Below are 113,434 nucleotides of genomic sequence, written 5' to 3' on the forward strand. Positions count from 1 at the left end.
TTACGTTTGGAATAAAGGATGGAATACCACCAAGATATTCACCATTTCCAACCATGACAAGGACAGCTTCGTCTTCATATACTTGTCCGTCATAAGTAATTTTTACTGGGAATGTTTCAGCATTTTTTACAGTTCGAATTGTACTTAAATAGTAACCGATTTTACCAAGCTTTGCTTTTTCATCTGCATCGATATTGTTTGATACTTCAGATACGAGACCAATCCCCCAGAAGTTTAAGAAATGTTGTCCATTTGCTTTTGCAACGTCAACTGGTTTTATATGTTCTTTTGTAATAAGTTTTGCCGCTTCTGCAATGTTTTGCGGAACACCAAGTGTGCGAGAGAAGTCGTTGCAAGTTCCGCCTGGAATGATTGCAAGTGTAGGTCTAGTTTCGAGAGGTGCTAAGCCATTTGTGCATTCAAATACTGTTCCATCACCACCAAAGACGATAATTAAATCTACTTTACTAGCAAACTCTTGGCAATATTTTGTTGCATCACCTTGTTTTTTCGTATGAAGGATATGTAGATCAGGAAAAGCTGCGGCAAGAGGTGGTACGATTTTCGTTAAATTTGTATGTAAGTCACCTTGACCAGCTTTCGGATTTACGATGAGGAGTACTTTTTCAAATTTTGTCTTTGTCATATTTCATCTCTCCCTGTAGTTTGTAAATGGAAAGAAAGGAGCTGTTCCCATGTATTTTAGAACAGCTTCTCCCTATTAATTGGGTGCTAAGATTGTCAGTTATTGTCGGTAAGTCGATATATTTAAAAAATCGCCGATATAATTTGAGTTACGGTCGATATATTTTGAAAATCGCCGATATACATTTTATGTACTATCGATTTTTTAAGTTATATGATTATTCCGTTACAACTGAAGCAATGAATGGTAAGTTACGATATTTTTCCGCACAGTCGATACCGTATCCAACGATGAATTCGTCTGGAATTTGGAAGCCAACATATTCAGCTGTTAAGTCTACTTTACGACGTTCTGGCTTATCAAGTAATGTACAGAACTTGAGTGCCTTTGGTTTATGCATAAAGAAGTGGTCTTTTAGGAAATGAAGTGTTAAACCAGAATCGATAATATCTTCTACAACAATTACGTTTTTCCCAGTAATGTTTACGTCGATATCTTTTAGTAGTTTCACTTTTCCTGTTGTTTCTGTTTGATTTCCGTAGCTAGATGCAGAAATAAAGTCGATTGTTACATCGTTTTTAATGTGACGAATTAAATCAGCAGCGAATACGAAAGATCCTTTTAATACAGCAATGACTACGATTTCTTCTCCTTCAAAGTCACGTTCGATTTGAAGTGCTAATTCTTTCACTTTTGCTTGTAATTGTTCTTCAGAAATTAAAGTGTCTTTTATTTCAATATTCATTGTAATCCTCCTACAGTGTAAAACTTATGAACATTTCGACTGTAAAGGATAGAATAGAAAAAGTCAAAGGAGATAGTAATTTTTTACAAAGATAACGACAAAATCATCTGATGATATGATATACTAAGTATATTAAGAAAACGCTTCCACAAAGGGTGAATATGATGAAGAAGAAACAGTACACAAGTGTAACATTTATAAAAGCATTACTTTTAACAATTGTTCTTGGCCTGTTGGCTTACGTAATTGATGTACCTGCGATTCGTATTTCATTAATTGGAATGACTTTAGTGTTAGGCGCAATTTCGCACGGTATGATGTCGCAGCTAAAAGAAGCTGGACTTGATGATATGAGAGATCATATAGATAAAAAGTAAGAAACCTTCATTATATAGAGTGAAGGTTTTTTGTTTCTTACAAAAATGTAAGGTAGTTGTAAGGCAAATCGATAGTTGCATAATAGCATTTTGGATAAACTATGGGTGTAAGGTAAAAGGCAAGCATATTTTAGGTAAATTAAGTTTTAGGCACTCTATATGTGAAAAAGGAGTAGGAGGGCATGGAGAAACGTTGGACGACCTTTTCTTTTTTAGCGACTAGTAACACCGTAATGCTAGATGGAAAAATGGATTTTTTGCACTTGTTTGATCGTGAAGATGATCATTCTTCTTCTAAATTTACAATGAAATGGAATAAATGGAGCGAGAGTTGTAGGTTTGAAGAAGAGGCCCCTAACGAAGAGCAAAAGATTATTTTAACAAACCCTATTAAAGCGTGGGTTGTTCAACGTCGTAAGTGTAACGTCAAAAATCACTTCAAGAAAACTGAGCCGAGACAATTAGTTATCGCTCCAGCCCGTTCTACTTCCAAATCACGCGAAAGTAACATGTAAATAATTGAGACACACACCCGAAAAAAACATCGTACATATTGCGATGTTTTTTTCTTTTTCTACAATGAAATCTTTAAATGAAATATATTTCATCTGCATCTTATATTTATATCTCTTGCTTATTCTAGTAATACATCCGGTGCGAGTTGATGTGAATAAAATATAAGGAGAGAATTAAGATGAAAAAGAGACTATTACCAATTTGTGCAATGGCACTTTTAACAGTAGGATATTCTTCAGTAGCGAGTGCAGATACTGGAACAGTAACAAAGGAAGAAGCGCAAGTGCAACAAGATAAAGCTAAAAAAGAAGAAGCAATTAAGGAACAGCAAAAAAGTGAAGTAGAGAAAAAGCAAGCGGCACAAGTACAAGAAAAAAATGATATGGCTAAAAAAGAAGAAGCAATAAAAGCTGAGAAAAAAAGTGAAGAAGAGAAAAAGAGAATAGCGCAAGAACAGTTAAAAAACGATATGGCCAAAAAAGAAGCAACGATAAAAGCCGAGCAAAAGAATGAAGTAGCTAAAAAAGAAGTAGCAAAGCCAGTTATACAAGGTGAAAAATTACCAAATACAGCATCAAATAATGTAGCAATGATGGGATTAAGTGCATGTCTTGTAGCGGTCGGTACATTATTTGGTTTGAATCGTCGCAATAAGATTAAAGCGTAAATAAAATATTTTCCTATAAAGAATGGGATAATTTCATATATTAAAAATGGTAGGTTACTCCTACCATTTTTGGCATGGAGGAATGAAGAATGAAGTTACTCAATTATATCGGTATCATATTGATGGCTATAGGGCTATTCATGGGATCCTATTACGCTGTGGAATGGTATAAAGGAAGAAGCTCTGCCGGGCCATTAACTGCAGAAGAAATAAAGAGTCTTAAAAATATACAAGATACTCAACTTTCTCGTGAAACACCTGTAACTTCTCAAGTGCCTTCTTCTCAAACAGAACATAAAGAAGGAGAAAAGGTAGCGATGTTAAACATACCAAAAATAAAGAAGAAGTTTTCTATATATTGGGGAGCGGATGATACGACTTTGAAAAAAGGAGTGGGTATGTTCGTTAGTGATTTAACGACAACTCCATCTGGAGGGGGACATACTGTACTGAGTGGACATCGAGATACTGTATTTACAGATTTAGGAGAGTTGAAAGAAAAGGATACCCTTGTTTTAGAGTATGATAATAAAAGGTACACATATGAAATTCAAAAGACATGGATTACTCATGCGGATGATCGTACTGTTATTATAAAAAAAGAAGAACCGATATTAACACTGACAACTTGTTACCCATTTAATTATATAGGGAATGCACCAGATAGATATATTATCGAGGCGAAGTTAACTGACAGTCATTCAAAGTGAAATTATAGTTTCTGAAAGCGGGAGGGGGATATATAAATTATGTCAAAAAATATTTTAATTGTTGAAGATGAAGACATATTACGTGAAATATTAAAAGATTATTTTTTAAGTGAGCAATATGTAGTGTTTGAAGCGAGGGACGGGAAAGAGGCTTTAGTTGTATTTGAAGAAGAAGAGGTTGATTTAGTTATTTTAGATATTATGTTGCCGGAACTCGATGGATGGTCTGTCTGCCGAAGAATTCGAAAGACGTCCGAGGTGCCTATTATTATGCTGACGGCGCGCGTAGATGAAGACGATACGTTACTTGGTTTTGAACTTGGGGCAGATGACTATGTGACGAAGCCGTATAGTCCGCCCATTTTATTAGCAAGAGCGAAAAGGTTGTTAGAAAGCAGAAAAGTGACAAAGCAACTTTTAGAGAATGAAGATGATACATTATCCATCCACGGTATTCACGTTCATTTTCCGTCTCGCACTGTTACGGTAGATAGAACTGATATTAATTTAACGCATACAGAATTTGAAATATTAGCGTATTTCATGAAAAATCAAGGAATCGTTTTAACGCGAGAGCAACTCATTTCAAGAATTTGGGGATATGAATTTGCTGGCGATGATCGAACGGTGAATAGCCATATTCGTAATTTAAGAAATAAATTAGGAGAGAAAGCAAAGTATATTACAACTGTAGTACGAACTGGTTATAAATTTGAGGGGAATATATGAGAAAAGGGATTGTACTAAAATTATTTACTCTTACAGCAGCATTATGCATGTTGATTTTAGCGACGATATTTATTGGACAAACGATATTTTTTAAACAATATTATGCGAATCGAAAAGTGGAAGATATTAAAGTGAATTTAAATTCCTTTGAGAAGAATTATTTAAATTATGCAGGAAATGCAGAAGAAATTCAGAAACTAGAGCAAGACTTTTTAAGAGAAAATAATACGTGGATTACGACATTAGATAAGAACGGGAATTTAAAACATGCAGATGATTTTTATTTTGAAGTAACGATAGATCGTTGGCAACAAAAGAGGTTTGGACAACAACTATTCAAAATCCCCCTATACAATCTCGTCAATATAGAGGAGATTGATAATAAACCATCAGAGCAGTTTTTAGGGCAAGAAATTTATTTTTCTGGAGTGAGAAAAGAAGATAGTTTTATTCCAGTCTCTTTTTCTTTATCTAAGCAGAATTTAAGCGGATCTAATAAACCGTTAGAAAAAGCATTTAATGAAAAAATGAGTAAATTAGATGAGGAGAAAAAGAGAGCAGCTGGGGAACAAGCTAGTAAGGAAAAGAAGCCGGCTGTTCGGGAGCAAGCTGCTCAAGAACCAGATGTTTACATAGGAGGGCGTGTTACAAAAGTACAATTTCCAGATGTAAAAGGCTCCGTAAATCCAATTTATAAAAACACTTTATTTTTGGATAGTATAAAAGAATTTCAAACGGATGTATTATTAAAAGAGAGTAATAAAATAGAGTATTCAACAAAGACAATGGACTATGAAAAGAATGATATAAAATATAAATTATTAATTAAGCCGATAAAAGAAAAAGGCGGATCAGTAACATATATTTATGCGATGGCTTCTTTACAGCCCGTAGATGAGGCTGTACAAATGGTGCAAGATTATTATATCTATATCATTGTATTTGTAGTCGTTCTTATTTTTTTAGCTTCGTTCTATTACTCAAAACAAATTGCAAAGCCATTATTGAAAATAAATGATACAACGAAGAAAATAGCGCATTTAGACTTCACAGAAAAAATACCGATTACTTCAAAAGATGAAATTGGGGATTTATCGAAAAATATTAATGTACTATCAAATAAACTCCATTCGCATATTGGACAGTTAGAAGAAGATATTGAAAAGGAAAGAAAGTTAGAAAAGACGCGAAAAGAATTTATTTCTGGTGTTTCACATGAATTAAAAACACCGCTAAGTATTATGAAAAGCTGTATTTCTATTTTAAAAGACGGGGTAGCTGAGCATAAAAAAGAGTATTATTTTCAGGCGATGGAGAGAGAAGTAGACAAAATGGATACGTTAATTTTGGATATGCTTGAGTTAGCTAAATTTGAATCTGGTACATATAAAATGAAAAAAGATTCGTTTTATATTGATACAGTAATTGAAGGTATATGTGAACATCTATCTGTGGAAATAGAGAAAAAAGAACTTCATATTCATAAAAATATAAGTTCATTTGAAGTGATTGCAAATCAAGGCCGGATTGAACAAGTCATCGTGAACTTCATTACGAATGCTATACGATATACACCAAATAAAGAGGATATTATTATTTCTACAATAGATGAGAAGAATTGTATAAAAGTGTGCATTGAAAATAAAGGTACTCATATTGAAGAAGAGCAATTAGATAAAATTTGGGATCGTTTTTATCGCGTGGATACAGCTCGTCAGCGTTCACAAGGTGGGACGGGGCTTGGGCTTGCTATTTCAAAGAATATTTTAGAACTACATGATGCTGAATATGGGGCAGAAAATACAGAAGATGGTGTATTATTTTATTTCTATTTACCGAAAAAAGCGTAGACAATATGATCTATGCTTTTTTAATTTATTTTCATATTATCTTTACCTAATCTTTATTTTTAATCAGTATAATTTGTTTAGAATATGAGGTTATGTAAGGAGTCGATGAACCGTGCATAGCAATTGGCTAAGTATAATGGTATTTATTTTCTTTTGCGCATTTATTGTATTTTTAATTGATATTACGATATGAAAAAAGAGCGCTCATTAAGCGCCCTTTTTTTGTGTATTCATTTGATAAGCACTGATGCTTTTGAATAAGCGTGGTGAAGTGATAAATAAAAATATAAGTAAAACGGTACATAGAATATAGGAACCAATCATTGTACTACCGTTAAATATTAAAGAATATAGGAAAGCCGATTGGCCTTTTGGTGCATATTGTCCCCAGAAAATGATACCAGCGATAAAGTGACAGAAGTAACGAGCTAGACTACCGATAAAAGTAGCGACGATAATGTATCCAATTACTTTCTTTCCTTGGTTTGGTTTTGATGAAGGTTTGTCTTTACGGCTACCTAAATTTGATTGCTCTTCGCTATTATCATTGGAAGTTAAAAGTGCTTTTTGAATTGGACGATAGAATAAACCAGCAAATCCAATGAATGCAAAAGCAACAAAGTATTCAATTAGTACTTGAATTGGTGTGACGATAATGGCATCGCCTACGACAATTTGTAATAATCCCCAAATTAGGCCCCCTAAGAAAGCCATTTTGAAACCCCAGCGGTACGCGATAATAAAAATAGGAATCATAGCAAATGAAATGGAACCGCCTGTTGCTGATATTTTTATTGAAAGTGGTAAAATGTCGATGACCAAGGCGAAGGCTGCAAGAATAGCAGATTCGATCATCGCTTGTAAATTGGTGTTACGCATGTTGTCTCCCCCTAAATCCAAGTTGTACAAAAAAGAATAGATATCATAGGAGGATACGAAATACGTAAATAAAAATGAGGTATGTATTTCGGACGTTTGCACAATCCCTGCGTTAGCATTAACTAACAGGTTCGAAGGGTCGGAACGAAGTGTTCCCTCTCAGCGGCATGGCTCCCCCAGTGATAACGAGATTCTTTATTTGTTATTGTTTATTGTAAGCGAAATGGATGAGAATGGCAAACGAATCTATTATGACAATAATTGAAATAAAATTGTAGAGAAATGTTAATAAATATGAAGTCAAAGGGTATAGTACTCAAGAAATAGAGTGTGCTATAATTCTTTTGAAAATAATTATCATTCTCTTCTGAGGGGGAAGGTTATGAGCTTAGTAGATATTAAAATCGGTGAGAAAGTGTTAGTAAAAAGCGTTCAGTCGTTAGATCAATTATTAAAGAGAAGACTGGCTGCTTTTGGTCTTTCTGAAGGAAGCGTACTTCGTATGAAGCAGAAAGCGATGTTCAAAGGTCCTTGTACATTGGAGTGTCGTGGACAGTTAATTAGTATTCGTCATTGTGACGCGAAAATGATAAAGGTGGAATTAGCGTGAATAAGGTAGCTTTGCTAGGGAATCCGAATACAGGGAAAACATCATTGTTTAATGCACTTACTGGTTCTTATGAATATGTAGGAAACTGGAGCGGTGTAACAGTAGAAAAGAAGGTTGGTAAATTAAAAGATAGACAAGGAACATTAATTGATTTACCAGGTGTTTATGATTTAAATCCAGTTTCACGTGATGAAGGTGTTGTAACAAACTTTCTATTAACAGAAGAATTTAATCATATGTTAAATATCGTAGATTCCTCGCAGTTTGAAAGAAATATGCACTTAACGTTGCAGTTACTTGAATTTGGTAAGCCAGTCTCAATTGGTTTAAATATGGTTGATGTGGCGAAGCAAAGAGGAATTGTCATTGAGGTAAAACGTTTATCTGAATTATTAGGTGTAACAGTCGTTCCTGTCGTTGCAAGAAGTGGAAAAGGCTGTGAAGAACTGCTTATGACTCTTAAAGAAAATGACAAAAAAGAGAAAAAGCCATTCCTTATTTCATATGGTGTACAAATGGATGAAGGAATTGGAGAAGTAATTGCTCTTTTAGAGACAGTGAATTACGAGCATCCGAGATGGTTAGCACTTCAATTTTTAAGCAATAACGAAGTAGTAGAAAAAGAAATGAAAGCATTACCAATTTATAAGGAACTTGTAGCCATTCGATCTCGCTTAGAAGAAAAACTTGATTGTACGTTGGAAGAGCACATATACAAAACTCGTGAAGCGTATATTGAAAAGTTAAAAACAAATGTTATGAAGCATGAGAAAGAAGGGGAAATCCCTTTTTCAGAAAAAATTGATAGATTAATTACACATAAAATTTTAGGACTTCCAATCTTTTTAGCAGTTATGTTTTTTATTTTTCAGGTTACGTTTACGTGGATTGGGACACCGCTGTCAGATATGTTAGATGAGTTTTTTGCTGGACAGCTTACGGATTGGGTGACAGCTGGACTTACAAGTGTCGGGGCTTCTGATTTTATTCAAGCACTTGTTACAGAAGGTATTATTGCCGGTGTTGGTGCTGTATTAGTATTCGTTCCACAAATCTTTGCACTATTCTTTTTCATTTCATTATTAGAAGACTCAGGATATATGGCGCGAATTGCAGTTGTTATGGATAGAATTATGGAGTTCTTCGGTTTAAACGGAAAAGCGTTCATTCCGATGATCATCGGTTTTGGATGTAATGTTCCAGGTATTATGGCAGCGAGAACGATTGAACAAGAAAAAGAACGTTTACTTACAGTTCTTGTAACACCATTTATGTCTTGTTCGGCACGTTTACCTGTATACGCATTATTTGCGGGAGTATTCTTCCCTCATAGTCAGGCAACTGTTGTGTTTTCTTTATATGTTGCAGGTATTGTTCTTGCGTTATTAGTTACAAAGATTATGTCTCTTACCATTTTAAAAGCTGAAAAATCTATTTTCGTCATTGAATTACCGCCTTACCGCGTGCCACAAGCGAAAACGTTATGGCTAAGTACGTGGGAGAAAGGGAAAGGATTTGTTCGTAAAGCAGGTACATTCATCTTCGGTGGTTCTGTTGTCATTTGGCTATTAAATTATGCAGGTCCATCAGGATTTGGTGTTGATATGGGAGACAGTTTCTTAGCAATGATTGGTGGATTTATCGCACCACTATTTGCACCGCTCGGCTTTGGAACGTGGCAAGCTGCAGCATCCCTTTTAACAGGATTTTTAGCAAAAGAAGTTGTCGTTTCTACAATGGCAATTATTTATGCAGTTAAAGAAGATGTGCTTGGAAACGTAATGGGAGCACATTATACAGCATTATCAGCATATGCATTTATGTTCTTTATTTTATTATATGTTCCGTGTTTAGCGACAGTAGCCGTTATTAAACGTGAAACAGGATCAGCGAAATGGACGATTTTCTCAGTCGTTTATCCACTCGTAGTTGCTTATGTATTAACGCTCATTATATATCAAGTTGGATCCTTACTCGGATTCTAGAAGGAGATGTATTACGATGATGGTCAATATTATAATTGGAGCTATCATTTTTGGTTATGCAGCATACACGTTAGTTCATTTTGTAAAGAGAAGTAAAAAAGGAAAATGCGCGGCATGTTCTTTAAATAAGTCATGTCAGTCACAAACTTGTAGTCCGGATATGGAGCAAGTTGCTCATAAATAGAAGAAAGCTTTGCGAATGTCGCAAAGCTTTTTTTATTACTTCTTAATTTTTACAAGTTGTGATGATTCTACACCATTTTTTCCAGGGAATTCTTTACTTGGATCTTTATCGAATTTTAATACCCCAACAGATTTTTCATCGCCTTTTACATTTCCGTATGTTGCATCATCAACAACCGCGAACATGTCGGCATATGCACGGCCACTACCGATAATTGTGTTGCCTTCATATTTTAATTTTGCCCCATCAAGTGTAGCATTTTCTACTTTCTCTTTTGCGAATAATACACCTTGTTCTGTTGTTACAGCCGGTAATTTATCAAGTGGTTTCGTATCGTCTTTTTCATCAACTTTACTAAGTAACTCTTTCTTCACGAGTTCTTCACCAGTTTTCTTATCCATGACAAGAACTTTTTTACCTTCTAATGTTGTCATTTTCATTTTATAGAAGTCTTTTTCTTTCACTTCTTTTTTGTTTTTATCTGCAATTTGTGTTACTTGATCTTCTGTTCCGTACAGTACAAAGCCGTTCGCTTTTTCTCCTAATAAAGAACAACCTGATAATGCTCCGAATGAAATTGCTGCTGCTAATCCGATTCCTACTAATTTTTTCATGATGATTTCTCCTTTTATCTGTTTTATAGTAAATACATTTTTGTATTAGTTCTGAAATGATGAGAAGCTTGTTTGCTGCTTCTTGTATTAGTGTATAAGAAATATGGAAACGTAACTATCGAGTTAGCTTACAGTAACATTACACTTATGTAATTTAGTGAAAGTGCGCAAAAGTAAGTTAATTTCAAAGAGAAATAATGAGAATATATTAGAAATGCAATATTGTATCTAGAATGTCATATTATATTGGATGTATTTTGGAAATAACATGTAAGGACATCTTCATTTTGTTATAATAAGCACGTAGGCTGTAAAAATGACTATTCTTTACTGTTAAGGGAGATTTTTATTTTTCCCAGTAGTGAATTTAAAATATGAGGTATATCATAGGAGGAATTTGAATGTCTGTATTTAAACGATTACGAGATTTAACAATGTCAAATGTGTATTCATTAATTGAAAAAGCGGAAGATCCAGTTAAGATGACGGATCAATATTTACGTGATATGCAAGCGGATGTACAAGAAGCAGAGAAAAGTGTAGCGGCTCAAATCGCGCTTGAGAAGAAATTCAAAATATTATTTGAAGAGCAAGAAGCACTTGTGAAAAAACGTGAAGAGCAAGCTCATATGGCTGTTCAAGCTAATAACTTAGATCTTGCGCGTCGTGCTCTTGAAGAAAAACAAAATGCAGAGCAAAAGATGAATGAGTATAAAGCAAGCTATGAGCAAAACAAAGCTGCTGCTGACAATCTTCGCCTGAAGCTAGAAGAAATGCGTAAGCAATTAACAGAGCTGAAAAATAAACGTGAAACACTTGTAGCACGTGTAAATGCGGCGAAAGCACAAAAGAATATTAATCAGGCGATGTCTGGATTTGATTCAAACTCAGCGAAAGCTGGCTTAAGCCGTATGGAAGAGAAAGCTCTTCAATTAGAGGCTGAAGCGGAAGCAAGTGGTGAAGTTTATAAGAAAGAAAAATCATTAGATGATGAATTCGCAAGCTTAAACAAAAATTCTGCTGTTGACGATGAATTAGCTCGTATTATGAAGCAGTATGAGAAATAATATAGAATAAAGACAAATGAACCGACATGTCTAAACAAATTCATGTCGGTTTTCTATTACTTTTTAGAGGAGGTTTTGCAATGACATGGATGAATGTAGTTGCCATGCTTGTATGGACTGGAGCGAGTGCAGTACTTTTATTTGCAATTATGTGGGTTGATTCAATTTTTACAAAATACAATGACTTAAAAGAAATAAAAAATGGAAATACAGCTGTAACAACTCGTTTTATTATGAAATTATTTGCACAAGGGTACATTTTATCCCAATCAATAACGAAAGCAAATGATTTATGGCAAGCACTTCTTGCATCAGCAGTTTCTTTCGTTATTTTATTAGTGGTAGAAATGTTTATCGAATTCGTATTAAAGAAAATGTCTGGTCTTGATTTAGAAGAGGGTACGAAAGAAGGTAGCGTTGCACATGCGATGTTAGCCGGATCATTACATATTGTTGGTGCACTAATTTTAGGTGCGTGTTTATAAAGAGAAAAGGAGGGGTAGATTATGAGTTTATTTAAACGAATTAAAAATATAATGAAAAGCCCAGAGCCACCGAAGCCGGAAAAGAGTCTTTTAACGTTAGCTCCTGGCGATATGATTGAAGTTTCATTAGTTATGTATGAATTAATTGGGAAAACGAGTATGCATTCTCGTAAAGAAATTGTTTTAACACTACAAGACGGGAAAGATATTCGTTATTTAAAAATTGAAGACCGAGAAAATACGTATTACAAATTATATACTCCAATTGATGGTCGCTTAGATTCAATTGATGAAATTCCGACGACAATTGAAATGGATGATACCGAGTACCATATGGAAGAACAATATAATGGACGTGTTGTTGTGCTGGGAAAAACTCCATTCTCAGCTTCAGAAGAACAGTATATATGGGAATTCCAATCAGATAATCGAAAATTATTGCGTATTGAATGGCAAAATGGTCGCACAATGATGTATGAGGGAGAAGCAATCATTCCTGCTGATGTACAAATTATAAGAGCAACGTAAGGGGGCGTAATCATGTCAAACCGATTGTTTACCATGATTAAATCGTTTGTGATCCCTATACTTGCTATCGTTATATTACTTGTTGTTGCTGGTTATGCCTTATCAGGTTGTCAAGGCGGGCAGACAAAGTCGATTCAAGACCGTTATCCACTTGAATCTGTTGCCAAGGAAGGTAAACAAGAATCTTACGTGTATAGGGCCGCCAATCGGTCAGTTCCTGAAGTAGCGAAGGAACTCATTAACGAAAGAGAACCGAAGCAAGCATCTAAAGAAGACGAAAATCAAATGTTCCTCGTTTATTCTGATAAGATTTATAACCTGCAAAAGGATAAAGAGAAACCATCTGATACGTTAATTGAAATAAGTAATAAAGAATTTGTCCGTCAAAATTACCAACCGTCCTTCTTGCAAGGGTATATTATGGGAAGTATATTAAATGATATATTCGGTTCACGAAAATCATCGTACGGTGATTACCGCGGATATAATGATAGACAAAATCATAAACCAGTTATTCCAGAGAGACCGCCTACGAAAGAAGAAAAGAAAACCCCTCCTCCAATTACGAAGGAAGGAAAAGGGTCTATCATTAAGCGAGGCGATAATGTAGATTCGAAACCATCAGTAGGTGATAAGGGAAGTATTACTGAAAAAGGAAGTAATACGACGCCCCCACCTTCTACTGGAAGCAAGGGTAAAATTACAAAAACACCAGGCGGTTCAAGCGGATCAGATGTGAAGCCGAAATCATCTATTAAAACGCCGCCAAGAAATACATCTCCTCCAAAAACGAGGGTCGGTGGTTCAGGAAAGATTACGAAGAGAAGATAGTGTAGAGACCGAAAAGTGTAAATTGCTTTTTGGTCTTTTTTCTTGTTATAAGAACTAATTCCTTTCAGTTGGTGCGATTTAGGCATAAGGGGGGAGAGTAAAAATATATCAGCGATTATTAGAATATATCGACCACAACTCAAAATATATCAGCGGTTATTGAAATATATCGACTTACCGACAAAAACTGACAACGATAGCAACTTAATAATAAAAAGAGGGTGTGCCAAAATTTTGGCACACCCTCTTTTACATAACGATTAATGAATATCACGTTTCTTGAAATTACCGCCTTTTACTTCTGCTACGTCATAAACTGTAATAAAGGCGTGTGGATCGATTTCATTAATAAGTTCTTTCATTTTACTTTCTTCTAAACGGTTAATTACGCAAGAAATTTCTTTGAATTTCTCTCTTGAATAACCACCGTATACTTCGTTATATGTTGCACTTCGGCCTAAACGGTCGCGAATTGTTTCTACCATTAATTCAGGCTCTTTTGTAATGATTTTAAATGCTTTCGAACCACTTAAACCAACTTCAACGATATGAATCACTTTCGAAGCGATAAAGTAAGCAATTGCCGAAAGGATAGCTCCTTGAAGGCCGAATACTGTTGATACGAAAATAAATACGAACATGTTTAAGAATAAAATAAGGTCACTCGTTCCAAATGGTAACTTACGAGAAAGCAATACAGCTAGCATATCGATTCCATCTAATGCTCCGCCGTTACGTAATGCTAGTCCCATACCAAAACCGATGATAATACCACCAACAACTGTAACTAATAATGTATCGCCTTCAATAATAGCTGGTATTCCGTGCATGACAACGGTACCTATTGCTAATGAAGCAATCCCGATAATAGAATAAATAGCGAAGCTTTTACCAATTTGCTTATATCCTAACCAAACGAAAGGAATGTTAATGACTGCGATTAGAGCTCCTAATGGCAATCCAAATAATCTTGAACTAACGATACTTAAACCAGTTACACCACCGTCTGATACGTTATTTGGAATTAATACCGCTTCTAATCCATACGCTGTGATAAATGCCCCAATAATAATCATCAAAGCTTTTGAAGCAATTTTTAGCTTATTGGGCTTGTTTTTGATAATTTTCTCCATATAATTTCCTCGTTTCAAACTAGTTTCTTATTTGTTACCTCATTCACACCTAAATTTCATTTTAACATTTAATTTGAAAAAATTCTCCTTTAATGGATGTATGCAGGGAATATTATCACCATATTATCTTTAAAATATTTTTGAAATAAGTATAAGAAATCCCATCCTTTCAAAGGATGGGATGCTATTAAGAAAATATAAAACTAAGTACTGATATGAATAAAGCGAAACCTAAAATAGTTCCACATATTTTCATATGACGCTTACGTCCCATTACGACAATCGCAACATATTCACGAATCATTGCGTTAGGCCAGTAATAAAATGCAGTTTTTGACCCGATTCCTTGGCTATTAAGACCAGCTTGTCTAGCGTATATACCAGCGCGGAAAAGGTGGAAATTATTCGTTGTAAAAATACTTTTATATTTACCTTCAGGTTTTAAAGAATCCATAATTTCTTTAGAGAACAACATATTTTGATATGTGTTTACAGAGCGATTTTCTTGTACTGTATGTTCAAGAGGAATTCCTTTTTCAACAGCATAATTTTGCATTGCTTCTGCTTCTGGAAGGCCTTCATCTGGACCTTGACCACCAGAGAAAATAATTGTTGGTGGTGTATTTACAGCTGCTTGTTTCCAATAGAAGTCGATAGCTTTATTAATGCGGCTTGCAAGTAATGGTGGTACTTTATCATTAATTAAGCCGCTACCAAGAACGATAATGAAATCTTGATTACGTCTTGGTCTGTTAAATTGGTATAAAAAATAAGCGCTTAAGAAGTTAGATAAGTGTATAAAGAAATAGAAGCTTATAAGAGAAATAGCTGCGAAAATAGGCTCTAAATGCGATGAGACCAAACTTGCTGGATTTATGATAGGGAGTAACATAAAGAATAACATCCCTAAAGCAGCAAGGAGTGTTAAACAGTTAGTGAACCGTCTTCCTTCTCGCTTCATTAAAATTCTAGCATTAAGAAATAGCCCAAACATTAAAGCAACAATACCGAAAGGAAGCATAATAAGAAGTGCTAAAATAGGTAAAATTATAATATAGCGTAGGACATCACTACTTGAATTCACAGATATAATCACACAAAAAAGAAGGAAAAAACAGACAAAGGAATTAAATAAAAAGCCGTTTATTATTTTTCGTGGATCTTTTAAATATGAGATAAGAAAAATAATAAATAATATAAGAGGAATAATTCCGAAATACATCATAAATATAGTACACCTCAATTTGTATAAGAATTTGACATACCTTTTATATTACATGATTTTATAAGTAAAAATGAAAGAAAAAGGATTTTGAATTTTCTCAATAAAATATATAGATACGTATGTTACAATATATTCAAAGCGATATATTAAAAGTAAAATGGTTGAAAAAGCACTCAGTAGAGTGCTTTTTCTTTTTGTATGCAATTGTGCATATTATATTTTTTTTCAAATGAAGAGGATTACAATATAAGTTGTAGACAGACTTTATAAAGCAGAATTTAATACAAACATTTCCCTCTACTTTTTGTATCTAACAATCGTATAACAATAAAAAATTCTGTTTTATAGTGTCTGTTTTTGAAAGGTGTCTTTTTTGAAGGCACCTTTTTTTATTAGTATAGATAGTTTTCACTGTTAGCATAGTGTAAACTATCTATACTAAACATTAGCAATCTTCCGTATAAATATTATCAATTTACTATATATTCCAGTGATGTTAACCTACATATGAAAGGCTTTCTTTTTCAAAATATTACCCCTAATAAAATTTTGAAGAAGTCAACTGTCTCCAAACTTGTCTTTATGCTTAAAGAAAAAGCACTCAAATTGAGTGCTTTTTCTTATTGAAACATGCTATTTTTCTAGGCGATTTTCATAAAATAAAAGTAAAGAAATGAAAGTGGGTGACAAAATGCCGGCAGTTGTGGAAGGTGTTATTATTGAAAATTGCAATGGAACAATTAATGTAGGTGACAAATATAACGTACAGCCGATTGAAAAGACGAAGGCTTATAATGGATCGGGATCATCAAATACAGGAATGAAAGTACAGACATTTAGTGGGATTAGTACAGCTGATGTATGGGATAATGATGCGAATGATCAGGGAATACAGTTTACTTTATAGTGTGATATGCAAAGTTGCATAAAATGATGAACTTGTCCTGTGCTACAATCTAGCTGTGAGCTGTTAATGATTCTTCTGTAGTATAGTTGTTAGATTAGAAATATAACATCTTATCGAAAATCATACGTATAAAAAAGACACTTCATTTGAAGTGTCTTTTTTTACCTTAGTGATACCCTTTAGCAGAGTCTTTATGAATTTTATTTTTAAATATACTGTAGCTCCAAAGCTGATATCCAATAACGATTGGTACCATGACCATTGCAACGAAGAACATAATTTTTAAGTTTAATTGACTACCAGCTGCGTTGTATAACGTTGTACTGTATGCATCGTTAATACGAGATGGTAACATTCTTGGGAACATACCTGCAAAGCCAGTTGTCATAAACATTGCGATTGTTAGGCAAACGAATGTGAATGCAAGGCCGATTTTATGTTTGTACACCATAATAAGTGCGAGTACACTCATTAGCATTGCAAGTACTGGAAGAATGAATAGTACCGGATATTCCGTAAAGTTTTGGAATAAGTTTGTCCGATTAGCAGTTGCTACATAGAAGATAGCTAAAATGATAGCAGCTGCCATTGAAAACGGTCTTGCGATTTTATAAGCACGATCAGATACTTCACCAGTCGTTTTAATCATGACCCAAAGGGCACCGGATACGACAAATATAGCAGTGAAGAAAAGACCTCCTAATATACCATAATGGTTTAATAAGCTAAGTAAATTTCCTTCATAGCCATTTTTTCCGATTTGTAGTCCATAATACAAGTTAGCGAATGTAACACCGAATAAGAAGGCGATTAGGAAACTGCCAATTGCAAATGCCCATTTACAAGTTTTTTGCCAAATTGGTGAATCATCTTTATGCATGAATTCCAGTCCAGCGGCACGAGCAAACAGTGCAAGTAATACTAAGAATAAAGGTGTATATAAATAGCTAAACATATTAGCATATGTGACTGGGAAGGCAGCAAATGTTGCGCCACCAGCTGTAATTAACCATACTTCATTACCGCCCCAGAACGGGCCAATTGCTTCTTGTAATTGATTTCGTTCTTGTCGATCTTTCGTAACGAAAGGAAAAATCATTCCGTTACCAAGTGCATACCCGTCAAGGATGAAGTAAACTGTCCAAATCACGCCCCATAAACCGAACCAGATGATTGCAAGCATATCATGAGACATGGGCCACACCTCCCTCAGTAGCAGGTTCTTCTAATGCTGCAGGTCCTTTTTTGGCGAACTTCAGCATTAAGTATACGTCTGCAATTAAAAGTAAAGTGTAGAACAAAATTAAACTAATTAATGAGAACCAAATTTGCGGGACAGATATAGGCGATACAGATTCTGCTGTACGCATTAGTTTATATACTGTCCATGGTTGGCGACCTACTTCAGCGACAATCCATCCTGCGTTAATCGCGATATAAGGAAGTAAGACAGACCATATTGTAATTTTTAAATAACGTTTTGAGTTTTCTAGTTTTCCTTTTCGGTTTAAATAGAAGCCATACCAAGTTAATGCCATAAAGAACATACCGAGTGCAACCATTAAGCGGAAGCTATAATACACGAGGTTAACATTTGGACGTTCATCTTTCGGAATATCTTTTAAACCAACGATTTCGCCATCAAATGAGTTTGTATAGAAGAAGCTTCCGAGCTTTGGAATCGTAAGGAATTCAAAGTTCTTTTCATTTTTCACATCAGGAATTTGAACAATCGAGAATCCTTGTCCTTTTCCAGTTTCCCAAACTGCTTCCATCGCAGCTCCTTTTGCGGGTTGATATTTAGCTGCTGATACACCAGATTGATGTCCCATAAACGGTGTAATTGTTGCGGCGAATAAGCCTAACATTAAGCCGAACTTAAATGATTTTTTGAAGAATTCAACTTCATTTTTACGTAATAAGTGATAGGCACTAATTGCCATAACGAAGAAAGCACCAACAATATAGCAACCAACTACAGTATGGAAGAACATATTCCAAGCATATGGATTCGTAACGAGTGCCCAGAAATCATTTAATTCAGCGCGGCCGTTACGTACTACGTAGCCAACAGGGTTTTGCATAAAGCCGTTTGCTGTAATAATCCAAAGGGCGGAAATATTTGTTCCAAGTGCAACCATCCACATACAGAAGGCACGAAACTTTGGTGAAATTTTGTCTTTACCGAATAACCATATTCCCATGAAAGTAGATTCTAAGAAGAAGGCAACAAGTGCTTCGATTGCGAGAGGTGATCCGAAAATATCTCCCATATATTTGGAGTACTCAGACCAGTTTGTTCCAAATTGGAATTCCATCGTAATCCCGGTTATAATCCCCATTACGAAGTTAATTGTAAATAATTTACCCCAGAAATTTGCCATTTTGCGATATGTTGGATTCAATGTGCGGGCGTATTGAGTTTCCATACATGCTACTAAAATGACAAGTCCGATTGTCAAAGGTACAAATAAAAAGTGATAAAAAATAGTAATTGCAAATTGAAAACGACTCAGTAACAGAACGTCGGACATAATGAATATTCACTCCTTTTTTACATTATCTACAATCAGTTTATAGTGAAAATACGTTTAAAGTATGTGAAACTTGTTACAAAGCTGTGTGTATATTTTGAAAGAATTATGTCGGTTATCTGAAAATATCTTATTTTTACTATAAAGCGATATCCTTTTTGAGTTTTTCATATTTTGGTACACTATTTATGTAGTGTAAATGAGAGAAAAGAGGGTTCCTTACTATGAAGTCATTAGAAGAGATTTTGCAGTACAATGAGAAATTTGTTGAAGAGAAAAAATATGAAGAGTTTGTAACGGGGAAATTTCCAAACAAAAAGATGGTAATTATTTCTTGTATGGATACACGACTTGTTGAACTATTGCCGAAAGCGATGAATATGCGTAACGGCGATGTGAAAATTATTAAAGTAGCAGGCGCTGTTATTTCACATCCATTTGGAAGTATTATGCGTAGTATTTTAGTTGCTGTATACGAACTTGGTGCTGATGAAGTATGTGTAGTTGGTCATCATGATTGTGGTATGGCAAAAATTCAAGCAAGCAGTACAATTGAGAAAATGAAAGAACGCGGTATAACAGAAGAGAAATTAGATATGCTTCGTTATTCTGGAATCGATTTAGAACAATTCTTGCGCGGTTTCTCTAGTGTGGAAGAAAGTGTAGAACATAGCGTATCAGTACTTCGCAACCACCCATTACTTCCGGAAGAAGTACCTGTTCACGGTCTTGTTATCGATCCTGATACAGGAAAATTAGATTTAGTTGTGAATGGTTACGACAATTAAGAATTTACTTTGTCATCCTTTTTATCTGGGACAGGATCAAATCCTCCTGGGTGAAAAGGGTGACATTTTAATATACGCTTACAAGTAAGCCAAAAGCCTTTGAATGCACCATGTTTTTGAAACGCCTCTAATCCGTAATGAGAACAAGTCGGATAAAAACGGCATGTTGGTGGTGTCATCGGAGAAATGAATTTTTGATAAAAGCGTATAATCCCAATAAAAATCTGTTTCATAACGGTCTCCTTTTCAGCATATTCTTAAAGTATTATAGCACGACTGTACATAATACTTTACTAATGTGCATTTCCGTTATATCATATTGGATATAACGGAATTAAATTAAAAGCGGGAGAGATGTTGTATGCCATCAGTAGAAAGCTTTGAATTAGATCATACGATTGTAAAGGCACCTTATGTAAGACATTGCGGAGTTCACAATGTAGGTAGTGACGGTATTGTAAATAAATTTGATATTCGTTTCTGCCAACCGAATAAACAAGCAATGAAACCAGATGTTATTCATACGTTAGAACATTTATTAGCATTTAATTTACGTAAATATATTGATCGTTATCCGCACTTTGATATTATCGATATTTCACCGATGGGCTGCCAAACAGGATATTATCTTGTAGTAAGCGGAACACCGACAGTACGAGAAATTATTGATTTATTAGAACTCACATTAAAAGATGCGGTTCAAATTACAGAAATTCCAGCTGCAAATGAAACACAATGTGGTCAAGCGAAGCTTCATGACTTAGAAGGAGCACAACGCTTAATGAACTTCTGGTTAAGCCAAGATAAAGATGAACTTGAGAAAGTGTTTGGATAAGAAGAAAAACTGCCTGTGAAAGGGCAGTTTTTTTATTGTCCTAAGAGCGATCATACTCTTTTTTTTTATGAAAATATATTAGATACTCCGACATATAAAATAAAGGCAGAACAGAGAAAATAAACAAATGCTTTCGTTTTTTGCTGCTTCTTTATTTCATCGATTTCAAAAAGGATACACATAATACTTAAAAGGGTGAACACGTAAGGTAAAAGAATAGTGAAGTTTGCAAAGAAGCTAAATAGGGCGAGAGAAAGAGCGATAGTGGCGATTATAATTTGAATGTTTTTTAACATGGAATCCCCCTTAAGTAGAAAGAAATAGTTACTGAGAGAAAATAATTATAAATGCTAAATTGGTCAAAATTTCATTCTACATATAGCGAAAGTAGTTTGATATTAAAAAGAAGAATATGAGACTGGAAACGAAAAAATACGGGATACTCATTGATTTTCGTCCGGATTTCAATTCATTAATTTCTAGAAGAATAAAGAAACAACTGAGAATAAATTGTACGTATGGGAGAAGTGAAAAATTATCGGTAACATCGATATAAGTGCTTAGAATGAGTAAGAGAAGCATGAGAAATGCTAAAAAACTCCGTAATATAGTTAGAGTTAGCATTGTATAGCCTCCTTTAGACCATTTATCGGAATATTTCTGTGAAACCAATAAATAAAGCAGCGGCTCCTGCTAGTAGAGCGAGCACACTACCTCCTGTTTGCCTTTTTAATATTTCCTCTAAACTTATGGTGAGGGCCATAACTCCTAAAGAGATAAACATATACGGCATTATTTCTCTATTACTAGTAAAAAATCCATAGATTGCTATACATAAAGCAATAAGTGATAAAGTAATCCGTACTCCTTTTAGCATGCATGTATCTCCTTTTATTTGATATAGCTAATGATGAGAACAATCCAAATGAAAGCACCGGCAATAATACAAATAAATCCAGTTGCTGCCTCCTTTTTCTTTATTTGTTCAAATGCGATGAGAAACATTAAAGCCCCTAATAGAAATTGTGAAAGAGGTAAAAAATTGTTTTGACCTGTATATAATCCAATTGCCGACATAATGATCACAGTGAGTGCTACTATGATGCGAAGTATACGAAGCATATTAGGAATTCTCCTTATTCTTTTTTGTATAAGGATTGTCTTCTAGTTTATCGACCGAATGTTTATAAGCATAGCCTTTATTAATTGTCATGATGGAGAGTACGAGGATGATTAGGACGATGATAATACCGATAATTAATATTTTGAACATAAAATCCCTCCTTTTCTTTATTTTACATAATTTTGTAATTGATGAAAACAATAGAAAATAAAAGGATGAAAGAAGGGTGTTACATGGAGACGAAAAAAACATATTATATATCAATAGGAAATGGCCAAATTTCACAAGTGAAGACGGCGGATACGTATAATTTTGAGATTTCCGCAAATGATGAGGAAATTACGGAATTAAGAGAGCACTTTGATCAAGCGTATGTAGAAGATTTAGGGTCATTTGTACGCTCCCACGTTCCATTTGTTGAGTATCATCACGATTCAAATAATGACCGATATGATGAACAACTACAAAAAGCATATAAAATGATTTACGATTTAGGAAATCATGAGACGAAAGAATTAGTCGCGCAAATGGGAATAATCAATGGATTGTAATTGGATAATATTATGCAGAAAAGCGAGAATATGCTACAATTTGTGGTAGGAAAAACTTGTAACCATCAATAGGGGAGTAATGGCATGTACAAATTTAAAGATTATTACCACAACACTGTACAATTATCGTTTGAACGTTATCCATTTTCTCCTGAGCCAAAGCATGTTTGGGTTGTATGCCGGTACGGGGATCAATGGTTATTAACGCATCATTTACGTCGCGGTCTTGAATTTCCAGGTGGTAAAGTAGAACTAGGGGAAACACCGGAAGAAGCGGCAGTTCGAGAGGTTCATGAAGAAACCGGCGGCATAGTTTCTGATTTAACTTACTTAGGACAATACAAAGTATCTGGAAAAGACAAAATAATCATTAAAAACATTTATTTTGCAACAATTAGTGCGGTAGAAGAACATACGCATTACGAAGAAACGAAAGGGTCTGTTTTATTAAAAGACATTCCTGACAACATTAAAACGAATAGAAAATTTAGCTTTATAATGCGCGATGACGTATTAGCGCGTACGATGAAACATATAGAAGAAATCGGCTGTTTTACGAAGTAAAGTAGCCGGTTTCTTTTTTTTGTGGGCATTATAAAAGATTACGCCATAAAAAATAGTGAGCGGTTTGATTTAAGAAATTATTTATAACATATTTTGTTTTTTCAATAAAAAACAGAATTTTCTGTCATAAATAAGTCTTAATTGAAGGTAATATAAAATATAAAACTGGAATATCTTTTGAATTATTTGCTTTTTTTTCCTTATAAACCAAATAAAAGTTAAAATGTTTATCAACATATTGGATATTGAACCAAAAAAAGGAAAACGCTAATATGAGTATATATTATCCAAATAGGTAACAATGTTTGATAGATCTCGTTGAAAAGAAAAGGGAGCGGATAAATATGAGTTTAAGAGATTTAGAGAATAAATTGAATGCTTTAAAAGTTACAGAGGAAATGGAAATTGAGTTAGAAACTAATGGTGTTCCTGTTTTTGAAAAACAAGGGGGATCAGGGATTAATTTAGATTTAACGATGCTGGGAGGTTCTAGGCCTCGTACAGATCAGATTTAATAGAAAAAATTAAGTGTAAAAAATAAAAAATAATATTCAACGAGATCTATGAGATATTGAAGAAATATAAAGGGAGGTAACAAAGTGAAAGTAAAATCTAACGAAAGTATTTTAGAGCCGCTATATTCTCAACCATCCTCTAAGCTTTATGAAGTTGCATGCGATGTGAATACACCTGCAATTATATATGATTATGCTGGTATGAAAGATGTAGTTGATAGAATACAAGAGGATCTGAAAGAACTCCCCCATGCAAAATTAAATCTTGCTGTAAAAGCTACACATACTCCTGAATTATTATCTTTATATGCGAAATGGGGACTAGGATGCGATGTAGCAAGTCTAGGAGAATATGAGCTTGCAAAGAAGGCTGGTTTTACTGAGATAACTACGACAAATCCAGCTTATAGTTTGAAGGATATGAGAGTTTTCATGAATGAAGGGATTACTTTAGACATTGATTCTATTTCACAGTTGATTTTATATGGGGAACATTTTCCTAATACGAATGTTGGAATTAGAGTTAGAATTCCGCTACCAACTGAAATTGAGTCTGCAGCAACATTTGGAAAAGATAGTAGATTTGGCATAAATATTCTTGATGATAGATTGGAAAAAAATATAAAAAAATTCAATTTAAATATAACAAGGTTACATGTTCATACTGGACAAATGACACCTCAATCGTTGCTCTATAAAGCTGATTATTTATTTGCCGTTGCAAGTTATCTTAGTAATGTCGAAGTTCTTGACTTTGGAGGAGGAATGTTTCATTTTTATGTTGATCGTGAAAAGGCTAGGAAAGCTATTTCTAGTTTAAAAGAGAAAGTAGTTAAGTGGCAGAAGGAAAATAATAGGAAGATACATATACGTTTTGAACCAGGAGGAGCGTTATTATCAGGTTGTGGATATCTAGTTACATCTGTGATGGCAAGCGAGTTTCATACCTTTTTTAATAAGAAAGTGATTACTGTGGACTCTTCTGCTTGGAATTTAGCCCCCTGGCATAAACCTAATCTTATTAGCCTAAATAAGAAGAATAAGAAAAAAGAAAAAATTTTAATTGCAGGAAATACCTTATATGAAGGGGACTTTTTTGGGAAAGATATAAACGGGAATATGATGGATTTTGAATTAGAGAATTTAGATGTTGGAGATAAAATTTTGTTTACTGCTTCTGGGGCATATACCATGACAAACTCTAGAAGGTTTAACTGTCTACCTTTGCCAGGTGAATATTTATTGTTGGAAAATCAATTAATTCGCATTAATCACTCTGGAGGAAGTCGATATGAATAAATATTATAGAGTAAAAAAAAGTTTAATTATTAAAGAAGAATTAAATTATCTCACCTTATGGGATTCTAAAGAAGGCTGGGAAATAAATGTAGAACAAAGCTCCTTAGAGTGTATTAGGGCGTTTTATTTGCCAATAACAAGAGATGCTGCACATAAATTATTACTTAATCGGTTTGATTTAACAAGTGAGCTATTGGATTCAATGATAAACTCTTTACTTGAACAGGGGATAATTGAAGAGTTTACCCCGGAAGCAGAAACTTTTAGAGGAGGGAAAGGAGGTATGTTTAATTCAGAAGTGGTAACGCTGTCTGAATGTATGAATGGAACATGGTGCAATATAGCTTTTATAGGGATGCCATATGACCTTAATGTAACGTATAGACCAGGTTGTCGATTTGCACCAAGATATTTAAGGAAAGTAAGTGGAGCTGTATATCAGCATAACTCGCGGTCCTTATGTGGAGTTTATGATCCAATAAAAGGAAAAAGGATTTTTGAAAATGTAACAATGGCGGATATTGGCGATATTCAATCAATTGTATTTGCTAGAAATGGTAAAGAGTTCGATGCGTTGGAAGAGACTGTGTTTCGTTTGGTCAATCATAATGTTTTTCCGGTAACAATAGGGGGAGATCATTCAATTACTCTACCATGCCTAAAAGGAATAGTGAGAGCGAAGAAAATAGGTGTTATTCAATTAGACGCACATTCTGATTTTGGATTAAATAAGTTGGATAACTGGAGAGATTCGGTACACCACGGTAATTTTATAGATGCAGTTCTTGAGGAAGAGGGTATCGAAGAGGTTATTCAAGTTGGTATTAGACAGTTAGTTGAGAATCAGCTAACACATGAAAAGGTAAAACAATGGCCTGGAAAATCAATTTTGAATAATTTGAATGAATTTGGAGATGTGTTAAATAAAGAATTGCAATATTATATAACACTTGATGTAGATGTATTTGATTCAGCGGTAATTAAGTCTACAGGGACGCCGTTACCAGGTGGATTTAGTTATGATGAAATGATAGAAATATTAGAATTTATAGTTGGACAGGTAGAGGTTATTGGTCTAGATATAGTTGAATTATTACCAGAGGAATCTGAGACTGAGGGGATTACTATCTCAAGAATTATCATAAATATATTATCTAATATAATGGAGAGAAAATATGAGTATTTATCCAGAAATACCACAGTTGTTAATTAATAAAAACTTTGATATACAAACCCCTGCAATCATTTATGATGTTGAGGCAATTAAATATGTAGTGAAAAAAATAAAGGATAACATTAGTAAAATACCTAATACTCATATTTGTTTTTCTGTCAAAGCAAATAGGAATATTTCTCTATTGAAAACTTTAGTGGAACTAGGAATTGGTGCGGATGTTGCGTCTATAGCAGAGTTAGATGTTGCTAAAAGTGCCGGATTTCAACATATCTACGCTACCTCTCCATCTTTTTCAAGTAATGAAATAGAGGTTTTATACAAAAATGGAATTATCCCAGATTTTAGCACTGTATCACAACTTAAAGAAGCGCTGAAAAATGGGAGTGTTGAAAACAAGATAGGGTTGAGAGTTAAGTTTAAATTAGATTTACTAGATTCAGAATTAGAAACCACCTTTGGAGAACAAAGTCGTTTTGGTATTGATGTATTTTCTTCAGATATAAAAATGTTATTAAAAAAATATGGACTTAAAGTGAAGCAAATACATGTGCATTTGGGAGAGATAAGGAATTCAAATATAATGTCGCAAGTAGCGTTGGGAATGGAAAAAATGGTGGAAATGTTTCCGGAAGTCGAGGTTCTTAACTTTGGTGGAGGATTAACATATTTATATTCTGATGAAAATGAGGTTACAAAAACCTGGGATATCTTAGAAGGTGTAATTAAAAGGATAAATAAATTATTAAATAGACAAGTGAAAGTAATAATAGAACCTGGGATGTTGTTAATGGCCATGTGCGGATATCTTGTTTCGACAGTGCTTACTTCAGACGTAGAGGGGAATCATAGGATAGTTACTTTGGATAGTTCAGCATGGAATTTAATGTATTGGACTCCGCCTATCTTGGTATATACGTACACAAATAATCTTATAAAAGACATGCATAAGATTTGTGGTTCTACTTGCTATGAGAAAGACATATTCATTCAATCAAATTATAATGAACGTTTAGATATTGGGGATCGGGTGTTATTAGCACCAGCTGGGGCATATGTAACTAGTATGGCTAGAAATATGCACGGTTTTCCCTTACCAGATGAGTGGATTCTTAATAATAATAGATTGTATAGAGTAGGAGGAAGAGAAGTTGGTGTTAACTGAATTTTCTAATGATACAGTTTTATTACAAGAAATAGAGGATTTAATTTCAATATATTTTTCTCTAGGTATGGAAGGGCATCCTTACTCAGCAAAAACAAATGGTTGGCTAGAATCCGCAGTTCACTTAGGTAGGCAAATTAGTGAAAAGAAAATTGGGACATTTGAAGATGAAATGCATCTGGAAAATTTAAGCATGCAATTAAGAGTTTTATGGATGGAATTTGTCCAATTTACTACTAATAAACATATGAAGTCACCTCCACTGGGAGAAGTAAAATATTTACCCTCACAAAATAAGATAGATTTTAGTTATGAAAGAAACATAGAGCCGGTTCATTTAGAAAGAAAAGCTAATTTATATCGTGAAAAACATGATGAATGGGAATGTGATCATGTTTTCGCTTCAAGTGGGATGGCTTGTATATCTACTTTTTTACAAAGTTTTTTTGGAATGTCAAAGCCAACACAAAAACAACCATTAAAATTATGCACATGGGGAGATTATTTTGAAACTCGTGTATTGCTAGATTTATACAAAAGGGATTCTATTGAAATTCAAAATTTTAAAACCCAAAAAGAATTTGAAGCAAGTATTAGTCGATTTGATCTTTTCTTTATAGAGCCGGTTCGTTATAACTGGTCATTAGAGGTGTTTAATTTTGTTAGCTTTATAGATAAGTTAACTAAGGATACATCGAGAAATTTAAAGGTTTTGATTATAGATACTACTTTAAACGGGAATACATTAAGAGTGATTGAGTTATTAGAAAAACTCAAGGCTATTCCTAATTTAATATTTGTACATATTCACTCTTGTTTGAAGTTAGATCAGCAAGGTATGGAATTTTCAAATTGTGGATTATTAAGTGTTTATACAGTTAAGGAAAATAATCAAATACCATCAGCAAAGAATATTTGTTCTTATATTAGAAAAGTACGAACGTTATTAGGAACAGGACTAACTTATGAAGAAATTTCTTTATTAGATAATAAATTTTTCTTAAATAGAAAGGGATTTTCTATTTATTGTAATAGAGTATTTAAGAATAATGAAGATTTAGCAAAATCTATTTGTAATAAAGGTATTTTTAATAATATTGCATACCCATCTCTTATTTCTACAGAAAGTTGGGCAAAAGCTCCTTTTGTTGTTTTTCATTTAAAAGAAGATACATTGGAAAATTACGGTTGGTTACTTAGTATTGTAAATTATGAAGCGAAAAGGAAAAAAATCCCCTTTGTAATGGGCTCAAGTTTTGGGTTTAGAACTCATCGTTTTGAGGTGATAATTCCAAATTTAAAACAGGGAAAAGGATTATTTAAAGTGGCTATGGGGGTTAGAGAAGGTCCTACTAAAGAATATGTTATTAATCTTTTAATGAGAATATCTAAATATAAAAACTTAGAAGAATTAAAATTAGCATATCCCAAAGTTACTCCTATTAATTTAAAGGATATAAAAGCATAAAAGTGAGGAGAAAAAATGATAGAAGTTATAAAAGTAAAAAAAACGTATAAAACTAGAAATAAACAAGTAGAAGTATTAAACAATATCTCTTTTAATATTGGAAAAGGGGAGGTCGTTGGGCTCTTAGGTATCAATGGGGCTGGAAAAACAACATTAATAAAATGTCTATGCGGTCTTATAGAAACCAATGAAGGGGATATAAGGATTAATGGTATATCTGTAACACACAAAAATAAGAAAGCGCTGAAACATATTAGTTCTGTTTTAGAAGGTAATCGTAATTTATATTGGCGTCTAACAGTGAAAGAAAATATAGAATATTTTTTGGGGAATCGTGGAATATCCCGTGGTCATATTCAATCTCGAATAGATTACTTTTTAGAAAGATTCCAATTATACGAGAAGAAAAATGAACTTGTAAAAAATCTTTCTCGTGGTATGCAACAAAAAGTAGCTATTATTATTGCACTTATGGCTGATACAGAAATTCTATTATTAGATGAACCAACTCTCGGACTTGATGTGGAATCTAATAATGAAATAAGAACATTTTTAAAAGAAATCGTGAATACAGAAAATAAAACTATATTAATTAGCTCCCATGATATGAATTTAATTCAAAAGTTATGTGATCGAGTTGTAATTATTAGTAATGGAAGAATTATAACAAATGACACCGTTTTGAATCTAATGAATTTATTCCAAGTTAAGTCCTATCAATTTATTACCAGTATACATCTAAAAGAAACATACAGGCAAACTCTATACAAACTAAATGATTCAATTCACATAATTGAAAAAGATGGAAAAGATATTATTAAAGTAACAATATCTAGCAATGATGATTTTTATTCTATTATGAATTATCTAAAGCAATTTGATATTGAAATAGAGTCTATTGAGAAAGATCAAGTTAATTTTGAGGAAGTATTTTTGAAGCTAATAAAGGGTGAGGTGGCATATGGGTCTATATAATATCTTTATTTCCAATTTACGAAGGGAAGGTATAAATATGTTACGCTATCTTCCTAACACAATAAGTGAATTGGTTATATTTTACTTGGTTTTTCTTGGATTTTTTTTAGGTATAACTTTAGTTGGTGATCCTAATACAATAGAGCATAACATACAGTTGGTAATTTTAAATTATGTTTTTTGGTTTCTTATTTTAACGGTAACACAAGGAATCGGTTGGGAGATATCGAATGAGGCAGGACAAGGGACATTAGAACAGCTATATTTAACACCGTATAAACTTTCTTTTATATTACTTACAAGGATGATAAGCACAATATTAATTAATTTGGTGACTATATCTTTTTTGTTATTTGGTGCTATGTTAACAGCAAATCAATGGCTAAATATTGATTTAATTTCTATATTACCTATTTTATGTATTACATTAATAGGCGTATTTGGAATTGGTTATGCGATAGCTGGAATTACAATGATTTTAAAACAGGTGGATTACATCTTACAATTATTTCAATTTATTATTATGGGTCTGACATTTATTCCGTTAACGGTAGCTCCCTTCCTAAAATACGGTCCGTTTATGTTAGGGTTACAATTGATTAGGGATATAGCCATAAATAAAAAATCATTGTTCTCTATTGGGGGAGCAGAGTTATTATTTCTTATAGTAAATGCATGTATCTATTTAGTTATAGGATTAATTGTATTTTGGAGATGCGAAAAAATCGCTAAAAACAAAGGTCTATTTGGACATTACTAGATAAAGGAGAAGAATAGATGACTAAGTATAAGAGAGAAAACAGAGAGTTAACTAAATTAGCTTCTTATATTGCGACTTTAAATCAAATACCAGAATATCATGTTGGTTATTGTGGGATACAAAAGGATGAAATAAAAAGCACTTTAGAAAATGAATTTTCTGACTGTAGTTTTGAAAAATCGTTTACTATTCTGTATGAGGATTTAGAAATTGTTGGAGCACTTGGTTTTGATGTAGATAGTGACACTAAAACAGCTGAAATTTGGGGACCTTTTATTCATAAAGAAGAGCAGTGGGAAAGGCTAGCAGCAAAGCTGTGGAAAATAGGAGTATCCAAATTGGAAGGAAGTGTACATACATTTAATGGTTTTTTTAATAGGAAAAATAAAAATGTAAAAAAATTCATGAACGATTTAGTTGTGGATAAACAAGGAAAACATGTGATTTTAAAAATACACCCCTCAAATTTCGTGTATTATCCTAGTTTAGTAATAGAACCAATTACATCTGGATTTTATGAAAGTTTTATTAAGTTACATGATAAAGTATTTCCAGATACTTATTATAGTGGAGAAGCAATTATTAATAGAATAAATGAGGAAAATAAATTATTCGTTTTTAAGAAAGAAGGCCTTTTGTTAGGGTATATTTATATTGAAGGGAGCCTGGAATTTAAAGAGGGAAATATAGAATACATTGCGGTCCATCCTTCAGTGCGAAATAAAGGGATTGGCTTAAAACTTTTAAACTATGGATTGTATGAATTATTTAGCTTTGTAAAAGTAGAAGAAATTTCTATTTGTGTGAATGCAGATAATGAACAAGCAATCCGTCTATACAGAAGCGCAGGTTTTTCTATTACAGATGAAATGGATTTCTACAGTGTAAAATTATGACACCTAGTAATAGAATACAATTTTCTTTATGATAAAAACGAAAAGTAAAATTAAAGTTAAAGTTGGTATTACGGATATGTTTATAGACTTTGTTTCGTACAATGCAAAAAAGAATATATAAATATAGATTCTTCTATTAATCCTAATTTTATATAAAAGAGGAGAAAATCTTTGTGGATTACGCAACATTTTAAAGAACATAAAGTAGGAAGCCGTAGCATAAATGCTAGGCTTTTTTTATAAGTAGAAAGAATGGGAAGAGAATAGAAAAAAATTCATGAGATAGAAGATAAAATAAGGGAAGCACATCTTATCAACGTACAGTTTTATAAAAAATTTCTAGTTATAGATTAACCAAGTAAGCAACAGTTTACCGTTTAAGCTCCACCTCTAAAAACGAAAGCACCTCCAATAAATCATCCACCACACGTAAATGATTAAAGTCACCCCAAAATGAATCTCTTTTCCACACACCAAAAATCCCTACTCGTTCAGAACCAAGCACATCGTTTTCTGGATGATCTCCAACATAAAGACACTCTGTAGCCTTAACGTCTAGCTTTTGTAAAGCTCGTTCGAAAATATCAGGATGTGGTTTTTTTATTCCTTCCGCTTCGGAAACGAGAATTGTATTTGTATACGTATGTATGTTTAGCGCGCGGAGATTGTTCATTTGAAAGTCAGTAAGGCCATTTGTAATAATACCGATTTTAATGTTTTGTTGCGTTAGTTGTTGAAGTAGTTTATGCATGTTTTGGAAAGGGATACAATGATGTTGAAAGTTTGTAATGTAGTCTTGCAGTAGTTGCTCTGGTGTTAACGTAGTAATGTTGTATTCGGAAAGGAGAGTAGCATATACTTTATCCTTCCACGTATAGCCATTATTATCGAGTTCAAGAAATCGAGAACAATACTCTGATTTCTCTATACTCATCAAATGTGAGGAGAAGCGATTATATTGCTCACAAATAAATTGTTCTAAAGATTGGCGCCGATCTAATAGTGTTCCATCTAAGTCGAATAAGATTGCACGAATCATGAGAAGCCTCCTTGGAATTTTTATAATTAATTATCGCATATTCGCAAAAAAATGATTATGATATTTTGTAGAATGGAATAATGGGGGATTGCATGAAGAAACTGTATGGTAAGTTAGTGTGTTGTATTATAGCAAGCGGTTTAGTTGCAGGATGCGATAGTGCTATCGAGGTTACAAAAGAAAAAGAAATTTGTAAAACAGAAGAAGAGTGCACGCAAATAGGAGATAAAACATTACAAAAAGTATATAAAAAGATAGAGGGACTTTCAGAACTTGAAAAAGTAGAAGATTATGACATAGAAGAGTATGAAAGTATGAATATGAAAGAGGCGGAACAGAAAAAAGAAGAGGATGACAATTACTTCTTTTTAGCTTCTTATTATATCGATGATGATGAAATTGTAGATCCTTATTTTGAGAAATTGGATCGTAAGAGATTGAATAAAGTTTTTGCAGATGACGAAGTAGCAAAAGATGATTTGTTAAGTCAGCGACAAGATAGAGAGTATCATGAAACCTTATGGGACATGTATCGCACTCTCGTCCCAGTGAAATATCGTGAGAATATAACAGGATTTGGTCTAATAACGGATGGTTATGATGGCGTTGTTGCCCATGTCATGCCAAGTATAGATGACCCGAGAGATTGGGTGCTTAGTTTAGACGTGCTTGATTCTGGGGTGAATATAGATGAAGTGATGAAAACATTAATTCATGAAACGGCTCACGTATTAACGATTGGACATAAACAAGTACCAGTGGATAGAAAGTATTTAGAGGCGTTTGATGAAGAGAAAGACATTTCATCATATCGAAATAAATGTAAAACGGTGTTCGTGAAAAATGGATGTGTGAGAAAAAGTTCGTATATTAACCAATTTTATAATGAATTTTGGAAACCAATTGAGCAAGAGTGGACAGAAAAGAAAGTAGAAGAAAGTGAAGAGGCACAAATTGAATTTTATAAAGAAAAGCATGATGATTTTGTATCGCTATATGGAACAACAAATGTAACGGAAGATATCGCAGATACATTTACAGCGTTCATTTTACAAGATTCAAAAAAGGTGAAAGAAGGTACAGAGTTAAAATATAAGAAAATTGCTTTCTTCTATCAGTTTCCTGAGCTTGTAAAAATGAGAGCGGAAGTGCTGTCGGGATTATATGATGTTTCAAAAACGATAGAACAACAAAGTGGAGACTAATGTGAGTTATGCTTTCGATATAGTTTCATTAAAGAAAAGCGTGAAGAATTTTTAATTCTTTGCGTTTTTTCTTATGTTGATAAAATTGAAAATTCTGTATTTTTATTAAAAAGAAGAAGGAACTGGAGGCATAAAAGAGAATTAGTATAAAAATGTCACAATTTAGACACAATTATAATGCGCGTGTTGTAGGGACTATAAGTTTACTCTCGAGGAGGTAATGAAACGTATGAAAACGATTCTTGCTGTTGCTGGTCTCATTTGGGTAATGTCTCACGGTTTTCCGATTTTTGAAGGGGAGCAAATTCGTAGTGCTTTGAATGAAAAGTTTAATGATTATCATGTGATAGATCGAAAAGATAATGTCGTTACAGTACGTGTGAAAGACTGTTTCCATACAGTTACGGTTGCGGATGGAAACATTACAAATGAAACGAAAATGTGTGATAAAAGGTAAAAGAAAGAAGCTGACTATAGCGCACTGTTTTGAGTCAGCTTCTTTTTCTTTTTCCAATTAGAATTTTTTCAAATGCCTCAACAAATACATACATAAGAGTTGCAAGAACACATGTGAGTAGTACGCTAAGTAAGACGAGTGTGAAGTTAAAGACTTGGAATCCGTAGCTAATTAAGTAGCCAAGTCCTTGTTTGGAAACGAGAAGTTCTCCGAAAATAACACCAACCCAGGATAAACCAACATTTACTTTTAACGTTGAGATAATTGCTGGAAAGGATGCAGGGAGAACGACTTGCTTATAACATTGCCATTTATTTGCGCCAAATGTATCCATCACTTTTATATAGTTAGAATCGACTTCTTGAAATGCACTGTAAATAACGAGAATGGTAATGATGATGGAAATGATTACTCCCATTGCGATAGAAGATGAAATGTTTGGACCGAAAATAACGATGATGATTGGACCGAGTGCAACTTTTGGCATTGCGTTTAGGACGACGAGGTAAGGATCAAGTACGCGGGCTAGAAGTGGCATCCACCAAAGAAACGTGGCAATAATAGCACCGAGTACCGTTCCGAGAATGAAGCCTACTCCTGTTTCCAGCAATGTCGTCCATATGTGGATCCAAAGTGAACCGTCGATCCATTTCGTTAAGAAGAGATCCCAAATACTCGAAGGAGAACTAAAGAGTAAAGGATCGATCCATTCTTTTTTGCTAGCTATTTCCCATAGTGCAAAGAAAAGAATAAGTAGTAAAAGCTGTAGTGAGCGAGCAATCCAAGCACGCCTGCGTTCTTTCTTTCGAAATTGTTCATGTAGTTGTTTTATATTATCCAAGTCGTTCCAGCTCCTTCCATATATCTTGAAAGAGGGCTGGGAAATCGTAGTGATGGCGTGCTTCTAACGGTGATAAAGAACGGATACTTTCCGGGACGATAAAGGTTTTCGCGATTTTTCCAGGATTCGCTTGCAGTAAATAAATACGATCACTCATCGCAATCGCCTCTTCAATATCGTGAGTAACAAGTAGTGATGTTTTCTTATATTTATTTAGTAAGTTGAAAACGAGTTCTTCTAGTTTTAATTTCGTTTGATAATCGAGTGCGGAGAATGGTTCATCTAGTAATAAAATTTTCGGATCAGTTGCTAACGTTCGAACGAGAGCAGCACGTTGACGCATACCGCCGGATAGTTCACGAGGATATTGTCCTTCTACCCCATGTAGACCGACTTGCTTTAAAAGGTTTAAAGTATGTTCTTTCATTTGTTCATCATAAATCCTTCGAATATGAAGTCCAAGCATAATATTTTCTTCAATCGTTTTCCACGGGAATAAGTAATCTTGCTGCAACATATATCCCATAGATGATGTTTTCGTTGTAATTGGTTCACCATCTAAAAAGACAATACCATCAATTGGATCAAGTAATCCAGCAATGATTGAGAGGAGCGTTGTTTTACCGCAACCACTTGGGCCGAGTATAGAAATAAATTCGCCTTCTTCCACTTGTAAGCTCATATCTTCAAGAATAAGTTTGGCATTCTCTTTTGCAAAAAAGCAGTGAGAAACGTTACGTATTTGTAAAAAACTCATACACTTCGCCTCTATTTCTTAATAACGCTTTCGGCAATTTTTGTATTGACGAGCGCTTCATGTGGGACTTCTTTTTGTAATTCACCAGCGTCTTTCATAATCGTTTGGAGCTGTTTCCATTCTTCCGCATCTAGTAGTGGATTTGTCGCATAAGAATGTTGCTTTTTATACCGTTCAATTACTTTTACTGTAATGTCTTTTGAAGTGTCTTTAAATAGCGGGGAAACAGTATCAGCAATCTCTTCTGGACTATGTGTATCAACCCATTGCTGTGCTTTATAGAGAGCACGTGTGAACTTTTCAGCTGCAGCTTTATCTTTCTTTAAGAAACTTTCTTTTGCCATGAATGTTGTATAAGGAACAGTACCAGATTCATTTCCGAATGAAGCGACGATATAACCTTTACCTTCTTTTTCGAATATGCTTGCAGTCGGTTCAAAGAGCTGAACAAACTCTCCTGTACCAGATGCAAAGGCATTTGCAATATTAGCAAATTCGATATTTTGAATTAAGTTCGTATCTTTACGAGGATCAATGCCATTTTTCTTTAAAACGTATTCCCCAACCATTTGCGGCATGCCGCCTTTACGCTGTCCTAAAAATGTAACACCTTTTACGTCATTCCAATTAAAAGAGTCTAGTTTTTTACGTGAAACTAAAAATGTCCCATCTGTTTGTGTAAGTTGTGCAAAGTTAATGACAGGGTCTTTCGCTCCTTGTTGATGAACGTAAATAGATGTTTCAGAACCGACGAGAGCAATATCAATTCCGCCAGATAATAGGGTGGTCATCGTTTTATCGCCACCAGCTGTTGTTTGTAGGTCAATATTTAGTCCTTCATCTTTAAAAAATCCTTTTTCAATCCCGACATATAATGGGGCATAGAAGAGAGAATGGGTAACTTCGCCGACGCGAATGTTTTGGGTTTGTTCTTTCGTACTTTCTTTTTTACTACTACAAGCAGCAAAAGTAAAAACAGCTAGTAATATGATGCAAAAAATCGCGATTAATTTTTTCACTATATAACACCTCCCAGAAGTCACTCTACAAGCATGATATGTAGGTGAGTGCCCATATGTGAGTGTAGATAGCAGGAATTTTTTTGGAGGTAAAGAAGTACAAATATAAGGGGTGATAAAATGGAGTACGAATACGATGATAGCGTACATTTACATCTTGATTATTTCGGGACAGAATGTGATATGGAATCGATTGCTTATAAGAGGAAGAATGAAGACGTATGGGATGTGTATTTTAATTTTGGAGTATACGGTATTCAGAAAGACGATGTAGAGTTAGGTAGGTTTATGGATGAATATGCCGGTTATTACGTTTTTTCTGTACATGCTCGCGACCTTAGTTGGGAATTTGGAAGTGCCCAGTTTGAAGAGTGGGTTTTGAAAAATCGGATAGTAGAAAAAACGCTACAAAAATAGGAGGAATTTTGTGATTGGATTTCTCATCTTATTATTTATTTTTGTGGCCGGATTTTTTATTATGCAAATGCTTATTTACCGATTTGTAAAGAAAAACATCCATAAATATACAAAAATAAAATGGTTTCATATGTGGCTACATATGAATATGAAAAAAGGCCCGAGATTAGATTTTTTTGATTTTGTAGTTACAGTACTCGTATGTATCGTATGGAAAATATGGCTGCTTCCTTTTATATAATACACATGCTAATCATCTTCTCTTTTATCATAAAATAACGAAAAGAACCTGTCTTGTGGCGGGTTCTTTTCGTTATAGTAATAGTTGTAAAAAACTTGCATTTATACATAAAACAGTGAGTGGTGTTGTGAAAGATATTTTGACAAATACAGAAACACATACATACGGAATTAAAGTGTAATTACAGAATAGACAAATTGGCCGTGTGTAAAGTGTGGGGAATAAGAAAGAGGTCGTCCAACGGTGGACGACCTCTTTCTTATTATGCTTGGTTAGTGCGGAAGAATGGCAGTTTCTGCACAATGTGAATTAATCCGTATGCAAGAATTAAGCACATAAGAGGATTAATGAAAAATCCATAGCGATTAATTGCTAAGAATAAGTTTGAGAAGATAATGTAAATAATAGAACTTGCTACTAGCATCATAACGCGTTTATGTTTAAATGAATTTAGCATGAAGCAGAAGCTGCTCAAGAATGTACCGATGATAAACACTCTATGACATAGTTGCATAAAGTTGTGAATACGGTATTGGTCTACAGCAGGAGCTGTTTTGAATAATTCAATTGTTTTACCGACAGTGAACCAAGAGAACCAATAAGTGAAGTCCGTCTTAAATCCGTTCTTGATTAATTCTTTTGCGTATGCACCTTTGTCATCTAAGCCTTTAGCTCTCATTTCATTTACTATATTTTCATATCCAATTTTATTAAATGGATCTGCACCGGCAATTAGTGGATCTGCACCTTGGGTTGAGAATAAAATAAATTGGTTGAGTGCTAAGTAGTTACGAACAACCCATGCGCCAATAATAAAGAAAGGTCCGATAAACCATAACAATCCGATTCGAATGGAGTCTTTAAATCCATATGTAAATAACACAACAAGAACAGGAATGAGCATCATTGGAGCTGGATTTGGACGGAACATAAGTAAAATTGAAACGACAATTCCAAACCATATATGGAATTTCACTTTATTGTATTTCCATGCGAGAACAAATACATATACACATAACGCCAATAAGAATATGGATGGAACTTCTGTTAGCAATGTACGGAAGTATGTATAGTTACTTGGATAAATAGCATATAAAATACTTGCAACAATTCCATAAATGTTTTTTTCGAACAATTCTTTTCCTATTAAGAATACTAATAGCACTGTGCAAAGGTTCATGATCATGTTAATAACAGTTGCTACGTAATAGTAAGGAATTGATGTAATATCAGAAATAATCATAGCGCCAGCTAATAGTAATGGCTGACCTGGTGTAATATATGCATTTTTTCCTGGAACTTCACTAGGTTCTAAATACACATAACCAAATACACCATGTTTTAATAGTTGTTCAGCTGTTAACGAATAGTTAAAGGCATCATTTGCACCATATGTTACTTTGACTAACTCTCCATCTAATCCTGGCTGTTTTACTAAACAAAAAACGTGCAACAGGAAAGAAAGCGCCAAAATTACATATACCGCTTTAGGCAAACTCTTAAACTTAGTAAGCAAAAATGAGCAACTCCTTTTTTATTAATTCTTTCGTATTTTTATGTGAAATCTTTAATAGTATTAAGGATTTCCAAAACATAGTTATTATATCATAAAGTGGAATGCTGAAATTAAGTTTTTCAAGAATGAGTAATTTGTATGCCACAATTTAACTGTTGATTAAGGGAATATTAAGACAATACATTTATGATAGAAACAAGTATGCAGACGAAATATGTAATATATGTTATTTTAATAGAAATAGTTCTTTCGATGCGGGGGAAATTAAGACATAGAAACGAGGGAATGAATTGAAGTATGGTTCTACACTTTTTCATCTTCCAAAAAGAAATATATTAATTTCTAGCATTATAAGTAGTATGGTGACTTTATTAGTAATAACTATGCTGTTTATGATTTTAAAGGTTTTCAATTTAGACATGATGAAAGATCATTTAAATCAAAAGCTTGTTTTAAGTGTTATGATGATTTTCGTATGGGGCATAACGTTTTATATTACGCATTTCAATAAAAAAGAGATGTCTATACTTAGAGCATCCCTACGAGTGCATTTTATATTATTTTTGCTAGCTCATACAGTAGCGTTATTTTATATTGTCATGCAAGTTAATATGAGTTTCATAGAGGCAATGAATTGGATTTACTTTTATAATATGCAGTTTATATTAAGTTTTGTAGTAATTTATGCAATATATATTCTTGTATATAATTTAATAGGTAAGGTTTTTCTAAGTATGGTTTTAACGAGCTGTACGTTAGTCATTTTATGTATTGTGAATTATTTGAAGCTTATTTTCAGAGGTGATCCGTTATATCCTTCTGATTTCACACAAATTACGCATATGCAATCTGTTATACCGATGGTGATGGACTATTTTAGTTGGAGTTATATTTTTGTCATTATCGTAAGTATCGTAGCTTGTATTGTAGCAGGGATATATATGAGAAGGTATATTCAAAATGTAAAGATTCATCTAGGAATAAGAGCCTTATTAGTAGTAGGGTCTATTTTTGTTCTATATGCGTATGGTAATTTTGCGAATACATTTATGAATAAAGTATTTCAAAAATCAGGTGTAGATTTTGTTTTGTGGAATCAAAATGAGAACTATGCTTCAAATGGTTTTGTACTTGGGTTTATTAGCAATTTAGATACAACAGTTATGGAAAAACCAAAAAATTATTCTAAAGAAAATATGCTTCAAATAGCAAACGATATAAACAAACAATATAGTGGAAATATAGGAAGCCAAAATAAAAAAGAGAAACCGAATATTATTTTTGTAATGAGTGAATCGTTTTGGGATCCGACGAAAGTAACTAACCTTTCTTTTAGTGAAGATCCTGTACCAAATTTACATCATTATATAGAAAACTTTCCTGGTGGACAAACTATTTCTCCTACATTTGGGGGGAATACGGCGAACGTTGAATTTGAGGCATTAACAAGTTATTCAATGAGTTTGTTAAAGCCAGGTTCTATACCATATCAGCAGGTTATTACAAATAAGAAAGAAATTCCATCAATTCCTACAGCGTTGAAAAAAGAAGGTTATTATACAAGTGCAATTCATTCATTTGGTCGCACATTCTTTAAACGTGATGATGTATATAAGGTGTTAGGGTTTGATAAGTTTAATGCAGAGGACACGATGGAAAATGTGGATATTGATGGAGATTATATTAGTGATTTAGCGATGAGTAAAGAGATAATTGCTGAGTTAGAGAAACAAAAACAACCTACATTTATTCATGCAGTTACGATGCAAAATCATTTTCCATTTACAGAGGGCCGATTTGGTGAAAACCTAATCGAAATTAGTGGTCTAGAAAATGAAGAATCAAAGGGAGAATTAGAGACGTATACAGAAGGATTAAGACGTTCAGATGAGGCTCTTCAATATTTAATAGAGCAACTAGATAATTTTGATAGACCTACATTATTAGTATTCTTTGGAGATCATCTTCCATCATTAGGAACAAATAAATCTTTTTATAAAGAAAATGGGTATATAACGAATGAAAAAACACCGAATGAACGTTTAGCGATGGCGCAAACACCGCTATTAATGTATGCAAACTTTGATATGCCAAATGATAATTTAGGTTTAGTAAGCCCAATTCATTTTTCTAATCTTATTTTTGATTATGCAGGATTAAATAAATCCTTATTTTATCAATTTTTATCGGAACTTTACAAGGAAATACCAGTGCTTAGAGATGAATTAAAAGTTGATAAAAATGGAGAAGTAATCAATGATTTAACAAAGAAACAAAAAGAAATGTTAGAGCAATATAAAATGCTTCAATATGATTTACTCGTTGGAAATCAATATAGTAAAGATATCCTCTTTAAATAAAAGAAACAAAAAGAACTTGTATAACGATACAAGTTCTTTTTTCATAGTATTTAACGGGGTAACCAGACAAGCTGGGTTTAGGGAGTATTACTTGTACATTTAGTATATATGAAAATGTAATCGTTTTATTTGTGTATTTGTGAGAAATATGTGAATTTTATGTTTTGTGAAAAATCGATTGTATTAACTTTCGTTCTTGTATTGCAGTTGTTATGCATGTAAAAATTTTATCAGTTCTTTATTTAATTCATCCGCTTGATCGATTGGTGAACCATGACCACTATTTGTAAGAGCATGTAACTGAGAATTTTTAATTCGTTGCTGCGTAAGCTCAGCACTTTTGTAAGGAATTAGTTGGTCGTGAACGCCGTGGAAGATTTTTGTTGGGACGTTAATTTTATTTAAATCTTTCGTTACATCTTCATTTGCAGCTGCTTGTAAAATTTTTATAAGGGCATAAGAAGCGGACTGCATACCGAGATAAGAAAACCATTCAAGGGTTGCAGCCCCTAAGTTTCTATTAAAAAAGGATAAAGATACATCATTTAAAAATTTTGGTAAATTAGCATACATTTGATTAATGAGAGCATCTGCTTGTTCTTTCGGTACACCGTAAGGGGACTCTTGATTTTTAACGAAAGAGGGGGAGACAGCGTCAATTAATGCGAGCTTAGAAATGCGGCGCCCATTATAGCGAGACATATAGCGAATAGAAAGAGCACCACCAACTGAGAAACCGACTAATGTAGCGTTCTCTACTTGAAGTGCTTCCAGAACAATTGCGATATCATCGGCTAATCGATCATACGTGTAACCAGTCCATGGCTTATCAGATTGCCCATTCCCTCGTATATCCATGGCGATACAGCGAAAGCCATGCTCTGGTAAAACATTGAGTTGATATTGATACATTTGATGATTTAAAGGCCATCCGTGAACGAAGAAAACAGTCTTACTACCTGGACCAGGATTAACGTCTTGCACAAAAATATGCACATCTTTCTCGACAGTAACAAACATAAATTTCCCCCTGTTTTATGAATATGCTCTATCCCAAAAGCGTTGTTTTGTCATTGCTTTAATAAATTCATTTGCTAGCCTCGTAGGGTCTTGTTCTATTAAAACACCAGGCTTTCCTTCGATATTTAAAGATTGAATAATAGAAGAGCCGTTTTGGAAGGAGCCAATCAGCTTAAAGTGATTATATGATTCTACGACAAATGAACTTGCTTTGTTAAGAAAATGATCATCCATCTCTCCGCCGATAAGAAGTAATCCATCATAAAGGAGTGGTGAGCCTGTTAAGAAAGTATCATTTACTTCCCACTGTCCATTTGGCGTTCCCTGCACTATGCCTAATCGTTCTGAAACGATCACTGGCAGTTCAAGAGTTTTCATCGTTTGAAATTTTAATACCTGTATTTGTTGTCATCTCCTTTCCTTCATTTTCACGCATGAAAGATTGGAGTTGTTCGGTCTTTTTATTTTTTTTGCCATCCATAAAAAACACCTCCCATAATATACGTATTATTGTTTATGTTTTTTATGCTTTTTATGCTTGTATATAGCATGAAGATATTGCATAGTTGGCATGATTTTCCTCAAATGTTCGATTTATCTTTGTTTGTCTATGAAAATCATTTATTATAATAAATGGTATTCTTCGAGATATTATTTTTAAGGGGTGTTGAAGTGAAAGAAAGTTTTCTATCATATAAAGAAGAAGAAAGAAATGCAAAAATCCTTTTATGGGTGTTATATGTCATTGTTATTGTATATCAAATTTTCTATGCAATCGTATTAGAAGATAAATCAATAATGGATAAGGGATACAACATAATATGGCAAGTTATTTGCGGAGTAGCAATACTGTGCGTGAATATATATTTAATGAAAAAAGAGAAGGCAAACCTTGTTAAATATGCATGGATATTTGCATACATAGGGATAGAACTCGCTAATATATTTTCGTATGTTTTTTATAATAAGGCGGCGTTTGATGCGACAAATATAATAGAAATTATTCTCATTTTCTTTGTACCTATATTTTTAAATAAAAAATTCTATGTGTTTTTACTTTCCTCTATTGTAGGAAAATATTTAATTTATTTATTTGTATTAGAGGAAGTAAAAGCATTTATGTTCCTTATTATGTATACACTTATGTTAATAGCTGCATATATCATTTTAAACCGATTTTTACAATATCTTTCAGCTGTAAAGGAAAGTATTGCGATTGCTAGTGAATCACAGAAATTAGCAGTAATCGGAAAAATGGCAGCGACGGTTGGACATGAAATTAAGAATCCACTCGCTTCATTAAAAGGATTTACGCAATTACAACGAGAGAAGCATGAAGAGGATCCTATTTATAAACGTATGATTTTTGAAATAGAAAATATGAATAATATGATAAGTGAGTTAATGGAAGTTGCTACATGCAAACCTTCTATTTATAAGAAACATGATGTAGGAAAAATTGTATTACAAGTAATAACAAGTCTTCGCGAAAAAATGAATGAATTAAACGTGCAGTTTATTTCGAATGTGGAAGAAAAAACAATAGAAGTTGAATGTGATGAACGAAAAATAAGAGGAGTCTTTTTATATACGATAAAAAATGCTTTAGAGGCAATGGAACAAGGTGGCATATTACATTTTCAATTAGAAGATAAAGGGAAAGCATATGTAATGATTAGCGTAATCGATAATGGTCATGGTATTAAGCAAGAAAACTTAACCCGTGTTACAGAGGCCTTTTATACAACGAAACAAGATAAAATTGGTCTGGGACTTACGGTAGCGAATCGAATTGTTGCCGAGCACCTTGGTGAGTTGCATATTTCAAGTGAAAAAGATACTGGAACGAGAATAGACATCATTCTCCCAAGGAAGTGTGGAAATACTGAAATCCAAGTGGAAGAAAAGCTAGGAGTTACCATATGAATAAAGGCTATATATTTAAAAATGAAGAAATAAAGGCGCTGAAAGCATTTTTAAGTTTATTTTTTATTATATTTTTTGTATATGATCTTGCCTATGAATTTATTGTACCGTTAATCGGTGGAGAGCAAGAAGGTGTAGGAGATTTTGATGATGGCTTAGGTTTATGGCTTTACTTTTTGATGGTGGTATTGTTTTGCATTGGAATATACTTTATGAAATGGAAGAATGCTTTTGCGGTAAAGTATATTATTCTAATTGGCTATAATGTATTAGATTGTATCCATAACATTATGATTTATTATGGTAGCGATGCAGAATTTGACGGTGGAAATATAGTAGAAGGATTTTTTATTTTGTTTGCACCAATCTTTGTGAATAAAAGATATTTCTGGTTAGTTCCAGCGATACTTATCGGAAAGTATGCTCTTACAGGAATTGTTATTCAATCTTCTCTCGTTTTAATCCCAATGGCATTATATAGCGTATTTACTATCATATGTTGGATTATATTTTTAAGGGTTCAGTCTTACGTTCGTACGCTTGAGATGATGGACAAAGAAATAAAACAGACAGAAAAACTAGCAGCTGTTGGAAAGATGGCAACGGTTATTGGTTATAAGATTAGAAGACCTTTAGCAAACTTAAAAAAACTTGTGAATAAACAAGCAGACAAGCATCCAGAGGATAAAATTTATAGTGATATTATGAAACAAGAAGTAGATCGGATTCATATAATTGCTACAGAACTTAGTGGATTTGAGAAATCTAAATCACTAGAATCAGAAACTCATAACATACAAGAAATTATCTCTTATGTTATTCGAGTTATGGAAAAGCCTGCTTTAAAACAAGGAGTCCACATACAGGGTATTTACAGTAAAGACTTACCATCAATTACATGTGATGAAAAACGATTAAAACAGGTCTTTTTTAATTTAATCAAAAATGCAATTGAAGCAATGTCAGTTGGCGGAACAATTACGATTAAAGTTACTGTAAAAGATGGAATCATCGTTCAAGTGAAAGATGAGGGATGCGGCATTCCGAAAGATAAAATTCCAAAGTTAAATGAAGCCTTTTATACAACGAAAGAAACAGGAACTGGTCTAGGTTTAGTAGTTACAGAAAAAATTATTAAAGACCACAACGGTAAAATGAGTTTTGAAAGTGAAGTTGGGGTTGGAACGACAGTTGAGGTTATGTTACCACTGCATTAACTACAAAAAACATCACTTATTTGGAAGTGATGTTTTTGTGTTCTTCTTAGGTAGGCGTTCTAAAAAAGAGGACGATAACGAAAAATAATATATTGATAGTGTAAAAAGAAAATAATGGATGTTTTACTATGAAAAATATATAATGGCTTTGTCTGTTATTTGTTGTAGTTCATTTATATTTCTATTTGTTGACCCGAATTTCGGGTCTTTTTTTATGAAATGAATTGCTATATATCGGTAATTAGAAAAATAGAATATACAGCACTTGCAGTAATTCCAGGGGTAATATAAAGGGATATAGCATCTCCTCTTGCAACTGGGTTTCCAGTTGTAATACTAGTCCAAGTTACAGCAGCGGGACCTACTGCCGGAGTAGGATTAAATACTTGAATTTGTCCTGCTCCGCTATCCGTTGGTTTAATGGAAAATACCATAGTTCCAGTGTTTCCGTTAGAACTGCTGTTGCGTCTGCCGTCGCAACTAAAGCAATTAAGTGTTACATATAAGTTCTCCTTTCTATATTTTGAAAATCTAGTTTTTAAAATATAACTAATATATATATTATGAATTCTATATTTTTGTATGGCAGATCGTATTTTGTGTCTAGATTTCAAAAATAGGGTGAGAGTGTATTGTATATCGAATTTTTTTCTATAAATACAGAATAATAAGTAGTTATAAAATATCTATTACTTATTTTGAAAATCTAGTATTTAATGAGACGAGAAAATCATCTGTTTTCTTAATAAAATCATCTGGTTGCACAGTAAATGTAGCAGATTGATAGTTTGGTAACCATTGTACGCCAATCGTTCGTACATCTGCCTGTTTTCCAGCAAGTATGTCAGCATCACTATCCCCAATAAAAATTGCTTCGTTTGCATTTACATTTAATGTATTTAATACAAAAAGAATACCTTCAGGGTCAGGTTTTGGCTTCATTACATCATCTCCAGCTACTATACAGTCGAAGAAAGAAACTAATCCTAATGCTTTTAGAGAAATGTCCAGGCTTCTTCTTGCTTTTCCAGTTACGATAGCTAACTGAAACCCTTGTTTTTTTAAATGTATTAAAAGGTCTACTATTTCATGATTTCGCTTTACGTAATCATGATGCTTTTCTTCATAACATTCATAGTATCTTTCAACTGCTACTTCTTTTTCTTCAAAAAGTAAGTTCTCATGAATAATACCAACTTCACTTGGACCAAACATAGAAAGAATCTCTGCTTCAGTAATTTCTTTATTATCAAATTGCCAAAAAACGTTTTGAAACGAGTAATAACATAAAGGTAAAGTATCAGCTAGTGTGCCATCAAAATCAAAAATAATTGTACGTAGCATTTTCTCACTTCCGTTTTAAGTCATTTTAAGGTTTATTTAAGTTAATTTGTTGTGATATACTTAAAATAACTTAAAAATACTTAAAAGTAAATAAAAATGGGTGAGAGTATGAATCAAGAGGAACGTTTAATAAAAATAATGGAGTATTTGAATGAACATAGGACGATGAGTTTGAAGATGATGTGTGAGCTATTTCAAGTTTCCAGAGATACAGCAAGAAGAGATATTGTAAAGTTAACAAATGAAACAACAATAATACGAACTCATGGTGGTGTAGCTTTATCATCTTTCCACCGTAAAATATCGGATTATGTAAATCGTGAGGAAAAAGAAATTGAATATAAGATATCTATTGGAAAGCAAGCTGCTTCTTTTGTAGGAGATAATGAAATTATTTATCTTGATGTTTCAACAACTGTTAACTGTATGGCTTCATTTTTGACAGCAAGTAACATAACGGTTGTTACAAATTCAATTGATACAGTAAATCATTTAATGGAGATGGAGAATGTAAATATTCATATTTTGGGTGGAGAATTAAATAAACACTCACGTTATATGGCGGGTTTTTCTGCAATGGAGAAACTAAAAGATTATCATTTTGATAAAGTTTTTATTGGATCACCCGGTCTTACAGAAGATGGTGTTTATTATGCGTATGAGGAAGATATTCATTTTAAGCGTCAAATTGTTAAACAAACGAATGGAGTGTTTTTACTTGCCGATGAGACAAAAATGAATCAACGTCAAAACTTTAAGGCGCTGTCATTAGAATCAATAGATACAATTATTACGAATGGTGTTATTCCCGGCAATTTAGAAAGAGTAGTGAAAGAATATGGAATTGAGCTAATCACTGGAGTGAAGTAAAGGGGGGACGTAAAAATGAAGGGAATTATATTTGATATTGACGGAACAATGTTAGATACGGAAAAAGCAGTTTTATATTCATTACAGAGAACGTTGCGAGATGAAGGGATGAATTATTCATTAGAAAAGCTACATTTTGCATTAGGTATTCCTGGTATGGCTGCGTTACAAGAAATTGGTGTGGAAAATATGAAAGCAGTTCATGAGAAATGGATACGTAATATGGCAGATTTTAAGAATGAAATTACAGTATTTAAAGGAATTGCGGAAGTGATTGAAATAGTATCTTCATATAAGATTCGAACAGGTATTGTTACTTCAAAAACACGCCAAGAGTTTATCAATGATTTCAAGCCATTTGGATTACATTCATATTTTGAACACTCTATTTGTGTAGAAGATACAATAAAACATAAACCACATCCAGAGCCACTTGTGACATGTCTAAAAAGATTGAATATAGATGCACAAGAAGCGATATACATAGGTGATTCAGTATATGACTTACAATGCGCAAAACAAGCGGGAGCAAAATTTGGTTTAGCCCTGTGGGGAGCGAAAACAAGGAAAGGCTTCGAGGAGGCTGATTATATTTTTCAAACGCCTCATGAAATTTTAAGTTTAGTAAAAAGAGATAGCTAAATTAGCTATCTCTTTAAAAATTTATAACCACCATTTTTCCTGCGGAAGCAAAATAACATCCACATCAAAATTCTCTTTAAACCAATCATACATCAATGTCTCTTTCACTAAGTATTCAGAGGCAGAGTGTGACACACCAATTAGAGACATATTCGTTTCTTTTACATAATCCATAATGAGCGAGTATTTATGTCTGCCGTAATCATTGTCGATATGGCAATGGATTTCTCCTGTAATATATGCTTCAGCACCTTTTTCTTCTGCTTCCTTCATTAAAGATACAACATCGCCACATCCAGCGATAATTGCGATTTTTTTGATGGAATCATGTCGTTTACCTTCGAAGTCTGTGTAAGGAATCTGGAAGAGTTGTTTTAGATGTTTTTGGAGTGCTTCTGTTGATGTTTCATCTATTTCACAAATAAGGCCAACTGGTTCTTGCTCTGGACCTCCATATGCAAAGTCGTCCACTACAGTAGCGTTTAATGCTTTTGCAATTGAAATACTCGTTCCATTTGTTTGATGAAAATCCATTGGTACGTGACATGTATATATAGAAAGTTGTTTTTCTTTTATTCCTTGCAAATATTTTTCAGGAATTGGTAAGAAACCGCGGCCTGATTTTCCAAGCGGATCACCGCACTCCATTACAAGGGGATGGTGCATAAAGAGTAAATCACCGGGTGTGGATTGTGAAATGAATGTTTCAAGAACGTCATCTGTAGGGAATACAGCTAAAAATACTTTGTTTACATTTTCAGATCCGTGCATCATAAGGCCGTTAAATAAATCTACAAAATTTGCTTCGAAAAATTGTTGCCAAGGAAATTTGATAGGATCATATACGGCTGGGATAAATCGACTAAAGGCACTATCTTTTCCGTATTTTTCGATTTGGAATAAGTGATCGAGTGATTGCTCTATTTTTTTTAAGGCTGGCATGTTTGATAATCCTCCTTAAGATGATTCTTGCTTTATGAGTTGTTTGTATTCTTCGTAGCAAAATAAGAAGCGGATAGGAAACAAATAAAACCTAGAATCCAGCTAATAGAAGGAGAATAGGGAAGTACATGCTGTAATAGCATTCCGCTAGAAATGAAGAAACTACTAAATACACCTAATAACATGGGATATCGTTGTAGTTTGAACACAGATAGTAAACATCCTTTCTCCTGCATGAACTACTCATAAAAGCTCGATTGCTGAAACTTTATCACATACATTGTATATTAGTCCTAATTTTCTGTATATAACTTTTAAGAAAAATGGTGATACAATATATGAATGATAAGAGAAGAGAGGGTGAAGATTAACATATGTACGTTACTGTAACAGAAGCAGCATATAAAAAGATTATGGATACGATTCCAAGTGAAGCGAAATATATAAAGTTATTTTATGATAATGAAGGTTGCGGTTGTGTTATGAGCGGAATCATCGATTTAGTAGCTGTAGCAGAGAAAGATGAGCGCGATGTGGATATTGAATCAAGCACAATGAATTTTATCGCTGATCGTACAAAGCTTGTATTTATGGATGATAAGTTAACGGTTGATTGGCATGAAGGTGGAGGAACTTTTCAGTTGAAGAGCCCAAGCCAGTTTTATAATCCAAATATGAAATTACACGTTCGAGTATAGTAAAGGTGAGTCCAAAATGTATTTTGGACTCACTTTTTTTATTTTATAAGTCGCTATTATTGTCGATAAGTCGATATATTGAAAAAATCGCTGATATAAATGGAGTTGCGCTGATATATTTGGGAAATCGCCGATATAAATGGAGTTGCGCCGATATATTCAGAAAATCGCCGATATAATTTCATTTACCAAAACGTTTCATATAATAAAAAGATTTTTTCACATAATGAAATGTACATGTGATTGAATTTTCTGTATAATCTTCTTTGCGGAGGGGATACGCATGAGAAGATGGGGAATTGAGTTATTAATTTTAAGTGTTGTTATTATTTGGGGGATTAACTATACAATTGCGAAGTATGGACTTTTAGAATTTACAGCAATTGAGTTTACTGCACTTCGTATGATGGCGGCGGCACCGCTTCTGTTACTCCTTACCTTTTGTATTGAAAAGTCGGTTTATATGGAGCGAACGGATATACCTAGATTAATTATCGTTAGCGTTGTAGGTATTGTACTGTATCAAACGTTATTTATGGAAACTGTCAAATATACATCCGCTACAAATGCTTCTTTACTCATTTCTATTTCACCTATTTTTACAACTGCATTTGCGATTTTTCTGAAACAAGAAAAGTTTTCTTCTCGAAAGTTAATCGGTTCTATGACTGCCTTTGTTGGTGCAGCCTTAGTTTTAGTAGCAGGACATTCACTTACTAGTTCTTTTTATGGCAATGGAATTGGACTTATTACATCAATATGCTGGGGGCTTTATCCTGTTTTAGCAGGACCATTAATTAAAAAATATTCAGCATTACGTGTTACTGCATGGTCTGCATTAGTGGGTGCGATTCCGCTATTATTGTTAAGTGGTCCACATGTATTTGTCATGCCATTTCACATTACTCACGGAATGACACTATTTGCTTTACTATATTCTATTTTCTTTGTAACAGTATTTGGTCTAGTAATGTGGTATGTTGGTGTTCAAAAAATTGGGGCGTCACATACGATGGTATATATGTATATAACGCCGCTTGTAGCTGTTTTATTTGCAGCTGTCTGGGCAAATGAATATGTATCGTTTCAACAAATCATCGGTGGAATTATCATTTTTGTCGGTCTATGGTTTGTGAAATCAGAAAAAGTAAAAGTTCATTCTATTGCAGGGGAACCTATATCAAAATAGGAAAACAGATCACCTATGATCTGCTTTCCTATTTTTTTATTTTTGGTAAGAAGATGAGAAATAAGATAGCAGTAATAAGTGGAATTAAGTTTAAAAATGGAATACGGAAGAGTGTAATAAGAATAATACCTGGAAGAAGAACACCGAGGACAGCGTAAAAAATGCTATGATTTTTCGTGTACCAATACAATGAAAGTCCAATAAGTGCAGGGATAATGAGGTGAATGAGAGCCATTAAAAAATAAATCATTAGACGCCCCCTTTATTTGTGTGCTTATTACATCATATCCGTATGTTCATAGATTGATATCATTTTTTTCATAAATGGACGAAAAAAGTTTGAAAAACCGTCACAAAATATGAGAATATGATGTTTGAAATCTTGTATAATATTATTTTCTAAAAACATTTAAACAACATAAACATACTGTTTATGTTGTTTTTAATTTGAATGAAATGAATGTAAGGAATATGAATTTGAAAGAAATTTTTTGTTGGATAGATAAGAACGAATGAAGAGAGGTACAGCATGATTAGTATGTCACTAAGATCATTTAAAATCCAATCGTATTATATACTAGGTATTTTGTTACTAGGTTGGATGTTAACACCGTTTTCAGCACACTTTTTAGGTGCTGGAATTGGGCTTATTGTAAGTATGTATTGCGTTTGGCTTTTAGGCAGAAGAATTGAGAAGCTTGGAGATAGTATTGTAAAGAAGACGAAAGCACCGACACTCGGTATGTTTAACCGTTTTGCAGCTGCCATTTTGGGTGCTATTATTATGTACGAAATTGAGCACCACATGGTTATGTGGGCGTTTGCAGTAGGGATTATGGGTGGGTATTTCTTAATCGTTGTGAATTTAGGTTACTATAGCATGAAAGATGAGAAAGAACTAACAAAGAGCTAAAAAGATAAAAGACTTCTTTTTAGATGGAATAGATGATCCAGTCACGGATAGAAGCGGTCAGGGCCTTTTTTAGCCCCATACGATGTGAAACCCGAGAGATGTAGTGAGTAGGGATATAATGTATATATTCGAAGCTGTAATTTTATAATCTAGGTCACAGATGAAGAGATTAGCGTTTCACTTTATATAAGATATAGAAAGAAGCTTACGTTTTCACGTAAGCTTCTTTTTTATGTAAGTGTGTGTAACCGTTAAGCCGCATTGGGTTTTGTCGGTGAGTACGCGAAACTTTACGGTTACACGACACTTATTCATATGAGTAAAGGGTTATTCCAACAGAAAGTTTTAATTTAAGCGATTGGACCGCCTAAGTTAATAATGTCTTCAGATACGCTGTCGAACTTTTTGAAGTTAGCTTTGAATTCATTTGCAAGTTCGATTGCTTTTGCTTTGTAAGCAGCTTTATCAGCCCAAGTTTGTTCAGGCATTAACACTTCGTCAGGTACACCTGGTACGTGAAGTGGAACTTCAAGACCGAAGATATCATGTTTAGCTGTTTCAGTTTTCGCAAGTTCACCGTTTAATGCAGCTTGAATCATTGCACGAGTGTAACCTAAGTTCATACGTTTACCAACGCCGTATTCGCCACCAGTCCAGCCAGTGTTTACTAAGAATACTTTCGCATCGTGTTTCTCGATTTTTTCACCAAGCATTTCAGCGTAGCGAGATGCATCAAGTGGTAAGAATGGTGAACCGAAGCAAGTTGAGAATGTAGCTTGCGGAGAAGTAACGCCGCGCTCTGTTCCTGCTAGTTTACTAGTGTAACCACTTAAGAAATGATACATAGCTTGCTCTTTTGATAACTTACTGATTGGAGGCAATACGCCAGATGCATCAGCAGTTAAGAAAATAATTGTATTTGGGTGTCCAGCAACACTTGGCAGTACGATATTGTCGATCGCATGCATAGGGTATGCAGCACGGGTATTTTCTGTTAAAGTAGTATCGTTGTAGTCGGCGATACGTGTTTGGTCATTAATGATAACGTTTTCTAAAACAGATCCAAATGTGATTGCATCGAAAATTTGTGGTTCTTTCTCGTGAGAAAGGTTTACACATTTCGCGTAGCAACCGCCTTCAATATTGAATACACCGTTATCAGACCAACCGTGCTCATCATCACCGATTAATTTACGGTTTGGATCAGCAGATAATGTTGTTTTACCTGTTCCAGATAAACCGAAGAATAGTGCTACGTCGCCTTCTTCACCTACGTTTGCAGAGCAATGCATAGAAAGAATATCTTGTTCAGGTAGTAAGAAGTTCATAATAGAGAAGATTGATTTTTTCATTTCTCCAGCGTATTCTGTACCACCAATTAGTACAATACGTTTTTCGAATGAAACCATAATGAATGCTTCAGAGTTTGTACCGTCAACAGCTGGATCAGCTTTGAAGTTCGGTGCAGAAACAATTGTGAACCCTGACTCATGAGTTGTTAATTCTTCTTCAGTTGGACGAATGAATAATTGATGTACAAATAAATTGTGCCATGCATATTCGTTAATAACTTGAATTGGTAGGCGGTAATTGCGGTCAGCGCCTGCAAATCCTTTGAAGACGAATAACTCTTCTTTTTCTTTTAAGTATTCTAAAACTTTAGTATATAATTTATTAAAATGTTCTTCAGAAATCGGTTGGTTTACAGCTCCCCAAGCAATTTTGTCAGCAACCGATGCTTCTTTCACAATAAATTTATCTTTAGGAGAACGTCCTGTATATTTTCCTGTTGAAGCAGAAACGGCACCAGTAGAAGTTAATTTCCCTTCATTTCGCATTAATACTTTTTCCACTAATTGCGGAACACTTAGTTGAATCTGTGCATTGCTTCCGTTCAATAATTCGTGTAAACCAATTTGGACATTCACAGTACTCATATTTATATACCATCCTTTTCATTTAATGAAATATTTCTCGTAATCCCCAACAAGAGTATAACACAATTATATAAATAATGTATACTATTTATTTCTTTTTGTTTGTGTGAATGCATTATTTCCCTATTAATATTTCATTTCAGGCGTATTGAGAAAAACTTTCAGGAAAATGTGAATATTAATTGACAAATGAATATCATTTCTTTAGTATAGGTTGGGACGGATACTCTCTTATCCCGAGCTGGCGGAGGGACAGGCCCGATGAAGCCCAGCAACCTCACTTGTATTGATAAATGCAGGTGAATAGGTGCTAAAACCTGTGCGAGGCTACAGGTCTCGAACGATAAGAGCGAAGGGCAAAAAGCAGTATGCAAGTAGCAAATTAAACCTTTCCTCTATGTAAAGTAGGAAAGGTTTTTCTGTATGCTTGTGTGGGAGAATAAATGTATGTCGCAGTTTGTGGCAAATTAAGGATGAGTTCCGTACAATATATACAATTACTGTAGGGAGGTTTACCACATGACAAAAAAACGTCATCTGTTCACATCTGAGTCTGTAACTGAAGGACATCCAGATAAAATTTGTGACCAAATTTCTGATTCAATTTTAGATGCGATCTTATCAAAAGACGCAAATGCACGTGTAGCTTGTGAAACAACTGTAACAACTGGTTTAGTATTGGTAGCGGGGGAAATTACGACTTCTACTTACGTAGATATTCCAAAAATCGTTCGTGAAACAATTCAAGGCATTGGTTACACACGCGCAAAATACGGATTCGATGCAGAAACTTGTGCAGTTTTAACATCTATCGATGAGCAATCTGCTGACATCGCTATGGGTGTTGACCAAGCGCTAGAAGCACGCGAAGGTCAAATGACTGACGCTGAGATTGAGGCAATTGGTGCAGGAGACCAAGGTTTAATGTTTGGTTTCGCATGTAATGAAACACAAGAGTTAATGCCACTTCCAATCTCGCTTGCTCACAAATTAGCTCGCCGTTTAACTGAAGTACGTAAAGATGATACATTATCATACTTACGTCCGGATGGAAAAACGCAAGTTACAGTTGAGTATGATGAAAATGGTAAACCAGTACGTGTTGATACTATCGTAATTTCTACACAACATCACCCAGATGTTACATGGGAAGAAATCGATCGCGACTTAAAAGAGCACGTAATTAAAGCTGTAGTACCAGCAGAATTAATGGATGGAGAAACAAAATTCTTCATTAATCCAACTGGCCGCTTCGTAATTGGTGGACCACAAGGTGATGCTGGTTTAACAGGACGTAAAATCATCGTTGATACTTACGGTGGATACGCTCGCCACGGTGGCGGTGCATTCTCTGGTAAAGATGCAACGAAAGTTGACCGTTCTGCAGCATATGCAGCTCGTTATGTTGCGAAAAACATCGTAGCAGCTGGTCTTGCTGAAAAAGCAGAAGTACAACTTGCATACGCAATCGGTGTAGCACAACCAGTATCAATTTCAGTTGATACATTCGGCACTGGTAAAGTATCTGAAGACGTATTAGTAGAACTAGTTCGTAACAACTTCGATCTTCGCCCAGCTGGTATTATTAAAATGCTAGACTTACGTCGCCCAATTTACAAACAAACAGCAGCTTACGGCCACTTCGGACGTACTGATGTAGATTTATCATGGGAACGTACAGACAAAGCTGCAGCTTTAAAAGAGCAAGCTGGTCTATAATATATGAAAAAAAGCTTTGCGCAGTGAGCGCAAAGCTTTTTTTATTTATAATTACGTTGGAATAAAGCGAAGAGTTCAATGTCATGCCAATTGCCATTGCGGAATATAGCTTCTTTACAAGTTCCTTCATGTTGAAAACCGAGTGATTTATATAATTTAATTGCTCTATCGTTAAAAGAAAATACTCGTAAAGAAAGGCGATGTAAATTTAATTCTAAAAATGCATAATCCAATAATAAGGTGAAAGCTTCCTTCCCATAACCTTGCCCCCAGTAATCCTTGTTACCAATATCAATAATACATTCAGCGTTTCGGTTATACGAATCAATATGAATTAAAGAAGTAATACCAATTGAAAGATGCGTAGATTTTTCTTCAATGATATAGCTCTTAGAGTCCGAAGAATGAATAAATTGCTGGCAAAGTTTTTCTGTGTCTTGAAGGGAATATTTATCAAGAGTGAGAGTAGTTGAACTCATAACGTCTATATCATTATGCCATTTATAATATGTTAGAATATCATCTTCGGAAAACTTTCGTAACTGGATACGGTTTGATTCAAACAATGTAAGTCCCCCTTTTGTATTTCCTTTTCACATGATTTAAAAAGGATTGGTTTCTTCTGGAACATATGTAATCAACCTTTCATTTGACGTGCTTTACCCGCGCAAAATGCACTGCTTAGTAAAAATAGTGTTGCGAATATAATACTTACTAATGTAGCGTATGGAATTGCTCCTTTTAGAGAAAAGCCGACAGTAATGGAAGCGATAAATAAGAGGATGAATGTTGTTGTTAATTTTTTGTATAGTTCCATAATAGGTAGACCTCCTTATTTAGAGATAGAACGTTTAGAAATAAAATCAACTATATAGGCAAGTACGAGAGGAATTAATGTGCTCGTTAAATAGTAACGAATACCACGATCAGGCATCAGCACATACAATTTTAAAAAGTTAATATTAAATCCGTAAGCGATGCATTGAAAAAGGGATAATATAATTAGGAATGGTATAATGAGTACGTATCGCTTCATATTTTGAATCATATAAAGCTCCTTTATATGGATAAATATACTTATATTGTATCATATTGAATTCTTTAGTTTATACATAATTTCACAAAGTTAAATGAAAGGAAAGATAAAAAATGAGCGTAACTGAACATAAAAAACAAGCGCCAAAAGAAGTGCGCTGCAAAATCGTAACGATTTCCGATACACGTACGGAAGAAACGGATAAGAGCGGACAACTATTACATGAATTGTTAAAAGAAGCGGGCCATACAGTGACCTCTTATGAAATTGTAAAAGATGATAAAGAAAGTATTCAGCAAGCAGTGTTAGCTGGTTATCATAAGGAAGATGTAGATGTTGTATTAACAAATGGCGGTACTGGTATTACGAAGCGCGATGTAACAATTGAAGCAGTGTCAGCTCTATTAGATAAAGAGATTGTCGGGTTTGGTGAACTGTTCCGCATGATTAGTTATTTAGAAGATATCGGAAGCAGCGCAATGTTAAGTAGAGCGATTGGTGGTACAATTGGGCGCAAAGTAGTTTTCTCGATGCCAGGATCGAGCGGGGCGGTTCGCCTTGCGATGAATAAATTAATTTTACCGGAATTAGGCCATATTACATTTGAGCTACATCGCCAATGAGTAAGTGGGCTGGAATTGTATTAGCGGGCGGTATGTCGAGTAGATTTGGTGAGCCGAAAGCGTTAGTGAGCTGGCAAGGTAGTACTTTTATTGAGCATATTTTGAAAGTGATGACAAGTGTGCTCCAAGAAGTTGTAGTCATTAGTCATTCTGATATAAAAGAGCGAGTAGAACAATTCGTACAAGTTCCTGTTATAGAAGATATCCCGCACTATAAAGGGAATGGACCGCTGGCCGGCATTGTATCAGGAATGGAATACATAGAAGCAGATTGGTATGCTATTATGCCTTGCGATGCGCCAAATGTTTCGCATGAATGGTTTACCATTTTACTGGAGCAAACGAGCAATGAATATGATGCGGTTGTACCTATTGTTAACGGAAGAAAACAACCGCTACTTGCAGCGTATCATAACCGCGTGAAAGAAAAGATTTATGCTTTACTTCAGGAAGAGAAAAGAAGTATGGGGCAGCTTTTATCACAATGTAATGTGAAGTATGTTTCTGGAGAAGATGTACAAGTGAATGCGGATTGGTTTATAAATGTAAATACGAAAGAAGAATATGTGCAGGCTCAAAAAGACCTTTCAAATGAATGAAAGGTTTTTTTGACATACAGAATTGGGGAACAATTGCTGTATAAAGGTATGTGAGTAAGTTGATTTTAAGGGGAATTCTTAAAATCATTATACAGTTAAAATACTGTATAACCATATATTAATTTTTATGGGTTTTTATTACAAGTCTGTTTAGTTATGTTTATTTTTGATATAATTAATATAGAAATAAAACAATGTTTAACCTTATGTATCATTTATTAAACTAAAGTTTATGACCATGTAATAAACTCCCTTCAAAAAACCGAAGGGAGTTTTTCCATTTAAGCAAGCAACTTTGATGCGTTATGCTGAAGGACTTCTTCATATTGGTTAAACAAGCCACGAAAGATCTCATCCCAGCTCTTTGATTTCGCAAAAGATGAAGCTTCTATTCCCATCTGCTCAAGTTTTTCTTCATTTTGCAATAAAGAATAAATGGATGATAGAAATGCGTCCTCATTTTTAGGTGGACAAAGAATTCCTGTTTTTCCATCTGTAATAATATTTTTAACCCCGCCACTATTTGCACCAATGACAGGTGTACCGCATGCGAGTGATTCAAGTACGACATTTCCGAATGTTTCAGTAGTTGATGGAAATACCATCATGTTAGAACAAGCATATGCTTCAGCTAAATCTGTACCTTGTAAATAGCCAGTAAAAGTAATATTTGTTTTCGGAACAGCTTCACGTAAACTTGTTGCTAGAGGACCGTCTCCTGCGATGAGCCAATGAATATCGTTTCGAGTATGTGCTGTTTTAACAATAAGGTGTTGCAGCGTATCAATATCTTTTTCAGGGGCAATTCGTCCAACATAGGAAAGGATATACTTCGCTGTAATATTATATTTTTTTCGGAATAGGTCTGTATTGTAAGCTGGATGAAAGAGTCTGCAATCTACACCACGTCCCCATATAGAGAGGGCCTGAAAGCCTTTGTTTTTTAATTGATGTAATGTTTCAAAGGAAGGTACAAAATTTTTTTGCATATGACTATGAAACCATTTTAAATAGTTCCAAAGCATATTGGAGAGGAATTCGATTTTGTAATAACGTAAATAGGCATCGAAATCAGTATGATAAGAACCGACAACTGGGATGTTTAACTTTTTTGCATAATACAATCCACAAAGTCCCATGTTGAAAGGTGTGGCAATGTGAATAATGTCAGGTTTAAAGGAAAGTAGTTCTCGTTTAATGCGCGGAGTAGGAAAAGAAAAACGACATTCTGGATATAATATTGTTAACGGGATACTTCTCATCTTATTCACATTCGCTACAAAATTATCTTCAGCTGTATGCTGAGGGGCGAAAACAGAATAGGCGATCTGTTCTTTCTGAAAATATCGTGTTAATCGCTCTAACGTTTTCGCAACCCCGTTAACTTGTGGCGTAAAAGTATCGGTAAAAATGGCGACTCTCATCATATCACTCCTTTATGTGAAAAGTGGGATGAATTGATAAAAAGAGATGATGCCAGAGCAAGTGCCAAGGCACATACCGACGAATACATCTGACGGATAGTGAAGTCCTAAATAAATACGTGAAATACCGACGCATAATGCTAACGGTAATAGGAAAGCAAGTAAGCTTGGGTTATAGCAAATAAATGGAATGAAGACAGAGAAAACGGCTGTTGTATGACCAGACGGGAAAGAGTGGTCTTTTAATGGATGGACTGGATATTTTGCATCCTGAATTGTTAAATAAGGACGTTTTCGTGGATACCATCTTTTTAATATTTGTACAGGAATATGGCTAATTGCTAAAGAAATAGCAGCTGCAATTGCTGCTTGGTGTAAAGTACCTTTTGCAAAAATTAAAAAGAAAAGTGTGAGTGCGATGGAGAAAGTCGCGCCACCGATATGAGTAATATTGCTGAAAAAGATATTTAATGTTTTTTGATCAAAGTAGCGATTAATTCCTTTGAAAATGTAACATTCTATTTTATATAATCCACTGACCTTCATGAAAATTCTCCTCCCTCGTTTACATATATATGGAGATATTAGCTTTTATTTTAATAAGATTTTGTTGAGGGAGTAATAATGTTTTGTAAAGAAAAAGTTAGTTTTTATATAAAAAAAGCTGCCAATCTTATGGCAGCGGAAATTTACTTCTGTAATGATTTATAATATTGACCTTTTTCAACGTATTGCGTGCGAATACGATCCATATCTTTACGGTCTTCTTCTGTTAATTCACGAATGACTTTCGCGGGACGACCGAAAGCTAACGTGTTTGGTGGAATTTTCTTTCCTTGTGAAACGAGGCTTCCAGCGCCGATAAAAGCTCCTTCGCCAATTTCAGCACCATCTAATATAATGGATCCCATTCCAATTAAAGCATCCTTTTTAATATGACAGCTATGTAAAATAACTTGATGCCCAACTGTAACATCATCTTCTAAAATAAGAGGATACTGAGGGCTTTGGTGGAGTGTACATTGATCTTGTACATTTACTCGGTCTCCAATGATCGTTGGTGACACATCACCACGGATGACTGTATTAAACCAAATACTTGATTCCTCGCCAACGTAAACATCGCCTGTAATCGTAACATAGTCAGCGATAAAAGCACTACTCGCAATTTTCGGTTTTTTTTCTTTGTAAGGATATATCATGTAAAGTCTTCCTTTCCTAGAGACTAGTTTTAGTGTATCAAATTATGAGAAAGAGTGAAATGGAGGAGAGCCGTATGTGGAATTATGAAGCGGAGGAAGCAAAGGCTGTCATTGTTATTGTGCACGGCGCAATGGAATATCACGGACGTTACGAAGCCGTTGCGGAAATGTGGAATCATATCGGCTACCACGTCGTGATGGGGGATCTTCCGTCACATGGAACGACTTCAAGAAATAGAGGACATATTGATTCATTTGATGAATACATAGAGGAAGTTAAACTATGGGTGAAAGAAGCAAGAAAGTATAGGTTACCTATTTTTCTATTCGGTCATAGTATGGGTGGTCTTATTGTCATTCGTATGATGCAAGAAACGAAGAGAGAAGATGTAGAGGGTATTATTTTGAGTTCGCCTTGTTTAGGGGTAGTGACTGGACCCTCTGCTCCGCTTCAATTTGCTTCAAAAATATTAAATGTTGTGGCTCCAAAATTGCAATTTGCAACGAATCTTACGGTGGAAATGTCAACACGTAACCACGAAGTGAGAGATGCAATGGAGAATGATTCTTTGTTCTTGCGCAAAGTATCAGTACGTTGGTATAGTGAATTGATTAAGTCTATCGAAATTGCTCATAAAAAAATAGATGATTTTCCAGATGTTCCGCTCTTGCTAATGCAAGCTTGTGAGGATAAACTTGTAGATAAAACACGTGTCCGCACTTGGTTTGATAATGTTAAAATAAGTGATAAGGCTTTTAAAGAATGGCCGAATTGTTATCACGAGTTATTAAATGAGTATGAGCGTGATGAAATTTTGAGTTATATTCAGTCATTTACTGAAATGCATGTCAATAATATAGTAAAAACAAACAAATAAATCATTATTTGTACATTTAATAGAGGAGATGAAGGAAGAAGTGAACGTACCGAGTAATCCCATAACGCTCATGGCGAAAGTATACCGTGATGTGTTTCCGGTTGTACACCATGAGCTAGCGATGTGGAAAGAGCGTGCCTACCATATTCCGAATGATGAGCTTCATAGTCAGGCAATCGCAAGTATTGAGCATAAAACGTTTCATTGTGAGGGCGGTGGCATTTTAGCTCTGCTAGCAAATGAACACCGAGAAGAATGTATTCGTTTTATCGTAGCGTATCAAACGATCAGCGACTATTTAGATAATTTATGTGATCGCAGTACATCACTTGATCCAAATGATTTTGCCGCACTGCATGAATCGATGTTAATGGCATTATCACCTGAAGTAGAAGGTGGCGGTAATTATTATCGTTATCGTGATGATCAAGATGATGGTGGTTATTTAGATGAACTTGTTGAAACATGCCAAGATGTTTTAAAGAAAACGAAGCACTATGACAAAATTGCTCCTGTTCTTCATGAACTTGCTTGTTATTATTGTGATTTGCAAATTCATAAACATGTGAAATTAGAAGAAAGAGAGCCGCGCCTGAAAAATTGGTTTGAAGCACATAAAGAAAACTTACCTGAGATGAGTTGGTTTGAATTTTCAGCATGTGCCGGTTCTACACTTGGAATTTTCTGTCTTGTAGCATATGCATTTCATGATGAATTACATGATGAAGATATTGCGAAAATTAGACAAGGGTACTTCCCTTACGTACAAGGACTTCATATCTTACTTGATTATTTCATTGATCAAGAAGAAGACCGCGCCGGCGGGGATTTGAATTTCTGTAGTTATTATGAAAACGAGCAAGCAATATTAGATCGTATGAAACACTTTGTAGAAGAAGCAGAGAAGAGCATTGGTGATTTGCCTCATGCGAAGTTTCATCGCCTTATAAGCCGAGGATTACTTGGTATTTATTTATCAGATCAAAAAGTATCAGCACAAAAGAATATGCACAAAATGGCACGGCGCATTGTAAAGTACGGAGGCCTCACTTCACGATTCTTCTATTGGAACGGGAAGATGTACCGAAAGAAAACAGCGCAGTGATGAAGAAAACCACTCATGTAGAGTGGTTTTTTTTGTTATAATATGGTGAAAGCGGTGGTGGAAATGAAGCGATTGTTTCAAAAGCTATATGACAATATTGAAGTAACATTACTTGTGCTACTTTCCATTTCATTTGTAACTGGAATGTATATGATGATGAATAAAACCGGCGGTCCTACAACGATGGATTATGTAGCTCAAATTATCATTGCATTGATTATTATAGTAGATATTGTTTTTTTAATAAGTGGTAGAAAAAAAGAGAACAGTAAATAAAAAGCATTTGTACACGATGGTACAAATGCTTTTTCATTATGATCGTATTTTTGAAAATACATATATAAGAAGTTCAATCGCTAAAATAACTAAAACAGATAGTCCAAATAAAGGCATGACAGCGCCTAGTATTACCATCATGATAAAGAAAACGAATATACTTTTCTTATCTCTTTGTTTTGGAGGTGCTGCTAATTTTCCTTGCGGCTTTCTTGCTAACCACATTTTTATTCCGTAATAAATGAGAAGTAGTAGAGATAATGTCGTTAGTAAGCATAATATTTTATTTGGCCATCCGAATAAATGTCCTTCATGAAGCGGGATACCGTAAGTGAACCATTGTGCAAGTAATCCATAATCACGATAGTCCGTTTTTGAAATGAGCTCCCCGCTATATTGGTCAAAGTAAGCTGTTATCTCTTCATTTGGTGCAACATGCATACCTGTAATACCAGAACCGCTCGATTTCGAAACAGTGAATACACCTTTCGGATCAGCTGGTAGTGAAATAACATATGGCTTCTTTATTTCAATTCCTTTTTGTAATTCATCGACAGAAATTGCTTTCGGTTCATTTGAATTTGATTCAGGCGGAGCTTCTTTTCTTGTTGCCCACGGCAATTCTTTTACCTTTGATTCAGGCGGAGCCATGTACAATTTTGGATATCCGAGTGATTCATTTGACGATGCGATTTTATAAATTTGGTTCCCCATAAATCCTGACCATGGCAATCCAGATGCGATTAGCAGAAAGAGAGGAATTGTAAATATAATACCGATAATAGAATGACGTCTTTTTGCTTTTTCTCGCTTATTGGATGATGGTGTGTTTTTGAATTGTCGTATACTCATGTACAATCCGGTTACGATTAAAAAGATTGTCCAGCATGCCGCAAGTTCTACAGTATAGTTTACGACAGTGCCACCAACTAAAAGAGAACTATGTAATTCCCTCATTATATTGGCAAACGTTTCACTTGCATTTTGATCCCCAACAATTTGATTATTGCTGTCTAAATACACATATTTTTGTTGCCCAGTATACTCATTTGCAATGGTAAGTCTCGTATTATAATCCCCATTAAACTCACTAATTTTCGCCACGCTATAATGTGGATATTTTTTCTCTGTTAAGGAAATAGAATCAGACATCGAAATAGATTCTGTTTGAGCACTCTTCCCAAAATATAAATCTTTATAGATGAAATCTTCAACTTCCTCCCGAAATAAATACCCAATTCCGCTCAGTGACAACGTAATAAGAAGCGGCGTAATAAAAAGCCCAGCATAAAAATGCCAACGCCAAAAAATGTAATGAAGCGAACGATTTACTTTCATACTTTCAGTTCCCCTAACCTTCCCTATATGAATAACTACTTATTTAATATAGCGAGATTAAGTGTGATTACTTTGAAAGAATTGTGAAGAAAGTTAAAAGTTTTTAGGATGATTTTCATAAAACATAAAACACATTTCAAAAGGGATGTTTTCTATGTTTATGAAGATTTCTTTGTATTTGATAGATACATCCTAACAACCGCTTTCGCAAGACATTGAGAAGAATCAACAAAATTCTCACTAGCCGCTACAACATTCAAATCAGTACATGCGATAATTGCGGTATCTACTTCATCCTTCAACTGCACAACGAGCGCGCTCCATAATTTGCGAGCTTTTTCAACTTCCCCGCTTTTAATATACGTAATAATTTGATTAATCATCGTTTGCCATTTTTCATAATGAATGTATTCTATATTCCGTTTTGCAATCCCGTCTTGATAAATACCGGCTTGAACAGTTGCTTCTGTTGCGAGAAGAGCGACTCTTTTTGTATTTTCAGGAATTGATTGTAACGTTTCATCGACTATATTTAAAATCGGGATAGAAAGCGAACGCTGTAATTCTTCAAAATAAAGATGCGCCGTATTGCACGGCATAGCGATAAAGCTTACGCCAGTACTTTCAAGTTTTTGTGCTCCTTCAATAATTGCTTTTTTCATCGCTTCGTGATCAATAGGGCGATCCATGTAAAACGGTGTTGGGCACGAATAGATCATCATATGAGGAAAGTCCATATCATACTTTGCTCCGTATATTGTTTGGCACCTTGCTACAACTGTATTGACGAATGGCCCAGTTGATTTTGGTCCCATTCCTGCTAGTATTCCGATCATTGTTTCGTCTCCTTTAATATGTAATTAAAAACGTTTTTTGCGAACGATAAAAAGAAATAAGGTAAATAATAAAAATGAATATACGATAGCCCAAGCTGTGAGCCATAGTGTGTGAGTCAGTATATTATAGTTATATTGTCCAAGCATGAGAAAGCTTTCGACAGGTGGTAAAAACCATAGTAACTCTTTTTTAAATTGGATAGAAGCAATCGTTATAAGCAATATGAATGTAAGGCTAAGCCAAGCAGTGCTTGCTTTTTGAATTATATTTCTAGTAAATAATGTTGCGATTGAAATTCCTAGTATAGAGAAAGACATGTGAGCGAGAAATCCGACTAGAAATAAAGAAACTGTTATTTTTTCATTAAACATTTGCAAAATAATGGGATAGATTACGGATATAAAAGATAACACAGTACAAATGAGAAGAGCTGTAATATATTTACCAACATATAGTGCGGAAATATTATTTGTGTGAGAAATAGTAATTTGCTCTTGTATAGGGTCTTCCGTATGAAAAATTGTGATTGTAATCCAGGCAGATAATAAATAAAGCGCAAGTGCTGTTTCTAAATATGTCGGTACAATAGGAGTCGGTTTATATGTATATACAAAAAGTAAGCTCACAAAGTACATCGCAATAGGAGGGACGTACTTATACGATTTTGTATAGTCGAGAAAATGGTAACGAATAAGCGCGAACATAATAAACCTTCTTTCGATTTAAAAATTAGGTTGTAGCAGTGTGATAGATGCTTTTTTATGTAATAAAAACTGAAGCATGTCGTTTGTATATTCTTTTTCAATTTGTAATTGAATAAGGTTTTGATTTGAATTGTGTGTAACGTGTATAAAACCGGATTGCTTTTGTAGTTCTATCGCTGAAAATGTGTCGTGAACGATTGCTTCAATATAGACTTGTTCTGCCTCTTTTTGTACAAAAGTATCTGCTGTGATTGTATGATTTGTTAACGTCACAATTCTATCGGCGAAGTTTTCTAATAGTTGTTTTTCGTGACATGTGAAGAGTATAGATATGCCTTGTTGTTTTAATGAGAGTAAAATATGTTCTAATTCTTGCTGGGAGTTAGGATCGAGCCCAGAAAGCGGTTCGTCTAAAATTAATAAATGGACGTCTGTAAGTAATGCTTGCATAATACCGGTTTTTTGTTTCATACCTTTTGAAAAGTTTCGTACAACGGAATGTCTTGCATGATGTAGGTGAAAAGATTCAAGGAGCATCGGAATTTTATCTTTTACATATTTTGTTGATAAACCGTGAATGTGGCCGAGATGATATAAATAATCCTCTAATGTAAAACGAATCCCTTCAGGAAAATGTTCAGGTACATAGCCAATTTGTATATGTTTTTTTCTTTGAAGTGCCCCTGCCGTAGGTGAAATAAAGCCTGCAATTATTTTGAGTAGAGTACTTTTTCCAGTCCCGTTCCCGCCAACAATGGCGAGCGCTTCTCCTTCTGGAATGGATAAATCAATGTTGTCTAGTATAAGTGATTTGCCATACTTCTTTTGAATTCCTCTTAGTTCTACTAGCAAAGTTCTATCCTTCTTTCTTCAAATATTGTATATATCCATTATATAGGAGAATAACAAAAAGACGTGCAGTGAGTGCACGTCTTTTTTTGTTATGTTTTGTCGAACAATCGATATATCCGAGAAATCGTTGATATATTACTCCGCATTAACGGGCAGTAAAACTCCCACCTTAAAATTCGCCTGGAGCAAAGAGGTTAGGTGGGAGATAAACTGCCCATAAATGCCCGATTGGTTCAACTAATAATCAGTGGGGATGCCCCCACTGATTAAAGTTTCACTTTATCGCTTCTCAATCGCCACAATAAATGGCGGGTTATTTTGTTGATTAATGAAGCCATATCGCAGTACGTGTGCTTGTTTTTGGTCTAGTTCTTCGGCAAATGTAAGTACAGCGTCGCGTTCTACTTGTCCTTCTGGGTGTCCGTGGTAAATAACAAGGACGATGATACCTTCAGGTGCCATTACTTCTAATAATTGTTCGATCGCTGAGATTGTTGAGTTCGGTTTTGTAACGATATGCTTGTCTCCGCCTGGAAGGTAACCTAAGTTGAAGATTGCGCCTGTTACTTTTCCTTTTGCATCTTCTGGTAATACGGATAGAAGAGTATCGTGACTATCGTGAACTAAAACAGTACGTTCGAAAAGTTTTTTTTCTTTTAGACGAGTTGTTGAGCTTTCAATTGCCTCTTTTTGAATATCAAATCCAAATACTTTTCCGTTATCTCCAACGATTTCAGCTAAGAAGCAAGTGTCATGGCCGTTTCCTAAAGTTGCATCTACAGCGTAATCGCCTTCTTTTACTGCTGTTTGCAAGAGAGTGCGAGCAAACGGTAATACACGTTCTAATTTCATTTTTGTTTCTCCTCATTTGCATATTTTCCTTGCCAGCTTCCGCGGCGTACAAATTCTGCATCAATGGAATTTAATACTTCCCATTTATTTAAGCTCCACATTGGACCAATCATTAAATCAGGCGGACCGTCACCTGTGATGCGGTGCACAATTACGTCTTCTGGAATCATTTCAAGTTGGTCAACAACGAGACTTACGTAATCCTCAAGAGAAAGGAACTCGAGTTGTCCTTTTTCATATTGCTTCACCATTGGCGTTCCTTTTAATAAGTGAAGTAAGTGGATTTTAATTCCTTGTACATCAAGCTTCGCTACTTCACGAGCTGTTTCCATCATCATGTCGTAATCTTCAAGTGGAAGGCCGTTAATAATATGAGAACAAACTTTAATGCCGTGCTTACGTAATTTATTTACACCTTCAACGTAAGAAGGATAATCGTGAGCACGATTAATAAGATTTGCAGTACGTTCATGGACGGTTTGTAGTCCGAGTTCAACCCAAAGGTAAGTGCGTTTATTTAAGTCCGCTAAATATTCAACAACATCGTCCGGTAAACAATCTGGACGAGTCGCAATAGAAAGACCGACAACGTCTTTTTCTGCTAGAAGCGGTTCGAATTTTTCTTTTAACACTTCAAGTGGTGCATGTGTATTTGTGTACGCCTGGAAATAAGCGATACATTTTCCATCTTTCCACTTTGAGCGCATTTTTTCTTTCATTTCATGATATTGCGTTATAACATCATCGCGGCGATCGCCAGCGAAGTCACCAGATCCAGCAGCACTGCAAAATGTACAACCGCCATAAGCAACTGTACCGTCACGGTTCGGGCAATCAAAGCCAGCATCTAATGAAACTTTAAAGATTTTTTCACCAAATTCATTTCGTAAATGATAATTCCATGTATGATAACGTTTATTGTCGTTTGTATATGGAAAAGGGTTTTGAACCTTCATTACTTTCCCTCCTAAGCCGAGTCAAAATGAAACAAAATCCATTATAACATACTCATAAGGTTCAGATGGAAGGGACACACTAAAGGGGAATTGAAGCAAGGAGGGACAATTATGGCAGAGCGTCAATCACTTGAATCGTATATTACACAAGCGGAACAAGCGGTGGAATATGCGAAAGAACAATTAGATCTTGGTATGAGACAAGAGCATTATAATACGATGGAGTATTCGGATGCACAGTTACAATTAGAACAAGCGTATAACGATTTACAAACGATGCAACAACATGCAAATGATGAGCAACGTGAGCAATTAAATAGAGCACGTATGGCAATTCGCCAATTGCAACATCAAATGATTATTACACCGCACTAATAAGGAGTGAATGTAATGGCGAAACGTTCAGATCAAAATAACCCAGAACAAAAAACGCAAAATGGACATAACGCTGAGTTTTCGAATGAACTTGATCCGATTGTTCAAGTAAAACAGCGTAATAGTAAAAAAGGACAACCTCAAAAATCGAAACAATCAGAGTAGACCAGGTCGCAATATGACCTGGTTTTATTTTGCAATATGACAATAATGTAAGATTCCTGTAAGGTTTGTCGATAGTTGTGAGCAGCTTTCTCCAGTAGAGTAAGAAAGGATTAAGTTTTATACAAGGAGTTGCTTTATGGGGAACAATATTATAAACAAGCGAATTGATGAGTTAGATTACATTCGTGGCTTTGCATTACTAGGGATTATTTTAGTAAATATTCTCGCACTACTTAACATTAAAATTCCAGATCCTAGCACAGTGGATGCTAGCTATCAAAGATTTTTATACTTATTTGTAGAAGGTCGTTTCTTCTCAATCTTCTCATTCTTATTTGGAGTGGGATTTTATATCTTTATTTCAAGAGCGATTGCGAAAGGGAAAAATGGCTATGTTTTATTTTTACGCCGCTTAGTTGCACTATTTATTTTTGGTTTAATTCATCAAATGTTTCAGCCTGGAGAAGCACTAGCGTTATACGCAATTTGCGGGTTAATCGTTTTACCGTTTTATAAAGCGAAAAAAGAAGTGAACCTAGTACTAGGACTTATTTTGACAATTGCCTTCAGTGTAATGGGAGTTAAAGAACTATTACCACTTGGTTTAATTTTATTAGGACTTGCTGCAGGACAATATCGTGTATTTGAAAACCTTGCGCAAAATATAAAGAAAGTCGCTATTTTTACAGGTATTATGTTTGTTTTAAGTGTCATAGCTGTATGGTATCAATATGGGTACGTTCCTGCTAATCCATTTGTGAACATGATACTTATGAATGAGGATGGGACAATGGATGCCGCAAGTCAATTTTTAAAAATTGGCGTTACAGTTGGACCAATTATTTCAGCTTTCTATGTTGGAGCATTAATTTTACTACTTCAATTAAAACCAGTTCAAACATTGTTAGCACCACTGAAATATTATGGCCGCATGGCTTTAACGAATTATATTGGACAAACTGCAATGATTTTAATCGCAGGAAGTGTATTTAACTTTGCAGAAAACTTAACGTACATGCAGACTTTATATGTGTGTATTGCAATTTATGCAATTCAAATTGTATTTAGCGTAATTTGGATGAAAATCTTTAAAATGGGTCCATTAGAATGGATTTGGCGAGTTGTTACGTATTGGACGGTAACACCTTTAAAGAAATAGAGAGAGAAATGGGCTATTCCTTTTTTATGGAGCAGCCTATTTTTATTTTCAGCTTTTGTAGTTGCGCCGATATATTTGAAAAATCACTGATATAATTTCATTTACCGATTCAATATGTCACTAATATTCAAAGTAGTAAAAGCCAAACTTACATGCCCACCTTCTTTATATTACAAAAGTGTAAGGTAAATGTAATGTTAACAAATAGCAGTTCACTTCCAAAAGGCGCAAAATAGGTAATGGAAAAACAAGCGTAGGAGGATATATATGACGAAACCAGTTGTAGACGTAAAAAACGTCCAAAAAGTGTACGGTAAAAAAGGTGAGAACCAATCACATGCGTTAAAAGGTGTTTCATTCTCAATTCAAGAGGGTGAGTTTGTAGGGATTATGGGACCATCTGGTTCTGGTAAAACGACATTATTAAACGTAATTTCAACACTTGATAAAGCAACGGGCGGCGTTGTTGAAATTGCGGGTACGGATATTACGAAAATGAAGCAAGGTGAGCTTTCTGATTTCCGTTCACAAAAATTAGGATTCATCTTCCAAGATTTTAATTTGTTAGAAAACTTATCTATTTATGAAAACATTGCACTTCCACTTTCCTTGCAAGGTGTTCCATCACGTAACATTGGACCAAAAGTCGAGAAAGTAGCGGATATGTTAGGAATTACAGAAATACTTCAAAAGTACCCATCTGAAGTATCTGGTGGGCAAAAGCAGCGTTCGGCAGCAGCGCGTGCTTTAGTGCATGAGCCTGCAATTATTTTAGGGGACGAGCCAACAGGAGCGCTTGATTCTAAAAATGCAACGAGTTTACTTGATGCGATGACAAACTTAAATAAAGATCAAGGCGTATCTATTATGATGGTTACACATGATCCATACAGTGCAAGTTACTGTCAGCGTATTTTATTCATTCAAGATGGTGAGCTATATAAAGAAATTCACCGCGGTGGTACACGTGAAGAGTTTTATAAAGAAATTTTAGATGTGCTTGCGGACTTAGGCACACAAAAAGCGTAAGAAAGGAGGTTCTAGAGCATGTTATTCAAACTTTCCATGTCAGGACTAAAGAGTAAGCTAAAAGATTACATCGTCTTACTTGTTGGTCTTGTCATGTCGATTTCAATCTTTTATATGTTTCAAACGTTAGCACTAAATGAATCATTTCTTGAATCTAATTCAGTGATTAAATCAATCGGATTTGTATTCCAAGCAGGTTCATTTTTACTAGCAATCATAACGTTCTTCTATATTTTATATGCGAACTCTTTCTTACTATCTCTTCGTCAAAAAGAGTTTGGTATGTATATGATGTTAGGAGCAAAAAAGCATAAAGTTACATTACTTATGTTTATTGAAACAATCGTATTAGGCGCTGCGTCTCTTGCAATCGGTATTACAGTTGGTGTAGGACTTGCAGAAGGTATCGGTCAATTATTAATGAAACAATTAGAATTTGCTGGTGAAGGCTATAAAGCATTTTATCTGCCATCTATGACTGTTACTTGTATCTTCTTCTTTGCACTATTTGTACTATCAGCAATTATGAACAGTATTAAGTTATCACGTATTTCTGTATTGCAACTTGTACATGCAGATGCACAAACAGAACGTGTTGCGGTAAAAGGAAAAATGACAGGCTTAGTTGCATTCCTTGCGGTTATTTTATTAGGAATTGGCTATGCATCAATGATTTACATGGAAAAACTAAGAGAAATGGGAATCCTTATTGCATTAATTACAACAACAGCTGGTACTTACATGTTATTTGGATCACTTCTTCCAGTTATTATTAAAAAGTTAAAAAGTAATAAAAAGCGTAGTGAAAAAGGACTTAACGCTTTTACATTTGCACAATTAAATTTCCGTATTAATAGCTTAACGAAAGTACTTGCAACAGTAGCGATGTTAGTTGCTCTTGGAGCTGGTGCGATTTCAGGTGGTATGGCGTTTAAAAATAACGTTATAAAAATGGTTGATGGTTTAGTAATCTATGATTCAGTAGTTCATAATCCGACAGCTGAAGAAAAGAAAATTTTAGACGGTATTACATTTAAAGAGAAAAGTGAATATCGTTACAAAGTAGATGATAAATACGTTTACTATGTAAAAGAAGATTTAGAGAAAAATCGTCCTTTAGTAAAAGATATGGAAAATATGAAGTCGATGAAGGATTTAGTAAATACGAAGAAGGCTTCACAGGAATTACCAGTAGGCGCAGTTTCTAGAGAAATGAATGAAAAAGATGCGAACGCTAAAGAACTTCCAGAAGAATGGGTCGATGCTTTTAGCACAATTCATCCATATTATATATATGAAGATCATGCAATTAAAATTGTAGATCAAAAAATGTACGATGGGATAAGTGGTAAAGAAGGTATAGCATTTATCGGAAAAGCAGATGATTTCTTAACATATACAAAAGAATGGAAAAAACTTGACGAGTTGCAATTAGATAAATATAAAAATGTAACAGCTGAAAGAATGAACAGTAAATATCAATCTTACGACATGTTCTATGGTGTTGCGAGCGGAACAGTATTTATGGGCTTCTTCCTTGGAATTGCTTTCTTAGCAATGATGGCAAGTTGTTTAATGTTCAAAATTCTTTCTGGTGCCTCAAAAGATATTACGCGTTATCAAATGCTTCGTAAAATCGGGGTACGCCGTGAATTATTAACAAAATCAATTTATAAAGAGTTATTCTTAGTATTCTTATTCCCAGCAATTGTAGGTATTGCTCACGTATTAGTTGGTATGAATATTTTCGGATTTATTTTACTTGATCCGTACTTCCGTATTTGGGTACCAATCGTAATTTTCGTAGTTATTTACACGATTTATTACCTTATTACAGTTCAATTGTATAAAGGAATTGTTCTTCCGAAAGAAGATTAATAATAAAAACCGAGCAAAAACGCTCGGTTTTTATTATTTTCAGAAAAAACACTTTAATGTTACTGAAATATATAATATAATGCAAGTAAGTAACTTTATATAAAAGTAGAAGTAGCTGTATAAGGAAAGGAGGAATCCAATCTGTAGAAAGAAGCTAAGCTTTTATCCCCACATTTTTTACCGCAACGTATTTATACAATCGTAAGTTTCCACATTGAAAGTTTTCAGAACCACCTGAGTATATTGTGAAAATAATGGATAACACATGGAAATCTCATAGCATGATAAGGTAAAATGGACAACATAATGAGAAAATTACCGTTCATAAGATGAGGAGAATACATGTATGGAAGTTGTAGAGGCATTAAAAGATATAAGCCAAATTGAGGCTATGAAAAAATATTTAAAAGAGCACTCCCAGCGAGATTATCTTTTATTTGTTATTGGAATTAACACAGGATTAAAAATTACAGAATTACTTAGCATGAAATTTGAAGATGTATTAAATGAAGATGGGACTGTTAAAGAGTTTTATACTCTTCCTGTGAAAGATGAAAAATTCAAACAAGATATTTATTTAAATACAAAAGTAAAAGAAGCGCTTTTAGATTACGTACAATCTATTGGCATTAAAAGAGAAAATTACGTATTTCAATCTAATAAAACGCCAAATTCAATTACGCGCCAACAAGCGTATCGTGTAATTCATAATGCTGCAGAAGCAGTTGGAGTTGTTGGTAAGATCGGAACGAATTCAATGCGAAAAACGTTCGGATTTCATGCGTACAAAAGAGGGATAGCGATTGCGCTGTTACAAAAACATTTTCATCACGCGACTCCATCAGAGACGCTAAAGTATTTAGGTATTTCAAAGGATGAGACCTTTAAAACGGAGATTGATGTCGATTTATAAAAGCCGTAACTAAAAGAATTAGGAGGCGGAAAATATGAATATTAGAGAGAGTGAACTGCCGGGTATTGGATGTAAGTTTGAAGTGATTACAAAAGGTAATGAAAAGATGGTTATCGTTATTCATGATGATGGCCGAAGAGAAATGTACCATTTTGATGCTGATCATGAGGAGAGTATTTCAAGCGTCTCTCTTCGTGATTCCGAAGCGAGACAAATTGCAGCTATATTGGGCGGAATGGTATATAGACCACAAGCTTTAGATACGATTGAAATGGCCTTTGAAGGATTATCAATTGAGTGGTTTAAGGTGGAAAATAATGCACCAGTCGTACAAAAAACAATTGGTAGTTTACATGTCCGAAACACATATAACGTAACGATTATTGCCATTTTGAAAAAGAATATGAAGAAGTTCTTTAATCCAGGCCCAGATTCTATCATTGAAGCTGGCGATATGCTCGTACTATCAGGTGAAAGACATGAAGTAAAAAGAATTATTAATGAGTTGCTTTCAGTAGGAGGGGATTCATAATCGATGGATACTTTAATCTTTGAAGTTGGGACTGCGTTAGTATTAGTCGCTTTTGCAGCTATTCTCGCTGCAAAGTTAAAGTTCTCGATTATTCCGTTTCTCATTATCCTCGGTATGCTAGTGGGGCCACATGCGCCAGATTTAGGGCTTATCGATTTAAGATTTATTGAAAGCGGAGAAGTTATTTCCTTCCTCGGCCGTGTTGGCGTTATATTCCTCTTATTCTATTTAGGCTTAGAATTCTCAATTAAAAAATTAATTAAATCAGGAAAATCAATTGCTTTTGGGGGAACTGTTCATATATCGCTTAATTTTATATTAGGTTTACTTTACGGATATATAATGGGTTTCCCCTTATTAGAAACATTAATTATTGCTGGGATTATAACAATTTCATCGAGTGCAATTGTTGCGAAAGTAATTGTTGATTTAAGAAGATCTGGTAATAAAGAGACGGAGCTAATTTTAGGAATCATTATGTTTGATGATATCTTTTTAGCCGTATATTTATCAGTCGTTTCAGGATTAGTACTCGGAGGGGCAACGTCACTTGTAGGGGCTCTTACATCTATTTTAATCGCAGTAGGGTATATGCTACTATTCTTTGTAGTTGCTAGAAAAGCTACACGATTTTTAAATAAAATGTTAGATATTTCGTCCAATGAAATTTTTATTATCGTAATATTCGCTATTTTGTTCTTTGTAGCAGGATTTTCAGAAACGATTCATGTCGCGGAGGCGATTGGAGCATTATTATTGGGGCTCGTCTTTTCTGAAACAGAGCATAGTGATCGAATTGAACAGCTCGTTGTTCCGTTTCGTGATTTCTTTGGAGCTATATTCTTTTTCAGCTTCGGTTTAAGTATAGACCCATTTTCACTTGGAGGAGCAGTGTGGTTGGCATTAGGAGCAGTTTTTATTACTCTTATCGGTAATTTTACTGCTGGAATGGTTGCGGGGCGTAAAGCTGGGTTATCGCATAAGGCTTCTACGAATATCGGTTTAACACTTGTATCACGCGGAGAATTTTCCATTATCGTCGCGAATATTGGAATCGCGGGCGGCTTAATGGCAGCGATTAAACCGTTCTCTGCTTTATATGTTTTAATATTGGCATCGTTAGGACCTTTGTTAACGAAAGAATCTGGGAGAATATATTCCTTATTAGATAAAATATTTAAATGGAGCGCTAAAGAAAGTGCGAAGCGAGAAAAGGAAGTTGGATAGTATAAAGAGGCTGCATGAACTTCATGCAGCCTCTTTATACATTGTTACTGTTGTCATTTTTTGTCGGTAAGTCGATATATTTTAATAATCGCTGATATAATCCAAGAAGCAATCAATATAATTTCATTTACCGCAAAACCATTATCTGAATTTCATCAACTATTAATCAGTTGCCTTCCTATTTAAAAACGACTACAATTTTACTGTTATATATATGAACGAAAAAAATAGAATAGGAGGGGAAACTATGCCAAGGAAAGTATGGCTATTAGTAGCTGGGATGATTATTAATGTCACGGGTGCTTCTTTTTTATGGCCTTTTAATACAATTTATTTGCATGATCACCTAGGAAAATCTTTATCTGTGGCCGGAATGGTATTAATGATCAATTCGCTTACTGGTGTAATCGGAAACTTGCTCGGCGGTGTTTTATTTGATAAATGGGGCGGTTATAAATCAACTTTAGTAGGGATTGTGATTACACTTGTATCGATTTTAGGTCTTGTGTTCTTCCACGGTTGGCCGTTATATGTTGTATGGCTAGCGTTAATCGGCTTCGGTTCTGGAATGGTCTTCCCATCGATGTATGCGATGGTTGGTACGGTTTGGCCAGAAGGCGGAAGACGGGCATTTAATGCGATGTACGTTGGACAAAATGTTGGTATTGCGATCGGAACAGCATGTGGTGGATTAGTTGCATCGTATCGTTTTGATTATATTTTCTTAGCGAATTTTATTTTATACTTTGTTTTCTTTTTAATTGCTTTTATTGGATTCCGCGGTATGGAAGACAAGAAAGAGCCAGGAGTGCAAAAAGAAGTCGAAACGAAAAAAGGGTGGTCACTTACACCTGGATTTAAAGCACTTCTTATCGTGTGTGTAGCATATGCTTTATGCTGGGTTACATACGTACAGTGGCAAGGAGCGATTGCAACACATATGCAAGAATTGAATATTAGCCTTCGTCACTATAGTTTACTATGGACGATAAACGGAGCGATGATTGTTTGTGCGCAACCACTTGTTAGTATGCTAATTCGTTGGATGAAGCGTTCTTTAAAACAACAAATTATGATTGGAATCTTCATTTTTGCGGCGTCATTCATTGTGTTAAGTCAAGCGCAGCAATTTACGATGTTCCTCGTTGCGATGGTAACATTAACAATTGGTGAGTTATTTGTATGGCCTGCGGTTCCAACGATTGCAAATATACTTGCACCAAAAGATAAATTAGGATTTTATCAAGGTGTCGTAAATAGTGCGGCGACTGTAGGGAAAATGTTCGGACCGGTCGTTGGCGGAGCAATCGTGGATTTATACAATATGGAAGTATTGTTTATAGCAATCATGGTAATGCTTGTAGTAGCGCTTATAGCAACGAGCATTTATGATAAACGAGTAAAAGTAGAAGAAACAGTTAAAGAAAAAATTGCAGTTTAGTTTGACGGAACATGTAACATGTTTTAGAATATATTTAAATAAAACAACCTTTAGAACAAGGGAGATAGCTCGGCTGTCTTAAGATGAATTCGTTAGTTATTAAGAGTAACGATTAACCGAGAAGTCCTCGCTTTAAGTAAGCTCTTAAGAGATACTAGGTGAAGGATAGTTCACTTAACTTATATGTGTAATAACAGTGAGAAGGAGTAGTAGTAATAGAAGCTGGTTTAGAGAGTTGACGGTCGGTGCAAGTCAATCCACGTTTCGTTATGAACTCGCCTTTGAGTTGCAGTTGTGAAACTAATAGTAGCAATTGCCGTTAATCCACGTTACGGATCTAAGCGAATGTATATTTGTACATTAATTTAGGGTGGTACCGCGGGAATCTATAACCTCTCGTCCCTTTCTAGGGATGAGAGGTTTTTTGTATTTTGGGCGGTGAAAATAAATAGAATTTTAAGGAGGGTATCTCATGAGCTTTAATCATCAAGAAATTGAGAAGAAGTGGCAAGGGTACTGGGAAGAGAATAAAACATTCCGTACGCCAGATGAGACAGAAAAACCAAAATTTTATGCACTAGATATGTTCCCATATCCATCAGGTGCAGGTCTACACGTAGGACATCCAGAAGGTTATACAGCGACAGATATTTTATCTCGTATGAAGCGTATGCAAGGATATAACGTTCTTCATCCAATGGGATGGGATGCATTCGGTCTTCCAGCAGAACAATATGCACTTGATACTGGAAACAGCCCAGCTGAATTTACAGAGCATAATATTAATACATTCCGTAATCAAATTAAATCATTAGGTTTCTCTTACGATTGGGACCGTGAAGTAAATACAACAGATCCAAACTACTACAAGTGGACACAATGGATTTTCCTAAAATTATTTGAAAAAGGCTTAGCTTACGTTGATGAAGTACCTGTAAACTGGTGCCCAGCACTTGGTACAGTACTTGCAAACGAAGAGATCATCGATGGTAAGAGTGAGCGCGGTGGACATCCAGTTGAACGTCGTCCGATGAGACAGTGGATGTTAAAAATTACAGCTTACGGAGATCGTCTATTAGAAGATCTAGATGAGCTTGATTGGCCAGAAAGCTTAAAAGATATGCAACGTAACTGGATCGGTCGTTCTGAAGGTGCAGAAGTACACTTCAACATCGATGGTACAGACGAGAAGTTCACAGTTTTCACAACGCGTCCTGATACATTATTCGGTGCAAGCTACTGTGTACTTGCTCCGGAACATGCACTTGTTGCTGATATTACAACTGCTGAACAAAAAGAAGCGGTAGAAGCTTACATTAATTCTGTAAAAATGAAGAGTGACCTAGAGCGTACAGAACTTGCGAAAGAGAAAACTGGTGTATTCACTGGTGCTTACGCAGTTAACCCAGTAAATGGTGAGAAATTACCAATCTGGATCGCGGATTACGTTCTTGCAACTTACGGAACAGGTGCTGTAATGGCAGTTCCAGCTCATGATGAGCGTGACTATGAATTCGCATCAACGTTCAATCTTCCAATGAAGGAAGTTGTAAAAGGCGGAGACATTACGAAAGAAGCATACACAGGTGATGGTGCACACGTAAACTCAGCATTCCTTGATGGATTAAATAAAGAAGAAGCAATCGCAAAAATGATTGAATGGCTTGAAGCAACGAGTGCAGGAAATCAAAAAGTAACGTACCGTCTACGTGACTGGTTATTCAGCCGTCAACGTTACTGGGGTGAACCAATTCCAGTAATTCACTGGGAAGATGGTACAATGACAGCTGTGAAAGAAGAGGAATTACCATTAGTTCTTCCGAAAACAGAAAACATCCGTCCTTCAGGTACAGGTGAATCACCACTTGCTAACATTGACGAGTGGGTAAATGTTGTTGATCCTGAGACTGGTAAAAAAGGTCGTCGTGAAACGAACACAATGCCGCAATGGGCTGGTAGCTGCTGGTACTACCTACGTTACATCGATCCAAACAATAGCGAAGCACTTGTAGATCCTGAAAAAGTAAAACAATGGCTTCCAGTTGATATTTATATCGGTGGTGCAGAACATGCCGTACTTCACTTACTATATGCTCGTTTCTGGCATAAAGTATTATACGATATCGGTGTAGTTCCAACGAAAGAGCCATTCCAACAATTATTCAACCAAGGTATGATTCTAGGTGAAAACAACGAGAAAATGAGTAAATCAAAAGGTAACGTTGTAAATCCTGATGATATCGTAGCAAGCCACGGTGCAGATACACTTCGTCTATACGAAATGTTCATGGGACCATTAGATGCTTCAATTGCTTGGTCTGAAAATGGTCTTGACGGAGCTCGTCGTTTCCTAGACCGCGTATGGCGTCTATTCGTTCAAGATAACGGTGAATTAAGTGAGAAAATTACTGACGCACCAAATAAAGAGCTTGAAAAAGCTTACCATCAAACAGTGAAGAAAGTAACAGAAGACTATGCAGAGCTTCGCTTCAACACAGCGATTTCTCAAATGATGGTATTCATCAACGATGCATACAAAGCTGAAACACTTCCGAGAGAATATGTAGAAGGTTTCGTAAAAATGATTGCACCAGTTGCACCTCATATCGGGGAAGAGCTATGGAGCAAACTTGGATACAATGAAACAATCACATATGCAAGCTGGCCAACATTTGATGAGTCTAAACTTGTAGAAGATGAAGTTGAAATTGTTGTTCAAGTTATGGGTAAAGTTCGCGCAAAACTAACAATGAGTAAAGACGCATCAAAAGAAGAAATGGAACAACTTGCACTTGAAGCAATTCAAGACCAAATTGAAGGGAAAACAGTTCGTAAAGTAATTGTTGTTCCTGGAAAACTTGTTAATGTTGTTGCAAATTAATTTATTCTAAATAAAAGCTCAGAGTATGTATACTCTGAGCTTTTTTGTGTAGAAAATAATCTCTGGATCACCCTAGTCTAAGTTTTCAATTATTCCAATACGTACAAATAAAAGAGCGGAATTCCAATACAGACAAACACCTATTTTTCTATAGGAAATATGATAAAAAAGGTAGGCTAAATTGAGTAGAAGAGGTGAAAGGGATGAAAGGGATGGACAATAATGCACCACATGGCTTTTTCGGAGGTGGATCGGATAGTTATGAACAAATGATGTTAATGGGAGGCGGACAACAAGGATATGGCGGAATTCCGAGCTGGATGGGTGGAACACCTGGAGGATTTTCCACATCAGTAGCTGGAGCACAAACTGGAATTCCAACATTAACAGGAGGATTTCCATCATCAGTAGCTGGAGTGCAAACAGGAATCCCAACATTTGTAGGCGGAGCAGCGGGAGGAGTACCAGTAGGCGTACCAACTACATTCCCATCTTTCGTTGGAGGAGTAGGTGGTTATCCACAAGGTTTTTACGGTCACCATGGCCACCACGACGGTCATCATGGACACCATCATCAAGGTCACCATGGCCATCATGGACACCATGGCCATCATGGACACCATGGCCATCATGGACACCATGGCCATCATGGACACCATCACCACCACGGCCACCATGGCCATCATGGACACCATGGCCATCATGGACACCATGGCCATCATGGACACCATAACCACCAAGGACACCATGGCCATCATGGACACCATCACCACCAAGGTCACCACGGTCATCATGGACATCATCAACAACAAGTACATCACCACGGCCACCATCATATACATCCGCAGGCTGTCCTTTATCAAATTCATCAAGATCACCATGGCCACCACGGCCACCAAGGTCACCACGGTCATCATGGACACCATCACCACCAAGGTCACCACGGTCATCATGGACATCATCAACAACAAGTACATCATCACGGCCATCAAGGCCACCACGGTCACCAAGGTCAACATGGTCATCAAGGTTACCAAGGCCAACAACACCAACAATACCAACAGTATCAACAACAACAATCTTCTCCTTGGACAGGTGGAATTGGAGCAGGAGGAGCGGGGGCAGCAGCAGGAGCGGCTAGCATTAGTGGAGCTGCAGGACATGCGGGACACGTGGGTCATTAATGATTGCCAGAAAAAAAGACATAATAAAAAACTGCTAGGAAATCCTAGCAGTTTTTTTCAGCTTCTTGGCGTTGACGTTCGATTTCAGCACGAAGTTGTGGTTCTGGTGCTTGCCAGCCTTCAGGTTTTAGAATTTTACCGTCACCTTCGCGGAATCGAGGTTTCCCGTCAGGGAATAGTTTTGCCATGTTTGCGTTATTTACAATTTCGAATCCTTTATCAGGACGTACGCCCATTTCGGCAAACGTGCCGAATGCAAAGTAAATAAGGTCAATCAGTGCATCGTATTGATCTTCAACAGTCGTTGCTTCTAGAAATTCTTCTAGTTCTTCCTGCATAAAACTTGCACGGATTTTTGCGCGCTCTTCCGTTAATTTTGTTGGAGTATTTGTTACAGGATGTCCGAATACTTCATGCATTTTCGCAACAAGTTCGTATCCTTTATCTAAACCTTTTTCGTTTGTCATGTTGTTTCATCCTTTCTTACGTTATGCCGAAGTTTATTGTAACATAAGGTGATTATGAAATGAAAAGAACATCTTATCGAAATAAGATGTTCGCTCGTTATTCTTCTTTTTTTATTAAAATGGATAAAATAAGGTCGATGCCAAACATACCAACGAGCAACATTGGTATAACGACAAGTAAATAACGTGTGAAGGAAACATTTTTTAAGTATGTATGAGCAAATAAAAAGACGCCGAGAAATAAAATACCATTTAAAATAGGCTTTACTAATTTTTTAGACATAAGCTCCCCCATAAATATCTTCTCTCTCTATTTGATAATAAAAAACTCCTCTCTCCGTTGTATCATGCTGGAGAGAGGAGTTCAATCATTTCTCATTCAATGACACCAGAATTTGTAATATTTACGGTGTATTTTATATGGACAGGAACATCTTTATACATTTGTCTCCATTCTTCTAATTTGAATGGGCGATAATGTTGCTTATACTTTGCACCTAGCCCGAGAGGATCGACGCCTAAAGATTTAAGTTGCTTAATTAACTTAGCAGCTTGTTTATCTAATTGTTTTTGGACATCTTTTTCAATGTTTTTTGTGTTCTTGTTATTTTCTAAGTTAATTTGTTTTGATAGTTCTTGAATACGTGCATCAAGACGAACGTTAATGAAAAAAGAAGGCTTTCCGTTTTTAATTTTTATATCGTAAGTTGGAACAGAACGAATATTATTAATCATTACGTACGCAGAATCTGTTTTAAATTCATGTGAATCTAATTTATGTTTCTCTAACAGTCCTTTAAATATGAACATATCTTTTTCCGCAATTTTACCGATATATTTATCCTTTTTAAAAAGGCCAATTCCGGTAATTTTTATTTTATCACCATGTTTCTTTAGAATGGGAATATAGTAGTCTTTTCCTTCTTGATAATAGCGAAATGCTCCTATATGTAGATTATCCGCTGGTAAAGGTCCGGTCTCCATGTTATGTTCTAGCAATTTTTTTATATAAATTGCAACGTTGTATGAAGTCGAATATTTGCCTTTTAAAAGTTCAGTACCATTCCCATCTAATAAAGCAGCATATAAAGCGTTCCCTATATTCACATCTCGAAGTAATGTATCGAATGAAGTAGACATTCCTGTTTTAGCAAGTCTTATCGTATATAGAGCGACACGCATTTGTCCGCTAGCAAATGGTTGAGAAGACTCTAAAGATGTGTCTGCTTTTACTTGTTTTACTGCATTTGCACTGCCTTCAAAAACTTGCACTTTATTTCCTTTTTTCTGAATGGGACAAACGAATGTCACTTTTACTTTATTATCTTTTGCGACATCAAAAACGGTTCCTTGAATAAGCTGTACATCATCGATAATATTTTTTTGTAAACATCCAGTTAGACTGAATAATGTTATACAAGAAATAAGTATTAATTTGCTTGTGCTTTTGATTTTTTCCATTTTCTTTTCACCCACACAATAATAAATAGAATTGGGATGTATACATAAATGAGCCAAAAACTAACTTTTGATACATTACTAATAAAGTTATTAATATCGTGTCTGTTGGTTAAAAGTTGCGAAACAATGAGAGTGATAAAGATAAAAGCAATTAAAACACCCCTTTGTTTTACACGGAATATTTCATGAGTTCCTCTCATTGACGCCCATAAAGGGAGGATAAAACTTGAAATAATAACGAGTGCATAAGCGGAAATTGCAAGATATTCGAGTCTTTCTATGAATGGCAATTGAATGACTTGGGTCATAGAAAGTTGGGGCCATATCGTTTTTAACAATTGTTTTTCACTAAAAAATGCAAAGGCTAAAAGGGTGCTAAATAGATATAGAAGATTTGAAAATAGTGCCCCGTATTGAGCAAATTTATGAGATTGCATAGGTTTTTTCACAAATGGATACACCATGAGGTAAATCTCAAAACCGGTCATACTGTAGATTGACAGTTGAGCGGATTTTAAAATGTCTGAAAAAGAATGTGTGAATATAGGTAGTAAATTATCCCAATGTGAATATTTCAAAACGAATAAGCTTAGAAATAAATATCCTAATGTACCACCAACAGAGATGACGCAAATACCGGTAATTACACGAAATCCAGAGGAAATAATGTAATAACTAACTAAGCATAAAAAGAGTGTTAACATAAAGGTGGAAGCGGTAGGAAACATCCATACTTGAATAATTTCAACGTATGTTCGAATGACCGAAATACTGACGATTAAAAAATAAGCCATAAAGATGATGCTAATGCCATTTCCTAGCCATTTTCCAAATGTTTGCCGATGTAAATCAACTAAATTCCCATTTGTTTCTTTTAATAAGACATACATCATCCATATAAGAATATGGATGAAAATTCCTGTGATTATAACCCCCATCCAGCCGTCGTATCCAGCAGCTTTTGCGATAATTCGAGCGAATCCAAGAACTCCAGCACCAAACTGTGCACCGTGAATTAAGAAGAAAACAAAGATAGGAGATATTTGATATTTTTCTTGAACTTTACTCATCAATGCACCTCGTTTCTTAATCATCAAAATCCGATCTATGTTTTGTTGAAATTCCTTTCGCAGCTTTTTTTACATGTTGTGGTCTTGCTTGCACATCTCTTGTATCAATCATTGTTAATGGAAAACGGATCCAAGAATCTTTAACTGATTGTTGCCTTGTCGGGTAAAACAAAGCGTACGGCTTACGTAAGGAAGTAAGTCTAAATAGATGAGTAAATAAAAAGATAAATCCAAGAGAAATACCGAACAATCCACCTATTTCTGCAAATATGAGAAACGGGAAGCGTAGTAATCGAACGGCATTACCCATTTTATAAATAGGTGTAATAAAGGAAGCGAGTGCTGATAGTGCAACGATAATTAATAAAATGTTACTCGTTAACCCAGCTTGTACAGATGCTTGCCCGATTACGATACCGCCTACAATACCGAGTGTTTGCCCGACTTTCATCGGTAACCTTGCGCCGGCTTCTCTTAATAAATCAATTGCAAGTTCTAAAAAGAGCGCTTCAATTAAAGGTGGGAATGGTACTTGTGCCCTTGATAAAATTAAAGTTTCAAGTAAATCACTTGGAATAAGTTCATAATGATAATTTAAAACTGCAACGTATAACGGTGTAGCGCAAATTGAAAATAGAACGGCAATTAATCTTAAAATCCTTGAAAATGTAGCGTACATCCAGGAGACGTTATAGTCTTCTGGTGAAATGAAAAAATCGAAATAGGATACAGGTGTTAGTAAAACACTTGGAGAACCATCAACGAAAATAGCGATTTTTCCATCAATTAGTGCTTTTGTAACTCTATCAGTGCGTTCTGTATTGATATAGAGAGGGAAAATCGATTTTTCACCCATCAATTCTTGTATATAAGCACTATCATTAATTTGATCATATTCAAGAGCGCGTAATGATTCCTCGAGAAAATCTACATTATCTTTTTCAGCGAGGTTGTCTAAATACATCATGACAACTTTTGTTTTGGAAAACTCGCCGATAATCATTTCTTTTGTTTGTAAATCTAAAACAGGAAGACGTTTTCGAACTAAATTAATGTTTGTATCAATATCTTCTACGAAACCTTCTTGCGGACCAATAACAGTTGATTCGTTTAAAGGAGGGGTTGGTGCACGATAATTATCAATTGCAATGTTTGCAAGCATACATTTTTGATCTTGCTGATTCAATTGAATAATCGCATGCCCCTTTAAAACCATATCCTCAATTTTTTGTAAGTCGTTCGTAATTGTAATGCCGCTCATTGGAATATGTTCTTTCAGCTCTTCTAGTGAAGCATTAGGTCGTTCCAAAAGAGTAGGCATTAAATATTTTTGTAATTTCTCTCCATCAAGCGAAGGACGATAGTAAGAAATCCAATAAGGCATCGTTTCATCGTCGGATGTATGATAATTCACAAAATCACTAGATTTTTTCAGCTTCTCTATTAAATTTTGTAAAGAATGGATACGGTCTTTTTCTGGTTTCGTAAAATCATAAATACTATTACCTTTAGAGTGTTGTTGCTTACTTTGAGAAGGTTCATCTTGCTTAGCGTTTTGTTGTTTATCTTGAGACGAATCACCTTGTTTAGCACCTTGTTGTTTATCTTGAGAGGAATCCTCTTGTTTAGTACTTTGTTGCTTATCTTGAGAGGAATCATCCTGCTTAGAGTTTTGTTGCTTATCCTGAGAAGAGTCATCTTGTTTAGAGTTTTGTTGCTTATCCTGAGAGGAATCCTCTTGTTTAGCACTTTGTTGCTTATCTTGAGAGGAATCATCCTGTTTAGAGTTTTGTTGCTTATCCTGAGAAGGTTCATCTTGTTTAGCGCTTTGTTGCTTATCCTGAGAGGAATCCTCTTGTTTAGTACTTTGTTGCTTATCCTGAGAAGAATCTTTTTGTTTAGTACTTTGTTGCTTATCCTGAGAGGAATCCTCTTGTTTAGTACTTTGTTGCTTATCCTGAGAAGAATCTTTTTGTTCGTGATTTTTACCTTTATTATGTTTCATACTTCTAGTCTGTTCTTTGTTATCATCCTCTTCATTGTTAGAATGCTGCTCCTGATTATCTGTTTCGTTTGCTTCTGGTTTATTTGATTTTTTTTTCTTACGTAACCAATTCCAAATCATGTGTATACCCTCTTTAATCTTGTAATATAGTGCTATTTTGTGGCTAATTTTGTATATTATTCATTTATTTATGAAAAGAAGAAGGAGATTAGTTTGCATGGAAAAAAATCTTTAGTAAGCAGTTCATACTATAACGGGAAGAGGGAGAATTTGTGCAAATTGTAAAAAAGGAGAAGTTTGTTTTAAAAGGGTTTACGTTTGAAAATGGCAGGGAAATTCCTGTTCAAATGGGATACGAGACATATGGTACGTTAAATAGAGAAAGGTCAAATGTGATTTTGGTTTGTCATTATTTTAGTGCAACAAGTCATGCGGCAGGAAAATATACAGTGCATGATGAGGAGTCTGGTTGGTGGGATGGGCTCATTGGACCTGGAAAAGCAATTGATACAAATAAGTATTTTGTTATATGTACAGATAATCTTTGTAATGTGCAGGTGAGAAATCCATATGTGATTACAACAGGACCGAAATCGATTAATCCAGAAACTGGAGAAGAATATGCTATGGATTTTCCGGTTTTTACATTTCTTGATGTAGCTCGTATGCAATATGAGTTAATAAAAGGTATGGGAATTTCAAGGTTACACGCTGTAATTGGACCGTCGGCAGGGGGAATGATTGCACAACAATGGGCGGTTCACTATCCACATATGGTAGAGCGGATGATTGGCGTTATTACGAACCCACAAAATCCAATTATTACGTCAGTAAACGTAGCGCAAAATGCGATTGAAGCAATTCAACTGGATCCAAGTTGGAAAGGTGGAAAATATGGAGAAGAGCAGCCGATAAAGGGGCTTCATTTAGCAAATAGAATGATGTTTATGAACGCGTTTGATGAGCATTTTTATGAAATGGCATTTCCTCGTAATAGTATAGAGATAGAACCTTATGAAAAGTTTTCTACACTAACATCATTTGAAAAAGAGATAAATAAAGCGACATATAGAAGTATAGAGTTAGTAGATGCAAATTCATGGATGTATACTGCAAAGGCAGTTTTATTGCATGATATTGCACATGGTTTTTCTTCATTAGAAGAATCTCTTTCTAACATAGAAGCGAATGTACTTATGATTCCATGTAAACAAGATTTGCTTCAGCCGTCTCGTTACAACTATAAAATGGTAGATATTTTGCAAAAACAAGGGAAGTATGCGGAAGTGTATGAGATAGAAAGTATAAATGGGCATATGGCGGGAGCATTTGATATTCATTTATTTGAAAAGAAAGTTTATGAATTTTTAAATCGGAAAGTATCTAGTTTTGTTTAGAAGACAAATGATGGGGAAAAGGTGCAATGTTTGTAGTAGGCACCTTTTTTTACATGATTTGTAGACGGAAAATATATGTGGCAATTGCTATACCGAAGAATGCGATACTAAGCAATAGAAATAAGAATGACATTTCTTGGGGTGATTTTATTTTTTTAGTATTTTTCATACTAAGAGTAATAATTGCAGCGATTAAGAAAATGATGCCCATTATGAAAAGGGAAAGTGTCATTTTCATTGGCTCCTTTCATAAGACAAGTATATTGAGGATACAATGCAAGAGTTATGTTTGTAAAGAATAAGTTTTGCGAGAAAATTGAGAAATAGTTTTTCGATTCTTTGCGTTCTTTCTTTTGCGTGCTAAAATTGGTAGAGAATGTTTGTGAAAAAGAAACTAAAGGTTTTATTGTATATAAGGAGGAACTACATATGACAGAAGTTAAAACGATTACTACAGAAGAGGTACAAGAGCGTTTAGAAAATGGAGAAACGTTATTTTTAGTAGACGTAAGAGAAGATGAAGAAGTAGCGGCAGGAAAGATTCCAGAAGCTGTACATATTAAAATGGGCGATATCCCACATAAAGTAGATTTCTTTAATAAAGAGAATGAATATATCTTTATTTGTCGTTCAGGAATGCGCAGTGAAAATGTATGTCATTATTTAAATGAGCAAGGATTTAAAACAGTGAATATGGTTGGCGGTATGCTTCAATATGAAGGTGAAACGAAATAGTTAATAGTTAAAAACTTGAAACGAGTCTGTTTCAAGTTTTTTTCTTTTGCATACAGTATAAAAAGGAGGAGGGGTAAATGGGGATTAATTTGCGTAAAGTAAAAATTATGAATAATACAGGAGCTGTTAATGTCGGCGACTGTTATGATATCTCGCCTTTAGCTGTAGCAAAAGTATATGCAGGTGCTGGAGGGTCGAGTGCGGCTATTTTTTTAAATGGGAAAAGACAGCCAGAAGCAGTCATTAGAACATCAGTGTTTCTTCCGCCGTTAGCAACAAGTACACGTACATTAGGTTCATAGAGGAAAGGTAGAGTGTAATTATGCCTGCTCATATAAAAGAATTTGTTATTGTGAATAACACTGGGAATATATTTACCGGTGATAATTTGAGTGATACTTCATTTACTGCTTCGAAATCATATAGTGGTTCAATGGGGTGCACTTGGATTGATGTTGTTACAGTAATAGGGACGGAGACGAAGCTTTGTTTACAGCCAGGTGATTCGGTGACGACAACATATACAAGAGGCACTCCTGCTGGTACTGTAACAGGAACAAATATGGGGCAAAGTGTAAATACATCGGGTATAGCACAAGCTGTCCCTAATACAGATAATATGGATTCAATTGCAGGACTCCCTTAAGGAATTAAGGGAGTTTTTATTATTTAAAATAAAAATAGTCTTGGAAATTATTTTTGTAAATAGATTAAGAAGAGGCTTATTTATTATGAAAAAGACGGTTTGTAGGTGGTGAAAGTGTGAAGAATCGTGATAATAATCGGAAGCAAAATTCGTTAAGCTCTAATTTTAGAATTCCACCAGAACTTATTGGGCCTACTTTCCCACCCGTTCCAACTGGATTTACAGGTATAGGGATTACTGGTCCAACCGGTCCACAAGGCCCAACAGGACCTCAAGGACCAAGAGGATTACAAGGTCCGATGGGGGAGATGGGCCCGACAGGACCTCAAGGTGTGCAAGGGATACAAGGATCAGTTGGTCCAATAGGTGCAACTGGACCAGAAGGACAGCAGGGGCCACAAGGATTGAGAGGACCACAAGGAGAAACTGGAGCGACAGGACCGGGGGGTGTGCAAGGGCTACAAGGTCCGATTGGTCCAACGGGAGCGACTGGGGCACAAGGTATACAAGGGATACAGGGATTACAGGGGCCAATTGGAGCGACGGGACCTGAGGGATCTCAAGGAATTCAAGGCGTCCAAGGGTTACCGGGTGCAACTGGTCCACAAGGAATACAAGGAGCACAAGGGATACAAGGAACACCAGGACCGAGTGGAAATACAGGTGCAACCGGAGCGACTGGAGCAACTGGTCAGGGGATAACGGGCCCGACTGGAATAACAGGTCCAACTGGAATAACTGGACCATCTGGAGGACCTCCTGGTCCGACGGGGCCGACTGGTGCGACAGGTCCAGGTGGTGGACCGAGTGGAAGTACAGGTGCGACTGGAGCAACGGGGAATACTGGGGCTACAGGAAGTACAGGGGTAACAGGAGCAACGGGAAGTACAGGTCCGACTGGAAGTACGGGAGCACAGGGCTTGCAAGGAATCCAAGGGATTCAAGGACCAATTGGGCCAACAGGTCCAGAAGGTTCGCAGGGTATTCAAGGTATTCCTGGTCCGACGGGAGTAACTGGTGAACAAGGAATACAAGGAGTTCAAGGTATTCAAGGGGCAACGGGAGCAACAGGAGATCAAGGTCCACAAGGTATACAGGGGGTTATAGGGCCACAAGGGGTAACAGGGGTCACAGGAGATCAAGGTCCACAAGGTATACAAGGAGTACCAGGGCCATCAGGAGAAACAGGGCCACAGGGAGTTCAAGGGATACAAGGTCCGATGGGTGATATAGGACCAACAGGTCCAGAAGGCCCAGAGGGACTGCAGGGCCCGCAAGGAATACAAGGTGTGCCAGGGCCAGTTGGAGCGACGGGTCCAGAGGGTCCACAGGGGATACAAGGCATTCAAGGACCGGTAGGAGCAACAGGCCCACAAGGCCCACAAGGAATTCAGGGAATACAAGGTGTGCAAGGGATAACGGGAGCAACAGGAGTACAAGGAGCAACTGGAATTCAAGGGATACAAGGGGAAATAGGAGCAACGGGTCCAGAGGGGCCACAAGGAGTGCAAGGTGCTCAAGGGGCGATTGGTCCAACCGGTCCGATGGGGCCACAAGGAGTGCAAGGAGTACAAGGAATTCAAGGAGCGACGGGTGCACAAGGAGTGCAAGGTCCACAAGGAATTCAAGGAATCCAAGGTCCGACGGGGGCAACAGGGGATATGGGAGCAACTGGGGCGACAGGGGAAGGCACTACAGGCCCAACAGGAGTAACTGGTCCAACAGGGGTAACAGGCCCGTCTGGAGGACCAGCAGGACCGACCGGCCCAACGGGGCCATCAGGTCCGGCGGGAGTAACTGGTCCATCTGGTGGACCACCTGGCCCGACAGGAGCAACCGGGGCGACAGGCTCAACTGGAGTGACAGGAGCGACAGGAGAAACGGGAGCAACCGGAGTGACGGGTTTACAGGGTCCGCAAGGAATCCAAGGTGTGCAGGGAGAGATAGGTCCAACAGGGCCACAAGGTGTTCAAGGTCCCCAAGGAATTCAAGGAGTAACGGGGGCCACAGGAGATCAAGGTCCGCAAGGGATTCAAGGCCCACAAGGCGACATAGGTCCAACTGGTCCACAAGGAATTCAAGGCCCACAAGGTTCTCAAGGAATCCAAGGAGCGACAGGGGGAACAGGAGCACAAGGCCCACAGGGAATCCAAGGTCCGCAAGGTGACATAGGTCCGACTGGGTCACAAGGTCCAACTGGAATCCAAGGGATACAAGGAGAGATAGGACCAACAGGTCCAGAAGGCCCAGAGGGACTGCAGGGCCCGCAAGGAATACAAGGTGTTCAAGGGCCAGTTGGAGCAACGGGTCCAGAGGGTCCTCAGGGGATACAAGGCATTCAAGGAGTGCAAGGAGCAACCGGCCCACAAGGTCCACAAGGAATACAGGGAATACAAGGTGTGCAAGGGATAACGGGAGCAACTGGAGCACAAGGAGCAACTGGAATTCAAGGGATACAAGGGGAAATAGGAGCAACCGGTCCAGAGGGGCCCCAAGGAGTGCAAGGAATACAAGGGGCGATTGGTCCAACAGGTCCGATGGGCGCACAAGGAGTGCAGGGAATACAAGGGATTCAAGGAGCAACAGGTGCACAAGGAGTGCAAGGACCACAAGGAATTCAAGGAGTGCAAGGTCCGACGGGAGCAACAGGAGATACGGGGGCAACCGGAGCGACGGGAGAAGGAACTACCGGTCCAACAGGAGTAACCGGTCCAACAGGGGTGACTGGCCCGTCAGGAGGACCAGCAGGACCGACCGGCCCAACGGGGCCATCAGGTCCGGCAGGAGTGACAGGTCCATCAGGTGGACCACCTGGCCCGACAGGAGTAACAGGAGATACTGGGGCGACAGGCTCAACTGGAGTGACAGGAACAACAGGAGCAACCGGAGTGACGGGTTTACAGGGCCCGCAAGGAATCCAAGGTGTTCAAGGAGAGATAGGTCCAACCGGTCCACAGGGTATTCAAGGTCCCCAAGGAATCCAAGGAGTAACGGGGGCAACCGGAGCACAAGGTCCCCAAGGAATTCAAGGCCCGCAAGGAATTCAAGGTCCAACGGGAGTTACAGGAGCAACCGGAGCGACAGGTCCACAAGGAATTCAAGGCCCACAAGGAATTCAAGGCCCACAAGGAATTCAAGGCCCGCAAGGAATTCAAGGTCCAACGGGAGATACAGGTCCAACCGGCTCACAAGGAATCCAAGGTCCAACTGGTCCAACCGGAGCTGGAGCAACCGGAGCCACAGGAGTGACCGGGGTGACCGGAGTCAGTACAACTGCAACGTATGCGTTTGCGAATAATACATCAGGAAGTGTTATTTCTGTTTTGTTAGGTGGCACGAATATTCCGTTACCAAACAATCAAAATATTGGACCAGGAATAACCGTTAGTGGTGGAAATACTGTATTTACAGTTGCGAATGCAGGAAACTATTATATAGCTTATACAATTAATTTAACGGCAGGATTACTTGTAAGTTCTCGTATAACTGTAAATGGCAGTCCGCTTGCGGGAACGATAAACTCCCCCGCAGTGGCTACTGGCTCATTTAGTGCCACAATAATTGCTAACTTGCCTGCTGGAGCCGCTGTTAGCTTACAGTTATTTGGAGTAGTTGCAGTAGCTACATTATCTACAGCAACGCCAGGGGCTACTCTAACTATTATTAGATTAAGTTAATAAGCAGAAAACCTTGAAACTTTTATGTTTCAAGGTTTTTTTATCTTTGTATTTGTAAGTAAACCTCGTTAACCAGGGGAGTGGATCCCCTCTAATTATTTAAAGTTTCACATTATTCTCTTGAGCAAAAACATCGCAGTTCGAAAATATATTATAATAGAATGAAAAGAAAGAAATTTGGCAGAAAGGGAGGGTGGCGATGCAGGAGATGGTTAAAGATTTTTTTGGACGCCCACTTCAAGATTTACGTATATCTGTCATTGATCGTTGCAATTTTAGATGTACATATTGTATGCCAGCGGAAATATTTGGGTCAGATTATGCTTTTTTGAAAGATGAGTTTTTACTAACTTTTGATGAAATTGAGCGTTTGGCAAAATTATTTGTTAACATTGGTGTACGAAAAATTAGAATTACTGGCGGTGAGCCACTACTTCGTAAAGATTTAACAAAACTTATTGCACGTCTTGTGAAAATTGATGGGCTAATAGATATAGGGTTAACGACAAATGCTGTACATTTAACGAAACAAGCGAAGGCATTAAAAGAAGCTGGATTACATAGAGTGAATGTTAGTTTAGATGCAATAGATGACGACATATTTAAGAATATTAATGGTCGAAATATTAATACGAAACCGGTAATTAAGGGAATTATAGCAGCTAAAGAGGCGGGGCTGGAAGTAAAGGTAAATATGGTTGTGAAAAAAGGGATGAACGATCATCAAGTACTTCCGATGGCTGCGTATTTTAAAGAGCAAGGAATCACGCTTCGGTTTATTGAGTTTATGGATGTTGGTAGTACAAATGGGTGGAATTTTGATCAAGTCGTTACAAAACGAGAATTGATTGAGATGATTCATAAGATGGATCCACTTGAGCCAGCTGAAGCGCATTACTTTGGTGAAGTTGCGAAGCGATATCGGTACGTTGGAACAAATGTTGAAGTTGGTTTTATTACATCTGTTTCTGAGTCATTTTGTGTCTCTTGTACGAGGGCGAGAATTTCGGCAGATGGAAAGTTTTATACGTGCTTATTTGCGACAGAGGGTTTGGATGTAAGAGAACTTCTTAGAGGAAATCTTTCGGATGAGGAGTTATTAAGTGTTATACAAGATGTATGGATGAATAGAAAAGATAGGTATTCGGATGAACGAACAGAAGAAAGTGCAAAAAATCGTCCGAAAATCGAAATGTCTTATATAGGAGGATAAGAAAGGGGGCTATCGCATGCAGGAGCGATATTCAAGACAAATATTATTTTCTGGTGTTGGAGAAGAAGGACAGAGAAAAATAAGAGAGAAGCATGTGCTTATTATTGGTGCTGGTGCTCTCGGTGCGGCAAATGCAGAAGCGATTGTTAGAGCAGGTGTTGGAAAAGTAACGATTGCTGACCGTGATTATGTAGAATGGAGTAATTTACAAAGACAACAACTATATACAGAAGAAGATGCAAAGCAGTATAAACCGAAGGCGATAGCGGCTGCAGAACATTTAAAAGCGATTAATTCTGAGGTGGAAATAAATCCGGTTGTGACGGATGTAACGGTGCAAGAAATGGAAGAATTAGTGAATGATGTAGATTTAATATTAGATGCGACAGATAATTTTGAAACGCGTCTTCTTATTAATGATATTTCACAAAAGTATAATATTCCGTGGATATATGGTGGGTGTGTCGGAAGCTACGGAGTAACGTATACAATTTTACCAGGGAAAACACCGTGTTTTCGCTGTTTAATGGAGCATCCAGCGAGCGGTGCAACATGTGACACAGCTGGTATTATACAACCGGCAGTACAATTAGTAGTTGCGCATCAAATTACGGAAGCGCTGAAAATATTAGTAGAAGACTTTGGTGCGCTTCGTGAAACGATGTTATCGTTTGATCTTTGGAATAATCAACAGATGGCATTTAAAGTGAATAGGCAGAAAAAAGATACTTGTTTATCTTGCGGAAGGTTACGTACATATCCGAGTTTAACATTTGAAGGACAAACGAAAACAGAAGTGTTATGTGGGCGGAATACAGTACAAATTCGCCCGGGTGTGCGGAAGAATTTTAATTTAGAAGAAATTAAAAAACGCTTACAAAGAAGCGTAGAGATAAAGGCGACACCTTATTTATTATCATTTCCGGTAGAAGAATATCGTTTTGTTTTATTTACAGATGGCAGGGCGTTCATTCATGGGACGAATGATATGAATGTAGCGAAAAGTTTATATGCAAGATATATAGGTTGAACCTAAAGGAAACCCTTTAGGCTCAACGGAGAGAGGATTATGAGTTTCTCGTATAATCTCCACTTTTTCCACCTGTTTTTTCAAGTAAGTACGTTTCACCGATAATCATACCTTTATCGACAGCTTTACACATATCATACACAGTAAGAGCGGTAGCGGAAGCAGCTGTTAAAGCTTCCATTTCAACACCGGTGCTACCTTCTGTTTTAACTTTTACTTCAATGAGTAAACGATATTGTTCTTCTGATTGTTTCCAATCGAAAGAAACGTCAACACCTTTTAATAATAAAGGGTGGCACATTGGGATAATATCAGAAGTACGTTTCGCGGCCATAATGCCTGCGATTTGCGCAACTGCTAATACGTCACCTTTCCCAATTTCATTGTGAGAGATTTTATCGTAAATTTCTTTCGTAACGACAATGCTAGAGCACGCAATTGCTGTTCGAACGGTTGCTTTTTTGTCGCTTATATCAACCATTTTTGCGCGTCCTTGGTCATTGAAATGTGTAAATGAAGACATGGAATTCCTCCTTGAAGTAATTTCTATTGAATATATAAAGTTTAATCGAGATAAAAAAAATTGCAAATATGAGGTGAGAAACGATGGTAGAAAAACGAATTCCAATTCAAGTTGCTGAGGCAGTAGAACGGGTAATGAAATATGCGAAGCATGGTGAAGTAGAAGAAATTTCTATTACGGAAAGTTACGGGAGAATTCTCGGGGAAGATGTTGTCTCAGATCATGACGTTCCTCATTTTGATCGTTCCCCTTACGATGGTTTCGCCATTCGAGCAGAAGATACGAAAGAAGCAACTCAAGAGAATCCAGTTGAATTTGAAGTAATAGGAGAAATCGGGGCGGGTTCCGTTTTTTTAGAGGAAGTAGGAGCTTTTGAAGCAATTCGCATTATGACAGGAGCAGCTATTCCAGAAGATTGCAATGCAGTCGTAATGCTAGAGCTGACAGAAGGGTTTGAGAAGAACGGGAAAACATATATGAAGTTAAAACGCCCTTTTAATAACGGTGACAATGTGTCGTTTAAAGGAGAAGATATAAAACAAAATCAAGTTCTCGTTAAGAAAGGTGTTGCAATTAATCCAGGTGTTGCGGCCTTACTAGCAACGTTTGGATATAGCACGGTGAAAGTTGTAAAACAGCCTGTTGTCGGTATTGTAACGACAGGAAGTGAATTATTAGAAGTACATGAGCCGTTAGAACCGGGGAAAATTAGAAATAGTAACTCGTATATGATCGCAGCTCAAATTATGAAAGCTGGCGGGAAAGTTCGTTATTATGGTCAACTCGCGGATGAGTTAGATGCATGTTTTACAGCTGTTCAATCAGCGATGGATGAGGTCGACATTTTAATTACAACAGGCGGTGTATCAGTAGGAGATTATGACTACTTACCAGCTATTTATGAAAGATTACAGGCAAATGTACTCTTTAATAAGATAGCCATGAGGCCCGGAAGTGTAACGACAGTAGCTGAAGTTGATGGAAAGTTACTCTTTGGTTTATCAGGAAATCCGTCTGCTTGTTATGTAGGCTTTGAATTATTTGTGCATCCAATTATAAAAACGTATTTGTATGCGAAGGAACCTCACGTATATAGAGCGGATGCTATTTTACAAAAAGATTTTCCGAAGCCAAATCCATTTACTCGTTTCGTAAGAGCGAACGTAACAATTGTGGATGGGGCGTTACAAGCGATGCCGGTTGGTTTAGATAAATCGAGTGCGGTATCTTCACTTGCAGATGCGAATGCTTTTATCGTGTTACCCGGAGGAACGAGAGGATTTGAGACCGGAATGAAAGTATCCGTATTATTGTTAGAGCACTCTGAGGGATGTGAGTGGCCATGGGTGAAGCCCCTTCAATCTTACAAATAGTAGGGTATCAAAATAGCGGAAAAACGACACTTGTAGAGAAAATTGTGCATGCATTAGCAGAAAGCGAAATGAAAGTTGCTACAATTAAACATCACGGGCACGGAGGTTTTCCAGAAGTAGCGCAAAAAGATAGCGAAAGACACCGTAAAGCTGGTGCTGTCGTAAGTAGTGTAGAAGGTGCTGGATTACTTTCACTTTCTTCACTAAGAAAGAAATGGTCCTTGCAAGAAATTATTCGCTTATATGAGTTTTTTAAAGTGGATACAATTTTAATAGAGGGCTATAAAAAAGAGAACTACCCGAAAGTAGTGTTACTTCGTTCTGCGGAAGATGCTGAGCTTTTACATAAAGTAGAAAATATAGTGGCGGTTATTACGTGGTATGATGTCCCAGTAAATATACGAGAAGAATATAAAGTATTTCATATAACAGAAGAAGAGTTGTACATAGACTGGTTTTTACAAACGGTTAGGAGTGCGAAATGACAAATACATATTATGAAGTAATTGATACAGAAATCTCGATTGAAGAGGTAACGAAGAAAGTAATTCGACGTGAATGCGGTGCTGTTACAACATTTATTGGAACGGTTAGAGAGTTTACGAAAGGGCGTCGTACATTATACTTAGAATATGTCGCTTATAAAACGATGGCAGAAAAGATGCTAGAGAAAATCGGATTAGAAGTGAAAGAGAAATGGCCAGGTACACACGTTGCGATTACACATCGCATCGGTACGTTGCAAATTTCTGATATAGCGGTTGTTGTTGCTGTTTCAACACCACACCGTAAAGCGGCTTATGAAGCGAACGAATATATTATGGAACGCATAAAACAAATTGTTCCGATTTGGAAAAAGGAGTTTTGGGAAGATGGTGACTCATGGATTGGTGATCAATTAGAAAAAACACCATATCCGGCGGGAGAGCCTGGGAAGGAGCTATAAGTATGATTCGAGTATTGTTATTTGCGCACTTGCAAGAAGAAGCAGGGACAAGTGAATTACAAATAGAGAAAGAAAATATTACGGTTGCACAGTTAAAAGATGTTGTTGCGAACGAATATAATGTACCAGTTTCAGAGCCAATTATGGTTGCGATTAATGAAGAATATGCAAATGAAGATGACAGGGTCCAATCTGGTGATGTTGTTGCACTAATCCCACCAGTGAGCGGTGGTTAATATTGGATTCATTAAAACGACTTTCCTATATAGGGAAAGTCGTTTTTTTATGGCAGTTTTGAGAACACTAATCTATAGAACAAGGAGGGAATTATGAAAAAAATATGTGTAATTATGACAATGCTATGTGCGTCTTTTTTCTCTTCTCCAAGTGATTCTTTCGCGAAAGAATCAAGAGAACAGCTTTTAGAGAGTGCATTATCAAATAGGTACTATTCAGTTATTAGACAAGTGACAGAAGATCAATATGAATGTGCTTCAGTCATAAATATAAAGCGTCTCGGCAAGAAAGATGAATTTGTTCCTAGGTATGAAGTGAAGCTACAATTTCTTACATTTCAAGGAGCGCATAATCCCCCGAACGATAAAGTTACGCTTACTTTGGAAGACCATTTAGATCACGTAAAGATAAAGAAAGTGGAGCGAGAAAAGAATGTTTCTGACGCTATTGCAGAAAAAGTTTGTGAACGGGAAAAAGAAAAAATAAAAGCTCACTCTAATGACTTAGAGTGATAACCTATGCATTTAGTAAAGAAAGGTAATGAGTGATGGATATATTTTTAGCGATTTTACCAGCTATATTTTGGGGAAGTATTGTGCTATTTAACGTAAAACTGGGCGGGGGACCGTATAGTCAAACGCTCGGAACAACGTTTGGAGCACTTATTTTCTCAATTGTTGTTTATATTTTTATGAAGCCAGTATTAACACCTACCGTTATCGGAGTTGGAGTTGTGTCAGGTTTATTTTGGGCGCTTGGTCAGGCAAATCAATTGAAAAGTATTGATTTAATGGGTGTTTCGAGGACGATGCCAATTTCAACAGGACTTCAATTAGTCGCGACGACTTTATTTGGCGTTATCGTATTTCATGAATGGTCCACGACAATATCGGTCGTCCTTGGGATTTTAGCGCTCGTTTGTATTATTATCGGTGTTATTTTAACATCGCTTCAAAGTGAAGAAGAAAAGAATGCAGAGCAAGCAGCAAACTTTAAAAGAGGTATCGTAATTTTATTAATTTCAACAGTCGGCTATTTAGTTTACGTAGTAGTGATTAGACTATTTAACGTAGATGGTTGGTCAGCTCTGTTGCCACAAGCAGTTGGTATGGTGTTAGGTGGGATTTTGCTTACCTTTAAACATCATCCATTTAATAAATATGCAATCCGAAATATTATTCCAGGATTAATTTGGGCAGCTGGAAATATGTTTTTATTCATTTCGCAGCCGCGTGTTGGAGTCGCAACAAGTTTCTCGCTATCGCAAATGGGAATTATTATTTCCACGCTTGGTGGGATCCTTATATTAGGTGAAAAGAAAACGAAACGTCAATTAACGGGTATCGTTGTCGGTATTGTTTTTATTATCGCAGCCGGAATTATGTTAGGTATAGCCAAAAGTTAAAGGAGGTATGGAAATGTATAGTGATTTAGCAGGGAAAGTTGTCGTTATTACAGGATCAGCAACTGGTCTTGGAAGAGCGATGGGAGTGAGGTTTGCTAAGGAAAAAGCGAAAGTGGTTATTAATTATCGCTCACGAGAATCAGAAGCGAATGATGTGTTAGAAGAAATTAAAAAGGTAGGCGGCGAAGCGATTGCTGTAAAAGGTGATGTAACCGTCGAATCAGATGTTGTGAATCTCATTCAATCTGCTGTGAAAGAGTTTGGTACGCTTGACGTTATGATTAATAATGCAGGGATAGAAAACGCGGTACTGTCGCATGAAATGCCGCTTGAAGATTGGAATAGGGTAATTAATACAAATTTAACAGGTGCTTTTTTAGGAAGTCGTGAAGCGATTAAATATTTTGTAGAACATGATATTAAAGGTTCTGTCATTAATATGTCTAGTGTTCATGAGAAAATTCCGTGGCCACTATTTGTGCACTATGCAGCGAGTAAGGGTGGTATTAAACTGATGACAGAAACGTTAGCGCTAGAATATGCGCCAAAAGGTATTCGAGTAAATAATATTGGACCAGGTGCAATTAATACGCCGATTAATGCAGAAAAGTTTGCTGATCCTAAAAAACGTGCTGACGTAGAAAGTATGATACCGATGGGCTATATTGGAAACCCTGAAGAAATTGCAGCAGTAGCAACTTGGCTCGCTTCTTCAGAGGCGAGTTATGTAACGGGCATTACGCTATTTGCAGATGGTGGAATGACGTTATATCCATCGTTTCAAGCTGGGCGTGGGTAATATAAAAGGACGAAGAGATAAAACTCTTCGTCCTTTTTTTACAAAAAAAAATAGCGGCCAGCTATTTTAAATTTAGTGATTAATTGTATCTTGAAGAAATTCTGTTGCTTGATGTTCAGTAACATTTTGTACGAGCGCGACTTCGCTAATCATCATTTTTCGTGCATTATCTAGCATTTGTTTTTCACTCGCATTTAAAGTTCTCTCTTTATTGCGGCGAAGTAAATCCCGAACAACTTCTGCGCTATCTTGTAAATTGCCATTTTTCATTTTTTCCATATTCATTGTATATCTTTGTTTCCATGAGAGTGATGGGTCTGACTCCCCGTTTTGAAATTCAAGAAGTATATCATCTAACGTACCTCGATCAACGATATAACGAATACCCGATTTTTTTAATTGATCCATCGGAAGCATTACTTGCATATCTTTACTAATGATGCGTATCACACAATATTGACGTGAAGTACCTAATATTTCTTTCTCTTCAATTGCTTCAATGATTCCTGCACCGTGCATTGGATAAACGATTTTATCACCAATTTGAAACAAATCATCCACCTCCATATGTGGTAACCACTTTTAATGATAGCATACGTATGTAAAAATGTCAAATTTTATATAATAACATAATATTTATATTCGAGTCAATAAGATAAAGTGCTTTTTTATGTTTTTTTTGGGGACCTTATTTATCGTGATTTTTTTAGAAAAATAGTACAGGTGAAGAAAGAAGGCATATCCACTTATTTTTAAGCATAAAATGTAAAAGCGCTAATACAATATACCTAAATCCGTTCTTTGCAAAGGAGGGAGAGAAGGTGGGGCGCACAATAAAAATTGATATTACAAATAAAGTTGTAGCTAAATTTAGACAAAATTATTTGGAATTATATACGAGTAAATTTATGATAGGTAAGTTTTATGTCTATACTGAAGATAAAGAATATGTGTTAGAAGACGGATATATATATGAGAATGGAAAGTTTTATCGCATCATAGATACGCACCGTGGCAATAATCAAGCGGCGGAGGGCTGCGATCTAGGACGGTGTTAACATGATTCGTGTGAAAGTATTTGATGAAAGTCACGAAAAAGACTTAGAAGACGCTGTGAATGTGTTTTTGAAAAAGATTGATGATAGCAACTTTGTAGATATTAAGTATCAAGTTGGTGTTTCTATTAACGACGATGAAAACCAAATTTATTGTTTTTCAGCAATGATCGTTTATAAAGCATAAAAAAGAGCTGGCTCACCCAGCTCTTTTTTATGTTTTATGTTGGGACAACATGTGTCGGTAATACGTTCATAATAGATTGGGTTGTGCCTAATTTCTTTGTCGTTAAAAGAGGCTCCCCTGTTTCATGGTTTTGGGCATCTTTACACATACCAAGGTGATAACGATCACCTAAAAATGGATCAATATAAAAACCGTTTTTGAATACTTTATCATTTGGATGTTTTTCATGGTGAATATCAGAGCAGTTAATACAATAGAACATAGCTTTCATCCCCTTTTTATTTTTGTTTGAAAAAAGTGAGTCGGTAGTCATTTCGCTCCTGAGGAAATGTTGAGGAGAAGAGAAATAACTACCTACTCAAATGGTGGGCATATTCCTTCTGACTTTGTCATATCTCGCGTATTGTCCCTTGAGGGAAGGAGGAGAGACGAAGTACGCATGATATAAGTAAGGCGCTTCTTTCAATATGAATGATGGAGTTTCATGTTGAGAGAAGTTTTTATTTTGTATTGCCTTTGTGAGTATATTATGAGGAAATGCTAAGAGGGTGTTTGTCCTGTTGAAAAAATGTTGAGAATTTCTCAACAGTAAAAGAATTAGCGTTGACATGAAACTAAAAGGTGTTATATTATCAAAGTATAACCAAAAGGTGTTATGTTGTAACGCCGAGTAAAGGAGAATGAAAATGGAACAACAAAATACATTAAATGATATTAAACAAACAATCGTTTTTAACGCGTCTATTCAAAAGGTATGGAGTGTAGTATCAACTGCAGAAGGGATTGCGTCATGGTTTATGCCAAATGATTTTGTATTAGAGGTAGGACATGAATTTCATGTGCAATCACCATTTGGGCCATCACCATGTAAAGTATTAGAAATTGATGAACCAAACCATTTATCTTTCTCATGGGATACAGATGGCTGGGTTGTTTCATTTGATTTGAAAGACTTAGGAGATAACAAAACAGAATTTACGTTAATTCACGGCGGCTGGAAACATCCTGATGAAATTCTTCCGAAAGCAAATGCGAAGAGCTCTATTATTCGCGATAGAATGAGCGGTGGTTGGGTAGCGATTGTAAATGAAAAACTGAAAAAGGTTGTCGAAGGCTAAGTGTCCTCGTCAGCAGCGAAATATGATGTATTTCAAGCAATTGCTGATCCAACCCGCCGAGAAGTAATACGGTTATTAAGTGACAAAGAGTTACCGATTTCCAAAATAACGGATCATTTTCCGATGAGTCGTACTGCGGTTGTAAAGCACCTTCATATTCTTTCAGAAGCGAATTTAGTAAGTGGAAGAAAAAGCGGAAGAGAGAAGATATATCGTTTGCATCCAGAACCATTAGAAGAATTACAACAATGGCTCTCGTATTATGAACGTTTTTGGGATAATAAATTATCCATGCTGAAACATATTGTGGAGAATGAAGAATAAAAAGGATGACCAAAATGGTCATCCTTTTATTGTTGCTCACTTGTTTGTGTAGCTGGCTTTAATAAGAGCCAAGCGATAATTAATGTAAATACTGCTAATACGAAAGTGCTCATATAAATGACGTGTACGCTTGATGCTAATGCAGATTGCGATTCGGTTACTACGTTTGCTGTAGTACCGCCATGTCCACCAGATACAAGATCAAGATTTTTAATACCACGTGCGTGAATCATCGTATTGAAGATTGTACCGAATATTGCAGCACCTAACGTTTGACTAAATGTATTAATAAATGTGTTTAAACCAACAGCTGTTCCGCGTGTATGAGCTGGTACGGCTGCTTGAATTGTTACCATGTAAATCGGTGTCACAAGCCCCATTCCTAAGCCGAATAATCCGACTGCTACATAAATAAGGAACGATGGTGAATTTGTTGATAGTGTAAATAATAAGAACGTAGCGACTGATAAAATGCTAGCTCCAAGTAAAATGATTTGTTTCGTTTTTAATTTGCCTACTAAGTTACCAGAGAAAATAGCGCCAAATGTCCACATAACAGGAATTGGCATTAAAATAAGTCCAGCTTCTGTAGCGTTTTTCCCTAATACACCTTGGCTCCAAATTGGAAGGTACATTGTAATACTAATAATCATTGCGCCAGCAATAAGAGTTAATATATTTATCGTAGATAATGTACGGTTAGAGAAAAGTGCTAGCGGAATTAATGGTTCCGGAGATTTCTTCTCGATGAATAAGAAAATAATAAATGAAATAGCGGCAAAGATTAATAGGCCGATAATTGTCATGTCTCCCCAGTTTTGCTTACTGCTACCTGTTAATAATGCATATAGTAGAGCGATTGTACTTAATGAGAAGACTGTTGCACCAAGATAATCGATATGATGCTTAGCAGGTTTAATAGATTCTTTGTAGTAAATTGCAATCATTAAGCAAGCGATAATTCCGAATGGAACGTTTAGGAAGAAAATATAACGCCAAGAAAGGGAATCAACTAAAAATCCACCTACTAACGGTCCGATAACACCGGATACACCCCAAACGGCACTCATCCAACCTTGTGCTTTCGCGCGGTCTTTCGCTTCGCTATATAAGTCTCCAATAATCGTCATTGTGATTGGCATAACAGCACCAGCACCGATACCTTGAAGCGCGCGGAAGAAGATTAATTGTTCCATCGATGTAACAACTCCGCAAAGTGCAGAACCGACTAAAAAGATTGTAGCTCCGATCAGTAAAACTTTTTTACGGCCAAATAAATCAGCGAGCTTTCCGTATATTGGAGTCGAAACAGCTGTTGCAAGCATATAAATTGCATATACCCAACTAACAAGTTCGACGCCTGACAAATCACTCGTTATACGAGGGATTGCTGTACTAACAATCGTTCCTTCTACCGCAGAAAGAAACGTCATTAACATTAAAGACATCATGACTTTTTTTCTCATTTGTTTTCCCCTTACCCTTTTTAAATATTCAACAATATAAAATATAAAGGTACTAAGGTATATAAAGCAACAAAAAAGCAATGGAAAGTTACATGGAGCAGATGTTTGTCGCTTCTTGTCGGTAAGTCGATATATTTGAGAAATCGCCGATAATGATTTCATGGCAATATTAAAAAAGAAACAGGAATCCCTGTTTCTTTTTTTAATATTGCATTTTCGCGTTTTCTCCAGCAGTCGTTCCAGCAATTCTACCAGTAACAAGGGCTGATGTAATATTATAGCCACCAGTATAACCATGAATATCAAGAACTTCTCCGCAGAAATATAAGCCGTTCGTAAATTTAGAAGACATTTCTTTCGGATTAATTTCTTTCACGGATACACCTCCGCCAGTAACGAATGCTTTTTCAATTGACTGCGTACCATTTACATTCACAGTAAACTCTTTAAAGTCTTTCACAAGTGCACGAATCTTTTCGTGAGAAACTTGTCCAGCTTGTTCGCTGCCGTCAATTTCATTTTTTTCTAATAAGAATAGGAAGTAACGTTCAGGAACATAACCTTTTAAAACGTTTTTAATTCCTTTTTTCGGATCTTCTTTCATTTGTTTCAGCATGCGCTGAAATAGTTGTTCACTATTTTCCTCTGGCAATGCATCAATACTCATTTGTATTGTATTCGTTTTAAACTTTTTCAGTGCTTTCACGACGAATTGGCTACAGCGAAGAGCAGCAGGTCCAGATAGGCCGAAATGAGTGAAGAGCATGTCCATTTTGTGAGAAATGATAGCTTTTCCTTTCGGATTTAATACACTTAAGTTTATATCACGTAAAGCAAGACCTTGTAATGAGCGGTCACGTATAAACGGCTCGTTTGAAAGGATAGGTACTTCTGTTGGGAATAATTCTGTGATTGTATGACCCGCTTTTTCAGCCCAAGCATATCCGTCTCCAGTAGATCCAGTTTGAGGAACTGATTTTCCGCCAACAGCGATAACGACGTGATTTGTTTCTAACACTTCGCCTGTTTGCAGTATAACTGCTTTTGTTTGACCATTTTCATATTCAATCGTTTCAACAGGCGTATTTGTACGAATTTTTACACCTAAGTCTTTTAATCGTGTTAAAAGTGCGTCTACAACAGATTGTGCTTTGTTTGACACAGGGAACATGCGACCGTGGTCTTCTTCTTTCAATTTAACACCGAGATTTTCGAAGAATGTAATAATATCTTCATTATTAAAAATAGAAAAAGCGCTGTATAAGAAGCGACCGTTTCCTGGTATATGTTTAACAATTTCATCAAGTGGTAGACGGTTCGTTACGTTACAGCGTCCGCCACCAGAAATTGCAAGTTTACGCCCAAGTTTATTTCCTTTATCAAGAAGTAAGACATTTGCGCCTTCTTCTGCAGCACCAATTGCAGCCATTAGCCCAGAAGGACCGCCGCCGATGACAATAACATCATAATGCATAATATATCGACCTCATTTTCTACATTTCCTGCCTAAAAGAATAGCATGTTTTCCCTTAAAAGAAAAATAGAGTGAAGTACTGCTTAATGAGAGAATTGTGGTACAATACAAAAGTTAGAGTTCAGCACTATCCTGCCATTTGTAGGCGATAAGACTAAAACCTCAAGATTTAGGAGAAGTAAATAGGGAGTCTGTTAGCCTGTAAATGCTCGAATGGTTCAACTAATAAGGAGTAGGAGAGAAGTCTCCAACTAATTATAGTTTCACTTTATGTAGATGTAGGAGGATTTTTGTATGTCCGATTCGAAATTTCTGCGCGGAACGCTTATTGTTACGCTAGGGACATTTTTAGTAAAGTTCTTAGGCATGATTTACGTCTTTCCGTTTCATGCATTAGTAGGAACAGAAGGCGGAACGCTCTATACATATGGATACATTCCATATACGATCTTTTTAAGTATCGCAACGGCAGGTGTGCCACTTGCTGTTTCAAAATTTGTTTCCAAATATAATGCGCTTGGCGATTATAAAACGAGCCGGAGAATGTTCCGCTCGGGAATGGTTATGATGATAGTAACAGGAGTTCTTTCGTTCCTAGTACTGTACATGACGGCGCCATTGTTTGCAGAAGCGATGCTTGGTAAACAAAGTATACACAATAATGTAGGAGAAGTTACGACGATCATTCGTCTTGTAAGTTTCGCGCTTATTGTTGTACCAGCAGCGAGTTTAATTCGTGGTTATTTCCAAGGTCACCAGTCTATGGGACCAACTACCGTTTCACAAATTATTGAACAAATTATTCGTATCGTCTTTTTATTAGCAGGTAGTTTTATCGTTATTAAAGTACTTGGCGGTACAGTTGCAACAGCAGTTGGAGTAGCGACATTTGCTGCGTTCGTTTCAGCGGTTGGAGCACTCGGTGTGTTAATTTGGTACTGGCTAAAACGTAAAAAATATTTGGATCAATATTTAATTGAACAAACTGTACCAGAATCAACAGTAAGCACCGTTCAATTGTTTAAAGAGTTATTTGCATATGCGATTCCTTACGTTGTAATTGGGTTAACAATTCCTTTATATCAACAAATTGATACATTGACATTTAACTCAATTATGCAGGCGATTGGTCAAGGTGATATCGCAGAGCGAGCTCTCGGTATTTTCACAATGTGGACGCATAAGTTAATTATGATTCCTGTATCACTTGCAACAGCGTTTAGTTTAACGCTTGTACCAGCAATCACAAAATCATTTACTGAAAAACAATACCGCTATTTGAAATTACAAATTACACAAACATTCCAGGCAAATATGTTTTTAACATTGCCAGCAGTTGTCGGTATTTCTTCACTTGCATATCCAATTTATACTGCGTTTTACGATTCAGATCCACTAGGTGGACAAGTATTAATGTGGTATGCACCAGTTGCGTTGTTATTCGCTTTATTTACAGTAACAGCAGCAATCCTGCAAGGTATTAACCAGCAGAAGCATGCGATTATTGCGCTTATAATGGGCGTTATTTTGAAATTTGTATGTAACGTAATCTTTATTCGTTATTTCGGTACAGTAGGAGCAATTCTAGCGACAGCAGTTGGTTTCTTAGCTTCTGTTTGGTACACAAATCAACAAATTAAAAAATACGCACACTATTCATTCGGTGTTGTATATAAAAGAACATTCCAAATTGCAGTACTGACACTTATAATGGTCGTTGCTGTAAAACTATCACAATGGATTCTATCCTTCATGATTTCGCCTGATGGCCGTATTGGTGCTCTTATAACAGTTGCGATTTGTGCAGGTATTGGCGGTCTTGTTTACGGATTGTTAGCAATTCGCACAGGAGTACTTGAAAGAGTATTTGGTGGAGAAGCATTAGATAAAATTCAACGTAAACTTGGTAGTAGATTTAAAATAAAGTTGAAATCAAGAGGGGCGTAATTACGTCCCCTTTTCTATGATAAATAAAGAAGGTGAAAAACGTGAGATTAGATAAATTATTAGCAAATATGGGATATGGAAGTAGAAAAGAAGTAAAGAAATTATTGAAAGATGGCGTTGTGAAAATTGATGGAACGCCAGTAAAAGATGCGAAAGTTCATGTAAATGTAGAAGAGCAAGAAGTTATGATTCACGGTGAAGTTGTGGAATACAAAGAATTTGTTTACTTAATGATGCATAAACCACAAGGTGTTATTTCAGCGACGGAAGATGATAATCATGAAACAGTAATAGATTTATTAGAATTAGAAGATGCAATCTTTGATCCGTTCCCAGTTGGACGACTTGATATCGATACGGAAGGCTTCTTATTGATAACAAATGATGGGAAGTTATCACATCAATTATTATCTCCGAAAAAGCATGTGCCGAAAAAATATTATGCACACGTTGCAGGAGTAGTAACAGAAGAGGATGTAAAAGAATTTGCTAAAGGTGTTATTTTAGACGATGGCTATGAAACAAAGCCAGGTGCACTTACAATATTGAAAAGCGATGATATTTCTGAAATTGAGCTTGTGATTACGGAAGGGAAATTCCATCAAGTGAAGCGTATGTTTGAAGCGGTAGGAAAAAAAGTAGTCTACCTAAAGAGAACAGAGATGGGTCCGTTAGTATTAGATGAAGAACTAGAACTTGGACAATACCGAGAGCTAACAGATGAAGAAGTAGAAATGTTAAAAACATATCAAGTAGATACTGAAAAGTAGTACCTTTATAGGCGCAGAAAAGACCCCTTTCTAATTATTAGAAAGGGGTATGTATTTATTTACCATACAATTATTTTTCGTTATGAGGTCATTCTCACTTTCTTTCCTGTTGTTGTCCACTTACCGCGGCAAGGGCTATACACGAGTTCATTAAACTGCAACACATTTAGATCACGTTGTATCGTTCGCGGTGTGATCCCGAACTCATCTACAAGGTCTTTCGTCGTTACCGTTCCGTTTTCATTGATGTACATATAAATTGATTTAATGCGTGTTAGCATACGAGTAGTTGTAGGTTTCAAGAGAAAACCACTCCTCTACTAGTTTTTTTGACCCCATTCAGGAAAGAAGGTCGTTACTACCATTGTACTCTACATGATAAAATTCATGCTTTAATCTACTTAAATTTTACAGAAATTTAACAAATATTCATATAGAAAAATATTGGTAGTTGACATTGTATATATGGTCAGTCAACTAACACATAAAATTCTACGTAAAACGCCAAATTCCTGCAAATTTTTTTGAAAAAACAAAAGAAAAACTAATAAGAAATATCTGAAATATTACAATTGTTCGGTATTTAGTTTTCGTGTATGGCATAAGAGATTTCTGTTTGTTATGATGAAAGAAACAATATAGTGAAGGATGGATGCGTGATGTCAGCGATTAATTGGACAGAAGAAGTTGCAAAACGAAAAGATGATTTAATTCGTGATACACAACAATTTTTACAAATTAAAAGTGTATGGGAAGAAGAATCTGCGAAAGAGGGCGCACCATTCGGTGAAGGTGTAGAAAAAGCTCTATCTTTCATGTTACATAAAGGAGAAGCTGAAGGTTTTGCTTCTAAAAATTTAGAAGGATATGCAGGTCATCTTGAAATGGGACAAGGAGAAGAATTAGTAGGTATTCTTTGTCACGTTGACGTTGTACCAGAAGGAGATGGCTGGACGACTCCCGCATATAGTGCGGATATTCGCGATGGAAAGATTTTTGCACGTGGTGCAATTGACGATAAAGGCCCAACGATGGCAGCATATTATGCAATGAAAATTGTGGAAGAATTAGGCTTACCTCTTTCAAAACGTGTTCGTATGATTATAGGAACAGATGAGGAAAGCAATTGGAAATGTGTAGATCACTACTTTAAAAATGAAGAAATGCCAACAATTGGTTTTGCACCGGATGCAGACTTTCCAATTATTAATGCAGAAAAAGGAATTTCTGATATACAAGTTGTGCAAAATGGTAGTGAAGAGAAAAAAGGTACATATGAACTTGTTTCATTTGATTCAGGGCGCCGTTTAAATATGGTTCCTGATTTTGCAGAAGCAGTTATCACAGGAGAAGATGTAAATGCACTTACAGTAGCATATGAAGAGTATTTACAAACTGCTAAAAAAATAGGGAAATCGACTATAGAAGGAAATACAGTGACGTTGCAAATAGAAGGAATTTCAGCGCACGGATCTACTCCTGAAAAAGGAGAAAATGCAGGTTTATTATTAGCAAACTTCTTAACTACAGTTTCACTTGATGGAAAAGCAACTGCATTTGCGACATTTGCAACAGAAACATTTACTGGTGATATTTTTGGTGAAAAAGCTACTATTGCTTACAAAGATGAAATTAGCGGTCCGTTAACAGTGAATGTCGGTCGCATTTCTTATACGAAAGAAAACGGTGGTAACTTAGGGCTAAACGTACGTTACCCAGTTACAACTAACTTTGAAGAAACAATTGTGAAGTTGAAAGAATATGTTGGTACGCATGGTTTTGAAGTGGCTGACTATTCTAATTCTCGCCCACATCACGTCGATAAAGATCACGTATTAATCCGTACGTTACAACGTGTGTATGAAGAACAAACAGGTGAAAAAGCAGAACTATTAGCAATCGGCGGCGGTACTTATGCTCGTTCATTAAAAGCTGGTGTGGCATTTGGCCCGCTATTCCCTGGAAAAGAAGAACTTGCGCATCAAAAAGATGAGTATATCGAAATTGAAGACTTATTGAAAGCAACAGCAATTTACGCGCAAGCAATTCATGAATTAGCGAAGTAATGGATATATAAATAATGTCCGCTCTCTATTTTGGAGAGCGGCTTCTTTTTACCTGAATGAGATAAGAAAGAAAAGCAACAATAGAAAAGAAGGAGAAGATGTACATGGAACTGCATTATTTTGTCGCAATTACGTTACCGAATCATATAAAAGAAATGCTGTCTAACTATAAAGAGGATATGCAAGAGGAATTACAATTTCGTTCATGGGTACATAAAGAAGACTATCATATTACCCTTTCATTTTTAGGGAGTGCAACGGGGGAACAATTAGAGGGAATAAAGAATGGATTAAAAACAATTGCAGAAACAAAAGAACTATCGTTCACATTACAAGGTTTTTCAACGTTTGGTAGGGAAGATCAGCCTCGTATTTTTTGGGCGAAGGTAAGTGAGAATCACGATTTGTTTCAGTTGCAAAAGCAAATACATGCCATTTGTGAAGAAAATGGATTTTCTCTAGAAACACGCCCATATCACCCGCATATTACCGTTGCTCGTAAATGGATAGGAGAAGAAAAGTTTCGTTTAGAAAGTATAAAAGAAGTGCCTGAAATATCATTTCAAGCAGATACAATTACTTTATACGAATCCCACGTGAAAGAAACCCCGAAGTATAAATCGATTGCTGAAATAAAATTACAAAAATAGAATGTTGAAAACGTTTTTTATGCAGGTGAATATACTATAGAGAAGAATGGAGTTACTGTATAGAGTCTTGTTGATAAGAAAAGCCTTATCATTTGCAGCTCATTTTATCTCGCCTAATTGGTGAAGGCTAATAATAAGTGAGGATGGAGAAATTTTCTCGCTCATTAAAGTTTCACTTTATTTTAACTTTGAGAATGATGGTGATTTTTTTATGTTGAAAGTAAAACGTCCATTTGATGCCTATTTAGATGAAATGAATAAAATTACAATTTTGCTCCCACATGCGTATGGAACAAGTCGGACATTTCGTTTGCAAGAAGGAAGTAATGTGAAAGATTTACCGATTGCTCATACTATTGCGCTTCCAGATGCAACGAAGTATGAGTGCTTTATAGAAGAGCCGCTAGATGTGGGGAAGTATTATACAGTACGAGATGAACGGAATGAAGAAACTGATTTACAAATAGGTGCTGTTATTCGAACAAAAAGTTTCGATGAAAAGTATTATTACGAAGGTACAGATTTAGGTGCTGTTTATCAAAAAGAAGAAACGACATTTAAAGTATGGGCCCCAACTGCAAGGCTTGCGAAAGTAAGAATTTATAAGAGCGATAAAGAATATACCGATCATGAAATGTACAGGGGAGAAAACGGAGTTTGGATTCAAACATTACAAGGTGATTTAGACGGAGCACGCTATACATTTCTTGTTTGTATTAATTTAATATGGAACGAAGCTGTGGATCCTTATGCAAAGTCGGTGACGGTAAATGGAAAACATGGTGTTGTTATCAATTTAGAAAAAACGAATGTAACAAGACGAGAGGGATTACCAATATTACAATCAATGACAGATGCCATATTGTATGAACTGCATATTCGTGATGCGACTATACATCCAAATAGTGGAGTAATTCAAAAGGGAACATATAAAGGATTGATGGAAGAGGGAACAACAGGACGGAATGGGACATTAACAGGGTTGTCTCATATAAAAGATTTAGGTGTTACACATGTTGAACTATTACCTTTATATTGTTTCGGTGGTGTAGATGAGGCGAATCCTTCGTCCGCCTATAATTGGGGATATAATCCATTATATTACAATGCACCAACAGGATATTATGCTACAAACCCCTCTGATCCGTATAACAGGATAGTTGAGTGCAAACAACTAATTGAAACATTTCATGAACAAGGTATTAGGGTGATTATAGATGTTGTCTATAATCATGTTTATGAAAGAGAGCTATCATCATTTGAAAAGCTTGTTCCAGGATACTATTTTCGTCATGGTGAAGATGGTATGCCTTCTAATGGGACGGGAGTCGGAAATGATATAGCGTCTGAACGGAAAATGATGAGGAAATTCATTGTAGAGTCTATTTTATATTGGCTTACTGAATACAATGTCGATGGATTCCGATTCGACTTAATGGGAATTTTAGATGTTGATACAATGAATATGATAGAAAAAGAAGTGCGAAACATAAAACGAGATGCTTTGTTATTAGGAGAAGGATGGGATTTACAAACACCGCTTCCTGCCAAAGAAAAAGCAACGTTAAATAATGCGAAGAAAATGCCACATATCGCGCAGTTTAATGATCAATTTCGTGATGGGATAAAAGGGAGTACATTTCATATAAATAAGCGTGGTTTTGCATTTGGTGGGCATGTAGACTGTAATCATTTGCAGTATATTGCAGCAGGAAGTCTTTTAAGTATGAAAGAAACAGGGCTGTTTCTAGAGCCAGCGCAAAGCATTAACTATGTAGAATGTCATGATAATATGACGATGTGGGATAAACTAGTGCGCAGTAATGAAGAATCAGAAACGATTTTGAAAAAACGTCACCTGTTAGCGAGCGCAATGGTTATTCTTTCACAAGGCATTCCTTTCTTACACGCAGGGCAAGAGTTTTATCGTACGAAGAAAGGAAATGAAAATAGTTATAATGCAAATGATGAGATCAATCAATTAGATTGGGATCAAAAAGAGAAAGAGATAGAGACCGTTAACTATATAAAAGGTTTAATTGCGATTCGTAAAGAGCATGGGGCATTCCGATTACAAAGCGCAGACCTTATAAAAAAACATATGACTTTTTTACAAACATCTACAGAAGTACTTGCATATCACCTAGAGCATGCAGAAACGTTTGGGCCGTGGAAAGAGATTATCGTCTTATTTAATAGCGGTTTAGAAGCTAAAACTGTGCAACTTCCGAAAGAAGCAACGTGGCATGTGTTAGTAAACGAAAACGAAGCGAAAATAGAGCCAATTTCTTCATTTAGAGGAAAGGAACTTAAGCTCGCTCCA

General features: G+C 35.9%; 126 protein-coding genes, 3 pseudogenes, 2 riboswitches and 1 other annotated feature (2 of these 132 only partly in view). Of the genes and pseudogenes, 79 read left to right on the forward strand and 50 right to left on the reverse strand.

The features are described 5' to 3' along the window. Both ACS2QP_RS14420 and hpt read right to left on the reverse strand, forming a co-directional pair. On the reverse strand, positions 1 to 646 hold the 5' portion of the coding sequence (locus ACS2QP_RS14420) for a diacylglycerol/lipid kinase family protein (RefSeq protein WP_000167897.1). Its footprint begins 257 nt before the window's first position; the window shows 646 of its 903 coding nt (coding positions 1-646); it begins with the start codon at positions 644 to 646; its stop codon lies beyond the left edge, outside the window. Positions 647 to 863: 217 nt separating this feature from the next. After that, positions 864 to 1,391, reverse strand: a complete 528-nt coding sequence (hpt, locus tag ACS2QP_RS14425; protein ID WP_001019295.1) for a hypoxanthine phosphoribosyltransferase — start codon at positions 1,389 to 1,391, stop codon at positions 864 to 866. A 161-nt stretch (positions 1,392 to 1,552) separates the two neighbouring features. Between hpt and ACS2QP_RS14430 the strand changes: the two genes are divergently transcribed. The 6 genes from ACS2QP_RS14430 to ACS2QP_RS14455 all read left to right on the forward strand — a co-directional run bounded on the left by ACS2QP_RS14430 (position 1,553) and on the right by ACS2QP_RS14455 (position 6,240). Then, positions 1,553 to 1,768, forward strand: coding sequence for a hypothetical protein (locus ACS2QP_RS14430; RefSeq protein WP_002001286.1), 216 nt, complete (start codon positions 1,553 to 1,555; stop codon positions 1,766 to 1,768). 182 nt (positions 1,769 to 1,950) lie between these two features. After that, the gene (locus tag ACS2QP_RS14435) at positions 1,951 to 2,283 is read left to right on the forward strand and encodes a hypothetical protein (RefSeq protein WP_000415613.1); all 333 of its coding nucleotides are present in this window, start codon (positions 1,951 to 1,953) and stop codon (positions 2,281 to 2,283) included. A gap of 179 nt (positions 2,284 to 2,462) precedes the next feature. Beyond that, complete coding sequence (locus tag ACS2QP_RS14440; RefSeq protein WP_438882544.1) at positions 2,463 to 2,951, forward strand: LPXTG cell wall anchor domain-containing protein; 489 nt, start codon at positions 2,463 to 2,465, stop codon at positions 2,949 to 2,951. A gap of 89 nt (positions 2,952 to 3,040) precedes the next feature. Continuing rightward, positions 3,041 to 3,661 carry a class D sortase gene (locus ACS2QP_RS14445; protein WP_438882545.1) on the forward strand — a complete coding sequence of 207 codons (621 nt, stop codon included), beginning with the start codon at positions 3,041 to 3,043 and terminating at the stop codon, positions 3,659 to 3,661. A 39-nt stretch (positions 3,662 to 3,700) separates the two neighbouring features. Continuing rightward, positions 3,701 to 4,390: a response regulator transcription factor gene (locus ACS2QP_RS14450; protein WP_000041856.1), complete on the forward strand. Its 690-nt coding sequence runs from the start codon at positions 3,701 to 3,703 to the stop codon at positions 4,388 to 4,390. After that, a complete protein-coding gene (locus ACS2QP_RS14455; RefSeq protein ID WP_438882546.1) occupies positions 4,387 to 6,240 on the forward strand; it encodes a sensor histidine kinase in 1,854 nt (617 codons plus the stop codon). Before ACS2QP_RS14450 ends, ACS2QP_RS14455 begins: the two co-directional genes overlap by 4 nt. Positions 6,241 to 6,447: 207 nt before the next feature. On the opposite strand, the gene ACS2QP_RS14460 is transcribed toward ACS2QP_RS14455, so the two are convergent. Then, complete coding sequence (locus ACS2QP_RS14460) at positions 6,448 to 7,119, reverse strand: energy-coupled thiamine transporter ThiT (RefSeq protein ID WP_001246571.1); 672 nt, start codon at positions 7,117 to 7,119, stop codon at positions 6,448 to 6,450. An 86-nt stretch (positions 7,120 to 7,205) separates the two neighbouring features. Beyond that, positions 7,206 to 7,307, reverse strand: a riboswitch (TPP riboswitch). Between the two features lie 194 nt (positions 7,308 to 7,501). On the opposite strand from ACS2QP_RS14460, the gene ACS2QP_RS14465 reads away from it, so the two are divergent. The 3 genes from ACS2QP_RS14465 to ACS2QP_RS14475 are packed head-to-tail and all read left to right on the forward strand — an operon-like array spanning position 7,502 to position 9,898. After that, on the forward strand, positions 7,502 to 7,729 hold the full coding sequence (locus ACS2QP_RS14465) for a FeoA family protein (RefSeq protein WP_000060520.1): 228 nt from the start codon (positions 7,502 to 7,504) through the stop codon (positions 7,727 to 7,729). Beyond that, positions 7,726 to 9,714 carry a ferrous iron transport protein B gene (feoB, locus tag ACS2QP_RS14470; protein WP_326264327.1) on the forward strand — a complete coding sequence of 663 codons (1,989 nt, stop codon included), beginning with the start codon at positions 7,726 to 7,728 and terminating at the stop codon, positions 9,712 to 9,714. Before ACS2QP_RS14465 ends, feoB begins: the two co-directional genes overlap by 4 nt. 16 nt (positions 9,715 to 9,730) lie before the next feature. Then, positions 9,731 to 9,898 (forward strand): FeoB-associated Cys-rich membrane protein, encoded by a 168-nt coding sequence (locus ACS2QP_RS14475; RefSeq protein WP_017674402.1) that lies wholly within the window; start codon positions 9,731 to 9,733, stop codon positions 9,896 to 9,898. Between the two features lie 35 nt (positions 9,899 to 9,933). Here the strand turns inward: ACS2QP_RS14475 and ACS2QP_RS14480 are convergent, their stop codons facing one another. Continuing rightward, positions 9,934 to 10,512 carry a lipoprotein BA_5634 family protein gene (locus ACS2QP_RS14480; RefSeq protein ID WP_000737481.1) on the reverse strand — a complete coding sequence of 193 codons (579 nt, stop codon included), beginning with the start codon at positions 10,510 to 10,512 and terminating at the stop codon, positions 9,934 to 9,936. 401 nt (positions 10,513 to 10,913) lie between these two features. On the opposite strand from ACS2QP_RS14480, the gene ACS2QP_RS14485 reads away from it, so the two are divergent. The 4 genes from ACS2QP_RS14485 (at position 10,914) to ACS2QP_RS14500 (ending at position 13,423) form a co-directional block, all read left to right on the forward strand. Next, entirely contained in the window at positions 10,914 to 11,579 is a 666-nt protein-coding gene (locus tag ACS2QP_RS14485; protein ID WP_000110281.1) for a PspA/IM30 family protein, read from the forward strand. 80 nt (positions 11,580 to 11,659) lie between these two features. Further along, positions 11,660 to 12,064: a DUF350 domain-containing protein gene (locus ACS2QP_RS14490; protein WP_000220087.1), complete on the forward strand. Its 405-nt coding sequence runs from the start codon at positions 11,660 to 11,662 to the stop codon at positions 12,062 to 12,064. A gap of 21 nt (positions 12,065 to 12,085) precedes the next feature. Beyond that, positions 12,086 to 12,592 carry a DUF4178 domain-containing protein gene (locus ACS2QP_RS14495; RefSeq protein ID WP_332283864.1) on the forward strand — a complete coding sequence of 169 codons (507 nt, stop codon included), beginning with the start codon at positions 12,086 to 12,088 and terminating at the stop codon, positions 12,590 to 12,592. Positions 12,593 to 12,604: 12 nt separating this feature from the next. Further along, on the forward strand, positions 12,605 to 13,423 hold the full coding sequence (locus ACS2QP_RS14500) for a DUF4247 domain-containing protein (protein ID WP_000071190.1): 819 nt from the start codon (positions 12,605 to 12,607) through the stop codon (positions 13,421 to 13,423). A 260-nt stretch (positions 13,424 to 13,683) separates the two neighbouring features. On the opposite strand, the gene ACS2QP_RS14505 is transcribed toward ACS2QP_RS14500, so the two are convergent. Beyond that, positions 13,684 to 14,556, reverse strand: coding sequence for a YitT family protein (locus ACS2QP_RS14505; RefSeq protein ID WP_000411240.1), 873 nt, complete (start codon positions 14,554 to 14,556; stop codon positions 13,684 to 13,686). Positions 14,557 to 14,743: 187 nt separating this feature from the next. Further along, the gene (locus tag ACS2QP_RS14510; protein ID WP_088349388.1) at positions 14,744 to 15,781 is read right to left on the reverse strand and encodes a YdcF family protein; all 1,038 of its coding nucleotides are present in this window, start codon (positions 15,779 to 15,781) and stop codon (positions 14,744 to 14,746) included. A gap of 673 nt (positions 15,782 to 16,454) precedes the next feature. Here ACS2QP_RS14510 and ACS2QP_RS14515 point away from each other — a divergent pair. Next, positions 16,455 to 16,688 carry a spore germination protein gene (locus tag ACS2QP_RS14515; RefSeq protein ID WP_002001299.1) on the forward strand — a complete coding sequence of 78 codons (234 nt, stop codon included), beginning with the start codon at positions 16,455 to 16,457 and terminating at the stop codon, positions 16,686 to 16,688. A 166-nt stretch (positions 16,689 to 16,854) separates the two neighbouring features. On the opposite strand, the gene cydB is transcribed toward ACS2QP_RS14515, so the two are convergent. Next, positions 16,855 to 17,883, reverse strand: a complete 1,029-nt coding sequence (gene cydB / locus ACS2QP_RS14520) for a cytochrome d ubiquinol oxidase subunit II (protein WP_000017662.1) — start codon at positions 17,881 to 17,883, stop codon at positions 16,855 to 16,857. After that, a complete protein-coding gene (gene cydA, locus ACS2QP_RS14525; RefSeq protein WP_001286188.1) occupies positions 17,873 to 19,222 on the reverse strand; it encodes a cytochrome ubiquinol oxidase subunit I in 1,350 nt (449 codons plus the stop codon). Before cydA ends, cydB begins: the two co-directional genes overlap by 11 nt. 224 nt (positions 19,223 to 19,446) lie before the next feature. Here cydA and ACS2QP_RS14530 point away from each other — a divergent pair, with 224 nt between their 5' ends. Next, positions 19,447 to 20,010: a beta-class carbonic anhydrase gene (locus ACS2QP_RS14530; RefSeq protein WP_438882547.1), complete on the forward strand. Its 564-nt coding sequence runs from the start codon at positions 19,447 to 19,449 to the stop codon at positions 20,008 to 20,010. Here ACS2QP_RS14530 and yidD read toward each other — a convergent pair. Then, positions 20,007 to 20,243: a membrane protein insertion efficiency factor YidD gene (gene yidD, locus ACS2QP_RS14535; RefSeq protein ID WP_000809330.1), complete on the reverse strand. Its 237-nt coding sequence runs from the start codon at positions 20,241 to 20,243 to the stop codon at positions 20,007 to 20,009. The two genes, ACS2QP_RS14530 and yidD, sit on opposite strands and share 4 nt — an antisense overlap. Before the next feature lie 128 nt (positions 20,244 to 20,371). Between yidD and luxS the strand changes: the two genes are divergently transcribed. Beyond that, entirely contained in the window at positions 20,372 to 20,845 is a 474-nt protein-coding gene (gene luxS, locus ACS2QP_RS14540) for an S-ribosylhomocysteine lyase LuxS (RefSeq protein WP_001141371.1), read from the forward strand. Positions 20,846 to 20,910: 65 nt separating this feature from the next. Here luxS and ACS2QP_RS14545 read toward each other — a convergent pair whose 3' ends face one another. From ACS2QP_RS14545 to ytzI, 4 genes are all read right to left on the reverse strand, one after another. After that, positions 20,911 to 21,141, reverse strand: coding sequence for a DUF3953 domain-containing protein (locus ACS2QP_RS14545; protein WP_438882548.1), 231 nt, complete (start codon positions 21,139 to 21,141; stop codon positions 20,911 to 20,913). Positions 21,142 to 21,491: 350 nt separating this feature from the next. Then, complete coding sequence (locus ACS2QP_RS14550; RefSeq protein ID WP_000912054.1) at positions 21,492 to 21,722, reverse strand: DUF3953 domain-containing protein; 231 nt, start codon at positions 21,720 to 21,722, stop codon at positions 21,492 to 21,494. Between the two features lie 14 nt (positions 21,723 to 21,736). Continuing rightward, complete coding sequence (locus ACS2QP_RS14555) at positions 21,737 to 21,967, reverse strand: DUF3953 domain-containing protein (RefSeq protein WP_000944453.1); 231 nt, start codon at positions 21,965 to 21,967, stop codon at positions 21,737 to 21,739. Position 21,968: 1 nt separating this feature from the next. Then, positions 21,969 to 22,118 (reverse strand): YtzI protein, encoded by a 150-nt coding sequence (ytzI, locus tag ACS2QP_RS14560; RefSeq protein ID WP_000472791.1) that lies wholly within the window; start codon positions 22,116 to 22,118, stop codon positions 21,969 to 21,971. Positions 22,119 to 22,201: 83 nt separating this feature from the next. Between ytzI and ACS2QP_RS14565 the strand changes: the two genes are divergently transcribed. The 10 genes from ACS2QP_RS14565 to ACS2QP_RS14610 all read left to right on the forward strand — a co-directional run bounded on the left by ACS2QP_RS14565 (position 22,202) and on the right by ACS2QP_RS14610 (position 31,335). Further along, complete coding sequence (locus ACS2QP_RS14565) at positions 22,202 to 22,519, forward strand: hypothetical protein (RefSeq protein WP_000448409.1); 318 nt, start codon at positions 22,202 to 22,204, stop codon at positions 22,517 to 22,519. Between the two features lie 84 nt (positions 22,520 to 22,603). Then, positions 22,604 to 23,083, forward strand: a complete 480-nt coding sequence (mutTA, locus tag ACS2QP_RS14570; RefSeq protein ID WP_000276385.1) for an antimutator 8-oxo-(dGTP/GTP)ase — start codon at positions 22,604 to 22,606, stop codon at positions 23,081 to 23,083. 344 nt (positions 23,084 to 23,427) lie between these two features. Further along, positions 23,428 to 23,598 (forward strand): hypothetical protein, encoded by a 171-nt coding sequence (locus tag ACS2QP_RS14575; protein WP_153577967.1) that lies wholly within the window; start codon positions 23,428 to 23,430, stop codon positions 23,596 to 23,598. Between the two features lie 84 nt (positions 23,599 to 23,682). Then, entirely contained in the window at positions 23,683 to 24,897 is a 1,215-nt protein-coding gene (locus tag ACS2QP_RS14580) for a diaminopimelate decarboxylase family protein (RefSeq protein ID WP_061667117.1), read from the forward strand. Further along, positions 24,890 to 26,110, forward strand: a complete 1,221-nt coding sequence (locus ACS2QP_RS14585) for an arginase family protein (RefSeq protein ID WP_061667118.1) — start codon at positions 24,890 to 24,892, stop codon at positions 26,108 to 26,110. Before ACS2QP_RS14580 ends, ACS2QP_RS14585 begins: the two co-directional genes overlap by 8 nt. Beyond that, on the forward strand, positions 26,073 to 27,236 hold the full coding sequence (locus tag ACS2QP_RS14590) for a diaminopimelate decarboxylase family protein (RefSeq protein WP_029443478.1): 1,164 nt from the start codon (positions 26,073 to 26,075) through the stop codon (positions 27,234 to 27,236). Before ACS2QP_RS14585 ends, ACS2QP_RS14590 begins: the two co-directional genes overlap by 38 nt. Then, entirely contained in the window at positions 27,223 to 28,704 is a 1,482-nt protein-coding gene (locus tag ACS2QP_RS14595) for a hypothetical protein (protein WP_438882549.1), read from the forward strand. Before ACS2QP_RS14590 ends, ACS2QP_RS14595 begins: the two co-directional genes overlap by 14 nt. A gap of 15 nt (positions 28,705 to 28,719) precedes the next feature. Continuing rightward, complete coding sequence (locus tag ACS2QP_RS14600; protein ID WP_061667121.1) at positions 28,720 to 29,679, forward strand: ABC transporter ATP-binding protein; 960 nt, start codon at positions 28,720 to 28,722, stop codon at positions 29,677 to 29,679. Between the two features lie 157 nt (positions 29,680 to 29,836). Continuing rightward, positions 29,837 to 30,439: an ABC transporter permease gene (locus ACS2QP_RS14605; protein WP_254905504.1), complete on the forward strand. Its 603-nt coding sequence runs from the start codon at positions 29,837 to 29,839 to the stop codon at positions 30,437 to 30,439. 17 nt (positions 30,440 to 30,456) lie between these two features. After that, complete coding sequence (locus ACS2QP_RS14610) at positions 30,457 to 31,335, forward strand: GNAT family N-acetyltransferase (RefSeq protein ID WP_061667122.1); 879 nt, start codon at positions 30,457 to 30,459, stop codon at positions 31,333 to 31,335. Between the two features lie 370 nt (positions 31,336 to 31,705). On the opposite strand, the gene ACS2QP_RS14615 is transcribed toward ACS2QP_RS14610, so the two are convergent. Continuing rightward, positions 31,706 to 32,374 carry an HAD family hydrolase gene (locus ACS2QP_RS14615; RefSeq protein ID WP_438882550.1) on the reverse strand — a complete coding sequence of 223 codons (669 nt, stop codon included), beginning with the start codon at positions 32,372 to 32,374 and terminating at the stop codon, positions 31,706 to 31,708. 92 nt (positions 32,375 to 32,466) lie between these two features. On the opposite strand from ACS2QP_RS14615, the gene ACS2QP_RS14620 reads away from it, so the two are divergent. Further along, positions 32,467 to 33,579, forward strand: coding sequence for a recombinase family protein (locus ACS2QP_RS14620; RefSeq protein ID WP_438882551.1), 1,113 nt, complete (start codon positions 32,467 to 32,469; stop codon positions 33,577 to 33,579). 229 nt (positions 33,580 to 33,808) lie between these two features. Further along, positions 33,809 to 34,036, forward strand: coding sequence for a hypothetical protein (locus ACS2QP_RS14625; RefSeq protein WP_000849112.1), 228 nt, complete (start codon positions 33,809 to 33,811; stop codon positions 34,034 to 34,036). 34 nt (positions 34,037 to 34,070) lie between these two features. Here the strand turns inward: ACS2QP_RS14625 and ACS2QP_RS14630 are convergent, their stop codons facing one another. The 3 genes from ACS2QP_RS14630 to ACS2QP_RS14640 are packed head-to-tail and all read right to left on the reverse strand — an operon-like array spanning position 34,071 to position 36,653. Further along, complete coding sequence (locus ACS2QP_RS14630) at positions 34,071 to 34,877, reverse strand: ABC transporter permease (protein ID WP_332283874.1); 807 nt, start codon at positions 34,875 to 34,877, stop codon at positions 34,071 to 34,073. Continuing rightward, entirely contained in the window at positions 34,870 to 35,634 is a 765-nt protein-coding gene (locus ACS2QP_RS14635; RefSeq protein ID WP_000009035.1) for an ABC transporter ATP-binding protein, read from the reverse strand. The genes ACS2QP_RS14630 and ACS2QP_RS14635 overlap by 8 nt, the downstream gene beginning before the upstream one ends. Before the next feature lie 11 nt (positions 35,635 to 35,645). Beyond that, positions 35,646 to 36,653 (reverse strand): ABC transporter substrate-binding protein, encoded by a 1,008-nt coding sequence (locus ACS2QP_RS14640; RefSeq protein WP_332283875.1) that lies wholly within the window; start codon positions 36,651 to 36,653, stop codon positions 35,646 to 35,648. A 120-nt stretch (positions 36,654 to 36,773) separates the two neighbouring features. On the opposite strand from ACS2QP_RS14640, the gene ACS2QP_RS14645 reads away from it, so the two are divergent. The 3 genes and pseudogenes from ACS2QP_RS14645 to ACS2QP_RS14655 form a co-directional block, all read left to right on the forward strand. After that, complete coding sequence (locus ACS2QP_RS14645) at positions 36,774 to 37,070, forward strand: DUF3986 family protein (protein ID WP_000455580.1); 297 nt, start codon at positions 36,774 to 36,776, stop codon at positions 37,068 to 37,070. A gap of 10 nt (positions 37,071 to 37,080) precedes the next feature. Further along, complete coding sequence (locus ACS2QP_RS14650) at positions 37,081 to 37,311, forward strand: hypothetical protein (protein WP_438882552.1); 231 nt, start codon at positions 37,081 to 37,083, stop codon at positions 37,309 to 37,311. 109 nt (positions 37,312 to 37,420) lie between these two features. After that, a pseudogene (locus ACS2QP_RS14655) lies at positions 37,421 to 37,492 on the forward strand (DUF2196 domain-containing protein); the annotation flags it as partial. An 81-nt stretch (positions 37,493 to 37,573) separates the two neighbouring features. Here ACS2QP_RS14655 and ACS2QP_RS14660 read toward each other — a convergent pair. Then, complete coding sequence (locus ACS2QP_RS14660) at positions 37,574 to 38,827, reverse strand: glycosyltransferase family 39 protein (protein WP_000956221.1); 1,254 nt, start codon at positions 38,825 to 38,827, stop codon at positions 37,574 to 37,576. A 290-nt stretch (positions 38,828 to 39,117) separates the two neighbouring features. On the opposite strand from ACS2QP_RS14660, the gene ACS2QP_RS14665 reads away from it, so the two are divergent. After that, complete coding sequence (locus tag ACS2QP_RS14665) at positions 39,118 to 41,187, forward strand: LTA synthase family protein (protein ID WP_326303934.1); 2,070 nt, start codon at positions 39,118 to 39,120, stop codon at positions 41,185 to 41,187. A 210-nt stretch (positions 41,188 to 41,397) separates the two neighbouring features. On the opposite strand, the gene ACS2QP_RS14670 is transcribed toward ACS2QP_RS14665, so the two are convergent. From ACS2QP_RS14670 to ACS2QP_RS14680, 3 genes and pseudogenes are all read right to left on the reverse strand, one after another. After that, on the reverse strand, positions 41,398 to 42,207 hold the full coding sequence (locus ACS2QP_RS14670) for an alpha/beta fold hydrolase (RefSeq protein WP_000498278.1): 810 nt from the start codon (positions 42,205 to 42,207) through the stop codon (positions 41,398 to 41,400). Positions 42,208 to 42,222: 15 nt separating this feature from the next. Then, a pseudogene (locus tag ACS2QP_RS14675) lies at positions 42,223 to 42,567 on the reverse strand (catalase); the annotation flags it as partial. A 4-nt stretch (positions 42,568 to 42,571) separates the two neighbouring features. Then, complete coding sequence (locus ACS2QP_RS14680) at positions 42,572 to 42,688, reverse strand: hypothetical protein (protein ID WP_002182974.1); 117 nt, start codon at positions 42,686 to 42,688, stop codon at positions 42,572 to 42,574. A 191-nt stretch (positions 42,689 to 42,879) separates the two neighbouring features. Here ACS2QP_RS14680 and ACS2QP_RS14685 point away from each other — a divergent pair, with 191 nt between their 5' ends. Then, the gene (locus tag ACS2QP_RS14685) at positions 42,880 to 44,133 is read left to right on the forward strand and encodes an ATP-binding protein (protein WP_438882553.1); all 1,254 of its coding nucleotides are present in this window, start codon (positions 42,880 to 42,882) and stop codon (positions 44,131 to 44,133) included. Next, complete coding sequence (locus ACS2QP_RS14690; RefSeq protein WP_153581662.1) at positions 44,130 to 45,350, forward strand: ATP-binding protein; 1,221 nt, start codon at positions 44,130 to 44,132, stop codon at positions 45,348 to 45,350. The genes ACS2QP_RS14685 and ACS2QP_RS14690 overlap by 4 nt, the downstream gene beginning before the upstream one ends. A gap of 227 nt (positions 45,351 to 45,577) precedes the next feature. Here ACS2QP_RS14690 and ACS2QP_RS14695 read toward each other — a convergent pair. Both ACS2QP_RS14695 and ACS2QP_RS14700 read right to left on the reverse strand, forming a co-directional pair. Continuing rightward, positions 45,578 to 45,793 (reverse strand): annotated as a pseudogene (locus tag ACS2QP_RS14695) (collagen-like protein); the annotation flags it as partial. Positions 45,794 to 46,043: 250 nt separating this feature from the next. Continuing rightward, positions 46,044 to 46,694, reverse strand: coding sequence for an HAD family hydrolase (locus tag ACS2QP_RS14700; RefSeq protein ID WP_438882554.1), 651 nt, complete (start codon positions 46,692 to 46,694; stop codon positions 46,044 to 46,046). 108 nt (positions 46,695 to 46,802) lie between these two features. On the opposite strand from ACS2QP_RS14700, the gene ACS2QP_RS14705 reads away from it, so the two are divergent. Together ACS2QP_RS14705 and ACS2QP_RS14710 are read left to right on the forward strand one after the other, a co-directional pair. After that, a complete protein-coding gene (locus ACS2QP_RS14705) occupies positions 46,803 to 47,564 on the forward strand; it encodes a DeoR/GlpR family DNA-binding transcription regulator (RefSeq protein WP_001070960.1) in 762 nt (253 codons plus the stop codon). A 15-nt stretch (positions 47,565 to 47,579) separates the two neighbouring features. After that, the gene (locus ACS2QP_RS14710; RefSeq protein ID WP_000676032.1) at positions 47,580 to 48,206 is read left to right on the forward strand and encodes an HAD family hydrolase; all 627 of its coding nucleotides are present in this window, start codon (positions 47,580 to 47,582) and stop codon (positions 48,204 to 48,206) included. 21 nt (positions 48,207 to 48,227) lie between these two features. Here ACS2QP_RS14710 and ACS2QP_RS14715 read toward each other — a convergent pair whose 3' ends face one another. Next, positions 48,228 to 49,148, reverse strand: a complete 921-nt coding sequence (locus ACS2QP_RS14715; RefSeq protein ID WP_438882555.1) for a Nif3-like dinuclear metal center hexameric protein — start codon at positions 49,146 to 49,148, stop codon at positions 48,228 to 48,230. A 374-nt stretch (positions 49,149 to 49,522) separates the two neighbouring features. Between ACS2QP_RS14715 and ACS2QP_RS14720 the strand changes: the two genes are divergently transcribed. Both ACS2QP_RS14720 and ACS2QP_RS14725 read left to right on the forward strand, forming a co-directional pair. Continuing rightward, the gene (locus tag ACS2QP_RS14720; RefSeq protein WP_000289570.1) at positions 49,523 to 49,846 is read left to right on the forward strand and encodes an iron-sulfur cluster biosynthesis family protein; all 324 of its coding nucleotides are present in this window, start codon (positions 49,523 to 49,525) and stop codon (positions 49,844 to 49,846) included. A gap of 283 nt (positions 49,847 to 50,129) precedes the next feature. Further along, positions 50,130 to 51,035 carry a DMT family transporter gene (locus ACS2QP_RS14725; RefSeq protein WP_001255411.1) on the forward strand — a complete coding sequence of 302 codons (906 nt, stop codon included), beginning with the start codon at positions 50,130 to 50,132 and terminating at the stop codon, positions 51,033 to 51,035. 28 nt (positions 51,036 to 51,063) lie between these two features. Here ACS2QP_RS14725 and ACS2QP_RS14730 read toward each other — a convergent pair whose 3' ends face one another. After that, the gene (locus ACS2QP_RS14730) at positions 51,064 to 51,285 is read right to left on the reverse strand and encodes a hypothetical protein (RefSeq protein WP_000639042.1); all 222 of its coding nucleotides are present in this window, start codon (positions 51,283 to 51,285) and stop codon (positions 51,064 to 51,066) included. A gap of 279 nt (positions 51,286 to 51,564) precedes the next feature. Here ACS2QP_RS14730 and ACS2QP_RS14735 point away from each other — a divergent pair, with 279 nt between their 5' ends. Continuing rightward, positions 51,565 to 51,948 carry an ATP synthase subunit I gene (locus ACS2QP_RS14735; RefSeq protein ID WP_000624926.1) on the forward strand — a complete coding sequence of 128 codons (384 nt, stop codon included), beginning with the start codon at positions 51,565 to 51,567 and terminating at the stop codon, positions 51,946 to 51,948. Between the two features lie 350 nt (positions 51,949 to 52,298). Here the strand turns inward: ACS2QP_RS14735 and pckA are convergent, their stop codons facing one another. Further along, positions 52,299 to 53,885, reverse strand: coding sequence for a phosphoenolpyruvate carboxykinase (ATP) (gene pckA / locus ACS2QP_RS14740; protein ID WP_000108815.1), 1,587 nt, complete (start codon positions 53,883 to 53,885; stop codon positions 52,299 to 52,301). A gap of 228 nt (positions 53,886 to 54,113) precedes the next feature. Next, positions 54,114 to 54,235: riboswitch (SAM riboswitch) on the forward strand. A gap of 169 nt (positions 54,236 to 54,404) precedes the next feature. Between pckA and metK the strand changes: the two genes are divergently transcribed. Further along, complete coding sequence (gene metK / locus ACS2QP_RS14745) at positions 54,405 to 55,604, forward strand: methionine adenosyltransferase (protein WP_000163123.1); 1,200 nt, start codon at positions 54,405 to 54,407, stop codon at positions 55,602 to 55,604. 41 nt (positions 55,605 to 55,645) lie between these two features. On the opposite strand, the gene ACS2QP_RS14750 is transcribed toward metK, so the two are convergent. From ACS2QP_RS14750 to ACS2QP_RS14760, 3 genes are all read right to left on the reverse strand, one after another. Beyond that, on the reverse strand, positions 55,646 to 56,170 hold the full coding sequence (locus ACS2QP_RS14750; protein ID WP_000464126.1) for a GNAT family N-acetyltransferase: 525 nt from the start codon (positions 56,168 to 56,170) through the stop codon (positions 55,646 to 55,648). 71 nt (positions 56,171 to 56,241) lie between these two features. Further along, positions 56,242 to 56,421: a hypothetical protein gene (locus ACS2QP_RS14755; protein ID WP_000424797.1), complete on the reverse strand. Its 180-nt coding sequence runs from the start codon at positions 56,419 to 56,421 to the stop codon at positions 56,242 to 56,244. Between the two features lie 15 nt (positions 56,422 to 56,436). Beyond that, a complete protein-coding gene (locus ACS2QP_RS14760; RefSeq protein WP_080470823.1) occupies positions 56,437 to 56,652 on the reverse strand; it encodes a hypothetical protein in 216 nt (71 codons plus the stop codon). Between the two features lie 101 nt (positions 56,653 to 56,753). Here ACS2QP_RS14760 and ACS2QP_RS14765 point away from each other — a divergent pair, with 101 nt between their 5' ends. After that, a complete protein-coding gene (locus ACS2QP_RS14765; RefSeq protein ID WP_000117130.1) occupies positions 56,754 to 57,263 on the forward strand; it encodes a MogA/MoaB family molybdenum cofactor biosynthesis protein in 510 nt (169 codons plus the stop codon). Further along, positions 57,260 to 57,862: a molybdenum cofactor guanylyltransferase gene (locus tag ACS2QP_RS14770; RefSeq protein ID WP_088349366.1), complete on the forward strand. Its 603-nt coding sequence runs from the start codon at positions 57,260 to 57,262 to the stop codon at positions 57,860 to 57,862. Before ACS2QP_RS14765 ends, ACS2QP_RS14770 begins: the two co-directional genes overlap by 4 nt. Positions 57,863 to 58,143: 281 nt before the next feature. Here ACS2QP_RS14770 and ACS2QP_RS14775 read toward each other — a convergent pair whose 3' ends face one another. From ACS2QP_RS14775 to ACS2QP_RS14785, 3 genes are all read right to left on the reverse strand, one after another. Next, on the reverse strand, positions 58,144 to 59,286 hold the full coding sequence (locus ACS2QP_RS14775) for a glycosyltransferase family 4 protein (RefSeq protein WP_438882556.1): 1,143 nt from the start codon (positions 59,284 to 59,286) through the stop codon (positions 58,144 to 58,146). Positions 59,287 to 59,298: 12 nt separating this feature from the next. Then, positions 59,299 to 59,832 carry a phosphatase PAP2 family protein gene (locus ACS2QP_RS14780; RefSeq protein WP_000868578.1) on the reverse strand — a complete coding sequence of 178 codons (534 nt, stop codon included), beginning with the start codon at positions 59,830 to 59,832 and terminating at the stop codon, positions 59,299 to 59,301. Between the two features lie 143 nt (positions 59,833 to 59,975). Then, positions 59,976 to 60,488, reverse strand: a complete 513-nt coding sequence (locus tag ACS2QP_RS14785) for a gamma carbonic anhydrase (RefSeq protein WP_017674390.1) — start codon at positions 60,486 to 60,488, stop codon at positions 59,976 to 59,978. Between the two features lie 74 nt (positions 60,489 to 60,562). On the opposite strand from ACS2QP_RS14785, the gene ACS2QP_RS14790 reads away from it, so the two are divergent. The 3 genes from ACS2QP_RS14790 to ACS2QP_RS14800 are packed head-to-tail and all read left to right on the forward strand — an operon-like array spanning position 60,563 to position 62,747. Beyond that, on the forward strand, positions 60,563 to 61,366 hold the full coding sequence (locus ACS2QP_RS14790) for an alpha/beta hydrolase (protein ID WP_000267421.1): 804 nt from the start codon (positions 60,563 to 60,565) through the stop codon (positions 61,364 to 61,366). Between the two features lie 40 nt (positions 61,367 to 61,406). Beyond that, positions 61,407 to 62,471 carry a tetraprenyl-beta-curcumene synthase family protein gene (locus ACS2QP_RS14795; RefSeq protein ID WP_001102460.1) on the forward strand — a complete coding sequence of 355 codons (1,065 nt, stop codon included), beginning with the start codon at positions 61,407 to 61,409 and terminating at the stop codon, positions 62,469 to 62,471. A 42-nt stretch (positions 62,472 to 62,513) separates the two neighbouring features. After that, positions 62,514 to 62,747 carry a hypothetical protein gene (locus ACS2QP_RS14800; RefSeq protein WP_128809335.1) on the forward strand — a complete coding sequence of 78 codons (234 nt, stop codon included), beginning with the start codon at positions 62,514 to 62,516 and terminating at the stop codon, positions 62,745 to 62,747. 36 nt (positions 62,748 to 62,783) lie between these two features. Here ACS2QP_RS14800 and ACS2QP_RS14805 read toward each other — a convergent pair whose 3' ends face one another. The 6 genes from ACS2QP_RS14805 to ACS2QP_RS14830 all read right to left on the reverse strand — a co-directional run bounded on the left by ACS2QP_RS14805 (position 62,784) and on the right by ACS2QP_RS14830 (position 68,286). Beyond that, on the reverse strand, positions 62,784 to 64,085 hold the full coding sequence (locus tag ACS2QP_RS14805) for a PepSY-associated TM helix domain-containing protein (RefSeq protein WP_224201025.1): 1,302 nt from the start codon (positions 64,083 to 64,085) through the stop codon (positions 62,784 to 62,786). A 158-nt stretch (positions 64,086 to 64,243) separates the two neighbouring features. Then, positions 64,244 to 64,921, reverse strand: coding sequence for an aspartate/glutamate racemase family protein (locus tag ACS2QP_RS14810; RefSeq protein WP_438882557.1), 678 nt, complete (start codon positions 64,919 to 64,921; stop codon positions 64,244 to 64,246). A gap of 24 nt (positions 64,922 to 64,945) precedes the next feature. Next, entirely contained in the window at positions 64,946 to 65,626 is a 681-nt protein-coding gene (locus tag ACS2QP_RS14815; RefSeq protein WP_438882558.1) for an ABC transporter permease, read from the reverse strand. An 18-nt stretch (positions 65,627 to 65,644) separates the two neighbouring features. Further along, positions 65,645 to 66,478, reverse strand: coding sequence for an ABC transporter ATP-binding protein (locus ACS2QP_RS14820; RefSeq protein ID WP_224201027.1), 834 nt, complete (start codon positions 66,476 to 66,478; stop codon positions 65,645 to 65,647). Positions 66,479 to 66,757: 279 nt separating this feature from the next. Continuing rightward, positions 66,758 to 67,330 carry a class I SAM-dependent methyltransferase gene (locus ACS2QP_RS14825; protein WP_029443458.1) on the reverse strand — a complete coding sequence of 191 codons (573 nt, stop codon included), beginning with the start codon at positions 67,328 to 67,330 and terminating at the stop codon, positions 66,758 to 66,760. Then, the gene (locus tag ACS2QP_RS14830; protein ID WP_000868031.1) at positions 67,327 to 68,286 is read right to left on the reverse strand and encodes a TIGR01212 family radical SAM protein; all 960 of its coding nucleotides are present in this window, start codon (positions 68,284 to 68,286) and stop codon (positions 67,327 to 67,329) included. The genes ACS2QP_RS14825 and ACS2QP_RS14830 overlap by 4 nt, the downstream gene beginning before the upstream one ends. A gap of 111 nt (positions 68,287 to 68,397) precedes the next feature. Between ACS2QP_RS14830 and ACS2QP_RS14835 the strand changes: the two genes are divergently transcribed. The 11 genes from ACS2QP_RS14835 (at position 68,398) to ACS2QP_RS14885 (ending at position 81,070) form a co-directional block, all read left to right on the forward strand. Then, entirely contained in the window at positions 68,398 to 68,661 is a 264-nt protein-coding gene (locus tag ACS2QP_RS14835) for a YtzC family protein (RefSeq protein WP_000840865.1), read from the forward strand. A gap of 15 nt (positions 68,662 to 68,676) precedes the next feature. Beyond that, a complete protein-coding gene (locus ACS2QP_RS14840) occupies positions 68,677 to 68,826 on the forward strand; it encodes a hypothetical protein (protein WP_001129340.1) in 150 nt (49 codons plus the stop codon). A gap of 136 nt (positions 68,827 to 68,962) precedes the next feature. After that, positions 68,963 to 69,985 (forward strand): DUF418 domain-containing protein, encoded by a 1,023-nt coding sequence (locus tag ACS2QP_RS14845; protein WP_438882559.1) that lies wholly within the window; start codon positions 68,963 to 68,965, stop codon positions 69,983 to 69,985. Between the two features lie 267 nt (positions 69,986 to 70,252). After that, on the forward strand, positions 70,253 to 71,014 hold the full coding sequence (locus ACS2QP_RS14850; protein WP_000165844.1) for an ABC transporter ATP-binding protein: 762 nt from the start codon (positions 70,253 to 70,255) through the stop codon (positions 71,012 to 71,014). Positions 71,015 to 71,032: 18 nt separating this feature from the next. Next, on the forward strand, positions 71,033 to 72,892 hold the full coding sequence (locus ACS2QP_RS14855) for an FtsX-like permease family protein (protein WP_438882560.1): 1,860 nt from the start codon (positions 71,033 to 71,035) through the stop codon (positions 72,890 to 72,892). A 346-nt stretch (positions 72,893 to 73,238) separates the two neighbouring features. Continuing rightward, complete coding sequence (locus ACS2QP_RS14860) at positions 73,239 to 73,805, forward strand: tyrosine-type recombinase/integrase (RefSeq protein WP_000454209.1); 567 nt, start codon at positions 73,239 to 73,241, stop codon at positions 73,803 to 73,805. A gap of 34 nt (positions 73,806 to 73,839) precedes the next feature. Further along, complete coding sequence (locus ACS2QP_RS14865; protein ID WP_001026053.1) at positions 73,840 to 74,337, forward strand: cation:proton antiporter regulatory subunit; 498 nt, start codon at positions 73,840 to 73,842, stop codon at positions 74,335 to 74,337. Between the two features lie 3 nt (positions 74,338 to 74,340). Next, on the forward strand, positions 74,341 to 75,564 hold the full coding sequence (locus ACS2QP_RS14870; protein WP_438882561.1) for a cation:proton antiporter: 1,224 nt from the start codon (positions 74,341 to 74,343) through the stop codon (positions 75,562 to 75,564). Between the two features lie 247 nt (positions 75,565 to 75,811). Next, positions 75,812 to 77,005, forward strand: a complete 1,194-nt coding sequence (locus ACS2QP_RS14875; protein WP_001137562.1) for an MDR family MFS transporter — start codon at positions 75,812 to 75,814, stop codon at positions 77,003 to 77,005. Between the two features lie 187 nt (positions 77,006 to 77,192). Beyond that, positions 77,193 to 77,412 (forward strand) — a binding site (T-box leader). A 65-nt stretch (positions 77,413 to 77,477) separates the two neighbouring features. After that, positions 77,478 to 79,886, forward strand: a complete 2,409-nt coding sequence (gene leuS, locus ACS2QP_RS14880; protein WP_000009453.1) for a leucine--tRNA ligase — start codon at positions 77,478 to 77,480, stop codon at positions 79,884 to 79,886. A 203-nt stretch (positions 79,887 to 80,089) separates the two neighbouring features. Next, positions 80,090 to 81,070, forward strand: coding sequence for a hypothetical protein (locus ACS2QP_RS14885; RefSeq protein WP_438882562.1), 981 nt, complete (start codon positions 80,090 to 80,092; stop codon positions 81,068 to 81,070). A 44-nt stretch (positions 81,071 to 81,114) separates the two neighbouring features. On the opposite strand, the gene ACS2QP_RS14890 is transcribed toward ACS2QP_RS14885, so the two are convergent. The 5 genes from ACS2QP_RS14890 to ACS2QP_RS14910 form a co-directional block, all read right to left on the reverse strand. Next, complete coding sequence (locus ACS2QP_RS14890) at positions 81,115 to 81,537, reverse strand: hypothetical protein (RefSeq protein ID WP_000180554.1); 423 nt, start codon at positions 81,535 to 81,537, stop codon at positions 81,115 to 81,117. 97 nt (positions 81,538 to 81,634) lie between these two features. Next, positions 81,635 to 81,820 (reverse strand): hypothetical protein, encoded by a 186-nt coding sequence (locus ACS2QP_RS14895; protein ID WP_000038783.1) that lies wholly within the window; start codon positions 81,818 to 81,820, stop codon positions 81,635 to 81,637. 92 nt (positions 81,821 to 81,912) lie between these two features. After that, positions 81,913 to 82,998: a spore germination protein GerHC gene (gerHC, locus tag ACS2QP_RS14900; protein ID WP_438882563.1), complete on the reverse strand. Its 1,086-nt coding sequence runs from the start codon at positions 82,996 to 82,998 to the stop codon at positions 81,913 to 81,915. Then, positions 82,968 to 84,068, reverse strand: coding sequence for a spore germination protein (locus ACS2QP_RS14905; RefSeq protein WP_000049052.1), 1,101 nt, complete (start codon positions 84,066 to 84,068; stop codon positions 82,968 to 82,970). The genes gerHC and ACS2QP_RS14905 overlap by 31 nt, the downstream gene beginning before the upstream one ends. Positions 84,069 to 84,084: 16 nt before the next feature. Next, entirely contained in the window at positions 84,085 to 86,193 is a 2,109-nt protein-coding gene (locus ACS2QP_RS14910; RefSeq protein ID WP_438882564.1) for a spore germination protein, read from the reverse strand. Between the two features lie 152 nt (positions 86,194 to 86,345). On the opposite strand from ACS2QP_RS14910, the gene ACS2QP_RS14915 reads away from it, so the two are divergent. Next, positions 86,346 to 87,470, forward strand: a complete 1,125-nt coding sequence (locus ACS2QP_RS14915; protein WP_001167639.1) for an alpha/beta fold hydrolase — start codon at positions 86,346 to 86,348, stop codon at positions 87,468 to 87,470. Between the two features lie 49 nt (positions 87,471 to 87,519). On the opposite strand, the gene ACS2QP_RS14920 is transcribed toward ACS2QP_RS14915, so the two are convergent. Further along, the gene (locus tag ACS2QP_RS14920) at positions 87,520 to 87,702 is read right to left on the reverse strand and encodes a hypothetical protein (protein ID WP_000175905.1); all 183 of its coding nucleotides are present in this window, start codon (positions 87,700 to 87,702) and stop codon (positions 87,520 to 87,522) included. Between the two features lie 197 nt (positions 87,703 to 87,899). On the opposite strand from ACS2QP_RS14920, the gene ACS2QP_RS14925 reads away from it, so the two are divergent. From ACS2QP_RS14925 to ACS2QP_RS14950, 6 genes are all read left to right on the forward strand, one after another. Beyond that, on the forward strand, positions 87,900 to 88,205 hold the full coding sequence (locus ACS2QP_RS14925) for a rhodanese-like domain-containing protein (protein ID WP_000141207.1): 306 nt from the start codon (positions 87,900 to 87,902) through the stop codon (positions 88,203 to 88,205). A gap of 77 nt (positions 88,206 to 88,282) precedes the next feature. After that, on the forward strand, positions 88,283 to 88,507 hold the full coding sequence (locus ACS2QP_RS14930; RefSeq protein WP_000512468.1) for a spore germination protein: 225 nt from the start codon (positions 88,283 to 88,285) through the stop codon (positions 88,505 to 88,507). Between the two features lie 20 nt (positions 88,508 to 88,527). Continuing rightward, positions 88,528 to 88,851: a hypothetical protein gene (locus ACS2QP_RS14935; RefSeq protein ID WP_001110855.1), complete on the forward strand. Its 324-nt coding sequence runs from the start codon at positions 88,528 to 88,530 to the stop codon at positions 88,849 to 88,851. Between the two features lie 116 nt (positions 88,852 to 88,967). Further along, on the forward strand, positions 88,968 to 92,528 hold the full coding sequence (locus tag ACS2QP_RS14940) for a BclA-related collagen-like exosporium protein (RefSeq protein WP_438882565.1): 3,561 nt from the start codon (positions 88,968 to 88,970) through the stop codon (positions 92,526 to 92,528). 199 nt (positions 92,529 to 92,727) lie between these two features. Then, positions 92,728 to 93,741 carry a GTP 3',8-cyclase MoaA gene (moaA, locus tag ACS2QP_RS14945; protein ID WP_001157119.1) on the forward strand — a complete coding sequence of 338 codons (1,014 nt, stop codon included), beginning with the start codon at positions 92,728 to 92,730 and terminating at the stop codon, positions 93,739 to 93,741. A 16-nt stretch (positions 93,742 to 93,757) separates the two neighbouring features. Next, positions 93,758 to 94,771: a molybdopterin-synthase adenylyltransferase MoeB gene (locus ACS2QP_RS14950; protein ID WP_001158098.1), complete on the forward strand. Its 1,014-nt coding sequence runs from the start codon at positions 93,758 to 93,760 to the stop codon at positions 94,769 to 94,771. Positions 94,772 to 94,808: 37 nt separating this feature from the next. Here the strand turns inward: ACS2QP_RS14950 and moaC are convergent, their stop codons facing one another. Beyond that, positions 94,809 to 95,294, reverse strand: a complete 486-nt coding sequence (moaC, locus tag ACS2QP_RS14955) for a cyclic pyranopterin monophosphate synthase MoaC (RefSeq protein WP_000094146.1) — start codon at positions 95,292 to 95,294, stop codon at positions 94,809 to 94,811. A gap of 83 nt (positions 95,295 to 95,377) precedes the next feature. On the opposite strand from moaC, the gene ACS2QP_RS14960 reads away from it, so the two are divergent. From ACS2QP_RS14960 to ACS2QP_RS14990, 7 genes are all read left to right on the forward strand, one after another. Continuing rightward, a complete protein-coding gene (locus ACS2QP_RS14960; RefSeq protein ID WP_000229691.1) occupies positions 95,378 to 96,667 on the forward strand; it encodes a molybdopterin molybdotransferase MoeA in 1,290 nt (429 codons plus the stop codon). Continuing rightward, positions 96,637 to 97,152 carry a molybdopterin-guanine dinucleotide biosynthesis protein B gene (gene mobB / locus ACS2QP_RS14965; RefSeq protein WP_000503325.1) on the forward strand — a complete coding sequence of 172 codons (516 nt, stop codon included), beginning with the start codon at positions 96,637 to 96,639 and terminating at the stop codon, positions 97,150 to 97,152. Before ACS2QP_RS14960 ends, mobB begins: the two co-directional genes overlap by 31 nt. Continuing rightward, positions 97,149 to 97,613 carry a molybdopterin synthase catalytic subunit MoaE gene (gene moaE, locus ACS2QP_RS14970; protein ID WP_000185942.1) on the forward strand — a complete coding sequence of 155 codons (465 nt, stop codon included), beginning with the start codon at positions 97,149 to 97,151 and terminating at the stop codon, positions 97,611 to 97,613. The genes mobB and moaE overlap by 4 nt, the downstream gene beginning before the upstream one ends. A 2-nt stretch (positions 97,614 to 97,615) precedes the next feature. Next, a complete protein-coding gene (gene moaD / locus ACS2QP_RS14975; RefSeq protein WP_000621778.1) occupies positions 97,616 to 97,849 on the forward strand; it encodes a molybdopterin converting factor subunit 1 in 234 nt (77 codons plus the stop codon). 93 nt (positions 97,850 to 97,942) lie between these two features. Further along, positions 97,943 to 98,362: a DUF3888 domain-containing protein gene (locus ACS2QP_RS14980; RefSeq protein ID WP_416809589.1), complete on the forward strand. Its 420-nt coding sequence runs from the start codon at positions 97,943 to 97,945 to the stop codon at positions 98,360 to 98,362. Between the two features lie 35 nt (positions 98,363 to 98,397). Continuing rightward, positions 98,398 to 99,255 (forward strand): glucose uptake protein GlcU, encoded by an 858-nt coding sequence (glcU, locus tag ACS2QP_RS14985; RefSeq protein WP_000350861.1) that lies wholly within the window; start codon positions 98,398 to 98,400, stop codon positions 99,253 to 99,255. Between the two features lie 13 nt (positions 99,256 to 99,268). Beyond that, entirely contained in the window at positions 99,269 to 100,054 is a 786-nt protein-coding gene (locus ACS2QP_RS14990) for a glucose 1-dehydrogenase (protein WP_438882566.1), read from the forward strand. Positions 100,055 to 100,126: 72 nt separating this feature from the next. Here the strand turns inward: ACS2QP_RS14990 and ACS2QP_RS14995 are convergent, their stop codons facing one another. Continuing rightward, positions 100,127 to 100,621 (reverse strand): CarD family transcriptional regulator, encoded by a 495-nt coding sequence (locus ACS2QP_RS14995; protein WP_000451444.1) that lies wholly within the window; start codon positions 100,619 to 100,621, stop codon positions 100,127 to 100,129. Between the two features lie 254 nt (positions 100,622 to 100,875). Between ACS2QP_RS14995 and ACS2QP_RS15000 the strand changes: the two genes are divergently transcribed. Continuing rightward, positions 100,876 to 101,112 (forward strand): DUF2553 family protein, encoded by a 237-nt coding sequence (locus ACS2QP_RS15000; RefSeq protein ID WP_000533806.1) that lies wholly within the window; start codon positions 100,876 to 100,878, stop codon positions 101,110 to 101,112. A gap of 1 nt (position 101,113) precedes the next feature. Continuing rightward, positions 101,114 to 101,296: a sporulation protein Cse60 gene (locus tag ACS2QP_RS15005; RefSeq protein ID WP_000621751.1), complete on the forward strand. Its 183-nt coding sequence runs from the start codon at positions 101,114 to 101,116 to the stop codon at positions 101,294 to 101,296. A 34-nt stretch (positions 101,297 to 101,330) separates the two neighbouring features. Here ACS2QP_RS15005 and ACS2QP_RS15010 read toward each other — a convergent pair whose 3' ends face one another. Continuing rightward, the gene (locus ACS2QP_RS15010) at positions 101,331 to 101,558 is read right to left on the reverse strand and encodes a DUF3973 domain-containing protein (RefSeq protein ID WP_000498989.1); all 228 of its coding nucleotides are present in this window, start codon (positions 101,556 to 101,558) and stop codon (positions 101,331 to 101,333) included. A 424-nt stretch (positions 101,559 to 101,982) separates the two neighbouring features. Here ACS2QP_RS15010 and ACS2QP_RS15015 point away from each other — a divergent pair, with 424 nt between their 5' ends. Further along, on the forward strand, positions 101,983 to 102,414 hold the full coding sequence (locus ACS2QP_RS15015; protein ID WP_000437765.1) for an SRPBCC family protein: 432 nt from the start codon (positions 101,983 to 101,985) through the stop codon (positions 102,412 to 102,414). After that, positions 102,415 to 102,738: an ArsR/SmtB family transcription factor gene (locus ACS2QP_RS15020; RefSeq protein WP_000098837.1), complete on the forward strand. Its 324-nt coding sequence runs from the start codon at positions 102,415 to 102,417 to the stop codon at positions 102,736 to 102,738. Positions 102,739 to 102,764: 26 nt separating this feature from the next. On the opposite strand, the gene ACS2QP_RS15025 is transcribed toward ACS2QP_RS15020, so the two are convergent. Together ACS2QP_RS15025 and ACS2QP_RS15030 are read right to left on the reverse strand one after the other, a co-directional pair. Further along, the gene (locus ACS2QP_RS15025) at positions 102,765 to 104,204 is read right to left on the reverse strand and encodes an MDR family MFS transporter (protein ID WP_001228021.1); all 1,440 of its coding nucleotides are present in this window, start codon (positions 104,202 to 104,204) and stop codon (positions 102,765 to 102,767) included. A 202-nt stretch (positions 104,205 to 104,406) separates the two neighbouring features. Further along, a complete protein-coding gene (locus ACS2QP_RS15030) occupies positions 104,407 to 105,678 on the reverse strand; it encodes an NAD(P)/FAD-dependent oxidoreductase (RefSeq protein ID WP_000558859.1) in 1,272 nt (423 codons plus the stop codon). Positions 105,679 to 105,972: 294 nt separating this feature from the next. On the opposite strand from ACS2QP_RS15030, the gene ACS2QP_RS15035 reads away from it, so the two are divergent. Continuing rightward, entirely contained in the window at positions 105,973 to 107,625 is a 1,653-nt protein-coding gene (locus ACS2QP_RS15035; RefSeq protein ID WP_001284028.1) for a putative polysaccharide biosynthesis protein, read from the forward strand. A gap of 41 nt (positions 107,626 to 107,666) precedes the next feature. Continuing rightward, entirely contained in the window at positions 107,667 to 108,395 is a 729-nt protein-coding gene (locus ACS2QP_RS15040) for a pseudouridine synthase (protein WP_001234947.1), read from the forward strand. Positions 108,396 to 108,475: 80 nt separating this feature from the next. Here ACS2QP_RS15040 and ACS2QP_RS15045 read toward each other — a convergent pair whose 3' ends face one another. Next, the gene (locus ACS2QP_RS15045; RefSeq protein WP_000805512.1) at positions 108,476 to 108,697 is read right to left on the reverse strand and encodes a DeoR family transcriptional regulator; all 222 of its coding nucleotides are present in this window, start codon (positions 108,695 to 108,697) and stop codon (positions 108,476 to 108,478) included. Between the two features lie 357 nt (positions 108,698 to 109,054). On the opposite strand from ACS2QP_RS15045, the gene pepV reads away from it, so the two are divergent. From pepV to pulA, 3 genes are all read left to right on the forward strand, one after another. Then, positions 109,055 to 110,461, forward strand: coding sequence for a dipeptidase PepV (gene pepV / locus ACS2QP_RS15050; RefSeq protein ID WP_438882567.1), 1,407 nt, complete (start codon positions 109,055 to 109,057; stop codon positions 110,459 to 110,461). A 104-nt stretch (positions 110,462 to 110,565) separates the two neighbouring features. Beyond that, on the forward strand, positions 110,566 to 111,111 hold the full coding sequence (gene thpR, locus ACS2QP_RS15055) for an RNA 2',3'-cyclic phosphodiesterase (RefSeq protein WP_000418986.1): 546 nt from the start codon (positions 110,566 to 110,568) through the stop codon (positions 111,109 to 111,111). A gap of 211 nt (positions 111,112 to 111,322) precedes the next feature. Next, positions 111,323 to 113,434, forward strand: the 5' portion of a protein-coding gene (gene pulA, locus ACS2QP_RS15060; RefSeq protein ID WP_326234577.1) for a type I pullulanase. Its footprint extends 30 nt past the window's final position; the window shows 2,112 of its 2,142 coding nt (coding positions 1-2,112); it begins with the start codon at positions 111,323 to 111,325; the stop codon falls past the right edge of the window.

Source organism: Bacillus cereus group sp. Bce019 (assembly GCF_051781745.1).
In the GTDB taxonomy this organism is placed as follows: Bacteria; Bacillota; Bacilli; order Bacillales; family Bacillaceae_G; genus Bacillus_A; species Bacillus_A cereus.

Excerpts from the sequence above, each read along its gene's own strand:
- hpt (WP_001019295.1), bottom strand. The coding sequence starts at position 1,391 with ATGAATATTGAAATAAAAGACACTTTAATTTCTGAAGAACAATTACAA.
- ACS2QP_RS14430 (WP_002001286.1), top strand. The coding sequence starts at position 1,553 with ATGATGAAGAAGAAACAGTACACAAGTGTAACATTTATAAAAGCATTA.
- ACS2QP_RS14435 (WP_000415613.1), top strand. The coding sequence starts at position 1,951 with ATGGAGAAACGTTGGACGACCTTTTCTTTTTTAGCGACTAGTAACACC.
- ACS2QP_RS14440 (WP_438882544.1), top strand. The coding sequence starts at position 2,463 with ATGAAAAAGAGACTATTACCAATTTGTGCAATGGCACTTTTAACAGTA.
- ACS2QP_RS14445 (WP_438882545.1), top strand. The coding sequence starts at position 3,041 with ATGAAGTTACTCAATTATATCGGTATCATATTGATGGCTATAGGGCTA.
- ACS2QP_RS14450 (WP_000041856.1), top strand. The coding sequence starts at position 3,701 with ATGTCAAAAAATATTTTAATTGTTGAAGATGAAGACATATTACGTGAA.
- ACS2QP_RS14455 (WP_438882546.1), top strand. The coding sequence starts at position 4,387 with ATGAGAAAAGGGATTGTACTAAAATTATTTACTCTTACAGCAGCATTA.
- ACS2QP_RS14460 (WP_001246571.1), bottom strand. The coding sequence starts at position 7,119 with ATGCGTAACACCAATTTACAAGCGATGATCGAATCTGCTATTCTTGCA.
- ACS2QP_RS14465 (WP_000060520.1), top strand. The coding sequence starts at position 7,502 with ATGAGCTTAGTAGATATTAAAATCGGTGAGAAAGTGTTAGTAAAAAGC.
- ACS2QP_RS14475 (WP_017674402.1), top strand. The coding sequence starts at position 9,731 with ATGATGGTCAATATTATAATTGGAGCTATCATTTTTGGTTATGCAGCA.
- ACS2QP_RS14480 (WP_000737481.1), bottom strand. The coding sequence starts at position 10,512 with ATGAAAAAATTAGTAGGAATCGGATTAGCAGCAGCAATTTCATTCGGA.
- ACS2QP_RS14485 (WP_000110281.1), top strand. The coding sequence starts at position 10,914 with ATGTCTGTATTTAAACGATTACGAGATTTAACAATGTCAAATGTGTAT.
- ACS2QP_RS14490 (WP_000220087.1), top strand. The coding sequence starts at position 11,660 with ATGACATGGATGAATGTAGTTGCCATGCTTGTATGGACTGGAGCGAGT.
- ACS2QP_RS14495 (WP_332283864.1), top strand. The coding sequence starts at position 12,086 with ATGAGTTTATTTAAACGAATTAAAAATATAATGAAAAGCCCAGAGCCA.
- ACS2QP_RS14500 (WP_000071190.1), top strand. The coding sequence starts at position 12,605 with ATGTCAAACCGATTGTTTACCATGATTAAATCGTTTGTGATCCCTATA.
- ACS2QP_RS14505 (WP_000411240.1), bottom strand. The coding sequence starts at position 14,556 with ATGGAGAAAATTATCAAAAACAAGCCCAATAAGCTAAAAATTGCTTCA.
- ACS2QP_RS14510 (WP_088349388.1), bottom strand. The coding sequence starts at position 15,781 with ATGATGTATTTCGGAATTATTCCTCTTATATTATTTATTATTTTTCTT.
- ACS2QP_RS14515 (WP_002001299.1), top strand. The coding sequence starts at position 16,455 with ATGAAAGTGGGTGACAAAATGCCGGCAGTTGTGGAAGGTGTTATTATT.
- cydB (WP_000017662.1), bottom strand. The coding sequence starts at position 17,883 with ATGTCTCATGATATGCTTGCAATCATCTGGTTCGGTTTATGGGGCGTG.
- cydA (WP_001286188.1), bottom strand. The coding sequence starts at position 19,222 with ATGTCCGACGTTCTGTTACTGAGTCGTTTTCAATTTGCAATTACTATT.
- ACS2QP_RS14530 (WP_438882547.1), top strand. The coding sequence starts at position 19,447 with ATGAAGTCATTAGAAGAGATTTTGCAGTACAATGAGAAATTTGTTGAA.
- yidD (WP_000809330.1), bottom strand. The coding sequence starts at position 20,243 with ATGAAACAGATTTTTATTGGGATTATACGCTTTTATCAAAAATTCATT.
- luxS (WP_001141371.1), top strand. The coding sequence starts at position 20,372 with ATGCCATCAGTAGAAAGCTTTGAATTAGATCATACGATTGTAAAGGCA.
- ACS2QP_RS14545 (WP_438882548.1), bottom strand. The coding sequence starts at position 21,141 with ATGTTAAAAAACATTCAAATTATAATCGCCACTATCGCTCTTTCTCTC.
- ACS2QP_RS14550 (WP_000912054.1), bottom strand. The coding sequence starts at position 21,722 with ATGCTAAAAGGAGTACGGATTACTTTATCACTTATTGCTTTATGTATA.
- ACS2QP_RS14555 (WP_000944453.1), bottom strand. The coding sequence starts at position 21,967 with ATGCTTCGTATACTTCGCATCATAGTAGCACTCACTGTGATCATTATG.
- ytzI (WP_000472791.1), bottom strand. The coding sequence starts at position 22,118 with ATGTTCAAAATATTAATTATCGGTATTATCATCGTCCTAATCATCCTC.
- ACS2QP_RS14565 (WP_000448409.1), top strand. The coding sequence starts at position 22,202 with ATGGAGACGAAAAAAACATATTATATATCAATAGGAAATGGCCAAATT.
- mutTA (WP_000276385.1), top strand. The coding sequence starts at position 22,604 with ATGTACAAATTTAAAGATTATTACCACAACACTGTACAATTATCGTTT.
- ACS2QP_RS14575 (WP_153577967.1), top strand. The coding sequence starts at position 23,428 with ATGAGTTTAAGAGATTTAGAGAATAAATTGAATGCTTTAAAAGTTACA.
- ACS2QP_RS14585 (WP_061667118.1), top strand. The coding sequence starts at position 24,890 with ATGAATAAATATTATAGAGTAAAAAAAAGTTTAATTATTAAAGAAGAA.
- ACS2QP_RS14590 (WP_029443478.1), top strand. The coding sequence starts at position 26,073 with ATGAGTATTTATCCAGAAATACCACAGTTGTTAATTAATAAAAACTTT.
- ACS2QP_RS14600 (WP_061667121.1), top strand. The coding sequence starts at position 28,720 with ATGATAGAAGTTATAAAAGTAAAAAAAACGTATAAAACTAGAAATAAA.
- ACS2QP_RS14610 (WP_061667122.1), top strand. The coding sequence starts at position 30,457 with ATGACTAAGTATAAGAGAGAAAACAGAGAGTTAACTAAATTAGCTTCT.
- ACS2QP_RS14615 (WP_438882550.1), bottom strand. The coding sequence starts at position 32,374 with ATGATTCGTGCAATCTTATTCGACTTAGATGGAACACTATTAGATCGG.
- ACS2QP_RS14620 (WP_438882551.1), top strand. The coding sequence starts at position 32,467 with ATGAAGAAACTGTATGGTAAGTTAGTGTGTTGTATTATAGCAAGCGGT.
- ACS2QP_RS14625 (WP_000849112.1), top strand. The coding sequence starts at position 33,809 with ATGAAAACGATTCTTGCTGTTGCTGGTCTCATTTGGGTAATGTCTCAC.
- ACS2QP_RS14635 (WP_000009035.1), bottom strand. The coding sequence starts at position 35,634 with ATGAGTTTTTTACAAATACGTAACGTTTCTCACTGCTTTTTTGCAAAA.
- ACS2QP_RS14645 (WP_000455580.1), top strand. The coding sequence starts at position 36,774 with ATGGAGTACGAATACGATGATAGCGTACATTTACATCTTGATTATTTC.
- ACS2QP_RS14670 (WP_000498278.1), bottom strand. The coding sequence starts at position 42,207 with ATGTTTGTTACTGTCGAGAAAGATGTGCATATTTTTGTGCAAGACGTT.
- ACS2QP_RS14680 (WP_002182974.1), bottom strand. The coding sequence starts at position 42,688 with ATGGATGGCAAAAAAAATAAAAAGACCGAACAACTCCAATCTTTCATG.
- ACS2QP_RS14690 (WP_153581662.1), top strand. The coding sequence starts at position 44,130 with ATGAATAAAGGCTATATATTTAAAAATGAAGAAATAAAGGCGCTGAAA.
- ACS2QP_RS14700 (WP_438882554.1), bottom strand. The coding sequence starts at position 46,694 with ATGCTACGTACAATTATTTTTGATTTTGATGGCACACTAGCTGATACT.
- ACS2QP_RS14705 (WP_001070960.1), top strand. The coding sequence starts at position 46,803 with ATGAATCAAGAGGAACGTTTAATAAAAATAATGGAGTATTTGAATGAA.
- ACS2QP_RS14710 (WP_000676032.1), top strand. The coding sequence starts at position 47,580 with ATGAAGGGAATTATATTTGATATTGACGGAACAATGTTAGATACGGAA.
- ACS2QP_RS14715 (WP_438882555.1), bottom strand. The coding sequence starts at position 49,148 with ATGCCAGCCTTAAAAAAAATAGAGCAATCACTCGATCACTTATTCCAA.
- ACS2QP_RS14720 (WP_000289570.1), top strand. The coding sequence starts at position 49,523 with ATGTACGTTACTGTAACAGAAGCAGCATATAAAAAGATTATGGATACG.
- ACS2QP_RS14725 (WP_001255411.1), top strand. The coding sequence starts at position 50,130 with ATGAGAAGATGGGGAATTGAGTTATTAATTTTAAGTGTTGTTATTATT.
- ACS2QP_RS14730 (WP_000639042.1), bottom strand. The coding sequence starts at position 51,285 with ATGATTTATTTTTTAATGGCTCTCATTCACCTCATTATCCCTGCACTT.
- ACS2QP_RS14735 (WP_000624926.1), top strand. The coding sequence starts at position 51,565 with ATGATTAGTATGTCACTAAGATCATTTAAAATCCAATCGTATTATATA.
- pckA (WP_000108815.1), bottom strand. The coding sequence starts at position 53,885 with ATGAGTACTGTGAATGTCCAAATTGGTTTACACGAATTATTGAACGGA.
- metK (WP_000163123.1), top strand. The coding sequence starts at position 54,405 with ATGACAAAAAAACGTCATCTGTTCACATCTGAGTCTGTAACTGAAGGA.
- ACS2QP_RS14755 (WP_000424797.1), bottom strand. The coding sequence starts at position 56,421 with ATGGAACTATACAAAAAATTAACAACAACATTCATCCTCTTATTTATC.
- ACS2QP_RS14760 (WP_080470823.1), bottom strand. The coding sequence starts at position 56,652 with ATGATTCAAAATATGAAGCGATACGTACTCATTATACCATTCCTAATT.
- ACS2QP_RS14765 (WP_000117130.1), top strand. The coding sequence starts at position 56,754 with ATGAGCGTAACTGAACATAAAAAACAAGCGCCAAAAGAAGTGCGCTGC.
- ACS2QP_RS14770 (WP_088349366.1), top strand. The coding sequence starts at position 57,260 with ATGAGTAAGTGGGCTGGAATTGTATTAGCGGGCGGTATGTCGAGTAGA.
- ACS2QP_RS14775 (WP_438882556.1), bottom strand. The coding sequence starts at position 59,286 with ATGAGAGTCGCCATTTTTACCGATACTTTTACGCCACAAGTTAACGGG.
- ACS2QP_RS14780 (WP_000868578.1), bottom strand. The coding sequence starts at position 59,832 with ATGAAGGTCAGTGGATTATATAAAATAGAATGTTACATTTTCAAAGGA.
- ACS2QP_RS14785 (WP_017674390.1), bottom strand. The coding sequence starts at position 60,488 with ATGATATATCCTTACAAAGAAAAAAAACCGAAAATTGCGAGTAGTGCT.
- ACS2QP_RS14790 (WP_000267421.1), top strand. The coding sequence starts at position 60,563 with ATGTGGAATTATGAAGCGGAGGAAGCAAAGGCTGTCATTGTTATTGTG.
- ACS2QP_RS14800 (WP_128809335.1), top strand. The coding sequence starts at position 62,514 with ATGGTGAAAGCGGTGGTGGAAATGAAGCGATTGTTTCAAAAGCTATAT.
- ACS2QP_RS14805 (WP_224201025.1), bottom strand. The coding sequence starts at position 64,085 with ATGAAAGTAAATCGTTCGCTTCATTACATTTTTTGGCGTTGGCATTTT.
- ACS2QP_RS14810 (WP_438882557.1), bottom strand. The coding sequence starts at position 64,921 with ATGATCGGAATACTAGCAGGAATGGGACCAAAATCAACTGGGCCATTC.
- ACS2QP_RS14815 (WP_438882558.1), bottom strand. The coding sequence starts at position 65,626 with ATGTTCGCGCTTATTCGTTACCATTTTCTCGACTATACAAAATCGTAT.
- ACS2QP_RS14825 (WP_029443458.1), bottom strand. The coding sequence starts at position 67,330 with ATGAAATTAGAACGTGTATTACCGTTTGCTCGCACTCTCTTGCAAACA.
- ACS2QP_RS14830 (WP_000868031.1), bottom strand. The coding sequence starts at position 68,286 with ATGAAGGTTCAAAACCCTTTTCCATATACAAACGACAATAAACGTTAT.
- ACS2QP_RS14835 (WP_000840865.1), top strand. The coding sequence starts at position 68,398 with ATGGCAGAGCGTCAATCACTTGAATCGTATATTACACAAGCGGAACAA.
- ACS2QP_RS14840 (WP_001129340.1), top strand. The coding sequence starts at position 68,677 with ATGGCGAAACGTTCAGATCAAAATAACCCAGAACAAAAAACGCAAAAT.
- ACS2QP_RS14845 (WP_438882559.1), top strand. The coding sequence starts at position 68,963 with ATGGGGAACAATATTATAAACAAGCGAATTGATGAGTTAGATTACATT.
- ACS2QP_RS14850 (WP_000165844.1), top strand. The coding sequence starts at position 70,253 with ATGACGAAACCAGTTGTAGACGTAAAAAACGTCCAAAAAGTGTACGGT.
- ACS2QP_RS14855 (WP_438882560.1), top strand. The coding sequence starts at position 71,033 with ATGTTATTCAAACTTTCCATGTCAGGACTAAAGAGTAAGCTAAAAGAT.
- ACS2QP_RS14860 (WP_000454209.1), top strand. The coding sequence starts at position 73,239 with ATGGAAGTTGTAGAGGCATTAAAAGATATAAGCCAAATTGAGGCTATG.
- ACS2QP_RS14865 (WP_001026053.1), top strand. The coding sequence starts at position 73,840 with ATGAATATTAGAGAGAGTGAACTGCCGGGTATTGGATGTAAGTTTGAA.
- ACS2QP_RS14870 (WP_438882561.1), top strand. The coding sequence starts at position 74,341 with ATGGATACTTTAATCTTTGAAGTTGGGACTGCGTTAGTATTAGTCGCT.
- ACS2QP_RS14875 (WP_001137562.1), top strand. The coding sequence starts at position 75,812 with ATGCCAAGGAAAGTATGGCTATTAGTAGCTGGGATGATTATTAATGTC.
- leuS (WP_000009453.1), top strand. The coding sequence starts at position 77,478 with ATGAGCTTTAATCATCAAGAAATTGAGAAGAAGTGGCAAGGGTACTGG.
- ACS2QP_RS14885 (WP_438882562.1), top strand. The coding sequence starts at position 80,090 with ATGAAAGGGATGGACAATAATGCACCACATGGCTTTTTCGGAGGTGGA.
- ACS2QP_RS14890 (WP_000180554.1), bottom strand. The coding sequence starts at position 81,537 with ATGACAAACGAAAAAGGTTTAGATAAAGGATACGAACTTGTTGCGAAA.
- ACS2QP_RS14895 (WP_000038783.1), bottom strand. The coding sequence starts at position 81,820 with ATGTCTAAAAAATTAGTAAAGCCTATTTTAAATGGTATTTTATTTCTC.
- gerHC (WP_438882563.1), bottom strand. The coding sequence starts at position 82,998 with ATGGAAAAAATCAAAAGCACAAGCAAATTAATACTTATTTCTTGTATA.
- ACS2QP_RS14905 (WP_000049052.1), bottom strand. The coding sequence starts at position 84,068 with ATGAGTAAAGTTCAAGAAAAATATCAAATATCTCCTATCTTTGTTTTC.
- ACS2QP_RS14910 (WP_438882564.1), bottom strand. The coding sequence starts at position 86,193 with ATGATTTGGAATTGGTTACGTAAGAAAAAAAAATCAAATAAACCAGAA.
- ACS2QP_RS14920 (WP_000175905.1), bottom strand. The coding sequence starts at position 87,702 with ATGACACTTTCCCTTTTCATAATGGGCATCATTTTCTTAATCGCTGCA.
- ACS2QP_RS14925 (WP_000141207.1), top strand. The coding sequence starts at position 87,900 with ATGACAGAAGTTAAAACGATTACTACAGAAGAGGTACAAGAGCGTTTA.
- ACS2QP_RS14930 (WP_000512468.1), top strand. The coding sequence starts at position 88,283 with ATGGGGATTAATTTGCGTAAAGTAAAAATTATGAATAATACAGGAGCT.
- ACS2QP_RS14935 (WP_001110855.1), top strand. The coding sequence starts at position 88,528 with ATGCCTGCTCATATAAAAGAATTTGTTATTGTGAATAACACTGGGAAT.
- moaA (WP_001157119.1), top strand. The coding sequence starts at position 92,728 with ATGCAGGAGATGGTTAAAGATTTTTTTGGACGCCCACTTCAAGATTTA.
- ACS2QP_RS14950 (WP_001158098.1), top strand. The coding sequence starts at position 93,758 with ATGCAGGAGCGATATTCAAGACAAATATTATTTTCTGGTGTTGGAGAA.
- moaC (WP_000094146.1), bottom strand. The coding sequence starts at position 95,294 with ATGTCTTCATTTACACATTTCAATGACCAAGGACGCGCAAAAATGGTT.
- ACS2QP_RS14960 (WP_000229691.1), top strand. The coding sequence starts at position 95,378 with ATGGTAGAAAAACGAATTCCAATTCAAGTTGCTGAGGCAGTAGAACGG.
- mobB (WP_000503325.1), top strand. The coding sequence starts at position 96,637 with ATGGGTGAAGCCCCTTCAATCTTACAAATAGTAGGGTATCAAAATAGC.
- moaE (WP_000185942.1), top strand. The coding sequence starts at position 97,149 with ATGACAAATACATATTATGAAGTAATTGATACAGAAATCTCGATTGAA.
- moaD (WP_000621778.1), top strand. The coding sequence starts at position 97,616 with ATGATTCGAGTATTGTTATTTGCGCACTTGCAAGAAGAAGCAGGGACA.
- ACS2QP_RS14980 (WP_416809589.1), top strand. The coding sequence starts at position 97,943 with ATGAAAAAAATATGTGTAATTATGACAATGCTATGTGCGTCTTTTTTC.
- glcU (WP_000350861.1), top strand. The coding sequence starts at position 98,398 with ATGGATATATTTTTAGCGATTTTACCAGCTATATTTTGGGGAAGTATT.
- ACS2QP_RS14990 (WP_438882566.1), top strand. The coding sequence starts at position 99,269 with ATGTATAGTGATTTAGCAGGGAAAGTTGTCGTTATTACAGGATCAGCA.
- ACS2QP_RS14995 (WP_000451444.1), bottom strand. The coding sequence starts at position 100,621 with ATGGAGGTGGATGATTTGTTTCAAATTGGTGATAAAATCGTTTATCCA.
- ACS2QP_RS15005 (WP_000621751.1), top strand. The coding sequence starts at position 101,114 with ATGATTCGTGTGAAAGTATTTGATGAAAGTCACGAAAAAGACTTAGAA.
- ACS2QP_RS15010 (WP_000498989.1), bottom strand. The coding sequence starts at position 101,558 with ATGTTCTATTGTATTAACTGCTCTGATATTCACCATGAAAAACATCCA.
- ACS2QP_RS15015 (WP_000437765.1), top strand. The coding sequence starts at position 101,983 with ATGGAACAACAAAATACATTAAATGATATTAAACAAACAATCGTTTTT.
- ACS2QP_RS15025 (WP_001228021.1), bottom strand. The coding sequence starts at position 104,204 with ATGAGAAAAAAAGTCATGATGTCTTTAATGTTAATGACGTTTCTTTCT.
- ACS2QP_RS15030 (WP_000558859.1), bottom strand. The coding sequence starts at position 105,678 with ATGCATTATGATGTTATTGTCATCGGCGGCGGTCCTTCTGGGCTAATG.
- ACS2QP_RS15035 (WP_001284028.1), top strand. The coding sequence starts at position 105,973 with ATGTCCGATTCGAAATTTCTGCGCGGAACGCTTATTGTTACGCTAGGG.
- pepV (WP_438882567.1), top strand. The coding sequence starts at position 109,055 with ATGTCAGCGATTAATTGGACAGAAGAAGTTGCAAAACGAAAAGATGAT.
- thpR (WP_000418986.1), top strand. The coding sequence starts at position 110,566 with ATGGAACTGCATTATTTTGTCGCAATTACGTTACCGAATCATATAAAA.